Source organism: Ohtaekwangia koreensis (assembly GCF_900167975.1).
GTDB lineage: Bacteria > Bacteroidota > Bacteroidia > Cytophagales > Cyclobacteriaceae > Ohtaekwangia > Ohtaekwangia koreensis.
This window is the reverse complement of sequence record NZ_FUZU01000005.1, coordinates 5,001-120,343: the sequence shown is the minus strand read 5'-3', so window position 1 is coordinate 120,343 and position 115,343 is coordinate 5,001. Positions and strand designations below refer to the sequence as shown.

Below are 115,343 nucleotides of genomic sequence, written 5' to 3'. Positions count from 1 at the left end.
TATACCATGATCATCTTTTTATTAATAGTACTGGTCTACTTAGTTTGCCTGATCATCTAATTCTTTCTGAAAGTAATAGTTTGCTTTGCAAATTTAGATGGGCATTACAATTCTGTGTAAAGGCCAAATAAATCTTGAAGGCGACAAATAACTTTTAAATTGATTTTTTGTAAATTAGGTATATGAGAAAACTCATCCTGCTCATCACATTGATAAGTTTACTCGGAACTGTACAGGCGCAGAAGCAAGGCATCCAAGGCCAGGTCTTCTGGGTTAGCGGAGATCAAATGCCTATACTCATTCCTGAAAAAGCAATAACTCCGCAGCAAGGTATCGTGCGCGAAGTCTATATATACAACGCTGCGACCTTAAAAGATGCAACACAACAAGACGGTTTCTTTTCTGAAATCCAAACAACATTGGTAGCAAAAGTTTTAAGTAGTGCCGATGGATCTTTCAAAGTAAAATTACCTGAAGGAAAATATTCCGTTTTTGTTAAAGAGGATAAAGGACTCTTTGCCAACTTGTATGACGGCAACGGCTGCATCAATTGCATTACGGTAAAGCCACGGAAATATTCCTGGATCACCCTTGCAGTGGATTACCAGGCAGCCTATTAATTTTCCCGGAAACTCTTTATCTTCCTCAACGGCTATCGAGATAGTATTCTTCGTGATGTCCTGATCACTTGTAATACCGCGCAACGCTAAAGCAAATATTTTTAGTCCCACGCAACCCTTGCGTCCGTATAAGCATCTTAGCTTTGAATCGTTTAAATGGAATTAAAGATTTACCGGTCCAAAGAAAATGAGTTGATTGAAGGGTGTATGAAGCGCGACAGAAGCGCTCAGAAACGCCTTTATGAAACTTACTCGTCCAAAATGTATGGACTCTGCTACCGGTATGTCAAAGATTCAATGGAGGCTGAAGATATTCTGGTAACAGCGTTCATGAAAGTATTCGATAAGATTGATCAGTTCAAAAGTGAGGGAAGTTTTGAGGGGTGGATCAGACGAATAGTAGTAAACGAATCACTTACCCACCTGCGCAGGAACCGGTCGATGTATCTGGAAACAGAACTCGAACAAGCAGACCGCGAACCGGATTACGATAACCTGAGCGATCACCTCGAAACAGAAGATCTTCTTAACATCATCCAGGAACTCCCTGCCGGATATCGAATTGTTTTCAACCTGTATGCTATCGATGGGTACTCGCATAAAGAAATAGCAGAGCAACTGGGAATAAGCGAGAACACGTCTAAATCGCAATTGAGCAGAGCACGTGTATACCTGCAAAAAAAATTAACAGAACACGACTGGATGTCGAATCAAAAAATAAGCAACGATGAATCAGCAACCTGACAAATTGTTTCGTGAAAAACTCGAAGGTTTTTCAAAGCCGGCTCCGGCAAGCACGTGGGATAGGATTGAAGCCGGCCTTGATAATAAAAATAGCAAACCTGGTTTGTGGTGGAAAGTGGCTGCGTCACTTTTACTGCTGGCTGTAGCTGGATATATACTTTGGTCTTCAACACGAAACAATGCTATATCTCCTTCACCTTCTACTATAGCACGCAAGAGCGAATCTATACCATCAACAACTTCTCCTGCAAAAGAGGAGAGCCATAATATAACACCACAACAGGCTGGCGATCCTGTTATCAATCAATCACAAAAAACAGATGCAGTTACCCCGTTGAAAAAAATAGCGCCTTCGATCGAACAAAAAACTGATGATAAAATACAAAAAGAAGAAAAGTATATACCTCCGGTTTCTACTTCACCAACTGAAGCAACACAAAAGCTTTTCGCTGAAACGGAAGTATCACAAGAAAAAATAGAAGAACCTTCTCATGCAGAAACTACAGACGTTGTAATTGCGCAGCAAGAACGTGTAGTTCTTACACAATCAAGCATTACCCTTGTGTTTAGTGCAGAGGAGACAAATAGCTATTTAAATAAAAATGTTTCAGGTGAAGCAACCGATGATGAAGAGAAACCATCTACGTTTAAGAAGCTGCTGAAGAAAGCACAGGATCTTAAAAATAATCAAGACCCTGTTGGCGAACTAAGGCAGAAGAAAAATGAAATTCTGGCGCTGAATTTTAAAAATGAAAAACGTGGACAAAACAAGTAAATCAAGTATGAAAAAAACATTTCTAATAGCAGCTATAACATTACTCACCATCACTGTAAAAGCGCAGGAGAAGCGTGATACCGTGATTGTAGAGTTAGGCAAAACGAGCCGTGTAATCTTTACTATACAAGATCGTAAAGACTTGGAAGTGCTCAAGAACTATAATTACAATGAGCTCTTCAAAAATATACTCACCAAGCTCGAGAACAACGACACCACTGCACTTGCACAAAGAGATACTACGCGCAAAGAAGGCGATAGTGAAGAAGTATACTGGACACGTGAGGGCGATGATAAAGATCACGACCATGATAGCGATGATAGTGATTGGCATGTAGATGTTCGCAACAGCAGACACTGGGGTCGTACATGGCAATCGTTCAACTTTGAGCTCGGTACAAATAACTATCTGGAAGATGGAAGTTTTCCTTCTAGCAATGCAAACTATTCTGTGCGTCCCTGGGGCTCCTGGTATGTAGGCATGTCTTCTATACAACGGTCACGGCTAGGCAAAAAGTTTTTCCTCGAATGGGGACTTGGTGTCAACTGGTATAATTTCAAGTTTCAGGAAGACAACATTCTTATTCAGAAAACTGATGATGGCGTACAGTTTGTTCAAGACACACGCGATGTAAATTTTGTAAAGAGTAAATTAACAGCATCGTATGTTACAGCATCGCTTATACCCGTTATAGATTTTGGTGACAACAGTCGCAAGTCACGCTTATGGGAAGGCGATGGTAATTCATTCCGTATAGGCATTGGTCCATACATAGGTTATAGAATATCAAGTCACTCTAAACTGGTATATAAAGACGATGGTGATCGCGAGAAAGATAAAGATCGCGACAGCTTCTATCTGAACAACCTGCGCTATGGTGCACGTCTGCAGATAGGCTATCGCTCTACGGATCTCTTTTTTAATTACGATATCAACGAACTGTTTGAAGAAGGTAAAGGTCCTAAACTTAATGCCTTTAGCTTTGGTGTGATTTTTTAATAGCGTACTATTTACACAAGTCCGAAAGTATAATACACACTTTCGGACTTGTTATATATAACTAACACTCGTTACCTGAAATTACTTTGTATTTTTCTTTTACTTCCTTTCTCTGCATAATTTCTAATACTACTTTTAAGGGGAATTGATATTCCGTAACTTTAAGGTAATTGTCGATTGAAACTATGAGTGAAGCCATTTCAAACTTATCGAGGAAAGAACAAGTAATCAGAAAAGCAGCAGAACTTTTTAAAGAGAAAGGTTATGCTGCAGCTTCGATGCGTGATCTTGCCCACCTGCTGGGTATCGAAGCTGCCAGTTTGTATTCACACATTAAATCAAAAGAAGAAATTCTTAGAAGCCTGTGTTTCGACATGGCTGCTGAATTTCAAAAATCACTAGCAGAAGTTGAAAGTAAAAAAGATATATCTGCCAGTGAGAAACTTCGCAATGGAATTATAGGTCACATCCAAGTTATGGCGAAAGACCTTACAGCGTCTGCCGTATTCATGAATGAGCACCGGCATTTAAGCCAGCCTTACCTGCGCGATTTTTTGCTCATGCGTATTAATTACATCAACCGCTTTAAAAGCATCATTGAGCAAGGCGTTCAAACCAAAGAGTTTAAGGACTCGATTGATAAGAAGCTTGCCGTTATGACGCTGTTTTCTTCCCTGAACTGGATGCCAATGTGGTATGATCCGGATTCAGCTATCGACCCTTCACAACTCGGCTTTCAACTCGCCGACATGCTCGTGAACGGCTTAAAGAAAAACGACTAAATTTCAACTAACAATCGTTTGTATTAACATTTTTTAATCGTAAATAGCTTTTGCTGTTATGGGTTAATCGTTATGTGTATCCGGTAACTACGGTTGCAGATAACGGTTAGCCAATAACGGATAAACGATTAATGCCTAGCGGCTACAGCTATGTACGGTGGAGGTAATACATTCGAAGGAATTCAAACCGAAAGTCTACAGGAAGATCCAGTACAACTCGCTGCGTTTGAAGCACGCATCGATCGCGGTGAGAAGATTGAACCTGTAGACTGGATGCCGCAGCTATATCGCAAACAATTGATCCGCATGATAGAACAGCATGCGCATAGCGAAATCATTGGAGCATTGCCGGAAGGAACCTGGATTACGCGAGCTCCTGGTTTCAAACGAAAACTCGCCCTCATGGCCAAAGTACAGGACGAAGTAGGTCATGCTCAACTTCTTTATAGTGCAGCAGAAACTCTTGGTAAATCGCGTGAAGCGATGATCGATGATCTCATCTCTGGTAAATCAAAATATTCGAACATCTTTAATTATCCTGCCTATACCTGGGCTGATGCTTGTTTCATTTCCTGGCTGGTAGATGCCGGTGCTATTGTTAATCAACTCGCGAACGCGAAAGGAAGTTACGGCCCGTATTGCAGAGCGCTGGAAAGAATTTGCGCAGAAGAATCCTTTCATTTAAAATATGGACATCATTGTGTTATATACCTGGCAACGGGTACAGCACAACAACGGCAGATGTTCCAGGAAGCGATCAATCGGTGGTGGACTCCGATGATGCATTTCTTTGGACCTGCAGATAAAATTTCTACGCACACAGAAGTGCTGATGAAATGGAAAGTAAAGATGTCAACGAATGACGATACGCGGAATCAGTTTCTTGATATGTATATACCCAAGATCTGGGAACTCGGCTTTACTATACCGGATGAAAAACTGAAGAAGAATCAGGAGACTGGTCGATGGGACTATACCGAACCTGACTGGGAAGAATTCAAACGCGTTATTAATGGCGATGGCCCTTGTAACAAAGAGCGACTGGAAGTAAGAAGGATTGCAGAAGAGAGAGGAAGGTGGGTGAGAACTGCTTTACAGTCACCGAAGGCTGCATATATAATGCCGCTTGCCTAATTTCTTCGAAAGGCTGCGAATGATCCGGTAATCAGCAAGATCTCTTTCCACACAGCCGACAATGCTTCTGTGGGAGAACTATAGAGACTCTTCAGATAAATCAGCGCGCTGCTGTCTTCCGGTAATTCATTGTTAATCCATTTCCAGATGTCGTCCGCCAGTAGAAACAATTCGTTCGAGTGATACTTCGGATAGTACCGCGAAAGCAGGTCTAACGCCATAAGGAAGTCAACGTATTTCATGGTGGGTGAAATTTAACAACGATAATAGAGAAGAATTAGTTTTTTTAAAAGCCGGAAAAACAGGAAAGGTTGATGCAATGGAGAAGTGGAATATAGAGACCGTGAAGAGCAAAATCAGCAGGAATGACCGAGTGTCTGAGAAGAGCAAGCAGGAAATAAAATGCGTATACTAAATATATAAAATAGAGTGAAATCGCTTGATCCGAGAGTAAATCGTTTGCCGGTTGTAGGAACTGCCGGAAATATAATACCGAAAGCTGCATTGGATCAGTTTGGTACATTTGAAGTATTCGTACAACCTAAAGAAGGTAAACCCTTCCAACACGAAGGTGCCGTACATGCGCCCGATCTGGAGATGGCATATGTATTAGCGAAAGAAACATTTACCCGAAGATTTACCTGCACCTCATTGTATGTTACGGATACGCGCGATGTACATATATCACCAACAACAGAAGGTAGTCAGAATGTATATACTTTAATCGAAGAACCGGTAACACAAAACAATACTAAATCATCATTTGAAATTTATCACTTATTGAAACGCGGCAAGCAACATCAGCATATCGGAACGGTGGAAGCTTCTACTCCGGAAGAAGCGATGTTCATTGCAAAACAACAATTTAACAACGATAAAATGGTATACAACGTATGGGCCATCCGCACAAGCACTATACGTTTTACCACACCGGAGGAAAAAGATCTTTGGAACACATTGCCGGAAAAAAAATTTCGCGATGCCTCTGATTACAAAGGAGGCGACAAATTAAAATTATTTCTTGAACGCCAGTCATAGCCGAAACTCAAATGGATGCCATAAAAGAACTCCTATATAAAATAGCCGATGATCAACTCATACTCGGGCATCGTAATTCAGAGTGGACAGGCTTCGGTCCGCTGCTTGAAGAGGATATAGCGTTCTCCTCTATGGCACAAGATAAAGTCGGGCAGAGCTATGCTTTATACCAGATTCTCCAACAACTCGGAGAACAAGCACCCGACACGGTTGCATTCATGCGCAATGCCAATCAATTCCATAATTGTATACTGGTAGAATTACCGAATGGCGAATATGACTTTAGTTTAATCCGTCATTTCCTTTTTGATACCGCAGAAGCGCTCCGCTTTGAAATGCTTGCGCAATCATCGTTTCAACCTTTGGCAGAACTAGCACGAAAAATCAAAGGAGAATTGCTATACCACACCTTACACGCAAACACGTTTATAAAAAAACTTGGAACCGCCACCGAAGAGAGCATTACAAGACTTCAACAGTCACTGGAATTTACATTGCCCTATGCACTTGGAATTTTTGAAGAATCTCCTTTCGAAGGAGAATTAATAGACAAAGGTATATTTGAGGGTGAGAAGGTTTTAAAAGAAAAATGGATTCTGAAAGTAGAGGCCGTTATACAACAAACAAACTTGCACCTCCCCGACTGGCATATAGTAACCCCTGTAACCGGTGGCCGCAACGGACAACATACTGAACATCTGCAACCCCTGCTGGACGAAATGTCGGAAGTATTTAGGATTGATCCCGCTGCAGAATGGTAAAACAGTTACTATTTATATAGTATATATTCACACCATAACCACTAAACACCGGTAGTCCCTTTAAATGTCACTCGGGCAAACTCCAAACTTCCGCTTGAATGCGGTAGAGAAATGATTTGGATTTTTATACCCTACTTCGCTGGCAACCTCATTGACAAATTTTCGCTGATCCATCAATAAATGATGTGCATGATTCATACGCAGATCATATATATAGTCGAATACAGTTGATTGGAACAAGTCTTTAAAGCCTTTCTTCAGTTTAAATTCATTCAGAGCGAACATCCGCGAAAGCGATGACAATGACGTGTCTTCTGTAAAATGTGAGTCGAGGTATATTCGCAAATCGTGGAATGTATCGATGTCATTGCGCTTCAACTTCGGAATGTTACCTCTAGCTTTTTCTACTGCCATAAACTGACTGATCTGCAACGCAACCAGTTCTAAAATTTTTGCTTCGATCAAAAGTTTGCGCAAGTTACCGCTCAGCGTATTATTACTTATCGTTCGAATCACTTGCTGCATTTCGTTTTCAAGCACAGCATCGCCATGCATCACAAACTCACGTCTTAGAAGTTTTTCTTTCAGTGATGCAGTCCACCGATCGTTATCACATAAAAGGTTCGCGTAGTATTCACGGTCCAGTGCTATATGTATACCATGTATATTCTTCCGTACAATCAAGTCATATTCCTGCTCATACGCATACATGGAATGATGGCGCAACCCCGTTAACACTGCCGACATGCCACTCTCTTTCAACGTTACACCAACCTCGCCCTGCAATGCTATACATATATTTATACTGTTCGGCATTTGCTCTTCCTGGTATTGCATGCGGAAATTTCCGACAGGACAAACTGCATATTCCATAAACCTGTAATGGTCGCCTGACAGAATCTTTTCTTCCAGTGTACCCCAGGGTTGTTTACCCGAAACACGCTTCATAAGACCGGGTGAATCAGCAACAGATGTCTGCTGAAAAAAAGTAGCAACGTCACGATAGGAAAGGGTCTGAGTCTTCATTTGAATTTACTTCTAACGAGAGAATGCTCCGTCTAACGGACATATAAAGACTGGGTTGTAGCTACAACATGTTTATGTAGGATTGTAGGCTTGATCAATACAATGGCTCTCCATTCGAATCCGTTGTTAACAATTCACTCATGTAATCGAAAAAAGGACGGATTGATTTATAGGTATCGTTTACTTGTTTTAGGAAGTCCTGTGAGGCTACTTCACGATCGGTAAATTTTCGTTCGAACCAGAATTGTTTATAGCGCAATAACGCTATAGCAGGATCATCGGCCGAAAATCCACGGGGAGCAGTCTTTACCTGCTCGCCTTCCATTTGCCCAAAGTTTTGTTTGATGGACTTCGTGTTAAGAAGCTTCTTCCATGCATCATAGTTACCAGAAATATCCTCACGAATTCTTTTCAGATCATCTGCATTCGGGCTACCAAACCCACAGGCTATACGCGAATCACCTGGTTTGATACGAATATAGTATCCACCACGAAGCAACGGTTTACTACGTCTCAGATACCCGGAGAATCGCGGATTATAAGGAGCTTTATCTTTCGAGAAACGGACATCACTATAAATACGATACAGACTTTTTTTCCCGGATGGCGTTTCCAACTGATCGTGCACATTCATTTTTGCTATCAAAGCATCCATAAACTGCTCTGCATTTTCTTTGGCCAACGCATATTGCGTTTTATGTTCATTGAACCAATCACGATCGTTATTCGCAGAAAGCTTTTCTAAAAATTCGAGGGTTGATTTTTCTATAACCGGATTACTCACAGGGATTGTATAATTACGTTGTTGACCTTTAACAAAAAGTTAATGAAAAAGATCAGCATAGCTTAAAATTATTTATAACCGACAAGTCTCCCGCATGTGCAACACGCGGGAGACTATGCCCGGCAATATACAATTCTACCAACTTGAATAAGAAAATAGTAAGCCCACTATATAAGAAACAGCCCAAAAGAGTGATTTGGTCATAGGACAACCCTGAAGACTTGCGAGAGAGGAAGGATGACTCCCGACAGAAATATACCTATACCACTACGCTTTCCAGTCCCTTCTGTACTGCGGTTTCCATTACGCCCGGTATACCAGAACCTTCAATACGATATGTTGCTATCTGGGTAATCCCTACAAAGCCGAGTATGAATCGCAAGTATGGCTCTGCGTGATCCATAGTTTTCATAGGACCGTCTGAAAATACACCGTTGGAAGCAATGGCCAGATATACTTCCTTCTGCTTCAACAAGCCTTCTACTTTGCCGGTTTGATAGCTGAACGTTTTTCCGGGGCGTACAATATGGTCTATCCATCCTTTGAGCGCTGCAGGTATAGCAAAATTATATAGCGGTGTGCTGATTACTATAATATCAGCCGCAAACAATTCTGCAATGGCTGCATTCGATTCACGAAGTGCAATTCGTTGGTCTTGTGTATGGCTATCATCCGGCAGTCGATAGGCCACAACGTGAACCGACTGCAGCGGTTGATATTGTTTTTCCACTACATTATTAACCGTAACGGTGCTACCCGGATATTGAGCAAGCAGCTTCTCTATAATACTTTTCCCCAGTAGTGTACTGTTTGATTCCTCTCCTCTTGGGCTGGATACGATATGCAATATTTTTTTCATGTGTGTTTTAAGGTTTGTTCCGAACGGACAGATGCTTAAAACAGTCAGCATGTGGATTTAATCACATGTGGCCTCATAGCTGTGCCATTCGAATGGTATACAATTGATTTTGCGCATCATGACAGCGACTTTTTTCCGGAATTTGTTGTTACAAACTTAAATAGCTTTGCTATACCTTTGTAAGTAGTATACAAAAGGTTAGCGCTAACCTTTACGTAAGCTTGAATTCGACTATATGCCTATACCGAGAACCAAATTAGAATACCGTGAATGTGCAGGGAGCCTCAGCGCTGTGGATGATGCGCTTTACGTCATCGGCGGAAAATGGAAACTAAAGATTATCATTGCGTTGTCTGAAGGAAGTCAACGGTTTAATGAGTTGCAGCGAAAAGTTACCGGCATCTCTGCCCGTGTTTTATCCAACGAACTGAAAGATTTGGAGATGAACGGTTTCGTAACGCGAACCGTCCATGAGGAAGCGTCTCCAATTATTATCGAATACAAAGCCACTGACTATACCGATTCGCTGCAAGATGTATTAAAGGCGCTTACAGCATGGGGAAAGATGCATAGAAGTAAAATAAAGACAGAGGCTGAGCACAACAAACACAAGGCTATACATTAGATAAGCGATTACCTATATCTTCATTTACCGAATGTATAAATAGAATTCAAACGCTACGTTAAAAAGTATAATGACAGAAACTAGTGTACACTATACAGATACTATAGTAGAGGAAAACATTCCGTTGAATGGTGCCGAACTGAAAGCGTTTGATCACAAAATCAAGGAAGAAGCAAAAATACCATGGATATGTGCTCTATGTACACTGCCCGTGATAGCGTTTATTGGTTATCTGCTTCGGGGAAAATTTAATGACCTAAAGTATTATGATTTTCTACTCCTGGGGGGTGCTTCGGTGTTTACGTTTTTTTTTGTCTATGGTGTAGGCTTGCTGTTTACGAAATATAGTGCACGGAACTTAAGAAAGGACATTTTGAGAGGAAAGAGCAAACTTACCGGAATCGTTATTGGGAAAGATAAAACTGAATACGGCGAATATTTATCCTTTGCAGGACAACATAAAAATAGTGAAATAAGAATCCGGGTAAGTCCCGAAGACTATTCGCGCTATAAGCCGGGCATAAAACTGATTGTAGAATACCTGCATTTTACAAAGGAGGCGCTGTTGATCACACCAGCGTAATAAACAGGAAACATTGAGCTGCCTCATGTCATTTAATCTATCTTAAACTTGATAATGCGAAGCAGCGCTTACGTTGTTATATTTGTATACGTAACCATCCCTATATAATAACGCGCCATCCCAAATAATAAAGAACATGCAAGCCTATACAACTACATACGGAACAGAACCGCGCATTGAGACACTGCCGGAAAAAAAATTGGTAGGTAAACGGCTTACCATGAGTTTGTCTAACAACAAAACTTTTGAGTTGTGGAAAAGCTTTATGCCTGAACGAAAGCTTATCAAAAACAGCCTGTCTACTGATTTACTTTGCATTCAGGTATATGATCCATCACATGATTTCAAGAATTTCAATCCTGATACAGTATTTGAGAAATGGGCAGCGCAGGAAGTCTCTGATTTTACAGATGTTCCTGAAACAATGGAGCCCTATACCTTGCGTGGTGGTCTCTATGCTGTGTTCTTACACAGAGGCGCATCTGCGACTTTTTATAAAACATTCCAATATATATTTGGTGCCTGGTTGCCACAATCCGAGTATGCGTTAGACACCCGTGAACATTTCGAAATATTAGGGGACAAATACAAAAACGATGATCCCGATTCGGAAGAGGAAATCTGGATTCCAATCAAAATGAAAGAGTAAACCTGTCTTCTATACTACACGGATACTATAGCAGAAAATGCGTTGGCAAAAATTAACACGCTCCGATTAAATAATCTTGTACTGCAATTCTCATCAATCCGATGTATCATTGCAACATGATACATCGGACAATTTACCTCACGGCAATTTTTGCAGTATATGCATTTACGGTTTTGTCGCAAGCTACATTCCAGGTAATTCCATTGGGTGTAAAAGGCGGCAGCGATGAAAGCAATTTATCATCGTACCTGGTGGGCGTTAAGGGCACAACGGATTATGTATGTCTCGATGCAGGTACAATACACGCGGGACTGCAAAGAGTAGTCGATCGCGGTCTTGTAAAAGGCACACCTTCAGAAATACAGCGAAGCATGATTAAGGGATACCTTCTCTCCCATCCACACCTTGACCACGTTGCAGGGTTGATCATCAACTCACCGGAGGATTCTCCAAAGCCTATATATGGACTTCCTTTTTGTCTCGATGTGATTAAAGAAAAATATTTTAGCTGGAAGAGCTGGGCGAACTTTGGCAATGAAGGAGAAAAACCAACGCTCAACAAGTACCAGTATACTGCTCTCTCCACCGGGAATGAAATTCCGTTAGCACAAACTTCAATGAGCGTAAAAGCATTTGCGCTGAGTCATGCTGCACCGGGTCAAAGTACTGCTTTTCTCATACGTCAAAATAATAATTATATACTATATCTGGGTGACACCGGTGCTGACACTATTGAACATTCCCAAAACCTTCATCTACTGTGGCGGCAGGTTGGCCCACTGATAAAAGCAAAACAACTCAAAGCCATTTTCATTGAAGTATCTTTTCCAAATGAGCAACCTGATAAGCTATTGTTTGGACACCTTACTCCGCGGCTACTCATGAACGAACTCAACATTCTGAACAGCTATAGCAATCATTCTTTGAAAGGATTTTCAATTGTGATTACGCATATTAAACCGGTTGCCGACAATGAAACGAAGATTAAAAAACAATTGAGTGAATTAAACGCACTCCAGGTCAAACTGGTATACCCGGAGCAGGGTATACCGTTGGAATTTTAATATTTTGAACTTGCCTCACACTTCAGCAGTTGTTCGCATATATACCGATGGGAGCTGCCATACCGGTCTTCGTATAGGTGCGTGGGTAGCTATACTGCTCCTGGAAGGGGAGAAGTTAATCCTGAAAGGAACGGCTGAACATACTACCAATAACCAAATGGAAATTGTTGCTGTGATTCAAGCCATCCATCACATCAAAGACCTCTCGCTGGATTTTGCACGCATCGAAATATATACCGACAGTCAATATGTAATGGGCATCCCCGGCCGTGCATCCAAATTTAAGAGCAATGATTTTCATACCAGGCGAGGGACTGATATTCAGAATTCACAGCTTGTACAAACGCTTCTAAAACTATTGGAAGTATATCCCGTTACATTCATTAAAGTTGCATCGCATCAAAAGCGAACAGACGTGCATGACTATAACCGTGAGGCGGATATGATTGCCCGCGCAGCAGTACGGCTATATATCAAAAACAGCGCGCAAGAATGAGATCACGAAAATTACTGAGTCAGCGGCATCCTGCCCTATATTTTCTGGCCGTATGGGCAAGACGCGGTAGACGCCATCTTGATTGGCTTTTTGATGGCAAAAGATATACTTCACTACACACCACAGAAAAACTTCCCTATAGAATAAAAAAGCATCAATCGGTTTTATTGAAGAAACTGGGCGAAAGCGATATGCAGTTACAAATTAATAAGGTAACGAATCTCAAGATCGCTGTTAAAGAGGTTGACGGTATCGTGATCAAACCGGGAGAAACATTTTCATTCTGCAAACTTGTTGGATTTCCTTCTGCGCGAAAAGGATACCTGCCAGGAATGGAACTATCATTTGGGGAAGCCAGGCCGGGCGTTGGTGGTGGCATTTGCCAGATCTCGAATTTGATTCATTGGCTGGTTATGCATAGTCCGCTGACAGTAACGGAGCGCGACCATCACTCCTTCGATCCCTTTCCGGATGATGGAAGGGTTTTACCCTTTGGAAGTGGCGCTACAGTTTTCTACAACTACCGTGATTATCAATTCACCAATAACACGAAATATACCTTTCAAGTAAATCTATGGCTCACAGATAAATGTCTGGAAGGAGAACTTCGTATTGACACTGAACTCAACTATGCATATCACGTTTTCGAAAAAGATCACCAGTTCCTGAAAATCGATGGACAGTTCTTTCGGAAGAATGAAATATGGCGAGAGAAGATTTTAAAATTTGAAAGTGGAAAAGTGGTTGATACAGAACTCGTAACCAAAAATTTTGCACGCGTCACCTATACACCGGATTCTTATAAAGATATAGTATAATTTTTTCGCATTGGCGATCATCCTAACGTGATTAAGTGTCTATATATAGCATGTAAAAAAGTTACAAATCAAAGATTTTGTAACAAATACAAAATTGGTTTATAGGTTTCGGATCGCTGATCCGAAACCTATAAACCAATTTACACGCGCGGCCTGCGCGTTTGTAGAAAGCACAATCTATACCCCGCGCAAAAGCACACACGACTTAAACGCAAGGGGGCACGCACTACATGAAAGTATATGCGCTCCATGCTTTTAAATTACACATCACTCTTTACCGCCCACTTTTCAAGAACCGACACAAGTGTCTCAAGTTTAACCGGCTTGCTGATATAGTCATCCATACCGGCACTGATACATTCCTCGCGATCGCCCTGCATAGCATTCGCAGTCATCGCTATAATCGTAGGACGTTCGCCTGACATAGTTCTTAATTTACGAGTCGCTTCCAATCCATCCATTCCAGGCATCTGCACATCCATCAAGATAATTTCATAAAATTGCTCTGCAACTTTTTCGATTACCTCTACACCGTTATGAGCAACATCAACTTTTTTATACCCTAATTTATTCAGTACACGAATCGCGAGTTTTTGATTCACGGGGTTGTCCTCTGCAATTAAAATCCGTAGTGGATATTTGTCTGCAAACTCCTCCGATAATACTTGCTTGGGCTTTTGCGCTTCTACAGTAACAAACATACCCTCTGGTCGCAAGGCTGCCTGTATAACTCTGCACAACTGCTGTTGTTTTACAGGTTTGTTTAATACCGAGTTAAACAGATCAGGGTATTTCTTCTTGCTTTCATCGCCAACAGAACTTAATAGTATTATCGGGAGCCGTGCGTTTTTTGCTTTGATACGCTGCGATAATTGCACACCATCCATATCCGGCATTTGCATATCCGTAATTACAAGATCAAAATGATCATGGTGATGCGTGAGTATATCTAACGCCTGATGTCCGGAGAGCGCCAATGTAGGGGTCAGCTTCCACTGATCCAATTGCGTTTTGAGTATAATAAGGTTCGTAGCGTTATCATCTACCAGCAATACTTTTTTACCTTCGTTACCAACGGTATTACAATGTACATATTGACGAAGGGACTCCTGACTCACAGCACTCTTGATTACAAAATTAAAGGTAGTGCCTACATTCACAGTACTCTCCACAGTGATCATACCTCCCATTAATTCTACAAGTCGCTGACTGATCACCAGTCCTAAACCCGTGCCACCATACCTACGCGTAGTCGAAGAATCCACTTGTGAAAAAGCTTTGAACAGCCGTGAAATTTTATCCGAAGGTATACCTATACCCGTATCCCGAACATGAAACGCAAGCTCAAGCTGATCGTTATCCATAGAAAGTAAATCTATACCCAGGAAAACTTCCCCTTTATGAGTAAACTTCATCGCGTTGTTGATCAGGTTGATCAATACCTGTCTTAGCCGGTGGCTATCGCCTATAATTTGTGCCGGGATCTGGTAATCGATCTGATATACCAGGTCCAATCCTTTTTGTGCTGCCTTCGATGAGAAAACATCCATCACTTCCTCCACACATTGACGCATGTCAAAACTATGATAGTCCAACTCCAGATTACCCGATTCAATTTTTGAGAAGTCAAGTATATCGTTGATAACTGTTAGCAGCGCATCACCGCTGCTGCGGATCGTCTCCGTATACTCTTGCTGCTCCGTGGTAAGTTGTGTTTCCGCTAATAGTGAAGCCATACCCAGCACACCGTTCATCGGTGTCCGTATCTCATGGCTCATCGTGGCCAGAAATATACTCTTCGCCTGGTTTGCTCGCTCAGCATCACGTCTGGCTTGCTCTGCTTCTTCACGTTTGGCAACGATCTCATTTTTCTGGTCCTCCAGTTCATGATTGATCGTTTCGAGTACACCGGCCTGTGTCTGCAACTTATCATTTAACTTTTGGAGATTTTCGGCTTGTGTTTGCAATGCTTCTTTCTGCGCCACTACCTCCGCTGTTTGCACTCGTACCTGTGCCTCGAGTTTCTTCTTCTGGTTTTTAATAGCATTGATGCGCGTCCGTACAAAAGCAAATATACCACCTGCTATAGCCAAGAGTATAATTGTACGAAACCACCATGTACTCCAATAAGGTGGTGTTACAATGATACGGATTGAAGTACCCTCCTCATTCCACAGTCCGTCATTGTTAGAGGCTATTACCTTAAAGATATATTCTCCCGGATTAAGGTTGGTATACATAGCGGTTCGCTTTGTGCCTATATAATTCCATTGCTTATCAAATCCTTCCAGTTTATACGCATATTGGTTTTTCTCCGGCTGCCGATAGTTCAGAGCCGCGAAATCAAGCGAGAACATATTCTGGCTATAGCTAAGCTCGATGTCTTTTGTGAGAATAATATTCTTTCTCAACACCTCATTTTCTCCAATGCTAACGGTCTTGTTAAAAAGTTTAAAATCGGTGATGAACACCGGGGGCTTAAATGTATTGGCTTTGATACTGTCAGGATAAAACAAATTGAATCCGTTGGTTCCTCCAAACAAAAATTCACCGGTAGACAATCGTGCAAACGCCCAGCGATTAAACTGATCACCTTGCAAACCATCACTCTCTTTAAAATTCTTAAAAGTTATTTTTTCCGGATCGAAGCGAGATATCCCTTGATTCGTGCTCACCCACAAGTTATGCTTCGAATCTTCAAGTATACCTACAACAGCATCGTTCGGCAAACCATCTTTCTGTCTATATACTTTGAATTTTTTAAGCTTCCGATCAAAGAGATTCAAGCCTCCACCATGTGTACCAATCCAAAGTCTTTTTTTAGAATCCTCATATATAGAGGATACATAATCGTTGGAAAGTGTTCCCTCCTCGCCTCCATTTTTGTAATGCGTAAATATATTCGTTTCCGGATCGTACATGTCTAACCCTTGCTGTTCCATACCAAACCAGATCTTTCCTTCCGAATCTTCATATATATACTGCACTCCCGAATAGGTAATGGAATTTGGATTATTCGGATCATAGGTGAACCGTGTAAAATCATCGGTTTTTATATTATACCGACTGACACCATTTCCCCAGGTTGCAATCCATATATCCCCCCTGCGGTCTTTCATGATATAGAATATATTATCATCGCTGATCGTATTGACTTTGTCAGGATCAGACAGGTAATGCTTCACCTGTTTTGTTACCGGATTGTAATAATATAGTCCACTATGCCATGTGCCAATCCATAGTCCTCCTCTTGAATCCCTTTCAATAGCCAAAACCTTTTTGGTATCAAAGGCATCGATCTCTGTAAATGTATTAGACTGTCGATCGTAGTGATTCAAACTTCCTCCATCCGTTCCTACCCAAAAGTCTCCGTTTTTATCTTCTTCAAAAGAGGTAACATTGTTATTACTTAAACTACGCTTATCGAAAATGTTATACTTGAAATGAATGAATCCATATTTAGTTTTATCATATACATTCACTCCGCCAAACCTAGTCGCTACCCACATGCGGTCATTCCGATCGAACATGGCTTTTGTTACTGTGCTTCCCATCAAACTACTTTCATCCCCTTGTATAGGCTTGATGTTGGTGAAGGTTTGATCCCTGTTCAGGCGACTCAATGCTCCGTCTGTAGCGGCCCATATATTTCCGTCAGCATCTTCTGACAGGTCTACAACGTAGTTGTTCGCTAAACTTTTTGGGTCATTCTCCCGCTGTTCATAATGAACAAAGTTGCCGGGTGTCAACAACAGCTTATTTATACCGCCATCAAATGTACCCACCCACAGTACATGGTTCTTATCTTCTAGCAGCGCAGTAATTCTATTACTGCTTAAGCTTAACGGATTGTTTGCATCATGGTAGAAATTAGTAAATGTTTTTCCATCACTATTCAAAAGACTCAAGCCATTTGTCGTACCAACCCAAATACGTTTTTTGTTATCTTCGAGTATAGCTTTCACACTATTATGAGCAAGCGACTTTGAATCATTTGCATCATGCAAAAAATATTTGAAGGTCTTCGTTTTCCGATCATATAGATTAAGTCCTTTTTCAGTCCCCACCCATAAATTATCCTGGGAATCAAAAAACATCGCCATCACATCACTGCTACTCAAGGAGCCATTGATACTTTTATTATTTATCAACCGTTCGAAACGATTGTTGTCGCGGTTATAAATATTGATCCCTCCCTGTGTACCAATCCATAAATTACCCGCAGCGTCTTCTTCTATACAATGAATAAAGTTGTTGCTGATACTGAGCGAATCGGCAGGGTCGTTCCGGAAAACCGTGAAAGTATATCCGTCATACATGTTGAGACCATCTTCTGTGCCGATCCATATAAACCCCAAATGTCCCTGATGAATGTCCCATACATTTCCTTGAGACAATCCATGCTTAACCGATAGATGGTCAAACTTGAAATTTTCAGTCTGGGCGACTGACGTCATCAAATTTGAAAAGAGAAATAATGCAAAAATGCAAAAACGTAATTTCATTATCGAAGAGTAATCTTTTAACACAATGATTTGTTTCTTACTAGTAACTATACCGGACTTCAAAACTTCACTCAGGAATAAGTCTAACTGTTTGTTTCCTTAATTTACAATTATCACGCTACGTTTCCTTGGAATGGTCGCATTTAAAAAAATCAAAAGTGTTACCATTTTTCCCCAATCGGATAAGCCCTATATATACCAGCAATCTTAAAAGACTGGAAGTACCAGATTTTTCAAGAAAGTTTTTCTGTATAATAATCACAATTCTAACATTGATGCCTGTAAACGAGAAGATGGATAAAATTGAATTCCTATAGCTTGCGCAACAAGGCTTAAACCTATTGTATAGTATTTCGTAATTAGCATCTGCTTACAGTAAATGATTTAATCGCCCATGAATTTGACTGAGCATTACGACAAGCTCTACACACACGCTATTCAAGAGATACGATCGGATCGTTATCAGCTTGACAACCTTATTGATTCTCCCGCTGATGATCGTTACGGCATGACTCTTCTGATTCGCCCAAACGATACTATTAAAAATAATATCCAGACGTTGCTGAATGATTTACGAGCAATAGAGCCCGATCAATACTACTATCCGAATTCCGATATTCATGTCACAGTCATGTCCATTATATCATGCTATAGCGGATTTCAGACAGCGAACATCCCGGTCGCGGAATATATAGCGGTGATCAACCAAAGTATACAATCCCAAAAAAGTATAATAATCGAATTCAAAGGCGTCACCGCATCGCCTTCTTGTGTAATGATCCAGGGGTTCCTTCCGGATGATACTTTACACAATATTCGCGATAGCCTTCGCATGAACTTCCGAAGCTCGACATTGGAGCAGACTATAGATAAACGGTATACTATACAAACTGCTCATTGCACCATTACCCGTTTTCGAAAATCATTTACAAACACACAAGGGTATATAGATACCATGGAAAAGTACAGATACTTCGCCTTCGGCACTTTAAAAACGAACACGCTTGAATTGGTGTACAACGACTGGTATCACCGCCAGCATTCTTCAAAAGCATTGCATCGCTTCACATTAAACGGCAATCCGTAAACACTTCCTCACGCCTTCTCTGCTTCATGTCCAATCCCTGATCTCCCTCTTAAGAAATGCAAAAGACTCCGTTTAACGGAGATCAAACTCCGTTACGCGTAGACCTTCCGGTATAGCGGTTACGTATCAGGTGCTAAAACTTGACAGAAAGAATATGTTTAAGAAGATCCTGAAAATTACAGGAATTATCCTGGGAGTAATTGTATTGATTGTCGCTTGCTTTTTCATGAAAGCATACTTTAGTGTGGAGAGCAGACGAAGCACACACTACACTGTTGAACCACAACCTCTGGCTATACAGCAGGATTCAGCAGCGTTGGCATTGGGCGCTCGCCTTGTGAAAGCGAAAGGTTGTACGGATTGTCATGGACAGGACTTGGGTGGTAAAGTATTTGTCGATGATCCAATGCTGGCGCACCTCATTGCACCGAATCTTACGAAAGGTAAAGGGGGGCTTCCGCAAGACCATACCTATGAAGATTGGGTGTTGGCGCTCAAGCATGGTATACGCAAAGATGAAAAGCCTTTGTTGTTCATGCCATCACAGGAATATTTTCTTCTCAGCGAACAGGACATGGGCGCGATCATCGCCTATTGTTCGCAGCTCCCAAAAGTTGACCGTGAATTTAACGAGGGCAATACGCTTGGCCCGCTCGCCTATATACTTACTGACATGGATAAGCTTCCCATGTTTCCAGCGGAAATGATCGATCATAAAAGAACGTTGGTAAAAGAAGTAAAAGCAGAAGTATCCATTGAGTTCGGGAAGTATTTATCAACGTCATGTCAGGGGTGCCACCGTGAGAACATGAAAGGCGGAGACCCCGTGGCGCCTGGCTTCCCTGTTGTAGCCGACATTTCCTCTACAGGGCAACCCGGTAAATGGACAGACGAGCAATTTATCGAGACCCTTCGTACCGGTAAAACACCGGAAGGCAAAATTCTGAAACCAAACGAAATGCCGTGGACTATGGCAAAAGAGTTTACCGATGTAGAATTAAAAGCACTGCATCTATACTTGAACAGCCTTTGAGACATCGCAATCTATATAGTTAGCATGGCTTTTAGAAATAAAGAAATCACCAATCCGGTTACCGGCCAGACCATTAAGTTTTTGCAAACTACAAAGGATACAAACGGTGCCCTTCTGGAAATGCTATCGACCTACCGGGCATTTTCCCAAGAGCCCCCGGTACATTATCATCCGTACCAGACAGAAGATTTTGTGGTAACAGAAGGGGAACTGACGGTGCGTATTAATGGAGAGAAGAAAGTTCTGCAGGCAGGCGATAGCCTCCACGTTGCACCGAATGTAGTACATGCCATGTGGAATAGTAGTGACCAGAAAGCAGTTGTACATTGGAAAGTATATCCGGCACGTGATACCGAATATCTCCTTGAAACTACAACGGGTCTCGCCTGCGATGGCAAGACAAATAAAATTGGTATGCCGGGCTTCCTACAAATCGCTTTGCTGATGAGCAGGTTCTCTGATGTTTTCAGGTTGGCAAAGCCACCCTATATCATTCAGAAAATAATCTTTACCACAATTCTTCCCGTTGCATATCTGCTCGGCTATCGATCTACCTATCAGCACCACATTGATTAGCGCCTGAAGTGTTATTTGTGAATTAGTACGATCATTCACAAATAACACTTCACATTTACCCTTAACGATCTGTAATTATCTTTCCCTATCTTCGACCCATTCATCAAAGTTACCCTCTCACTTGGCGAACGGAGAAGAACAGAATTTCATTAACCTTATTAACGAGCATCAGGGGCTCATACATAAGATTTGTTTTATGTATGAGCATGACCAGGATGCACGCAATGATCTGTTTCAGGAAATTGTACTGCAACTATGGCGGTCGTTTCCCTCGTTCAGGGGCGAAGCAAAGATCACCACGTGGATGTATCGCATCGCGCTGAATACAGCTATATCGGGTTTTAGAAAACAAACGCGTCTCGTAAAAACCGAAGACCTGCAAGAGGTACACATGAATATTTCTGATAACTGGGCGGACGATCGCGAGGAAGATTTTCAGAAACTTCAATGGGCTGTACGGCAACTTCCGGAAATTGAACGCGCCATGATTATGATGGCACTCGAAGAGGTTCCGTACGATGAAATCGCTGAGACTATAGGGATAACTCAAAACAATGTACGGGTGCGCATGAATCGTATCCGTGAGAAATTAAGAAAACTTATGTGCCCGTAAGTATGGAATTAGAAGAACTAAAAAGTATATGGAAGAATAATGATCCCGGCTTTCGGTTGAAAGATGAATCGGAAATCGCATTGATGCTGAAAGGCAAAAGTCAGTCCATTGTCGATAAACTAAAACGCAGCGTTTGGTTTGAACTGGTTTTTACATTTGTAGCTGGTGTTGCACTGCTTATTCATGCACTTACATTACCGAGTGGTGCATTGAAGTGGACTGCAGTTTCCATTCTCCTGCTGTTTGTGGTTTATTCATTCTACTATATTAAGAAACTCACGCTCTTGCGGAATTATAATCCGGGTGCCGAAAATATGCGTGCGTCACTCGAAAGACTTATCGATAACCTCTCCAGTTACCTTCGTTTTTACAAGCGGAGTTATACTATATTATACCCTATATATTTCCTGTTAGGACTTTTGTTTGCAGCCATTGAACGCGGCACTGATAATTTCCTCAACACCATGACAAACCCGCGTACCATTTTTTATCTCTGCACGATTGCCCTGATCTTTTTCTTCTGCAGCACCTGGCTTACAAACTGGTACCTGAGAAAACTATATGGCAATCACCTCGATAAATTAAAAAATCTGTTAGATGATATTCATCAATAAAGATGTGCGGCTAAAAGTAGTCTTGCTTCTTTTAGTCGTTACCATTAACCAGTCTGTTGCACAGAAAAAAGCTGGCGTTGAAAATTCTGTTTTCTGGGAAGTGAGCGGCAACGGACTTGCGCAGCCTTCATATTTGTTCGGAACATTTCATTTGATGAGCCATCGCTATGCCGATAGCTTAACACAGGTGTCATCCAGGTTTGCTGCCGCAAAAACACATGTAAGTGAAATACTTCTTGACAGCACAATGAGCGGTAAGATGATGACGGCAGCTCAATTAGAAGGAACTACACTGGATAGACTACTCACACCTGAACAATTCAAACAAACCAACGATTGGCTGCAGGAACTTTCGGGTTACGACCTAAAAATGTTCAATAGTATAAATCCGATGACGATCCAGGTATTGCTCACAGCGTTGTTACAACAGAGGCATTATCCGCTTGATCCTATAAAAGATATAGCGATGGATCTATACTTTCAGCAACGCGCAGCGAAAGAAGGCAAGCAGCTTATAGGCCTTGAAACATTTGACGACCAGATTCACGCTATATTTGGACAGTTTACGTATGAGCGCCAGGCACAGCTACTGGTAGCAACTGTTGCCGAGAAGGATAAAGCTTTGACCGAACTTAAGAGCATGAACAAGCTATACCGCGAAGGGCGCCTTACACAACTTGAAACGCTCATGGCAGACCAGGTATATACTCCCAAGGAGGCTGCAGTAATGCTTGACAACCGGAATAAAAAATGGATGCAACAACTGCCGGGCATATTTAGACAGCAGTCAACGTTCGTGGCTGTTGGTGCATTACACCTGGCCGGAGAAAACGGGTTGGTAATGTTGCTTCGGAATGCAGGCTATACCGTTAAGCCTTTACTTACAAAATAGCTTTTGCCAGGATGCCTTATCAGGATTTTACGAGTACGATCCTGGTGGGATGACTCAATTTATAGTCGGTTTTACTGTTATTGATTTTGTAGCGGCTATTGACGTATCCCTTTTTATATTCCTTTACACGAGCTTCAAACTCTAGTGTTACGCCTTCCGTGAGTGCCAGTTTTTCAAATCCTTTTGTAAAGCTGAACCAAATGTGATCCGTCACAGCCTTATTGGTTTCAACGTCTACTACATTCTGCAACAATACCGTTTCTTCCGAGTAGCCCTTGAAATTCACCTTCTTCCCCAACCGGCTAAACGTTGCCCTGAATTTTTTCCGTTGACCTTCTTCCTTCGCCAGTTCCTTCCGCATCTCCGTTGAATTAAACAACAATTTTAAGGAATACAGCCTTATACAACAACTTCGTTTCAGGCATTTCATTTCAAAAGAACCCACACCAGTCACCTAAAAACCTATACTGTAAGAAAATCAGATTTCAGAGATCTTAGAACAATGGTATATATACCTGTCCAAAACACAGAACTATAAGGTTGGTGTCTGAAAGTGTAACTTTACAAATTGAACTGTCCTAAACCGGGCTATCAAAGCGAAGCTTCGCAACTTCTCCGCGCTCATAAAGTATATATTTACCCTAAATATACTTTCATGTTACAACGTCTATCCAGATTCATATCACATAATAGTAGTATACAGGCGAATTACATGTATACTTTTTCCATTCATTCCGTTTCATTTTCTAATTTCGACCCCGTTAAAATTATTGTCATGACTTAAATCTTTAATCACCCATGAAAAAGACCCTCAAAACCTCGGCAATGTTTGCCGCACTCCTCTCCTGTTTAGCACTTAGTTGTTTTATCTTTTCCGGTTGTGATGACAATCCGGATGTATGCGTAAAATGCTCTGCGGAATATGCTAAAGAAAGAAAAGTAAAACAGATCGTATACTACGACAAAACTTCTGTGCTCCAGGAGAAGTATACTTTCTTCTATGAAGACAATCTCATTGATAGCATTGTACGAGTGTCCTATGCGGACGCAAGTGCTAAAGTAAGTGCTACCGACAGTATCGTTACTCGACTGAAAGTTCACTATGCCTCTGGTGAGTGTACTCCGTCTTCCTATACGGCAAAGACCTATACATCCGGCAGCCCTGTAAGTGTTGAAAAAGCTTTTCTGGCTATAAGTGGCGATGAAGTTACAAACAAGCATCTTGCCTTTTATCCGGATGAAGACTTCCTGGTTGTAGACGAAACTGCTGACATCGATTATTCTTATGATGGCAGCGGAAAAGTTATAAGCCGCAATGGAACGGACTATGGCATTTTGGTATGGCCGAACCTGTATGGCAACGAAAATTCCTATACCTATACGGGCAACAACATCACGCACGTTAACGCACAAAAAGAACAGGCAGGCTATACACTTGATAATGTATTTGATGCCAAACCCAATCCGTTCAACCTGCAAGGTGGCGTTTTATATTACCTAAACCTGATATCGTATCCTGACCAGGAGTACTTTGAAACATTGGCAGCAGATCGTAACAATGCGACCAAAATGGTATATAAAGGAACGGACACATCAAACAGCTTTGTTACCATGACGTTTACACTTACCTATAGCTACGATGGTTTGAACTATCCTGCTAAAGTAAATATATACGAAGTAAAAGATGATGATGTTTACGGTGACAGCGAAACAGATCACGGAACGTATTTATTTTCTTACTACTAGGCTGCTATAGATAACACTACGCCAGCAGCTCATAACAAATATCGCTGCAGCGCTGAATCGAAATAACGTTAAGGCTTAATCTTATAAAAGGTTGTCTCAAAACTGAGACAACCTTTTTATTTTTCAGAAATCAAAGAGCAAAAAATCCCGGGGCATCTCTGTAACTATTTCGTATCTTCAGAGTAACGTTCTTAAATATATCTGCTATGCTCCGTAATTACCTCTCCATTGCTATACGCAATATTCGCCAAAGCCAGTTGTATGCATTCATCAACATCTTTAGCCTTGCCATCGGACTGGCCGCCTGCATGGTTATTTACCTCTTTATTAAAGATGAAAGAAGCTTCGATTCTTTTCACCATAAAAAGGAAACGCTATACCGGCTGGATGAAATCCAGAATTTTACCGGAACCAATCTGCAGAAGGTAGCGCTCTCCATGCCGGGCATGGGACCAAGCATGGTAGCAGACTATCCGGAAGTGCTAAACTTTACGCGGTTCTGGAGTCATGGCAAAAAGTTATTCAAGAAGGACGAGAAGCAAATACTTGTGGAGCAGGTGTTCGCAGTGGACAGTACGTTTCTCGATTTATTTGATTTTCCATTGCTGGCTGGTGATCCCTCCACAGCGTTGGATGAACCGCAAAGTATTCTGCTGTCGGAAGAAACTGCCCTTAAGTTCTTTCCATCTGTGGAAAAAGCTATAGGTAATATGATCACGATTGTAGATGAAGAATTTAAAATCAGTGGTATCATAAAAGAAGTACCCGAGAATTCACATCTGCAATTCGATGCACTGATTTCAATTACAACTTTTACGAGACGTGATCCTGAATTCAATGCGCGCTGGGGTTCGAACTTTCTAAATACATATTTACTCCTGCAGCCGGCTACCGATATAAAAGCGCTGGAGGCGAAGTTCCCTGAATTTCTATTGCGGCATACTACCAACAAGGATATAAATAAATACTATACATTATTCCTGCAGCCACTAGAGGAAGTACATTTAGCTTCCATGGATATAGAGCATGACTATAATAACTACCGGAAGTTCAACGGCAAATACTTGGACGTATTCTTTATTATAGGCATGTTCATCCTGCTCATTGCAGGTGTTAATTTCATGAACCTTACCACCGCGCGTGCTTCACACCGATGGAAGGAGATTGGCGTCCGCAAAAGTATAGGAGCCAAAAAACTTCAACTCTTTTCGCAGTTTATTTTTGAATCCGTTTTATTAGCGGTCATTGCCCTGGCAGTGGCCTTTTTATTTGACCTGGTATGTATACCCTTATTAAACAATTTGATTGGAAGGCAGCTTGCGTTAACAACGCTATTCGATCATCCCGCGCAGCCAATGCTTCTGCTTGGTATAACACTCGGGCTGGGAATTCTAACGGGTATATATCCTTCTCTCTATATGACTTCTTTTACTCTTGCGCGTATATTAAAAGGAGGCAGCAAAGGCGAAGGTAAATCAATATTTCGCAGTAGTCTCGTGGTGGTGCAATTTGGTTTAGCACTCGCCATGATTGTGAGCACATTCATTGTGCTGCAGCAACTATATTTCATGAAGAACAAAGACATCGGGTTTTCCACAGACCAGATCATGCTGGTAGATATGAATAAAGAAGTCAATGATAAATTTGAGACACTGAAGAACGAGTTGCTTGCCAACAGTAACATTGTAGGTGTAACGGCTGCTGGTCAGCGACTCGGTAATAACTTCCATCAATGGGGATTCAAAGTAAAAGCAGATACCGGTATTGTGGAGATCACTCCTTCGAATGTGAATGTCGATTATGATTACCTGAAAGTATATGGCATCAAACTAAAAGAAGGCCGCGGCTTTTCAAAAGAACACGCGAGCGATAATGGTAAAGCTTTCATCATTAATGAATCGTTCGCGAAAGAACTTGCGCTGAAAGAAACGGTTGGTGCATCAGCCGGTCACAGTTGGTATCACAACGATTCCCTGGGTACGATCATTGGTGTTGCGGAAGATTTTAATTTCAATTCACTGCACTATAAAATAAATACATTGTCGATGGTGGTACATCCCGAATGGGGCTATGATGAAATGTCTATTAAAGTAAATGGTCAGAATGTAGAAGCATCTATAGGTGTTGTAAAGAATATATGGGACAAGAACATTACCAGCTATCCGTTTACCTATACTTTTCTCGATTCCCATTTTGCAAATCTATATCGCTCGGATGAGCAAATGAGTGCAGTCGTTTCGATCATGGCCGGCCTAGCAATTCTAATTTCGTGTATGGGACTGTTTGGCCTTGCTGCAATTACTACTGAAAAGAAAACAAAGGAGATCGGCATCCGAAAAGTATTGGGCGCAACAGAAACACAAATCACCGTTCTGCTATCTCGGAATTTCACGTGGCTTATTGCTATATCTTTTATAGTGGTGAGTCCTATAACGTATTGGCTACTGCATGCTTGGCTTGAAAACTTTGCCTACCGGATCAACATCAACCCGCTGACATTTTTACTGGGGGGTGTCTTGGCGCTTACCATTGCGTTGCTCACCATCAGCTATCATACACTTCGCTCCGCCCGGGCCAATCCGGTAAAGGCGCTGCGATACGAATAGCAATACCCCTATAGCGCAAATTGAAACCAAATTTAATTTTGTCATAGGATAGACGAGCTATCTGAGGGGTCTGTTTTTATAATAGACCTTTTTGATTTTTATGTTGAACCATTGAGCTTGTCTGTATACTTCTGTACCTTAGGTGGTCGTTTAGTAAGGAGTCGTATATAAAAACCACGAAATATGTACGGACGATTGATATTACTGATACTCGCATTATCGACTGCATGCCAGTCTGGTAAACTTCCTTGTCCCGAGCCGAAGTTTGCGAAAATAAAAAGGTCCACGCCACACAAAGGATACTTTGATCCATCGCCACCACTTTCAGAAACAGAAACTACAGATGATCATCACCAGTCCAAAGCTTCAAAGAGCAATTCCAAAATGATCAGTCACGTATCCGTTGAAGAATGGGATTGTCCACAACCTGGCAAGAAAAAATATATGCCCAAAAAGGTTAAGCAGAACATCCGGAAGAACATGAAAAAAATAAACTCCGGAAATGAAGGAAGCGAAACAGATTCAGTGCGTACATCTTCCTATAAGAATGTTCGACATTAACGGATGACGGATCGTACACAGCAACGCAACTTATAATCGAATCAATTCGTACTTTTCGGAAAGAACGCCATTGTATGAATTGGTCTGAGAAATTAAAAGCTCCATTTCCTTTTTACCTGGACGATGATCGAAAGAATATAGTCTTCATCCTCGTGGTGAGTCTTTTTGTGGTGGCCTTCCTCAGTGTTTTTAAACCAAATTTTTCGCATCACACAACATTAACAGTTGCACAGAAATTTCTCTTTGGTGGTGTCACCTTCGTAGTACTTTTTGTAGACATTATTATTTTACCCAGATTGTTTCCGAAGGCATTCGATAACTTCACCATCGGTAAATATATTCTCATCACCATTCTTCACCTTGTACTCATTGGTATAGCCAGCACCATCATCGATGAATTATTTATCTGCCCGCAACGTACCCTCTGGGCGAACATAAAAGGAGCAAACTTGCAGGTAGCACTTACCGGATTTATGCCTGTGACGATTATGTTTCTCTTTCTGAAAAATAAAATGCTGCAGCAAAATCTGCGAAGTGCATTGGAAGCGAATCAAGAGTTGGAAAAAATCAAGACACTTAAAAAAGAAGTCCCTGTTAAATCAAATGCGAATGCTCCGTTGATTTTACATTCTGATACCAGCGAGACGCTAAGCCTGCATCTGCCGGATCTGCTGTTCATTCAAGCCGATGACAATTACTCTACTGTTGTGTGGAAAAACGGACAAGGCATCCAAAAGAAGTTGCTGCGTGTCAACCTCAAAAGTATTGAAGCACAGATCAATAATTCATTTGCCATTCGGTGCCATCGCTCCTATATAGTAAATGTTAACGCCATCAGTAACATTACCGGCAATACGAACGGTTATAAGCTTCAGATACTGGACACCGATTATTTCATCCCCGTGTCGAGGCCAAAAGGAAAGGAAGTAATTGAAAAGATCCAACAGCTTCGAAATCTGATGGAGCTCGCCTGAAATTGCTATACCGTTCGCCCCAAAGCGTTTTCTTTTTACCCCAGCCGTTTACAATCCGCGACATCCATGATGCTGTTTACTTCATTGAACAGCAATTTTCATCGCGCACGATTTCCTTCGCGTAAGGAAATATAAAATACTGCCATATGAAAAATTTTATCGCAACACTAACATTAGCTATAGCTACCATCACGGTATCTGTAGCGCAAGAAAAACCTGCTCCACGCACAGAGTACACAGTCGAACTTTCATCGTCTACACTTGAAATTAAACCTGGTGAAACAAAAGACGTGACGATTTCCCTGAACCGCTCCAAAGCATATTCGAAATCAAAAGCAACGCTCGGCATTTCCTCAAGCTTACCGGAAGGTGTAACGGTAACATTCGAACCTGCGGAAGGTGTGGTTGAAAATAGTATTGCTAAAATATCGGTGGCAGCGAATACAAAGACAGGTGACTACAGAATTATTCTGACCAGTGCAATGCAAAATAAAAATAAAGGTGCAACGCTGAAACTGGTAGTTGCAGAAGGACCCAACGATACGGTAACACGCAATTGATATATAGTTTCAGGCTGTGTATCTGATGTAGTAGTACACAGCCTGAAACATTTTTTTACTCTACACGAATGCTTTCGATAGCAATGCCGTGTTTGGATTGCAGTTCGGACACTGCTATACCTGGCCCGACTGAAATCTGTAAAGACTCCACGGCCGTGATGTCAAAATCGCAAAGAGCCGAAGGCTTGAAGAAGTATGGCAGAAAACCGGGATACGGCCTGGGCAATGTCACGAGCTTTACATTCTGAAGTTCCGAAAGGTTGATGCTATATTCTGTGGCGTCTACCCCTACCGTGATAACACCGCCATAAGCGGAGCCATCTTTCATTACCAACGCGAGTTGAAGTTTGCACGGATTCTCATTCAGAGCGCGACCTCGGAATACAAGCTTTTTCGCTTGCGGGAGACCGGATTTCAATCCGCTGATTTTATCACCAAAGAAATACCGCATGGAGTAATCATGAATTACTTCAGCATTTTTATTTTCCGGATCAATCTCGAATAACCGGTTAACGTTCACCTGAAGTTCTGCTTTCCCTGGTTCGGCCAATGGCACTACCATTGAGCTTCTCAACCATTGACGCGACAAGTCACTTGCATCGGTGGCGGCATCGAATAAATATATTGCAGTTTTTTTTGCCGTTACCGGAATTACAAAGGGCTCACCATAAAAATCCCAATCTGCAGGCTTACCTTCTACAGCGGATGGATAGGTAGTACATACATCGTTCGACTTCACAGCAATGAAATAGCGGAGCATTCCTACCTTTACAAATTTCTCAGGAAGCGTAACGCTATAGGTATAGCCAGTCACATGTTCCATGGGTAACACTTCCGGTCTCCATCCTGACCCGTAGATATATACTTCCACGGCGTGTGCCGGTGTCGGTGTTACAACCGTGGCCTGCAATGTCCATGTGCTTACTTCGGAAAGCTGAGCCAGCGGCTTATGCAATGTGTATACTTTGTCCACAGACGAACGTGGCGCTACAAATTCATTAAGATTAATGTTCTTCCACCGCGCAGCAGGGCTAATTTTTGCCGCCGTATTCTCACCAGTCAATAAATATGTACCCGGTGTAATTGCAAATGTTTTGCCTGAGGCTGTAACCCAATACATATTCCCTTCATTGATACCTTTCACCTTGAAGTTCGCACCAAGATCAGAAAGGTTGATGGTCATAGGCCATTCACGCCAGTTAACAACAGCAACTTTCTTTCTAGGACTATTCTGTCCGAAGGGATCATTTACCCAAACCGCATCAGGCAACACTTCCAAACGCCACACACCGGCGTCAATACGATCCAGAAAATATGCACCAGTCCCTTGATACTTTATTACAGGAGAATTTCCCCAACCTGCAATCTCCTGTAGTTTCTCTGCAGCGGGAGGTGTTGTGGTTGTATGATTGGTATAGATGAACTCACGCTCCGTAACCATCTCCGCCAAATCTTTTTCATAGCTCACTTTAAAATCACCAAATGAAGTATTGGCCGGATAGCTGCCATAGTTTTTATACAATGGCAGACGATGGAATACTTCACCTGCAATTTTAAGACTTAACGCCTTCTGTGGCGCATATACCAGGTTCATGTAGTGCGTATTATACTCTGTGTTAACATCCGCCATATAGGTTGGATCATATGCAAAGTGAGTTGCAATCTGGAGCCCTGCTTCACGGAAACTTCTGGCCATTGCAGGATATATATAGGACCGCCCGATATCGGCTGCATCAAACTCATATACCAGCTTACCTGTCTTTTTAAATTTTGGATTATTCGCAAATGGAATACTATACCGGTCTACATTGGGTAGCAGATTCCCGCCAAGTTCATGTCCTGAGCCAAGCCCTGTAGGATACCATTGAAACGTACCGCCTTGTATACCTGCATCAAAGTACGCATCAGCAAGATGTATGCTGTGGCTGATGTTATAGAAGATCGGTTTACCACAGCCGGTTTTTTTCATGGATTTCACCATACGGCTAATAAACGCGGTAACTTTCTCCGCAGCTTCCTGGTGATGTGGTTCGTTTGAAATCTCGAACGCTATAATATCCGGATCATTTTTATAGGCAATGCCCGTATAGGGGTTCACATGGTTCAAAAATTGAAACAGGTAATTCTCCTGCGCTTTTATAGCATCTTCATTTGTGAGACACGTATCTTTGCCATACTTGGTTGCAAAGCCCGGTGTTTTTTCTTCCGGCTCCGGATAACCATTGGGCCAGTATGCTATAGGAGTCAACATAAATTTCATACCTCGGTCTTTCATCTTTTTCAACATATAGTCGAAAAGTTTAAGATGTTCGTTGTTCAGTATATTTCCAACGCTGTCGCTGATCTCACAATCCCATACGTGTACACGATATAGGTCAAATCCCAACCGCGCAAAGTGGTATACATCATCATCGATAGCTTTTTCCAAGGAAATATTTTTCTTCTTTGCCGCCCGGTATCCGTGTGCAAAGGGTACGGTATAATTGACGCCAAAGGCATGCACCTCTTCATTTGTTTTTCCCCAGCGCATTATTCCGTTTTTATCAACATACACATCGTTTGATTTTTGTGCATGCGCGCTCAACACTGTTATAAAAAACAGAAAAAAAGCAACCACTATTTGATACTTCCTACGTTCTTCGCTGTTCACCTTCATATATACTTTTTTAATACACGTTATTCACCTGGCCTAATAGGAAATATCCCTTCAGACAGAATGAACAAAGTATCACTGATCATTAGATTTACTTATAACTATACTTTGTAAAGTCAATAGACTCTGTGGCGTTGCCTTCAAAATCAAAGAAGGCGCAATTCTCCCACGATGATCCGGTACCCCAAAGGTCTTTCATACCTGAGCTGATCCATGCAGGCTCCCAATAGACAACACCTTGCCCTCCGCCATCAAGCATCTCTTGCGTAAGCTTGATGAGCAAATCTGACTGGCCCTTTTTAGAAAAAGGAAATCCGGCAATAGCCGATTCATTTCCGAAGTTATTATTATAGGCATCGTCACTTCCGGTAGTCCAAGGATATGCTGTCTCAAGCATGATAACAGGCCTGCTATATTTATTTTTAAATGCCGCTACTCTATCAGAAAGTTGATCGAGTGTTACGGTTGGATGCCACAATGGATAATAAGAAAAACCGACCATGTCAAAATTAGTAACACTACCTTTTGCCATAATATTATCGAACCACCACTCCACGTTCTTGGGATCTGCAACATGAAGTATAATTTTAGTTTTTACAGATGATACTGCTGAAACTGCCTTCACTGCATCTATAGCAGCCTTCACTACCGTTCCGAATTGTTGCCATGCGCCGTTGCATACATTGCAGGCAGGGAAACCCTCGGGAGCATCGGTATAGAGCATGCCACAATTCGTTTCGTTACCAACCTGCACCAGCTCCGGCATGATACCCTGTGCATTGAGGTATTGAAGCGTTTTATAGGTATAATTATATACTGAATCACGCAACACCGTAATGTCCCTGATCTCCTTCCATGCAACCGGTATCTTTTGATTCTCCGGATCAGCCCATGTATCCGAATAATGAAAATCAAGCAGCACCGGTAAGCCCTGCTCTTTGGCAAGTCGCATCGACTTCGCTACATCAAAAAGATCATTATACAATTGAGTTCCCTGAGCGCCGTATACTTCTTTCGTCCATAAAGGGTTATGCCATAACCGTAGGCGCACCAGGTTGGTACCGTGATCTTTAAAAATCTGATATGGATTCTTTACAACACCACCATCTTTATATACACCGTTGTGATCCAACACCTGGTTTACATACGAGAGATCGGCACCAAAGTAAAAACCGGTGAGGTCACGTGGTTCTTCTCCATCCGGATCATCTATTGTCGGATCATCATCTTCCTTACAATTCACAAAAGAAAACAGACATATTGTGAGGGCGATCGCTAGCGCGCTTCTGAATTTCATCTCTTGAATACTCGTCTTTAGTTTAAATTCACTCTTATATACTTCAAGTATCGAGAGAGTTATATCTCTCATACCTGAAGTATATAGTATACTATAGATTAATTAAAGGCATTGAATCCTTGCATTGCTTTCCAGCTAAAATCAAACAGCGCAGCGTTTTCCCAACTAGAACCATTCTCCCAGTTGGTAGCAGATGCTCCATTATAGGCTGTCCAGTCAGGCTCCCAGTATACTACGCCTAATCCTTTGTTGTTGGGAATAGACTTCACCGTTGCCATCAGTTGTTCAATGAATGCTTGCTGTCCCGCTGGTGTCATGGCGTATCCGGACATCTGACTTCCGGTGCCCAGTACATTTCCCGCCTGATCAGCATAGCCCGTTGTCCATGGATAGGCCGTTTCCACTACGATACACGTTTTGCTATACCATGATGTGAGGTTGTTCAACTGATTATATACATCTGAAAAGCTTTTCCCATGCCACTCGGGGTACCAGGAGAAACCCATGATATCATATTGTATTCCGAACTTGCTGCAGCGCCAGAAAAAATTATCAGCCCATATACCCGCATAGTGTAACATCACTTTTGTATTCGGGAATACAGTCTTTACAGCATTATACCCGGAGTTGATAGCATACTCGAAACTGTTGTCCCAATTCGTGTCGCTGTCAGCAGATACTTTGAACGTTGGCCATAAAAAACCTCCGTTGATTTCATTACCGATCTGTACAATTGCAGGTGCTGTACCCTGGCTTTTTAACTGGTTCATGACATCGCTGGTATAGGACCAGATTTTATCAATCAGTTGTTGCTGCGTGAGGCTGCTCCATGCAGACGGTTTAGTTTGCGTGCCTGGATCAGCCCATGTATCTGAGTAATGCAACGTGAGCATGAACTGCATACCCTTCGCAACAATTTTCTTCGCTTGTTCCTTTACTGCTGCGAGACTACATTCTTTATGATTTGCATCGGGGTTAACCCACAGGCGCAAACGCACCAGATTTACATTCGAGCTTTTCGCAATGTCAAACACGGTACCGGCCGAACCATTCGCATAATAAAATTTACCACCGCGTTGCGTTTCAATTTTATACGCGAAAGATAAATCCATGCCCCGATACGTAAGACCACTAGCCTTTGCGTTCGCAGAGGAAGTGCCTGGTTGCTGTACTATATCCTGCTCTACCTGCCCATCTTTTACAACAACCTCTTGCTCGCAACCTGCCAAAAATATCAATGTACATGCAACCAATGCTATAGCTATATATCTTTTCATGGTTTGTTGATTTGAGGTTTAAATCATGATTAAGGTCGATGATACATGAACCTGCGCGATTCATGTATCATCAGGAATTAATTAGTTGGTATAGCCATCGTTTTGTTCGATGATGCCCCTGCCTTCGATAATCACGGCACTCGGAATCGGAAACAGAACCTGGTGCGGCTTGGCATCCTTACCACGCGCTATAGCACCCGATATAAATTTACCATGACGGATCAAGTCTTGTCTGCGAACACCTTCCGCAAATAGTTCACGGCCGCGCTCATCAAGAATTGCATCACGGAATTCATCTTCCGTCATATCTTCGAAGTCGGCAACACCGCTGCGTCTGCGCACTTCGTTCACATACGTATATGCTTCCGCAGGACCGCGTTGTTCATTGATCGCTTCTGCCACCGACAGATATACTTCCGCGAGACGGAATACAACCATATCGATTGCATACCCGGGACCATCGCCTGTGAAAGAAGTATATTTCAATGGTAGCGGACCTTTCCACCAGGTATCCGTGCGGTCTACTTCGCCCCAGTCCGCAGTATACGCATCGATGATTGCAGTTTTGCGCTCATCATCTGCTTCGAATTTATCGTAGAAACTCCACGGCATATTATAGCCACTCCATCCTCCTGCTTTACGTGTGATGTTTCCCGCCTGACGGAAATCCGAAGGAAGAACTTCTTGTATATAGTAGTTTGGCGTTGCATCGCTTGAGGGTACCGCGTAGATCAACTCATTGTTACCTTTCTTTGTAAAAACATCCGCATAGTTATCTTCGAGTGCATACCCCATACTCAAAATTTCTTTTCCGATCGCCTCAGCTTTGGACCATTGCTTTGTATGCATATATAGCTTTAGCAATACCATGCGCGCTACACCTTGCGAGACTCTCCCCCACTCGGTTGTATTTCCATTGTATTTCTCTGCGAGAAAAGGAATTGCTTCTGTCAGATCGGTCTCCATTTGTGCCGTGTATACTTCATCGCTCAAACGAGGAAGAATTTCAGTATCATTTAAAGTAGCCGGATCAAGCTTCACGTTTACCGGGCCAAAGAAATCGTATAGTATATACATGAGCCAGGCGCGCAGCACTTTCGCTTCTGCTACATATTTATTGCGGATGGATTCACTAACATCGGTCGCATTGCTGATCTTGTTGATAACATCTGTAGCCCGCGCAACAAAACGTATTTTATAGTATACCGTTTCATTACCACCCGACCACGTAGAAGGACCAAACGTAAAATTCTCCAGGTTCGGATCCCAGCCATTCAACATTTCGTCTGTGGTCAGGATGCTGCGCATCAGGTAGGTTTTGTTATCAGCATTATACAGTGAATTATACCACGTATTGTCGCCCGGATCGGCCATGCCCCAGTTCGTAGAGAACGGGCTATACAGGGCTACCACTGCAACATTGAAATCAGCTTCTGTTTTAAAGAAGTTCTCAGGACTCACCTGGGTATATACTTTCGTCTCCAGCGCATCATCACAACTTGCCAGGGGGATCAGCAACACGGCCATCACCACCAGTGTACGCATCACAGATTGCTTACTATATCGATGAATATTTTTCATACGTACGTTCATTTTAGAATTTAAGATTAACACCAAAGGTTGTGGACAATGCCTGTGGATACGGATTAACTTCCGTATACTCCGGGTCGTATCCTTTATAGTTAGAGAAGACCGCCAGGTTTTGTACATCTAAAAAGATACGGGCAGACTGAATGAATTTCTTGCTACCCCACAGTTGGTCCGGCAAGCGATATCCGAGGGTAATATTCTTCAACCGCACAAAGCTTGCTTTCTCTAAATAGAAGTCATGCGTGCCTGTAGGATTGTTGCCACTATACGGATTGCTTGCAACACCGGGCAATGTTCCGGTTGGATTTTCAGCAGTCCAGATATTCGTTACATCCGTCAGTGTATTTTGTGAATTGCTGTTTGCGATACGCAGCGGATCATAGAAACCTGAATAGTTATTAAATGCAGATTGTCCCAGGAATCCATAGAAGAAAAAATTCAAATCAAAATTCTTGTAGGACACTGTATTACCAAAACCGATATTCCATTTTGGGCTCGTGTTACCGAGGAGCACTACATCCTCACTGTTTAGTTCACCATCGCCATTGTCATCTATATACTTGATGTTACCAGGTTTTGCACCGGCCATATAGTCGGGTACATCTGCTGTGCTGGTGATGATACCATCCGTTCTCCAGCCATATACTGCATTGATGGGATCATTCGCTCCTATATATTCAGGCAATGCTACTTGCGGATTGCGCTCCACCCAATAGCTCTTGAAGGTTGAAAGATTCAGTGTGGTAGACCAGCGAAGCGAGCCGTTGTCGATGTTACGGGAAGTAACGGAAAGTTCGAAACCACGACTGCGTGTAGATCCTACGTTGGCTGCCACTTGTCCGTCAGCATTATTGGAAGGGAGTTTATTGAAGTCGAGCAGATCCTTTGCCGTGCGTTGGTATATTTCCAATGATCCGCTGATGCGATCACTCCACAAGCCAAAGTCAATACCTACGTTAATCATCACATCCGTTTCCCAGGTCAGGTTTTGATTTCCTACCTGCGCAAGGGTAACACCATTATAGTATGTATTGCCTATGAGGTAATAAAATCCGGATTCATAAAGATCCAGTGCGTTGGTTGGAGAGATACGATCGTTCCCTACAGTACCATAACCTGCACGGAGTTTCAAATCAGAAATCAGCGGAGAGCTCTTCAGGAAATCTTCCTGATTGAGGCGCCATGCTGCAGATATACCCGGGAAGAATCCGTATTTGTCTTTTGGAAATGTACTCGATCCATCACGTCTTCCGGTAAACGTAATGATATACTTATCGAGCAGTGAGTAATTAGCCCGGAAGAACTGTGATATCTTTGTAGCATTCGGAGAGCGGTATGAACTCATAATTGCCTTGTCTTTATTGGCACCTATACCAATGTTATTATAGTCCAGCGCATCGGTAAAGAAATCAACGGCCTGGAGGCTGAACGACTCCTGTATACTATTATAGTATCCGGCACCGGCCACCAATGAAAGGTTTCCGAGACCAACTTTCTTATCGTATGTGAGGTATGCTTCCGTGGTATAATTATCCAGACTACCGGAACCTAACTGCGCCATACCTTGTGGAAGCTGCGCATTTTGTACAGCACGTGGTAAATAGAAGTTACGCGTTGATGATTGTTTGTCTATACCGACTACAACATTCGCTTTCAAGGCATCTGTTACCTTAATCTCCAATGTAGGCGATGCAATGATACGGCTTGTACGTGTTTTGTCTTTTATACTCAGAAATGCCACAGGATTCGTGATCAGTGGATCAAAAGTCTTTGTATAGTTTCCGTTATTATCGTATACTCCTACCGTTGGTGAATACGCGTATGCAGATTGCAGCATATTATACTTTTCCACACCCCCGGCATTTGCCCCTGACGATGCATTCTTATTGTTGATCTGGCTTAATGTAAGATTCAGTCCGAACTTAACGCGGCCACCAAGTTTCTGTTCCAGGTTTATTCTGCCGGTATAGCGCACGAAATCCGAATTCTCTAAAATCGCTTTGTTGTTATAGTAGTTGAACGAAGTATATAATTTAGCCTTATCCGTTCCACCGGAAAGAGATATATTATGTTCCTGTATACTTCCGTTGCGCATTACTTTATCGAGCCAGTCGGTACCAACACCGGCCTGTTGAATTTGCTCGTTCGTAAATTTCGGAACGAATGCTCCTACTGAAGACGGATCTGTATTTCCATAGGGAGCAATTCCATTGTCGTATAGATATTTATCTCCCGCCAAACGGTTCTGCTGTTGCATGAACTCCGTTGCGTTCATCAGGTTGTAATAGTCTTTGGGCGATTGTATAGTATAGCTTCCGCGATACTCGGTGGTTACAGCACCTGCCTTTCCGCGTTTGGTTGTGATGAGTACTACACCATTTGCGGCCGCAGATCCATATATAGCGGTAGCACTGGCATCTTTCAAAATATCAATGGACTCGATATCAGAAGGGTTGATACTGCTGAGCGGATTACGATCTATACCACCGTAGTACCCAAGATCGCTATCCGTGAGCGAAGGTTCGGAAGTACCATTGTTTAATACCGGCACGCCATCAATAACATATAGCGGAGTATTGTTACCATTCGGAGATATAGCACCGCGTATATTCACGGTGAGTCCACCGCCCGGTTGCGCACTGCGTTGTGTGAGGTTAAGACCCGCAGCACGGCCTTGTAATAAATTATCGATCGAAGTGTTAGCAACCTGTGGAAGGTCGGCTGCTTTAACAGAAGACACTGCCCCTGAAATATCTTCTCTGCGTTGTGTTCCGTACCCGACTACAACCACTTCACTCAATGTTTGAATGTCTGGCATCAATTGGATGTTAATCGCTGTCTGGTTGTTGATCGCGATTTCTTCTGACAAGTATCCTATAAAAGAGAAGGTCAATATACCTGAAGTATTTTCCGTTTCGGGAACACTCAAAGAGTACGATCCTGTCTGATCCGTTACGGTGCCGAGGCTCGTCCCCTTCAGAAGAACATTTACACCCGGAAGCTCACTCCCGTTCTCGTCTGTAACCTTTCCGTTGATAACCTTTTGCTGTGCCTGAAGGCTATAACAGGCCGTTATCAGCATTGTAATTGTAAAGAGTAATTTTCTGCTCATACGTAGATGGTTTAATTTTCTCAACCGATTGCAATGTATATTCAAACGATTGCAAGGCTTGACACAAATCTTACAGGAATCGACAAAAAACCAACCACTGGAAGTTATAATCCTTCTTTTTGCATGAATTTTCAGTCATCCGCAACAGCGTGCAAGCGGGCGCGCAAAAAACGATTGCATCCCACTTAAAATGTAGCGTACTTCATTTCGCGAGAAAGAACTTTGCCGTATGACAGGCTCCTCTATTAAAAGATTTTCAATCAGTTTCCTGCTCCTGATCACAACCGTAGTTACGGTCGCTTTTGCGGATTCACCTTTCTTTTCCACGCTCTCCATGCGTGACGGACTTCCATCCAACATCATCAGCTGGGTAGCCCAGGATAAAAATAATTTTATGTGGATCGGCACCTCCAATGGACTTTGCCGCTATGATGGATATCGGTTTATCACTTTTAAAAAAGGAGAGGCAACGAACACCCTATCCGCCAACGAGGTGAGCTCACTGCTGGTGATTGGTGATTATCTATGGGTAGGCACCTGGAAGGGACTCTGCAAAATCAATACGACTACTTTCGAAGTGACGCGTATTGATCTTGGAAAAAATGTAGTAGTGCGCACATTATATAAAGGTACGAATGGGAAACTCTGGATCGGTACAGCCACCGGGCTCGTACAGTATACCTTGGCAGACGGAAAATATATACTATATACAGCGCGCAACAATCACCTTAGTCACAATACCATCCGCTCGATCTTTGAAGATTCGCGTGGGAACCTGTGGGTTGGTACGTATGACAAACTTAACAAGCTTGCCAAAGGGAAGAATACATTTACTACTTTCGACCTGAAAGGAAGCTATAAACCTTCGTTGAAGAACAACCTGATTTGCGGCGATATCAAACCTGCTTCGCCGTCATCAGATTCATTACTATGGATTGGAACCGAAACAGGCCTTTGTCTTTTTAACACCTATACCCATACTTTTGAGAACTTTACCGAGAAGACTATACCGTTTAGCAACGAAGTTATCAAATGTATATATCCGGATGGGAATGGGAATCTGTGGCTCGGCACCGACTTTGGACTAAATGTTTTTAATCCTGCTTCGAAAAACAATACAGTATATTTCCACAATCCGCAATTGTCGTATTCTATAGCGAACAATGTGATCTGGCAGATCTTTGAAGACACTGGCGGTGTTATCTGGTTTGTTACCTCCAATGGATTAAGCAGGCTTAACAAGTTCAGAAATTTTTATACCTATCACGAAGTATCTTACCCGATCAACAATCAAACAATAGGCAACCAGGTAAAGGCTGTGCTGGTTACACGCAAAGGAATTCTCTGGCTTGCTACACTCCATGGAGTAATCCGCTTTGACCCGGTAAAAAAAACGCGTCAGGTATTTGAGACCGGTGCTCCCGAAAATAATCGCATCCAACTCAACAATACATTTGCGCTGGAAGAGGATGACTATGGGCGCATCTGGATTGGTACTGCAGGAGGTATAAATATCTGGGATGAAGCCAAACAGAAAATGCACGCTATCAGCGCGAATGCCACCAACGGACTTACCTCTAATTATATAGCGCGCTTTACCAAAGGTACAGACGGCTCGTTCTGGGTTAGTGCATGGGAAGGTGGGCTATTCAAAGTAGTCGGAAATTTTCAGGAGATATCTTCCATACATTTTGAACTGGCCGGTGATTTTGGGTCACCTAAAAATGTAAGTGGAGCCAATGCGCTCTGGGCCTCGCATTATGCAGAGTTATTTCGTATTGATCTGCAATCGCATAAAAGCACAAGCATTCAGGCTTTCAATTCTATATCTCAAAAAAAAGATATAGCCTGCCTATACTTTTCACGAAGAGGAAGTTTGTGGGCCGGTGTTACTAATGGATTGATTGAATATAAACCACAAACCGATTCGGCTATATTTTATCCTGTGACTACCGGAAATGAAATTACGCTTGCCAGCATTACGGAAGACGCAGAAGGAAACATCTGGTGTGCTGCCAGTAATTTCATTCTAAAGTTTTCCGTGCCGGATCACCAACTTGAAATATTTCCTTTGGATAAAGATATACCGTTGAAAAATTTCTTTGACGGTTGCGTTGCCAATACACCTGAAGGTGAAATTATTTTCGGTGGCGACAATGGGTATATTACGCTTTCACCACGTGTAAAGCCGAACGTGTTCGAGCCGAATATATACATCACCGCTTTGGAGATCAACAATAAAATCATAACTACCGATGAAGCGATCGATGGCGAAGTGTTACTTCAGAAAGACATCTCCGTTACCAATGAACTGACACTGGAGTATGCGCAACGTTCCATTGCTTTTGAGTTTTCATCCTTGCATTATTGGCAGCCTTCAAGCAATGTATATGCATACAAACTGGATGGATTCGATCATGACTGGAACTATGTTTCAGGGCTGAAGAACTTTGCCGTATATTCTAACCTGTCGCCTGGTGACTATACACTTACTGTAAAAGGCACAAATAACTATGGTATATGGAGTGATCATGTAGCAACTATCCATATACGGGTGAAGCCTCCTTTGTTTCTAAGTACGGGTTTCATTGCACTCTATATATTCTTGTTGATCACAGTTACGATTGTCGCCTTGCGAACATACTCCGCCCGACTACATTTAAGAAATGAGTTAAAAATCACGCGCATCGAAAAAGAACATGCTGAAGAGATCGTACAAACCAAACAGCAATTCTTCGCGAACATTTCGCATGAACTGCGAACACCGATCAGTCTCATTCTTCCTCCTATACAGGAATTAATAAAGCGTGGCCATCTTCCGGATGATAACAGACGCCTGCTAACTTTGGCAGAAAAGAATTCACAACGTCTGCTGCGTGTCGTTAACCAGATCCTTGACTTTCGAAAACTTGAAAATGATAGTCTGCAATTAAAAGTTACTTCGTTTGACCTTGTACAGTTTTGTCGTGAGATGTATTCTCTCTTTACGGATAAAGCGAATCGCAAGGAAATCAATTTTACTTTTCACGCAGGTGTAGATGAATGCCTGGTATGGGCAGACACTGAAAAAATAGAAACGATACTCTTCAATCTACTATCCAATGCTTTCAAATTTACTCCGGAGAGTGGCGTAGTTGATCTGACCGTAGAGCTCCTTGGAAAAAACGATACGTATACCAAAGGCGCGATTGAAGTAAAGGTAACGGATACAGGTATAGGTATAGCTCCGGATGAACTTTCTAAAATTTTCGAACGCTTTTACCAAACGAATGCCGCCAAAAAACTTGAAGCAGGTTCTGGTATAGGGCTTACGCTGGTAGCAGAATACGCGAAGCTTCACCATGGAGAAATACAAGTGGAAAGTACAGTCGGTAAAGGCGCTTGCTTTACGTTAGTCCTGCCATTGGGATCACAACATTTCCCATTCGAATCTACAGATCATTCGGAAGTGAAGCTGGTTGCTGTTAAATCATCTGTGGCAGAAGATGATTCGAAAGCGTATCGTTATGGATTGGAATCGGGCAAACCGTTGGTATTGATCATTGAAGACAATCCGGACATTATCGAATTTATTCAAGTGAGTCTGAAAGAGAAGTATAATTTCGTTACGGCATTGAATGGTGAGGATGGTTTAAATAAAGCGAGCAATTTTTTGCCTGATATAATTGTCAGCGATATTATGATGCCGGTGATGGATGGGCTTTCCATGTGTAAGAAAATAAAAAGTAATCCCAAGACGACTCATATTTCCATTATTATACTTACGGCGAAAGGCTTGACTTCACAACAGATCGAAGGTCTTACCATTGGAGCCGATATATACCTTACCAAGCCCTTTGAGGTTGACTTGCTGGAAGCGCATATTGATCATTTACTAAAGCGTAAGAAAGAACTTGCAGATTATTTTAAACATGAATTGCTCGTACAACCTTCGTCAACAGCAACGGGTGAAAATGTAGATGATAAGTTCATACGGAAAGTGATGAACATCATTGAAGTAAATATTTCGAATCCGGACTTCAGTGTCGAGATGCTGAGTGATGAAGTAGGCATGAGCTCAACGCATTTATACCGCAAGCTGAAATCCACTACGCAACTTTCACCAAACGATATCATTCGTAAATACAGGATCAAGAAAGCTTCGCTATTGTTGGGCAATAAAGAAGGTAACATTTCGGAGATCATGTATGAAGTAGGATTCTCAAATCTATCTTACTTTTCAAAATGCTTCAGAGCTGAATTTGGCGTTACGCCAAAAGAGTATCAACAAAAGATGAGTAAGAACAGTATTGAGATTGATCCTATTTCCAAAGGAGATGTCTAAATTTATCTATTCGTTATTATATACCAGCGAAGACATCAAGAGATTCATCGACTCAGAATGTGACGGTGTAAGATCCACAGGTATATATTCTCTATTGAATTCATTACTCTAGCTGATAATCGTCACTTGTTCTCTGAACGAACTCGGAAGGTGTAACTCCGAAGAGTTTTTTAAAGCACTCACGGAAATATTTCAAATCGGTAAATCCTACCTCGTATGTAACTTCGGCTATGGTAAGTTGATTTTGCTCGAGTAATTGTGCTGCACGCTTCAGGCGAATAACCCGAATGAATTCGTTAGCAGATTGTCCAGTGAGAGCTTTAAGCTTACGGTATAACTGCGTGCGGCTCATCCCAACATCACGTCCCAAATCATCAACAGCATAATCTGGATTGCTCATGTTTTTTTCGATACTCTCCAACGCCTGCTGCACAAATGTTTCATCGGCGGAAGTAAGCGTTACCCGTTTCGGCTCGATTGTGAGTACTTCATTGTCCCGAAACATTTTGCGCATGAGTTCGCGCATACGCATCAGGTTGCGTACTTTCAATTGAAGTACTTTGGGATTGAATGGCTTTGTTATATAGTCATCGGCACCAGTCTCAAGTCCTTCTACTTTAAAGATCAGCGAAGTTCTTGCCGTTAACAGAATTACCGGTATATGTGAAGTCTTTACATTTGATTTCAGTTGTGTACACAATGTTATACCATCCATCACCGGCATCATCACATCACTGATCACCAGGTCCGGCATTTCTTCCAAGGCTATATCCAGCCCTTCTTTTCCTTCTGATGCCTGCAGCACTATATAGGTTCCGTCAAAAATGGATCTGATATAGGTACGTACTTCATCATTGTCTTCCACCAACAACAGTTTGGGAAGGTCCTTCAAGTTTTCCGCAATGGCCTGGGTATCTTTTTCAGGTATAAGTATAGGCTGTGGTTTAAATGTCGGATAACGATCCATACTCTCTATATCCTTAGACACCGACAGCAGCTCGGCTGCATCGAAGTGTGCAGATCCTTTAGGTAACGTTATTACAAACCGTGTGAACGAATTCTCTTCACTCTGCACCATCAATTTGCCGTGATGCATATCCACCAGACTCTTCGCCAATGCAAGACCTATACCAGTACCGGTGTGATGTTTATCTTCATCGTAGCTGAAGAACGTTTGAAATATACTATCAAAATGTTCGCGTTTGATTCCTTTACCGTTGTCTTCTACCGTAATGGAGATCTCGTCCTGTCCTTCCACGATTTGCATGGTGATCTTTCCTCCTTCCGGAGTATGCTTAAAGGCATTTGAAAGAAGATTGAACATGATCTTTTCGAACTGATCGCGATCAAACCATGCTTTGATAATATTGGATGAAGCATATAGCGAAAAATCAATTCGCATCTGCTCTGCCAATGTATCAAACGAAAGTTTAACTTCTTTAATGAATTTGACAATGTTACCTTCGGACACTTCAAGTTTCAGATTACCGGATTCTGCCTTACGAAAATCCAATAACTGGTTGACCAGGCGCAGCAAGCGTTGGGCATTGTTATTTATATTCAATAACTGGTCGCGCGTTTCTTTACCACCTTCACCTTTATCCAGTAAACTTTGAGATGGACCAAGAATCAGTGTAAGCGGTGTACGAAACTCATGTGATATATTGGTAAAGAACTGCAGCTTGGCATAGTTAAGCTGCTCCATGTTCTCACGCTGTAACCGTTCAAGCCGGAGATCATGTTTAAAGTTTGCCCGCATCAAAACAAGTGTGCGAAAGAGGTGCAACATCCCCAATGCCAAAACAAAGTATATAAATCTTGCCCACGTGCTTTTCCACCACGGAGGATTCATTACAACCGTTACGCTACTTACGTTTCCATTCCACACACCTTCGCTGTTGGCAGCCTTTACTTTAAATATATACTTCCCTTCGTTCAGGTTGGTATAGTTTGCGTAGCGCCTCGAAGCATTGGTGTAATTCCAGTCTTTATCAAAACCTTCCAGCATATAGGCGTACCGCGTTTTCTCAGGAGCAGCATAGTCGAGTGCCGTGAACTCAAATGATATAGAGTTCTCGCTATATTCTAAAGTTACCTGATCTATAGCGGACAAAGGCTTGTCGAGAATCACCCTTCCGTCAAATTCACTTCCGGTTGGAACAGACTTATTGAAGATCAGGAAATCGTTGATAACAACTTTCGGAAAATTAGGATTGGTTACAACGACATTCGGATCAATGATGTTAAATCCTTCTGATCCACCAAAAAGCAAGCGACCCTTTTCGTCTTTATAGCTTACGTTGTTGTAAAAAAAGCCACCCGCTAAGCGATCATGATGATCGTAATGCTTTACAAACTTTGCATCCAAAGGATCTATAACGGTGAGTCCGTCCCAATGTGCCAACCAGAGTTTACCTGAATCATCTTCCAATATACTTACGATAACATCGCTGCTTGGTCCTTCTTCAATTTTATAGTATTTGAATAATTCTGTTCTTCGGTCAAACGAGTTGAGTCCGCCTTCTGTACCAATCCATAACAGTCCTGCATGATCTTCATATATAGCATTGATAAAGTTGTTGGAAAGGTTTCCCTTGATGCTATCATGTCTGTGGAATTGACGAATGTCCAACGAGTCGCCTTTTGGTTTGATCTTATATAATCCGTTACCGCGCGTACCCACCCAAAGCGTGCCGGCAAGATCTGCATGCATCACAACGAGAGGAGCTTCGCGCAACAATGCATCGCTATAGGGAGTTACCTTTCCTTCCGGTGTGATCTTGTAAAGTCCGCCACTCCACGTTCCAATCCATACATTGCCTATATTATCCTCTGTCAGCGACATGATATAGTTACTGTTAAAAGAAGGAGTAGAAAATGCAGCGTAGTGTTCAAACTTCCTTACCCGCCCTGTGGAAGCGTCTACATCATCCTGGTGAAACCGATAGACACCTGCTCCAGCAGTGCCCAACCATACATTGCCCCGTGTATCGGTATATATTGTCTGGATGAAATTCACAAAGTCATTATCATCACGATCGATGATGCGAACACGCTGAAACGTCTTCCCCTTTAATTTATAGAGTCCTCCACCGATGGTCGATATCCAGTATCCCTGATCGGTTGAACTTCGCAGTCCGGTTATAATATTTTTACCTGTATCAAAGGAATCCGTTTTGAAAGACTGAAAGTCTTTTGAGTAGCTATCAAATTTATTAAGACCTTTTTTTGTGCCCACCCAAAACACTCCACTGCGATCCAGGTATAGGGCGGTTACTGTACCGTGTGAAAGGTTTACACGCTGATCAAAGTCACCTATAAATTTTGTAAATATATTTGTAGCGGGATCGAAAAAACTGAGCCCCTTCTCAGAACCTGTGATTATATAGGGACGCGCTCCTTTCACTGCATACATGGAGCGGATAAAACTAAAGCTGCTGGGTTTATCCGGAACCTGGTAATTTGTGATCACACCATCCTGCAACTTCTTTAATCCGCGAATCGTACAGAACCATATCGCAGGCTTTCCATTAACGGGAAGCTCACATATCTTGTAAATATAGTTATGATGATATTGATTTGCGGGGTCAAGTGTATATCTATAGGTTTTAAATCTATAGCGAGATGCGACATCTTTTGAAACTTTTTGCAAACCATTTGCTGTAGCGATCCATAGTTCCTTCGAAGAAGAAAGAAAAATATCGGTAACTATACTTTGGGCAAGCGAAGTGGTGTCGTTGGGTGTAGAAAAAAAAGATGCGAAGTTTTTATTTTCTGGGTCAAATACATTTAGGCCGTTCTCTGTACCAACCCACAGATTTCCATACTGGTCTTCACCTATGCAATTGACATTGTTGTGTGAAAGACTTTTTGCATCACCTTCGTGGTGACTGAACTGTGTAAATATATCTTTGTTTTTATCATAGCGGAATAGTCCACCCATGTGTGTACCCACCCACAGGTATCCTTGCTTATCTTCGTAGATCGCGGAGATCTTGTTACTCTTTATTTTATTGGGAGCATTATCAGAATGGTATACAACGGTGGAGTAGCCATCATAGCGGAGTAAGCCCGACCATGTGCCTATCCACAAAAAACCTTCGCGATCCTGAAGGATACAATTGATTGAACTTTGAGACAATCCAAGCTTCTCAGGAAGCTGATCGAAGATGATTTCTTTTTCAGGAAGTCCGGACGGTTGGGCAGCAGCAAATCTTATAAGAAAGAAAAGAATTACTACTGTCCAATATCGTCTCCGAACATCACACATGCTATATATTATCTTCCGAAATCATCCTGCACACGCACGATGTCATCTTCATCTGAAGGATGATTTGCATCGGTATGTTGCCAGATCTCGGAGATCATTCCCCATCCTTTTAAACCTACCAGTCTATGACGTTGTCCGCAATTCAACCGGATTATTTCTCCAATCTCAAGCGAGCGAAGTTCACCTTCTTTATCTGTTTCACTGGTAATAACACCAGCTTCTCCTGCTACAAGTTTCCAGATCTCTGCACGTCTGTGGTGATATTGCCACGACAAACGCTTGTCGGGTTGTACCATTAGAATTTTAGGACTTAACTTTTCGCTGATCTTCAAATCATTTACTTCGATGCCTGGGAAAAAATGACTGGCGAATTTCCGTGCCTGTGTTTCATCAATAACAAAGAAGCCTCCCCAAGGGCGTTCAAAATCCTTTGCCACTACCTTTAATCCCAATTGATCCAGGTAGGATTGCACGGTGTTGAAAATCTGTTGCTTTGAGTCTGTGTTTGAAAAAGTTACCATGTGGGTTATTTAAAACATTAGATGTAATCAGCCGGAAATATCGGCAATCGAAAATTAATTTCGTACTGCATCTTTTGTTTTCATATAAATCTTCATTTCAACAAAGGCTTACCAGGCAGATACATATTCTGAATGTCACCTTCGAAAAGTGAATACTTGTCTTCAAAAAAAGTGACAAAATCTTTGGCGGAAGCATGGCCGGTATAGGGAGCATAGTGATGCTTGTCGCTCGCATTGCGCCATACCATAAAATAAGCAACCTGTATATCACTATTTGCTTTTAAGGGGTTGAGTATAACTTGTGTGAACCATTGCGAATTGGTCACTCCTTCCAAACCTGTTTCCGTAAGCGCAGCTACTTTATTTTTTTCCTTTGCAAGGGTAGATATAGTTCGCATCACCGTAACAAAATCCTGCTGTTGTTCTGAAATTGATTTCCGGTTCCACGTAACGCCTACATCCATATAGTCATCTAGGCCTAGTAAGTCTACATACTCATCGCCCGGATATGCATATAGATATGATTTCTGTGCATCCTCTAATTTCATTCTGCTCCTGTCGGGCGAGAATGCATAAATGATGTTATGGAGATTTTTCTTATCACGCAGATAGGTTACTGTAAATTTCCACAGCGCTATATAGTCCTTTTCCGAACACACACCTTTTCCCCACCAGAACCAACTGCCATTGTGTTCGTGATAAGGACGAAAGATGATTGGTATATCTATAGTTCCATCTTTACAGTTCTTCAGAAAATCTGCGACAGCATCCAATTGTGTGAGGAAGTATGCATGCTCTTTTCCTCCCGGTAAAATCTCACTTACTGCCTGCACAGTATCCCATGCGTTGCGTCTGGTAACAGGGTTATCAACATGCCATGATATTGTGTTGATCCCACCGCGTTTATATACATTCCGGATCCACTCATGCAGTTTATTCTGATAGGGAGCATCGCTCTTTTTACCCAGATTGCCGATGTCCCATCCATGTATAGCAGGGTACTGACCGCATACGTCTTTCACATCCGACCGGCCCTGTTGTCCTTTCCATCGAACGCCATAGGCGTCACTGTCCTGGTGGCCAAAGAGAATTCCCTGACTGGAGATTCTTTTCAAGTTTACGTAAAGCGTTTTTGTTTGTTCTGTAGCGCGCTTGTCAATCAACTCTTGTGCTGACAGTAGCAACGAACCTGATACCAACGCCAAACAAATCAATATTACTTTCATAGCCCTAATTCTACTTTATTATAACAATTATACTAAAAATCGATGCTATAGTAACATCTATAGCATCGAAAAAAAGAAGCACCGTTAATTTAAAAGGCATGACTCCCGACTAAAATATCAGCGAAGTGTTAAAGCGCTTAGTTTTATTACTTCCTCCTAACGGAATTACCAATAGAAGAACGATCAATTTGGAATGACATACATATCAGGTAATTCATTTTGCAATAATGCTTTTGGCTTATTGGTAAAGTCAACAAAATCAGAGGCATTTGAAGATGAAGATACAGGAACAAAATAATTATCGCCTCCATTAACCCAAAACATAACAAAGGCTACTTCAATGTCATTTGCAGTAAGAGCATTATATACATAGTTTGAAAACCATCCGGTTATCGGTGTAGTGGATGGTGTTATCTGGTAGCCGGTTTCAGACATCGCTGCGATTTTTGTTTTTTCAATTGCCAAATCGGATACGATTTTTAACTTTTTATTGGCGAGGTCAGATCCTGCTTGTCCTTTGCCTGTGCTCAGGTCGCCATAATTATCCATACCCAGAATGTCAACATAATCATCACCCGGATATCGACTTAAATACTTATCCTTTGTATCATAACTGTTATCTGGTGACATCGCATATAAGACATTATGTACACCTTTGGTATTTTTTAAATAATCAACAGTAAAGCGATATGCTGTTTTATATTCATCGGCTGTACAAAACTCAGCTCCCCACCAGAACCAGCTGCCATCATACTCATGGAATGGTCTGAATATTACCGGAATCAATTCTCCGTTTGCTCCTTTCAGGCTGCTAAAAACAGATGCAACTTTATCTAATTTCTTTTTATACCATTCATGATTCTCTCCTCCTGGCAAAATACTTTTGAATGCTTTTGCTTTCGCATCAGCAGTCATGTCAGATACATAAAATGATTCTTCCTTATAGGGTTCCCGCAGGTGCCAGCAAAAAATATTTATCATCCCATTGTTATACGCTTGCTTAACATTGTTGATGATCTTCTCTTCCTGTTGGAAAAACCAATTATCGCTTTGGCCTGTATTATTCTTATCTGTAATAAACATAAAATCTGATCCCAGTAAAGCAGGATCGTTACCGGTTGTCTTTTTTATATCAGATATATCTCCAGTATTTTTATAGAATCCATCAAACGCGTCTTGCTGGCCAACAGCAAAACTGGTTTTAGCCATTACTTTTAAATTATAGAACAATGCGACTGTTTCGACTGTCGCATTTTTGTCAACCATATACGTTGTTACATTTTGCTTGGTTAGCGATGCCGGGTTTTCAGGTTGGGGCATAGCGTCAGTTTCCTTGTCTTTCGAGCAAGCGAAACAAAAAAACATTGAGATTACCCAAACTGCAGCTAATTTGTTTTTCATCTTATAAAAAATAATTCAACATCTATATTTATAAAATCTATACTCTCTATTGCATAAATAATTTACCTCTTGCAGCACTTGTTGTTGATACAATCAACACTTCGGGTGCGATGATATGTTTAAGGATATATGCAATGAACCCCAATTCTCCGTCAATAGAGAGAGGGAGAGAGTTAGAGAGAGAACTATATATATAAACCTGCAGAACGCAGTCCCGCAGGTTTATAGTAATCTATTTTATCAAGATCACATCATCTATATAGAAGGTTTCATCCTGATCATCCGGTCCTTGAATCCTCCATCCAATCTGGTTCCATGATGTAGTATTATTTTCACCAAAAATTTTCAAACTGCTTACCTGAAGTTTATAGTACGTCCATACGTTAGCAGGTACAGTAATTTTCTTAAAATCATCAAATGTATTGAAGGTTCCTGGCTGGGCCGAAGACCACACGTATAGCGTATAGTCTTTTGATGCACCTTTCAACCAGAACGACAGATATTTATAACCGTCATTCGATATATTATCCCAACCAAATCCATCCTGACTCCAGTTACCTTTAGCATATCCCAAAGACAACGAAGCGGTTCCTGACTTAAACTGCGTTGTACTAATAGATGAAGGTCCCCATGATGCATTCTGGAAAGCATTACCTGAAGGATTTATACCATAATCGTCCGTAAATAATTGCACAGCATTATCTATAGCCACAAATGATTGTGTAGTTGTCGCAGGGCCAGCAGCATTCGTAATTGTTAAGGTAGACTCATAGAAACCCGGATCAGGTTGTGGAAATTTTACGGTGAGCGTTGTCGCACTTTTATTAACGACTTCAAGCTCTGTAGTCGTCCCGGTAAAAGTAACTTTCGTTACATCGTCCAGGTTTTTACCCGTCAGTATAATTTCAGTATCCTTCTTGAAGTTGTAGTCCGAAACATCATTTATAGTTGCTAATCCCAACACAGTAAATGGCACTGTAAATATTTTACCGGAAGCATTCTCAAAAATGATATTCTGTTGGCCAGGAACAGCATCAGTTGGTACTCTGAAAAGAATGGCTCCATCTGTGTTAAATGTTGAAGTAAAGCTGGCAGGAACGCTTCCATTTTCAAACGTAATTTTCTGAATGTCTTTTAAGCCTGCGCCCGTGACAGTCAAAAGAGATTTAGCAGCCGCAGACTCCGGTGAGACATGCGCAACAGATGGAGAGACTTCATCGTCTTTACAGGAGGTCAAGTACAATGCTCCTGCAAACAACACCATCGTGAATATTATATTCAGATAATTTTTCATAGTTGATATTTTAACTTTCGAAAAAGGTTTATTGATAATACGGAACAGCAGGTTCTCTTAGCATAGGACTAGCTGATAAATCTGTTTGCGGAATAGGCAAGAACATTTGATCAGGAGAACTTAATATGATTTTTTCACTTTGAAGTTTACCATTGAAGTCATACGAGCCTCTCTCTTGTTTCTTTATTATCTCCTTAGCATTATTAAATCCCTGCCGCTGAATGTCAAACCAATAGTCGCCTTCAAAGGCAAACTCATGTCGGCGTTCCATCAATATATCATCCTTGGTTACTGATGTTAAATCTGGTAAGCCAGCTCTCTTTCTTACATCGTTTATGGCTTTTAATGCGGCTTCATCACTGGTAGACGCATCATTACCCAGAATTGCTTCTGCATATATCAATTCAATATCTGCGTATCTGAGTATATATGTGCAGATGTCTGTTGAAGATCCATTTACATTCTCTCCGTTAGAACCTGGGCCAACAACATATTTCATTGCGTTTGCACGTGAGCCATTTTTTGTTTTGAAGGCGTCATCACCACCTATAGATGTAGTATCATAGGTATATCCGTTAGGGAAATTTATATTTGTCCAATCCTTTCTGAAGAATCCGTGCTGCATGATTGACCAGTCTTTTCTTTTATCTAACGGATCGTATGATTTTATTAAATCTATAGTAGGAATTACAGATCCATAACCCGCACCCGTTGTTGGTTTTAACAAAGCCTGTGTTCCACAGTAAGCTTGAATTGGATTTCCAATTGAATATCCGCCCGCTGCGGCCCATTGCCAAGCAAATAATGATTCAACATTATTGTTTGCCTTTGAACTCGTAAACATTTCATAGTAGTCTGGGTAAAGTGAATATTTTTTAGAATCAATTACTAACCCGGCTTTGATTTTAGCATTTGCGTAATCTCCCATATACAGGTAAACTTTAGCCATCATACCAGATGCTGAGAGACTTGTAACTCTCCCTTTCTGACTAGCCTCACTTGCCAGGTTCGCTTCAGCATACTGTAAATCTTCCAATACATATCTTAATACATCAGCCTGTAGATAACGAGGTGAATTAAATACACCCGAAGAAGCAAAAGCAACAGGGTCGTCAACAATAGGTACAGCACCAAAGGCTCTGGCAAGAAAGAAAAAAGCAACCCCTCTCATAAATCTCGCTTCAGCGATACCCTGGATCAGGTAAGCCGGATCAGACACGTTTGCCTTCTTCTGTTCAAGTGTTTGAATTAATGAACTTGAAGCACCAACAACAGAATATAATGAAGCCCAGCTGGAAGCAACCAAAACATCACTACTTGTAAACGTGAACTTATTGTATACTAAACCTCCATAATTGGGGTCGTTAGCGGTGAGCATATTACCGCCTAGTGCTTCACCTATAGCATGGAAAGCTTTATCCTGATAGTCATACCAAACCTTATTATATAGTAAGCCAGTGGCACCATTTACCTCTATAGCTGAGTTATAATAGTTTTCTTCTGTCGGGTTATTCTGTGAAGGTCTCTCCAGGAAAGACTCGTCACAAGATGTTACCACAAAGAACAGTGATAACGTTAATATATATATATACTTCATTTTTTTATATTTAAAATGTTCTTTAGAATACAAAGTTACCTCCGATGGTAAATGTTCTTGGATTCGGATAATGCCCATCATCAATGTTCATATTGAACACGTTATTATTATAAGCACCAATCTCAGGATCATATCCTGAATACTTTGTAAATGTTTTCAGATTTTGCGCAGATATATAAACGCGTGCAGATGTAAACTTTGTCTTGTTTAAAAGAGTGCCTGGGATATTATATCCTAAACTTACATTCTGAATTCTCAAATAAGAACCACTTTCTACATATCTGTCGGATAACCTTCTATTGTTGTCATTCCATTGATTGTAGCGAGGAATACTTGCATCCGGATTTTCAGCAGTATATCTGTTCAACACATCAGTCGACTGATTCAAATAAGAATTATAAAGACCTTCTGTAAGACGTTTTGTATAATTCAGGATTTTAGCGCCATAGCTTCCCGTGATCAGTATAGACAGATCAAAATTCTTGTAGTTTACAGTATTGGTCATTCCATAGGTAAACTTTGGAATAGGGCTACCTATATTTGTTAAATCAAGGGAATTAATTAAACCATCACCACTCACGTCCTTAAAACGAACATCACCCAAGTATATACCTTGTGGGCCAACCGCTAATTGATTATTACTGTTTGCCAAACCAAATGCATCCAATTCTCCTTGCGTACGGAAGAGTCCATCTGTTTTTAAACCATAAAACGAACCGACTGCCTGACCCGAGGGAGAATTCGTTACCTGAATTGCATTTCCGTATTCTCTGTATGCTGGTTGTGGTACACCACCATTATCGTTCAAAACGTTTTTATAATGTGTGAATATGAAATTGGTTTTCCATGTAAGATTACCTTTTGTAATGTTGTTCGTAGTTAAAGATATATCTATACCGGTATTAGTCATTTTACCTGCATTTGTAACCGGAGGCTGCACAGGGTTATATGTATTACCCGAATTAAGACCACTATATACAGGAAGTTTGGCTTGCACCAGCATTTTTGTAGATACCTTTTGATATACATCTACACTAAGGTCAATAATGCCACTTAGCACGGTGGCGTCAATCCCCACATTTTTAGTCACTACAGACTCCCACTGTAAATTGGGATTACCCACATTGAAGTTCTGAGCACCGTTTCCAAATGGACTGATTGCAACTAATGATACATTCGTTGCGTAAGCGTTATTCTGATTGGCCGTATTAGAGTTTCCAACAGATCCTATCCCTGCTCTTAACTTTAAATGATTTATAGCTGGAATGTTTTTAATAAATTCTTCTTCAGAAAGTGTCCATCCTGCAGATACTGCCGAGAACACACCCCATTTTTTGTTAGGACCAAAAGAAGAAGAACCATCTCTTCTGATAGAACCAGAGAGAGAATATTTACTATTGAATGAATAGAGCGCTCTTGCAAAATAGGATTCATAAGCAGTAAGATATTTACCTCCACTTATAGTTTGGTTGGTGGCGGAGCCAGCGTTTATAGACTGCAAATTATTTGTAAGATTCTGTCTTGATGTAGTGATCTGGTCAAAATTGCTTAGGGTGGATTCATGACCAACTACCGCATTTACATAATGCTTGCCAAATGTTTTATCAAAGGTCAGGTAGTTTTTTAAAGCCCAAAACAATGCTGTTGTTCTGTCTTCAACTAGTTTGCTTGGGGATAATATAGTTGCTCCTGTAGCTGTATTCTGTACGAGCGGTTGAAACGCTGAATTTTGACCAAGGTTAAAGTCATAATTTATTTCATTTCTAAATGTAAATGACTTTAAGAAATTAATGTCGGCATAAAGTGCACCAAACGCTTTATACTGTATCGCTTTAACATTTCGCATAGTAGCCATCGCTACGGGATTGTTGGGGTTACCAAAATTACTACCCCCTATATTTGATACTGAAGCGAATTGTCCATCTAGTCCTCTTACAGGTGCTGCGGGACTATTGTAAACTGCCAAACTAATAACCGCATCCGATCCATCGGTTAACGTAATTTTCTGATTTGATTTTGAGACATTAAGATTAATACCGGTTTTAAGCCAGGGCTTTACCTGCTGATCTATACCGAGTTTTATATTAAACCTTTCGAAGTCAGAGCCAATTACAATCCCTTCATTCTTATAATAATTAAAGGAAGTATAGTATGTAGTTTTGTCTTTGCCGCCTGAAAAAGATAATTGATGATTTTGAATTGATCCTTGTTGAAAAATTTCGTCTTGCCAATCTGTTCCTCGCCCAAGAAGAGATGGATTCTTAAATTCAGCTAATGTATCCAAAGTACTACCTGCAGCTCTTATTTCGGGTACCAGTGAGTTTTGATAGCCTGCATACTGCTTCAAATCCATTAAACTCAACTTTTTCCTCAGGTCCTGTACACCATAGTATACATCGTATGTAATTTTTGGTTCACCGGCCTTGCCAGACTTTGTTTTAATTAAAACTACTCCATTTGCACCCCTCGCACCATATATAGCTTGTGCTGATGCATCTTTTAAAATATCTATAGATTCAATGTCATTTGGATTAATGGCAGCTAACGGACTCTGTACATTTTGTCCTGCCATTCCTCCAAGTTGGTCTTGCGATATACTGCTTCTGCTTCCATTTAAGATCACGCCATCCACTACATATAGCGGCTGGTTGCCATTAACAGAAGTGATTCCTCTTACATTTATGGAAATACCTCCTCCGGGCTGACCTCCATTACTAGTTACTGTTACGCCAGCGAGCTTGCCTTGTATAGCCTGATCTATACCTGCAACAGGTAAGTTTTTAATATCTTTTTCAGATACGGAAGATATAGATGATGTGACGTCCGTCTTTTTAACAGAGCCATAACCAATTACTACAACTTCATTCAAAGTAGATATGTCTTCTTCCAGTACAACATTGATCACTGTTTGATTGGCTATAGCAACTTCCTGTTGCTTGTAGCCGATGAAACTGAATTGAAGTACGCCACTCTGCGGACCGTCAATCGTATACTCACCGTCTGCATTGGTAACTGTACCGATCGTTGTTCCCTTGATCAAAATATTGACCCCTGGCATCGACTGACCTCCTGCGTCTTTAACTACTCCGCTCACGGTGTTGGTCTGTGCGTATGCAAGCTGCCCCAGCAGGAAGAAGCTTGCCAGCAACCAGCTGAGCCGGATCACATTGCCTGGTAATAATTTTCTTTTCATAAAGGTGTTATTAGGTTATAGAAAAATTTTCAAGAGTGTAAACAGGATGATCAGTACTATCAGTCCGAAAAATGCTTCGAGGAAAAAGAGCACTCTGACTTTACGCAGGTCCTTTTCGGTAGATCTTTTCTGGATGAATAATACTTTGGCAATCCAGTTCAACATGGACTCTTGTAGGTTAAATCGGGATGAAAGTTGAGGGTTAAATGCGGATCAAGAGGGTGGTAAATCTTCCAAAAACGCAGGACAAACGTTTCCAGATCAGCGCTGTACGCTAACGTGTGCGTAAAATTGTAAAAATGATGGCTTTGAATCCTTTTCTGAGATTCTTAAAACTTAAGAAGATAAAAGACACTATTTTTGCGGTACCAATAGAGGTTCGCCTTCCTGCTTCATCCCGGAAACCGAGGATAATCTCATTGAAACATTAAAAATTATTCAGCAATGCAAATCACTAAAAACAAAGTAGCTGCGATCCACTACACACTTCGCGACAATGAAGGAAACATTATCGATACCAGTGATGGTCGTGATCCTCTAAATTATCTGCACGGTGCAGGAAACCTGATAGCCGGAATGGAAGAAGGACTGGAAGGAAAAAGCAAAGGCGATAAACTTCAATTGAAAATCGAGCCGGCTAAAGGATATGGAGAAAAAGATCCTGCTATGATTCAGGAAGTGCCACGTTCTGCGTTTGGCGACCAGGATGTACGCAAGGGCATGAAGTTCTCAACCAACCATGGCAATGTTGTTACAGTTACAGAAGTAGGTTTAGAATCTGTAACAGTGGATGCTAACCATGAATTGGCTGGCGTTGAACTTAACTTCGATGTTGAAATTGTAGATGTTCGTAATGCTACAAGTGATGAGATTTCTCATGGCCACGTGCATGGCGCAGGTGGACATCAGCATTAATATATAGCTTTGACTTATGGGCTGTGAGTTTCGAAAGAGGCTCACAGTTTTTTTTGATCTATACCTCAGTCAAGGTGTAGTTCTTTGCGCACTTTCTTGGTGAGCTTCATTTTCTTCAATTCGTAAGATTGACGGATATAGCTTTCCAGTTCTTTCGGTTTAAGCTTCTTGATATCGGTTAACGATACCCACTTGGCGCGTGCCATATAAGGAGCTGGTATGAATCCTTCCTGTGAAGCTAGCTCTTCAAAATCTTCATCTGGCACTTTAAATGAAATTCGGAGTGGACTTTCCATGGAAGAAACGCAAAACATTTTCCCTCCTATACTAAAACAAAGATCGCTTCCCCACTTAATATCTTCAGTAGCGGCTGGAAGAGAAAGACAGAATTTGCGCAGCACTTCGATATTCATGGTTGTTGAGATTATTACTCGTGGATCTCTCCGATAAAAATATAGGTGTATACACGCTGTGCATACACCTATATAATACCTGTTTCTTATTTATAATAAGTCACTTCAACTCTAAAGCGCGGATCTATAGCGCCCAGTCTGTCGAAAGCTGATTTCGAAATCTTGATCACTACTTTATCGGTTAAAGCTGTATCCGGAAGTTTACCCATCACGCGTACAAATACTTCGCGGTTATTCAATTCGTTTCTTACTTTCAGAATTGTTCCTACCGGAGCCGTGCGATGTAGTGCGAGATACTTTCTGTTTCCGTCTGTTCCTTCAATCAACTCGGCTATACCTTTCTCTAAAATTTCATCACCATTCTTTACAGACTCGGAGATACGTATAGTTTCAGTTGTTGGATTTCTTACAGGCTCCTTCACAGGAGCATCATTCTTCACAGGAGGCGGATCGTTCTTAACCGGTTGTGTAGTAGTAGTAGTAGTGGTCTGACGTGCTGTAACAACAGGTTGTTGCGTTGTTACCGAAGTATCTCTTCTCACCGGAGAAGTACCTTGCGCAGGCTGCTTCACATTAATAGTCTGACCAATATCAAGTTCATTACTCTGAAGATTGTTCCACTCTTTTAGTTGTTGAACCGTGATATCATATTTATTCGCGATGGAGTAAAGCGTTTCTTTTGGTTCTACTGTATGTGTACCGGCTGCATTTGTAACCGCTGGGGTTGATGTGGTTGTGGACTGATTTGCAGGTGTACTCGCGGTATTTCTTTTTTTGATCACGATCTCCTGTCCAATAGTAAGGGAGTTGTCCGCGAGATTATTCCACTGTCGGATATCCTCTACCGAAACACCATATGCTTTTGAAATGGAGAACATTGTTTCTTTAGCAGCTACTACGTGAATAATTCCTCCGGTAGTTTTAGCAGCCGTGTTGGATGCAGTACTCTTCGCCGTATAAGGCACTTTAAGAATTTGTCCGATAGACAAGCCTGCGCTTGCCGCTGGATTGTATTGGACAATAGCGTCCACGGTTGTGCCATAGCGCTTCGAAATACCATATAGTGTTTCCTTCTCACCTACCTGGTGAACAACGAAGATTTTTCCATTTACAGTTTCAATGCCCAGTGAGTCCTGAGCGTGCGGCTGAAAAAATAAAGCACCCGCGTATATCAATACATTCATCATAAAAAATAACTTATCAGCTCACGTTTATTCTTCACGAAAATTACGCATCCTGAGAGGATGAAAAAAGTATCCTGGCCGATTCCTTTTAAGGACTCATCCAGTTTTTCATGCAGCAGTGTCTCTCCTGCATGTGACAATACTAACAAATAATTCGCCAGATCATTTTCCTTCGTGTAATACGAGATCAAAATCTTTGAATCATGCTCCAAGTACTCCAACGCAACAACCGGCATTAAATTTAGTCTGCTCTCTAAAAATGTTTTAACCGTACTGAAATGTGCAGTTCCTTCATAATAAAGTGACGGCTTCAAAAACGGGTCTGCTAATTTTACAGACGATGGCTGCGGGGCAGATTGCGTTGACGGAATCTCCTTCCCTGAAAGTAAATCAAGCACCACATCCTTCGTTCCCATTTTCGTGGAGATACCCAATACGTTACTTCCCTCGATCGATGAGATCGAAAAATCATTATTCCACCAAAGTAATTTCAAATCACTTGCTGAGTAAGCAAGAATTCCTTTCTTGTCAGGGTTGCTCGTATCAAGATAAATTGTAAAGAGAATGATGCCGTGTGCTGCTGCGTTGAGGTTAATCCACCAGGGTTCCTCCAACATCACATCTTCCCAGCGAAATGTATCCTGTACATATTGCCATGCAGAAAACATAACCTGACGTTGCTCGTGGTTGCGCACTTCTATCAGCATCGTTTCTTCTTCCGGCAACACTACTGTATTCCAGATGATGCCGTTGAAGGTATGCGAAAATTTATATTTCAGTTTTTGTATCAACTTCTTAGTTGGTGAACATCCCAAATCGCAAGGTTTTTCAAAATGCCCTGGTTATTTTAGTGCAAGTATAAAAAGATTGATCTTTGGATCGGAAAATAAATTCATGAAGAGCCTGCCCGTATTCCTGCTTTGCTTTATCATGCTTTCTGTTTCGGCTTTTGCCCAGAAGAAGGTGATGATAATGGAGATCAAAAATGAAATTGATCCCCGCATGACGCGCTACGTTGAGCTCGCCCTGAAGCATGCTGAGGAAATAAAAGCTGACGTTGTCATCATCGAGATGGACACCTACGGTGGTGTGCTCACCGATGCAAAAGATATCGTTGACAAGATCATGGCGTTTAAAATTCCGGTTTGGGTATTCATCAACTCAGATGCTGCTTCCGCAGGAGCATTGATCTCCATTGCATGTGATAGTATTTATATGTCACCGGCCGCAAGCATTGGTGCTGCTACCGTTGTGGATGGCAGTGGTGGCAAGGCTCCTGATAAATATCAATCCTATATGCGCTCGATCATGCGCGCTACCGCGGAAGAAAATAAACGAGACCCGCGTATTGCAGAAGGTATGGTAGACGAAAGCGTTGTACTGGACAGTATAAAGAAAGAAGGGCAGATCATTACTTTCTCAACATCGGAAGCGATCAAATATGGTTACTGCGAAGCAAAAGTTGAGTCTGTAGAAGAGATCCTTAGCCGGAATAAAATTACAGGCTACACCATCGACCGTTATGAACTTAGCGCTACAGATAAAGTTATTACCTTCTTTCTAAATCCTTTCATTAGTGGGCTTCTCATTCTTGTAATCATTGCAGGTATATATTTTGAAATGCAAGCACCCGGCATTGGCTTTGCAGGTGCAGCCGCTCTTGTCGCCCTGATCCTATACCTGGTGCCTTACTATTTGAATGGCTTGGCTGAGCATTGGGAAATCATCGCGCTCTTTGTCGGGCTCGGATTAATTGCAGTTGAAGTATTTATACTTCCAGGCTTTGGTGTTGCAGGTGTTGCCGGCATTACACTTATTATCGGATCGCTCGTGCTGATCATGATCAACAATGACGCTTTCGATTTTGAGTTCGTGCACATGAACGATATACTGCTTGCCCTCACCGCTGCTATAGGAGGAATACTCGGTGGTACAGTGCTCTTGTTTGTTGGAGGAGCGAAACTCGTCAACACACGGATTTACAAACGCGTTGCATTAACCGATACACAAGAAAGTTCCCAGGGATTTACCGCCAGCTTCAAAGAACCGATGAAGGGAAAGCAAGGTATAGCACATACTATATTACGCCCTAGCGGGAAAGTAATGATCAACGATAAACTCCATGATGCTTTTACGCGTGGAGAGTATATAGAAAGAGGTGAAGCGATTGAAGTGGTCGATGATGAAACTACATCTTTAAAAGTAAAAAGAATATCTGCATGAGAATTTTAGGAGTTATACCAGCTCGTTATGCCTCCACACGTTTCCCCGCGAAACCATTGGTAGACATCGCTGGTAAGTCGATGATACAACGTGTATACGAGCAGGTAAAAAAAGCATCGGGCATTTCAGCCGTTGTCGTTGCAACCGACAATACTATAATTTTTGATCACGTTAAAAGTTTTGGTGGAGATGTATGCATGACCAAGGAAAGTCATGTGAGTGGAACTGACCGTTGTTTCGAAGCATTGTCGCTTCAAAAAGATATATATGATTATGTGATCAACATTCAAGGCGATGAGCCTTTTATACAGCCATCACAAATTGAACTGCTCGTATCGCGACTCAACGGTAAAACAGAAATAGCCACGCTCATTAAAGCCATTGACAATGCAACACAACTGTTCAATCCGAACCTTGTAAAAGTTGTGATCAGCAAACTGAATGAAGCATTATACTTTAGTCGCGCTACCATTCCGCATCTTCGAAATATACCAGAGGCAGAGTGGCTGACGAAGCATACATTCTATAAACACATTGGCATGTATGCCTATCGCGCAGATATACTCCAGCAACTTACCATACTTCCTGTTTCGTCATTGGAGAAAGCAGAATCATTGGAGCAGTTGCGCTGGCTGGAAAATGGATTTAAAATTATGGTTGCCGAAACCGCGGAGGAGACAGTAGGGATTGATACACCGGAAGATCTTAAACATGCCCTTAATCTCATAACCTCACATGAATTGTAAAAACTGTGACGCTGCTATAGCAGGAACGTTTTGTTCTGCCTGTGGACAGAAGTCTGATACGCATCGTATCACCATCCCTCATCTTTCGCATGAACTTATCCATGCAGTTACTCATGCCGACAAAGGATTTTTTCTGTTGATGAAAGACCTTGTTGCAAAACCTGGTATAGTGGCACTGCAGTATATAGAAGGTAAACGGAAAAAGTATTTTAACCCGCTGAGTTTTATAGTAATCACCACGGCATTCTCAGCCTATATCGGCTACAAAAGTGGCTACTTTGAAGCGCTGACATATCCGAATTCTGCGAAGCAACCTCCCCTTCCCTATTATCGGGAGAGTATGCAATTTATGGTCGAGCATGGAAAAATGCTCGGTCTTATATTAATTCTGCCGCTGCTTGCCTTCTTCGCCTGGATCTTCTTTAAACGCTCACGGTATAATTTTGCTGAAAGCTTTGTGCTTCATTCCTTCGTGATCGGACAAACCAACATTCTACGGGTTGTGATATTTATACCTGCTTTTCTGGTTGCACCGCACACCATCGGCTTAAACGAGATGATCTTCTCGCTGGTATTTCAACTATACCTCATCATTGCTTACAAACAATTTTACAAGGGAAATCTCGCGCTGGTTATTTTCAAATCGTTGTTAATACGAATACTCTTTATTGTATTCTATTGGGTTTTGATCTGGACATTTGTTGCCACGATGCATACGATAGCCGGATAGCTATAATATTTACCGAGTTACTCCCATCACGACACGCAGCGAATTGTAATCAGCATCCGATGCTTTAACGAAGCCTTCGGTGCCGTATAGTTCGAGTAGAGTTTGTTTCCCTTTCGCTTCGCTCGCCAGCTTTACTAAGGCAACGTATAGCTTTCGGGCTGCTTCCGGATCAAAGTTCTTAGAGAACACGATTGGATCATTGGGTATAGCATCTGTCTTTACAAGTGTAATCACTTTCTGCTCTACATCCGGATATTTATCCTTGATGCGAACACGGGCATCGCGTAAGGTTCCGTCTGTTGCCGGTGGCGAATAAAATGCGGCACCCGCATCGACCTTACCTTCGTATACCAGCTTCACGACTTCATCATGTTTCTTGGCAAAGATTTCTTTGGAAGGTTTCACATTATTTTTCTCCAACATTTTTTTAGGGTATAAATATCCAGATGTTGAAAGTTCGTCCGTATAGGCAATTGATTTTCCCTGCAGATCTTTAATAGTCTTTATACCCGAAGAGGCACGCGTCAGAATCTGTCCGTAATACACCGAATGGCCAAATCGTACGGTGCGAAGTTTAACTACTGCGCCATGCTTCTTGTTGGCAAGTATATAACTCTGGCTGCTCATAATAGCAAAGCATGAACCATCCGCGCCAAAGTAATCAACCATTTCATCGTACGAAGAAGGTATAACCATCTTGATGGAAAGGCCTGTCTCTTTTTCCAGGAAGTCTTTAATGAACGTTCCATTCTTATTTAACAACTCCGCAGATATAGATGGTGTCAGATAAAAATTAATGGTCTGCGACTGTTGTGCCTGTAGAGACACCACGCATAAACTGAAGAGGAGAACGAAGAAGTGTCGGGTTAGCGCGATGCAAATGGTGTTCTGTATACCGGGGCATAGCCATCGGTAGCGTAAATTTTTCAGAGGGGTGGAGTACATCTTTTTATGGGGTTGATTGTAAAGATAAAGAACTTGTGAAACGACTAATCGTCAAATTCAACGAATAACATACACCAAGAGAACATCCCGTATAACAGGTAAGCGTTTGTCAGAGCCATTAACATTCAACGGGCCACACGATTACCGGGCGGTATGACTATTCTGTAAAACTCCTGTTGGGTATTAGCGATAATTTTATTTCTTTTCGAAGTTAATTATTAAATGCGAATGAAAAACTATTTCCTGCGGCTGTCGATCGTTATCGGTTATTGTGTTGTAATCTCTTCCTGCGGGAATAAAAAGGGTACAGAAGATCAACCCGTACGCGATAGCCTATCGCTTCATTATACTGTTATCAGTACGTTACCACACAATTCAGAAGCGTATACTCAGGGGTTAACCATCTATCAAAATAAGATTCTTGAAAGTACAGGACAGAACAATCATTCCTGGATTGCGGAAGTAAATCCGGGTTCGGGGCAGCATGATAAAAAAGTAACATTACCGGGACAGTATTTTGGTGAAGGCATTACGGTTTTAAATGATAAGATCTATCACCTGACATGGCAGAACAAAGTTGGATTTGTATACGATGCCCGCACGTACAAACAGCTTCGTGAATTCAAATACGACACGGAAGGCTGGGGCATTACGCATGACACCAAAAACCTGATCATGAGTGATGGCAGTGAGAAACTATACTTTCTGGATACCACGAGCCTTAAACCCGTAAAGACGGTTACCGTGATGGATGGCGGAACGCGTGTAAAAAAGCTAAACGAGCTTGAGTATATAAATGGGTATATATATGCGAATGTGTATGAAACCAATTGGATTCTGAAGATCGATCCCGCCACCGGAAAAGTTGCTGGTCGCCTGGACTTTTCTCCGATCGGAAATGAAATCAGAAGTATGTATCCCAATACAGATGTACTAAACGGTATAGCGTACGATCCGAAATCAAAAGCAATTTTGCTTACCGGAAAACTTTGGCCAAAATCTTACCTGGTACGCTTACAGTAAGTGGGGACTCGCGCTCCGCGTATGTTTTAACTATATAGATTGGTTTGCCAGCGCAGACAGATTTTTTGACACTTTAATCTGGCGCTTATCCAGTTCAGTGTTGTTGATATCGAATCGAAGTGTGCTATTTTCCATTACTACAAAGCTGAAGCCTGCACCTTTTTTAAAGAGACCTTCACGTTCGCAGATAATAATAACAGGTTTACCCTGCAAGGATTTCAATACGTCATCCAGCGCTCCGCTCTTACCATCGGCAATATATAGTATATGTGGAAGGTCGATGGCAGTAACGTTATCCACCTGGCTTACTTTGACGATGCTTCCATTCACAATTTTACCATTTTGCTTTAAAAGCTCTTCAAAGATCTTTGATTTACCCAATACCGTTATCTGCATCTCACCATTCTGTACCGGCCATGAAGAATACTTCGCTATATTGATAACAAACAAGGAATATACGTGGTAGTTTGTAGTCTGTGCCTTAGCGGATAATGCAAACATCACCATGCAAAGGGCAATGGACAATCTGAGATACTTCATATCTTATTTCGTGAAATTAATCTGGTACGAAAGTTTAACTACATATTCGCGGCTTCTTCCCGGTATTGGCGCATAGCCTCCGTTATACGCTTGTGGTGTAGCGGGACGTTCATTCAGTATGTCGTATACCCCAATACCACCTGTTAGACCCGGAAGGATATTCTTATAGTTAAGAAACGCATTGGTAAGTATATATGGATCCAATGCCGTACTGATTGCATTGCCTTCATCATCTACGGTTGTGTAGGCATACCGCGTGCTCGCATAAATAAAGGTAGGATTAATGGTAAGCCTTGAGGTTAAACTGAAATTGGTATTCAACGTTACTTTGTGCGAAGGAAAACCAACATATTGTTTAATGGTTTGTGAGACATTGTAAACCTCTACCGAGTTATTTTTGATTGCCTGACTAAAGGAGTAGGTCAGGTTTGCGTACCATACTTTCTGGCGTATAGTATATACAAACTCAATTCCCTTGCTCCCACTCTTTTGGGAGTTCTCGTACCATTCTTCGAATGTCTCATCCTCTCCTTGCGATCCATAGATCATAAGATTGCGTGTACTGATACTAAACGCATTTATAGCGAGCAACATTTCTGGTGTGAACTGATACCCAAGTTCAAGCTCAAACACATCAGATTTCTCTGGCTTTATTTTCCCGCCCAAGGCTATATTTATATTCTGCAGCGATGGCGCGCGAAATGCCTGACTGTATAAAACCTTAAAGTGGAAGTTTTCTATTTTCTTGGTGAGCGCCAGGCGAGGCACGAAGGCTCCGCCATAGCGATTATTCTTCTCGTAACGGAAACCGATGGTAGCATTTGCCAGACGGTGCTTGAACAATGCCTGCGCATAGAACGCATAATTTGAAAGTGTAAGCGAACGATCTCCAGTAAATGTATTCAGAACTGTTTCGTAATCGCCATGGTCGCTAAAGTAAATAGCACCAAAATTTATACTTGCCTTACGGGAAGCTTCATATTGTCCATCTACTTGTGAATATATACGCGTTGCCTGCACCTCAAAATCAGGACTTCGATTTTCTTTCGGACCGTATGTCCAGGGACGCTGCTGCATAAATTTTATCTGTGGAGTCAGCTTGAGTTTATCACTTACCTGCCAGGTATACCGCAGGTCTGTAAAAAGACTCTTAAAAGAAACGTTTACCGATGGATCGGATGTCTCAAATGCATCGTACATGGCACGGAAAGAAACGCCCTTATATTTTAATCCCAAATTTATATTTATTGGATCTGCCTGCGATACATTTGACAAATCCTGATCGGTATAGTCTGAATTTCCATTGTAAGAATTCTGTATAGGATCAGTGTGATGTTTGGCATCACTTACAATTCCTGATCCTTTAAAGGCTGAAAGATCCCACGAGAATATATCTGATTTTTGAGCGGCCATAACACCGGCATTCGCGCGACCTACCGCATCGGCATGAAAACCTCCTGTGCCATATACTATAACACCATCCAGGCTCTCGGCTGCTTTCGTAATGATATTGATTACACCATATTCTGCGGAGCCTCCATATATAGCGGATCCCGGTCCACGGATAATTTCAATTCTTTCTACAGCATCTATTGGAAAACGATTGCCAACAGCAACGGATTGGTATAGCAGATCGTTGAACGGCTGGCCATCGAGCATCACGAGTACTTTACCTTCATTTGCCCAGCTACCACGAAGACCGATGCCCATTACAAATTGAAGATCCTGCATCACATCAAAACCGGGTACAAGACGAAGCACGTCAATCATGTCGCGCGCGCCACTGTTTTGAATTTCCTCTGCCGTAATGATGCTGAGGATGCCGGGCGTTTCTCGAGACGAAAGTTTCTGCGATGAAACCGTTACGTTTTTATTAAGGATTTTTTGCAGATCACTCTCCTGGGTGAAAGCATTGAGGTTGAGAAGTGAATCAAGATCTTGAGCAGGGAGATAAGAGCATGAAAAACTAAACAGAAGCACAGCGGTGTACCTCCGTTGCATACAGGTAAAATTCATATAGGTTAGTATTCTCTTAAAAGGCCAAAATAGTTTACAGAATTTGGCCTTCAATTCATTTACGCTTAAAAATCAATCACACAGTCCTTTCATCATCCCAAATTAAAACTATTTTTTTATATATGGAACGAAAAGGTTTATATATACCTAAAAACAAAATCGGGTAACAACTTCTTAGCGAAATTGCTACCCGACATATGTGATATAGTATTAAAGTAACAGCTTATAATGCAGGGATAATCTTGCCTTTCGGATATTTAACATCGAATTTATAAACCACTTTCCGCGTCTCGTTTGGCTGCACAGTCATCTCCCAAATAAGTTTACCGGTTTCTTGAGTATAATTCGCATTGTTAAGTTCTGTAGCGGTCACTTCGATCTGGGTGTTTTGTGAAACGGGCACCTGATCTTCCACTATAATTTTTATAGCTTCTGTCTTCGCGTTACGCACCGAGATCGCGTATGCATAACTATCCGATTGTTTAGAACCTATAGCTTTACGCGAACTGAAGTCCTTCAATTTCTCACGCTTTACAACAATCCGTTTATCTCTTCCCAGAGAGATAGAAAGTGTATCCTTAATGTTATTCGGATCGATGAATGTTTTCGTTACAAATGTACCCTCAAAAAAAACGTTGGCTTCTCCGGGCAGCAAGCTCAGTTCCTCCCAGCCAACAATGCGCGCCATTAAGAAAGCATCTGCATCAAGCTTGGGAGCAACGGAGTATAGGTAATCGGATTTTAACTCCTGCTTACGGATGTCTACCAATGTTGGTTTATTGGATGAACTTACCGTATAGGGCAAAGCTATATCAAATACCGTATTCAAAGAAGTTTGTACTGTACTTACAAAATCAGCAGTTGTTTCAGCGGGAGGCTCCATGGCGTCTTCTTCTTTATCCATGGCCATAGCGGGTGCCGCTGATTTAATTCTAACACCACTTGCCTTTCCTTGCAGCCCCCTATATATAGGCTGATCAAAGTCGAGATACCACGCATATAGCTCCGGTTTTAATCCACCTTGATTGGGATTCGCTGTTGATAACTTCAGCTTTACGTTTTTCCATTCTTCTCCAGTGCTCTGGTATACATTTGCTTTGTAATTCAGTTGCACGGGAGCTTTTGTATTGAGTGCCCGCAGATCGTACAGCGGTTGCCAACCGGCATTTGCCACTATATAATTTACATCCAGCTGAACCGTGGCAGGAGCATCGGCCGAGATGCTCACTACAATCTCACTTGTATTACGGGTATATAATTCGTTCTGTGTCTGAATCTGTTGTTGCACTTTGGTCAACCGTTCGTTTATCTTTTTTATTTTATCATCATGCTTCATTCTGGCGATGACAATTTCACCTAATCGTGTGCGGTAAAAATCCGCCATACCCTTTAACTCGGCAACGGTTAAATTTTGATTAGTGCCACCTATCTTCTGATTACTCAAAAGCATTTGTTCTTCTTTATTCAATATCTCCTTCTGACTTTGTTCTATCAAAAGTTGTTTCTGAAAAAATTCTACAGAGTCTTTTAATATGCGAAGCGACCTCGGTGTATTCAATTCACTCAAATAGTTTTGCTGATGCGTAATACCGAGTATTATAAAATTGCCTTTGCCTGCAACCTGTATACTTTGCTGATCAAGTTGGGAGGTGAGGCCTGTAATTATTAAATCAGTTTTACCCGCTTCCACCTGGGTTCTTACTTCGCGTTCAATCTGCGCTCTGCTAAGAAATACAGTTACATGGTTGATCTTGGAGTCAACAGTTTTTTGTTTTTGTGCTATTACCGGAGAACTCAATAACAGCAGAAAACATATCATCGCTTTATTCATATCAGGATTGATTTTTTAGTAAGATGTATGTGGGATCGTTTTTCCATACGTGTAGTCCGATTTTTTTATTCATACGTATTTCAGTGTATAATCTGACCACAAAAAGGAAAAAATAAGCAGGAAATCGCTACTTTTCTACGCTACAAGCCCATTTACTCCGAACGGTGTATTTAAAGTTATCCAAATGTTTAAAAAATCGGGGCAGTCATTAAAAATTACGTTGATCTATTTAACAGTAGGCATCGCGTGGATTTATGGTAGTACAATTCTATTGGACTCATACTTAAATACAGCATCAGAGCAAAAGATGAGTTTATTACAGGCAGTTGTTCGCCTTTCTTTCCTGATTTTTTCCGCCTTTCTACTATATATACTCATCAATAATTTAAGTATACAGCTTCATAAAAAAATATCCGATTATGAAAAGTTATTTATGAAGAATCCCAATCCGATGTGGGTATATGACATTGATACACTTTCATTTTTAGCTGTAAACGAAGCGGCTATACGTGAATATGGCTATACCGAAAAAGAGTTCCTCTCGCGTACGATTCGCGACATCCGACCTGCCGAAGATATTCCCAAACTTGAGCAAGCCGTTCTGAATATCCCCAGGGGTATATATACTTCGGGGACGTGGCGACATGTTCGAAAAAATGGTGAGATGATCTGGGTCGAGATCACATCGTATGCTATGGACTGGAACGGGAAGAATGCAGAGTTGATCCTGTCGCACAATGTAACAGCGCGTGTAAAATTTGAACAGCAACTTCACGAATTGAATACTACACTTGAAAATAAAATAAACGAAAGAACGCGCCAGCTGGATGATGCGAACCGTGACCTTGTAAGTACCAATGAAGAGCTTGTCACTACAAACGAAGAATTACTTTCAACAAATGATCAGCTCTCTGCGGCTCAAGAGAAAATTCAGGAGCAGGCCAATGCGCTCGTCAGCCAAAGCCAGGAAAAACTACACAGTATACTCAGCACCTTAAAAGACATGGTGTGGTCTGCAAAATTTGTAGGGCAGAAAGAAATACAGATAGATTTTGTCAACAATGCTGCGGAAGAAATTTTCGGCTACTCGTCACGTGAGTTCTATGAAAACAACAAGCTGCTAAATGAAACCATGATCGATGATAATCCGGAAGCAACGATAGAGGATATGCATAAGCAACTGCTTAAAAAATCCTACACAGAAATTGAGCATCGTATTATCAGCAAGCAGCGAAAACAAAAGTGGGTTACCAGCAGAATTTGGATGACCAAAGACTATACCGGTATGCCTATACGACTAGATGGTATAATAACAGATATAACTTCCCGAAAGCAAGCCGAGCTTGAATTAATCCGGCAGAAAGAAGCACTGCAACGGCTCATCGATAACTTACCACTTGTCATTGTGCTGTTTGATATCCACGGAAGAATCAAATTTATTAATAAATATTGGGAGAGTACGTTGCAGCGCCCTATGAAAGACGTAGCCGACAAATATATATTGAAAGAGCTTTTTCCGGATGATCAACAACAACAGGAAGCGATCGAGTTTATTCAGTTGCATGACGGCAGATGGCGTGACTTTAAAATCACCACTCCTTCCGGCAATGTATTGGACATGAGCTGGTGCATGATTCAATTGTCTGATAATTCTATCATTGGTATAGGACAGGATGTGAGCTTGCGTAAGAAGCAAGAGGAAGAACGAACCAGGATTCTTCAACAACTAGTGATGCACAATAATGACCTTCTTCAATTTTCATTTATAGCATCGCACAACCTTCGCGGGCCGGTGGCCACTATATTAGGTCTCGCGCAATTGATCAAATTACAGCCTATAGAAAATGAAGCACTCAATACATTATTGAATCACCTTTTTACTTCGGTAACAAAACTCAATGAAGTAATTCACGACTTAACAAAAATTCTTGAGATCCGAAGCGATCACTCGCAGTCTAAACAATGGCTCGATATAGGTGAACTCTTCAACACTATAAAAGAAACGCTTGCGCTGCAGCTAACAAGTCAAGACATTGAAGTAGTAACTGACTTCACTGCGTGCACACATTTTTTCTCAATTAAAAGTTACTTCTATAGTATTCTCTACAATCTTATTTCCAATGCTATAAAATACAGATCTCCCGGCAGGAGCGCTGTTATTGAACTTAAAACTTTTCAAACCAGCACACACGTTGGGTTTCTTGTACGCGATAATGGTATAGGAATAGATCTTGAACAATTCAGCAATAAATTATTTACACTATACCAGCGTTTTCATCTGGAAGTAGAAGGTAAAGGACTCGGTCTTTACCTTGTGAAAACACAAATAAATGCACTGAACGGAACGATCGATGTAACCAGCACGCCAGGAGAAGGCACCATGTTTACGGTTAGTTTTCCTATATCTTCGGCAGTATAAGATTAGGTATACTGATATTTCAGGAAGACCTATATATTTGTCCCTATCAATTTATTATGGACAAGATTTATTCATTCGCCTCCCTGCAAAATTTCACGTTGGATGTTTTCAGGCACATCGGTTGCCCGGAAAAGGAAGCAACGCTTGCTACGGAGGTATTGCTCAACGCGGACTTACGTGGTATTGATTCTCATGGTATAGCACGTCTCTCTGGTTACGTGCGGCTGTGGGAAGCAAAGCGAGTGAATGCAAAACCGAACGTGCGCATTGTGCATGAGTCGCCCAGCACAGCCGTAGTAGATGGTGATAGTGGATTAGGATTGGTTGTGGCACCCAAAGCTATGGATATCGCAATTGAAAAAGCAAAAATTGCTGGCACGGGTTGGGTTGCTGTTAAGAACTCCAATCACTTTGGTATAGCCGGGCACCACGCGATGATGGCCTTGCCACACGATATGATTGGCATAGCGATGACTAATGCGAGTCCATTGGTAGCTCCTACATTTTCAATTGAGCGATTACTCGGAACGAACCCTATAGCGGTTGCTATACCTGCCAATCGACAACCTCCTTTTATTGCCGACTTTGCTACTACCACTGCCGCGAATGGCAAGCTTGAAATCCTTCAACGAAAAAATCTGAATGCTCCTATAGGATGGATACAAACTAAAGATGGCAAACCCTCTACAGATCCCAATGAAGCCAAGAGTGGTGGTGCACTTATTCCTTTAGGAAGCGACCGCGAACATGGAAGTCATAAAGGATATTGCCTAGGAGCATGGGTAGATATATTCTCTGCTGTTCTCTCCGGTGCGAACTATGGACCGTGGGTTCCGCCTTTTGTTGCGTTCTTAAATCCTCCAAGTGATCCTGTTGGCGAAGGTATAGGTCACTTCTTCGGAGCAATGCGCGTTGATGCATTTCGTCCTGCTGATGAATTCAAACAGCATATGGACAACTGGATTAATCGTTTCCGTTCTGCTAAAACTATAGAAGGACAAGAACGTGTATTGATACCAGGTGATCCTGAAAGAGAAATGAGTGCACAACGATTAAAAGAAGGTATACCTCTTAATCACAAGGTTGTCGAAGACCTGCAGCAACTGGGTGCTAAACTTGGTGTAGCTTTCTAAAAGCCGGCTGTTACACCTACACGTAACACAAGCGGGCTATCATAGGGAGTTACTTCATTTATTCCGGCTGCTCTATAACTAAAATTGTAGAGTGCTATAGCATAGAATCCTGCACGTCTTCCAAGGGGTTGAAATATACCACCTCCGGCTAAAAAGCTATTGTACTGTTTCCGTATACTCTCACTTGTTGAGATTGGAAACTCATAATTCAAATATTCGTATTCAGCTTGTATAAAAAAGGGACTATATATATTGTATCGGACAAAAGGACTTATACCGTAATCATTCGTAGAAATCTTGGGGGTAATTTGCTTATAACGAGTATAACGATATTGTACCTGAACTCCTGCCGCCAACTTAGGAGTTATTTTATAACCAATGAGCGGTGACACTGAAACGAAATCATTATAGCTTGAAAAGCTAAGTCCAAATCCTCCGCCTGTAAAAATTCTTTCGCGCAGCGTAGGTTCATCGCTCATTTCTTCTTCTCCCCATTGCGCCATAGCAAACGTACATAGCGACAAGGCAATCAAGGTTAATAGAGTCTTTTTCATGTTATGCAGACATTAGTCGGTTTATACTAAGACAGATAAAATAAGACTTCCCCCTATTGCAACGGGTATCAATACTTCAGTCTTTTTTCTCGACAATAAAGATGTCTTCCGTCTCTTTCTTCATCAAGTACTTCTCACGGGCAAACTTTTCGATTGATTCTTTATCCCCAAAAAGTTCGTCTCTGTCTTTCTCCACCTCTTTGATTTTCTCTTCGTAATATTCTTTTTCATTCTCCAATGAACGAAGCTTGGCCCCTAACTGAAATCGTGCGATCAGGTTATTGGGATCTAGCAGCAGCATCCAAAGAAAAAATACAATGGCTGTCAGAACATAAAAGTTACGAAACGGCTTTGGTAATTTATTCAGCATACGAGTTCAAAAAAGTGATACTAAGATAGATAAAAAGTTATTGTTTTTCGCAAGCCTATATCGGGTCTGTAAGTGTGATCTGACTTTTTTAGAAACGAAAAAAGCCAGAGCGTGTTGCTCTGGCTTTCGTTATTGATACTATATAATTAGAATTTTCTTCCAGGGAAGTAAGCTACTTCGCCCAATTCTTCTTCAATACGGATCAATTGATTGTATTTCGCCATCCGGTCAGAACGTGAAGCTGAACCCGTTTTGATTTGTCCTGTGTTAAGCGCAACAGCAAGATCAGCAATTGTGCTATCTTCTGTTTCACCTGAACGGTGAGACATAACGCTCTTATAAGAATTGCGTTTTGCAAGGTTAACAGCAGCGATAGTTTCAGTCAAAGAACCGATTTGATTTACTTTAACCAGGATAGAGTTTGCTACACCTTTATCTATACCATCTTGCAGACGATTAACGTTCGTTACAAACAAATCGTCTCCAACAAGCTGAACCTTCTTACCGATCTTATCAGTCTGACCTTTCCATCCAGTCCAGTCATCTTCTGCCATACCATCTTCAATAGAAATGATCGGATATTTAGCAGCCCATGCAGCCCAATAATCAACCATCTCCGCAGAGCTTAATTTCTTACCATCTGATTTTTTGAAAGTATATGTATTCGTTGCTGCATCGTAAAACTCCGAGCTCGCTGCATCAATCGCGATGAATATATCTTCGCCTGGTTTGAAGCCTGCTTTCTCAATTGCCTTTAATACAACTTCGATAGCTTCTTCATTCGATCTGATGTTAGGAGCGAAACCACCTTCGTCACCAACGTTCGTAGAAAGACCTTGATCGTGCAAAACTTTTTTCAAAGTATGGAATACTTCAGTTCCCATTCTTAACGCTTCGGAGAATGTATCAGCCTTTACAGGCATTACCATGAACTCCTGAAAGTCGATAGAGTTATCAGCATGGCTACCACCGTTCAAGATGTTCATCATTGGAACCGGTAAAGTATTTGCGCTTACCCCACCTATATAGCGATACAAAGGTAAACCTGCTTCAGCTGCTGCTGCTTTCGCTATAGCAAGTGATGTACCCAGGATTGCGTTTGCACCTAAGTTACCTTTATTAGGAGTACCATCGAGCTCAAGCATGATCTTGTCCAACAGGTTCTGATCAAATACATCAAAGCCTATAATTTCGGAAGCAATCTTTGTATTAACATTTTCAACTGCTTTCAAAACACCTTTCCCAACATATACTTTCTTGTCGCCATCGCGAAGCTCAACCGCTTCGTGAGTTCCGGTTGAAGCACCTGATGGAACTGCCGCGCGTCCGAAGGCACCAGATTCAGTTACCACATCAACTTCAACAGTAGGATTACCTCGGCTGTCAAGAATCTGCCGGGCATGAATGCTTTCAATTAAGCTCATAGTTATTTTAGATTTATGGATTGTAGATTTTAAAGATTGTCAGATTACGAAACCGTTGAAGGATCTTTTACTTCTGATTTTATCATCGTTACAAAGTCATCGAAAAGGTATCGCGAGTCATGTGGTCCTGGTGAAGCTTCAGGGTGATACTGCACGGAGAAAGCCTTCTTATCTTTTCTCCGTATACCCATGATGGTGCTGTCATTCAAATGAACGTGAGTCACCTCTACATTTGGATTTTTATCTATATCCTTTTCGCTCACCGCGAAGCCATGATTCTGTGAAGTCATTTCACCCTTGCCTGTCACAAGATTTTTCACCGGATGATTTAATCCGCGATGTCCGTGGTGCATTTTATAGGTTGAGACACCCGATGCAAGTGCCAGCAATTGATGACCGAGGCAAATTCCAAACACAGGTTTCTCAGACTCTAATGTTTGCTTTACTGTTTTTATGGCATAGTCCATAGCAGATGGATCGCCAGGGCCATTCGAAATAAAATATCCGTCAGGTTTCCAAGAGGACATCTCTTCGAAGGTTGTCTTCGCAGGAAATACCTTGCAGTAACAACCTCTTTCCGCCAGGTTCTCCACAATACTTTTCTTAATACCAAGATCGAGAACAGCTATCTTGATCGAAGCATCTTTATCTCCCACAAAATATGCTTCCTTCGTTGTTACGCGAGACGAAAGTTCCAAACCATCCATCGAAGGAATCTTCTTTAGTTCTTGCATCAACTGATCAGGAGATAGCTCGGAAGATATAATTGCATTCATTGCTCCTTTACTTCGCAGGTAGCGAACCAACATGCGCGTGTCTACATCCGCTATACCCACGATTCCCGTTGTTTCAAGATAACTTTGCAAGCTCTCCTTTGCAGACTTACGGCTGAATTCCTTAGCGAAATCATTCACCACTAATCCGGCAATTTGAGCCTGAGAAGATTCCTGCTCTTCATCCAGCGCGCCATAGTTGCCAATATGTGACGTTGTGTTTACAATGATCTGTCCATAATACGATGGGTCGGTATATATTTCCTGATAACCAGTCATACCTGTATTAAAACAGATTTCCCCACCAGAGGTACCAATTTTTCCGATGGCCGTACCTTCCACCAGAAGGCCGTCCTCAAGAAGTAGATAAGCTTTTTTCTGCATTGCGGTGACAAAAATACGTTAGAAATTGAGGATTAAAATAGAAAATCGTTTTTGCAATGTCTGTTCGTTAAAAATTTAGCCATTACAAATGTAAACTCACTGCCAATCGGGCAAAAAAAAAGGATTGAACTTTCATTCAATCCTTTATATAGAATATTCTTTAACACTATTCTTTGTCCTTTTTAGGAGACGATTTTCTTGGTTTCTTTTCTGCTTTCACTTCTGCTACAGGAGTTTCTGAAGTTTCTGCTGAAGTTGTTTCAGTGCCTTCTTTCTTACCACCTCTACGGCTTCTGCGTGTCTTTGCCTTCTTCACAGCACCATCTTTCGTATAAAGAGTGTTGAAGTCAACCAATTCAATGAGACACATTTCAGCATTGTCACCAACACGAGTGTCAGCCAACTTAATGATGCGTGTGTAACCACCTGGACGCTCAGCTATTTTACCAGCAACTTCTCCAAATAATGTCTTCACAGACTCTTTATTCTGAAGGTATGAAAACACAGTTCTTCTTGAGTGTGTTGTATCATCCTTAGCCTTTGTAATCAACGGCTCCACATATTTTCTAAGCGCCTTAGCTTTAGCTACAGTCGTTGTAATCCGTTTATTAAGGATCAACGATGAAGCCATATTCGAAAGCAAAGCTTCGCGGTGTGCTGTTTTCCTGCCTAAATGGTTAACTTTCTTACCGTGTCTCATGATTTCTTAATCCTCATCTAATTTATACTTACCGAGATCCATACCAAACGTAAGATTCTTCTCAGCAACAAGTTGTTCTAATTCAGCAAGTGATTTTTTACCGAAGTTTCTGAACTTCATCATGTCAGAAATTTCAAGCTCAACAAGGTCACCCAATGTTTTAACATCAGCAGCCTTCAAGCAGTTGTATGCACGCACCGACAGGTCAAGATCATGAAGAGGGGTCTTCAAAAGCTTACGCATATGAAGCATTTCTTCGTCTACCTGTTCTACTTCTGCATCCTTGCCTGTTTCAAGTTCCATTGACTTGTCTGAGAACAGCGCAAAGTGTTTAATCAGAATATATGCAGCTCCTTCGAGAGCTTTTTCAGGATGGATTGAACCATCTGTTTCAATGTCTACTACAAGTTTCTCGTAGTCAGTCTTCTGTTCAACACGAGTGTTTTCTACGCTATACTTTACATTTTTAATAGGTGTAAAGATCGCATCGATCGGAATGAATCCGAATACTTGCTCGGTTGGTTTATTCTCTTCTGCAGGAAGATATCCTCTGCCCTTTTCAATCGTCAATTCAATTTCGAACTGAGCTGACTCATCCAAGTTACAGATTACATGCTCAGGATTTAAAATTTCAAAAGCAGAAGTAAACTTAGCTATATCGCCAGCTTTAAATTGCTTCTGTTTCTTGATATTAACTGTGATCTTATTATCGAAATTATCAGCTATTTTTCTAAAGCGAACCATTTTAAGGTTCAGGATTATCTCCGCTACATCTTCTACTACACCCTCTATGGTCGAGAACTCGTGCAGCACACCAGGCACTTTAATACCTGTGATTGCATAACCTTCCAGGGAGGATAACAGAATTCTTCTCAGCGCATTGCCAATCGTAACTCCATATCCTTTTTCCAGAGGCTTGAATGTAAACAGTCCGTGAAAATCATCAGACTTTTCCATTACAACCTTCTCTGGCATTTGAAATGCTAATATTGACATAGTCTTTGTTTGATTAACTGTTACTATTACTTCGAGTACAATTCAACGATCAGCTGTTCGTTGATGTTTTCAGGGATATCCTCACGTGGAGGTAAGTTAATGATCTTTCCAACCAATTCACTGTTATCCCACTCTAACCAGTTGTATTTTTTAGAGCTCTGTATAGAAAGGCTATTTGTAACTACTTCTAAAGACTTAGAACGTTCGCGTACACCAACCAAATCACCAGGTTTTAAAGAGAATGAAGGTATATTAACCACGTCTCCATTTACCAAGATATGTTTGTGTAACACTAATTGACGAGCAGCTCTTCTAGTTGGAGCTACGCCCAAACGATATACAGTATTATCCAACCGAGATTCAAGCAATTGAAGTAGAACCTCACCAGTAACACCTTTTTTACGGGTAGCCGTATCGAATAATTTTGCGAATTGTCTCTCAAGTAATCCGTAGATATACTTCGCTTTCTGCTTTTCAGCAAGCTGCGTTGCATACTCAGATTGCTTACGTTTTTTCCCTCGACCATGCTGACCAGGAGCATAGTTTTTCTTTTGCAGAGCCTTATTATCACCTAAGATCGGCTCATTGAAACGTCTTGATATTCTTACTTTTGGGCCTGTATATCGTGCCATTCTATTCTAATTTTTAAATTTTAGATATCGGATTTGATTTAACACAAATCCGATATCTTCAATTGTCTTTATTAAACTCTTCTTTTCTTAGGAGGACGGCAACCGTTGTGCGGAAGCGGAGTTACATCGCGGATTGCAGTGATTTCGATTCCAGAGTTCTGAATTGTGCGGATCGCAGATTCACGACCAGCTCCAGGACCTTTTACGAAAACTTCTACTTTACGCAAACCAAGTTCGAAGGCTTTTGTAGCACAATCCTGAGCTGCGGTTTGAGCAGCATATGGAGTGTTCTTCTTTGAACCTTTAAAGCCCATTTTACCAGCAGATGCCCAAGAAATTACTTGACCAGTTGAGTTGGTAACGGAGATGATGATGTTATTGAAAGTAGCACGGATATGTACATGGCCTACAGCCTCAACATTCACGACTCTCTTCTTTGCTTTATCTTTTCTCTTTTCAGCGGTTGCCATTATTGAAAAGTTTATCTAATTAACCTTTAGTTGCTTTTTTCTTATTCGCTACCGTCTTACGCTTACCCTTACGAGTACGTGCGTTATTCTTCGTAGTCTGACCGCGAACGGGAAGACCTTTACGGTGACGAAGACCACGGTAACATCCGATATCCATCAGACGCTTGATGCTAAGCTGAATCTCAGACTTAAGAGCACCCTCTATTCTGAACTTCTCGGCAATAATTCCGCGAATCGTATTCGATTCTTCATCATTCCAGTCCTTTACTTTTCTACTCCAGTCTACACTGGCTTCAGTAAGGATATTTTGGGCTGACCTACGGCCAATACCAAAAATGTAAGTAAGGCTAATTTCGCCTCGCTTGTTATCAGGAATATCTACACCTGCTATACGTGCCATAGTCTGTTACCCTTGTCTTTGTTTATACCTAGGATTTTTCTTGTTAATCACATACAGTTTGCCCTTGCGTCTGATGATCTTACAGTCAGCGCTACGCTTCTTTATGGATGCTTTAACTTTCATGTCTTTGTCTATCTATCTACTTGTATCTAAATACAATTCTACCTTTTGTTAAATCATAAGGTGACATTTCCAAACGGACTCTGTCTCCCGGTAAGATCCGGATATAGTGCATGCGCATCTTCCCGGAAATATGGGCCAATACCTCGTGCCCGTTTTCTAACTGTACCCGAAACATCGCATTCGACAACGCTTCGCTTATAGTACCATCTTGCTCAATTGACTTTTGTTTCGCCACTTATACGTATAATTTTCTTCTATATACTTGTGCGTTGTCAATATCTCAGTTCTGTCTTCATGCACAGCCACAGTGTGTTCAAAGTGTGCCGAAGGTTTTTTATCTGAGGTTCGGATGGTCCAGCCATCCCGTTCCTGCACTACATTTTTTGTTCCCTGGTTAATCATGGGTTCTATTGCAAACACCATCCCAGCTACTATTTTTATCCCTTTCCCCCGCTTACCGTAGTTTGGAACCTCTGGATCTTCGTGAAGTTTTTTTCCAACTCCATGTCCTACCAACTCTCTCACCACTCCGTATCCAAAGCTTTCAACATAACTTTGAATTGCATAAGCTACATCACCTATTCTATTCCCTGCCTTCGCTTGATCGATTCCCCTATGCAGAGAATCATACGTGCGCTCCAGCAGAAGTAAAGTCTCTTTTCCTACTGCCTCCAAAGGATATGTGTAGGCTGAGTCACTGTGATAACCTTTATAGTATACTCCGCAATCAACGGAAATTATATCTTTTTCACGCAACTCATAGTTACCTGGAAAACCATGCACTACAACCTCATTAACTGAGATGCAGAGCGAAGCAGGGAATCCATTATAGTTTTTAAACGATGGAGATCCACCATTATCCCTGATAAAATCCTCGGCAACTTTGTCCAAGGTTGAAGTTCTGACGCCCGGCTTGATAAGTTTGGCTACTTCACCGTGAGCTTTCCCAAGTATTAAGGAGCCTTCACGGATAATGTTCAGTTCTTCTTCCGTCTTTAAATGGACCATTCGGTTTTAGGCCGCAGCAAATTGAGAACGCCCCTTCACTCTTCCAGTCTTCATCATACCTTCATAGTGTCTCATCAGTAAGTAACTCTCTATCTGCTGGAGTGTGTCTAACACAACACCAACCAAAATCAACAAAGATGTACCACCGTAAAACTGTGCGAAGTTCTGACCAATTCCTGCTTTCACTGCGAATGCTGGAAGCACTGCAATTGCGGCAAGAAATATTGCTCCTGGTAATGTGATTCGTGACAACACGGTATCTATAAATTCAGCTGTTTGTTTTCCTGGTTTAACTCCCGGAACAAAACCACCATTTCTTTTTAAGTTATCAGCTATATCATTTGAGTTAATGGTTATCGCTGTATAAAAGAATGTAAAAATCAAAATCATGCTCGCAAACAATACACTGTACTGCCATGAATACGGATCTGAGAAAGTCGATCCAATGTATGCCCCTAAGTCACTGTCATTCCATATGCCAGCCAGCAAAGCTGGAATAAACATTAAGGCCTGAGCAAAGATGATTGGCATAACTCCTGCAGAATTTAACTTCAATGGAATGAAGTCACGTTTTCCACCATACAGTTTATTTCCAATTACTTGTTTAGCGTACTGAATTGGAATTCTGCGAGTTGCTTGGGTTAAAGCTATTACAGCCACCACTATACCAAAGAGAGCAAAAATTTCAATTATAAAGAAAATCGCCTTTCCGGGAAATTTATCCGTAACCTCAGAAACCAACGCTAACGGCAATCTGGATACTATGCCAATCATAATCAACATAGAGATACCGTTACCTATACCTTTATCAGTAATACGCTCGCCCAACCACATACAGAACATAGTTCCTGCAATAATCAGTACAAGAGATGTTACATAGAACATTGTACCTGGAGTTGTAATAACCGCAGGGTCTATAGTACCTTTCAAGTAACTATACCCTTGGAACACTGTTATTATTATTGTCAGTACACGTGTTAACTGATTAAGTCTTTTACGGCCAGACTCACCTTCTTTTTGCAGCTTCTGGAAATACGGAACAGCAAATGTCAAGAGCTGTACAATGATCGAAGCTGAAATGTAGGGCATAATTCCAAGCGCAAATATCGATGCGTTGTTAAATGCCCCTCCCAAGAATGTATTGAGGTATCCTAAGATACCACTAGTATTCCTACTGGGATCCAACAAGTTTGGATCAATGCCAGGCAATACAATAAAAGACCCGAGTCTGAAAATCACCAGAAATCCAATTGTATTAAGGATCCTGACTCTCAGGTCTTCAATTGAAAAAATGTTCTTTATGGTTTGAAAGAATCGCTTCATTACTTAACCGTTGTGGCTGTTCCACCTACTTTTTCAATCGACTGCGTAGCAGATGTAGAGAACGCATGCGCCTCAACACTTACTTTAGCTTTTAATTCGCCTCTTCCCAACACCTTCACTTTATCATTCTTACCGACAACACCGTTCTCTACCAATACTTGAAGAGTCAGTGAGTTAGTTTTTATCTTCTCCGCTAACCCTTCCAAGATGTCAAGGTTAACAGCTTTGAAATATTCCTTATTGTTATTCTTAAAACCGAATTTTGGAACGCGGCGCTGCAGTGGCATTTGACCACCTTCAAAACCAGCTTTCTTAGCGTAACCTGATCTAGACTGGGCACCTTTGTGACCACGTCCAGCCGTACTACCACCAGAGCCCTGACCACGACCGAGTCTCTTGTTAGTTTTTGTAGAACCTTCTGCAGGCTTAAGTGTATGCAACTTCATCTTACAATTCTTTTACGGTGATCAAATGATTCACTTTTGAAATCATGCCAGCAATCTGTGGAGTCAATTCCACCTCTACTGATTTATTGATTCTTCCAAGACCCAACGCCTTTATAGTACGTTGTTGTGTTTCAGGTCTTTTAATCATGCTTCGGGTTTGGATGATTTTTACTTTCGCCATGACGCTTAGCCGTTAAATACCTTCGATAATGAAACTCCTCTATTCTTCGCCACTGTATAAGCATCACGCATGCTTGTGAGCGCCTTAAAAGTCGCCTTAACCACGTTGTGTGGATTAGAAGATCCTTTTGATTTCGCCAATACATTATGCACACCGGCACTTTCCAATACCGCGCGCATTGCACCACCGGCGATAACACCTGTTCCAGGTGAAGCTGGTTTCAATAACACAAAACCACCCCCGAACTTACCAAGCGATTCGTGCGGAACAGTTCCTTTAATAATAGGAACCTTAACCAGGTGTTTCTTGGCATCGTCAATACCTTTAGTGATAGCGTCTGTTACTTCGTTGGCTTTGCCGAGTCCGTAACCTACTACTCCATTTCCATCACCCACTACAACGATCGCTGCAAAGCTAAATCTACGACCACCTTTCACCACCTTTGCAACACGCTCAATGGCTACTACGCGTTCTTTCAGATCGATTTCGCTGGCTTTTACTGTGCTAATATTGCTTACTGACATATTTCAGTTCTTAGAATTTTAATCCACCTTCTCTGGCACCCTCAGCCAAAGCTTTAATATTTCCGTGATACAAGTACCCATTACGATCGAACACGATTGACTGAACTCCAGACGCAATGGCTTTTTCAGCAATCTTCTTTCCTACATTCTTCGAGTTCTCAAGATTGAGCTTACTTGTTTCACCTAGTTCTGTAGTTGACGCAGCTGCTACCGTAACACCTTTCAAATCATCAATAATCTGAACATAAAGTCCACGGTTACTTCTGAATACTGACAATCTCGGCCTTTCAGTTGTTCCTGTAATTCTCTTACGGACACCAGCCTTTATTCTTTCTCGTCTTTCTCTATTCTTGCCTGCCATAGCTTTCTATTGCTCTATGATGCTTGTTATTTTAACTATTTAGCAGCAGCCTTACCAGCTTTTCTGCGTACGAATTCACCTGTGAAGCGAATACCTTTTCCTTTGTATGGCTCAACCTTGCGGAGAGACTTAATTTTAGCAGCAACCTGACCAATCAATTGTTTATCAATGCCTTCCAAAATAATTGTCGGATTTTGTCCTTTTTCTTGGATTGCTTGAACCTTGATTTCTGAAGGAACTGCGAGGAACACGTTGTGGGAATATCCTAAGCTAAGTTCCAAAACGTTTGACTGGGCGTTTGCTTTGTACCCTACACCCACTAATTCCAATTGATGCTTATATCCTTTAGAAACACCTTCTATCATATTCGCAATCAAAGCGCGGTATAAACCGTGCATTGACTTATGCCGCTTCTGTTCTGTCGGCCGTTCAACTAATACAGTGCCTTCTTCCTGTTTAATCTTAAAATCAGGGTCTATTGCCTGGTGCAATTCTCCTTTCGGACCCTTAATGCTTACCTTGTTATTGGTAAAATTAAAGGTAACACCAGAAGGTATCGACACGGGCTTATTTCCTATACGTGACATTGCTTATTTCTTTATTAATAAACGTAACACAATACTTCACCACCAATATTCAGCGTACGCGCTTCCTTGTCTGTAATTACACCTTTCGAAGTCGAAAGGATTGCAACTCCCAAACCATTCATTACACGGGGAAGAGAACTTGTGTTTGCATAGGTTCTCAAGCCAGGTGTACTTATGCGCTCTAATTTTGTAATCGCTGATTGTCTTGTCTCAGGATTATACTTGAGAGCAATCTTGATATTACCTTGTCTATCAGCAACATCCTCAAATTTGTAATTAAGAATGTAACCCTTATCAAAAAGAACCTTTGTTATTTCCTTTTTGAGGTTAGATGCAGGGATCTCCACTACGCGGTGATTTGCCTTAATGGCATTCCGCAACCGGGTTAAGTAATCTGCTATCGGATCAGTCATTTTATTCGTCCTTTTATATTAAAAAGCAAGCCCGCGTTTTTTAAACCGGGCTGCAAAGATATATAACAATTTATATTATCCAAACTGTTATCTGGTTTCATCCTGAGGGCTGTCAGGAGACCTTGATACTCAGCACCGTATGTTTCTATTTATTCTCGATAAATACTTATTGTGGTATATACCGAAGTTGTGTGCGTGTGAAGCCGAAGCGCTGTATTACCAGCTAGCCTTTGTTAATCCTGGGATCTTTCCAGCTGAAGCCATTTCACGGAATACGTTACGACAAACTCCGAACTTGCCGATGTATCCTTTCGGACGACCAGTCAGTTTGCAACGATTCTTCAGGCGAACTGGAGAAGCATTACGGGGAAGTTTATCCAAAGCTACATAGTCACCAGCTTCTTTCAGAGCTTTACGCTTTGCTGCATAAGTAGCAACAAGTTTTTCTCTTTTTGTCTGTCTCGCTATTACCGATAATTTAGCCATGTCAGTTATTAGTTTTTAGTAGCGAAGGGCATTCCAAAAGCTTTCAAAAGCTCGAAGCTCTCTTCGTCTGTATTTGCAGTGGTTACGAACGTAATATCCATACCGCTGATTTTGTTTACCTTGTCAATAGAAATCTCTGGGAAAATGATCTGCTCTTTTACGCCCAAAGTGTAATTTCCGCGGCCATCAAAGCCTTTGTTATTAACACCTTTAAAATCACGCACACGAGGAAGAGCAATGCTCATCAATCTATCTAAGAATTCGTACATTTTATCCCCGCGAAGGGTTACACGAACACCGATTGGCATATTTTCTCTCAACTTAAAGTTAGAGATCGCCTTTTTTGACTTTGTAGATACTGCTTTCTGACCGGTGATATTTGTGATCTCTTCGAGAGCTACATCAATCAACTTCTTGTCCGTCACAGCTACGCCCATACCTTTGTTTATGCAGATCTTCTCGATCTTAGGAACTTGCATAACAGATGAATATTGGAACTTCTGCTTTAAAGCAGGGACAATTTCTTTAGCGTATTTGTCCTTTAATCTTGGAGTTGCCATTACTTAATAAATTCTCCGGTTTTCTTAGAAAATCTCTTCAGCTTACCTTTTTCATCAAGCTTGCGACCAACACGGGTTAATTTCCCGCTGGCAGGATCAATCAGTTGTAAATTACTGATGTGTATTGATGCTTCTACTTTCTTGATTCCACCTTCAGGCTTACCTGCTGATGGCTTCGTATGCTTTGTAACAATACTAACACCTTCTACAACTGCTCTATTCTTAGCAAGTATTACTTCTAGTACTGTACCTTCTTTACCTTTGTCATCTCCAGCGATAACTCTTACTTTATCGCCTTTACGGATGCCCAATTTAGGCTGTTTGTTGCTTTTTCTTTCCATGGCTTAAATAACTTCTGGGGCCAATGAAACAATTTTCATAAACTGTTTTTCACGAAGCTCGCGTGCCACTGGACCGAAAATACGGGTTCCACGGGGCTCATCCTGAGCATTTAAAAGGACTGCTGCGTTATCTTCAAAGCGGATATATGATCCATCCTTTCTTCTAACTTCTTTTGTAGTTCTCACCACAACAGCTTTTGTCACAGTTCCTTTTTTCACCTGGCTGCTAGGCAGTGCAGACTTTACTGTAACTACGATCTTGTCGCCTACAGAAGCGTAACGTCTTCCGGTACCGCCAAGCACGTGCATACAAAGTACTTCCTTTGCTCCACTGTTATCTGCTACGGTAAGTCTGGATTCGGTGCGTATCATATCTTTATATTCTTCAGTTCTCTGTTTATCCTTTTGCTGTCAAGCTATATCGAGATTACTTCGCCTTCTCAACGATCTCGATCAATCTCCAGCGCTTTTCTTTACTCAAGGGGCGAGTTTCAGCAATACGTACTGTATCACCGATACCAGCAGTATTCAGTTCGTCATGAGCCTTGAACTTAGTAGTTCTGTTCACAAATTTACCATAGATCGGGTGCTTTACCTTTCTGTCAACTGCGACAGTGATGGTCTTCTGCATTTTATTGCTGACAACCTTACCGATCCTCTCTTTGCGTTCGTTACGTTCTTCCATAACCTATTTTCTTATTAAGCTATTTAGCTGCACGTTCTTTTACGGTTAACTCCGTGCTGAGGCGTGCGATCAGCTTACGTGTTTCTTTCAGTTTCATCGGATTTTCAACAGATGAAATCTGATGTGCAAATTGCAACTTGCGCAAAGCTTCTTTCTCGGTACCGATTTTTTCCTTTAATTCGGTTACAGTCAATCCTTTGATGTCTGTTGTTTTCATTGCGCTTATTGTTCTACGTAATCAGGTCTTACTGTGAATTTTGTTTTGATTGGCAATTTACCTTCAGCCAATTTCAAAGCTTCCTTCGCGGTAGCCATATTTACTCCTCCCGCTTCAAACAGGATAGTACCAGGCTTGATAACGGCTACCCAATATTCTGGAGCTCCCTTACCTTTACCCATACGTACTTCAGCTGGCTTGCGTGTAATGGGTTTATCTGGAAATATGCGGATCCATACCTGACCTTCACGTTTCATCGCTCTGGTTACGGCAATACGCGCTGCCTCTAATTGACGCGCTGTGATCCATCCACCTTCTAAAGATTTCAATGCAAATGAACCGAATGCAATAGAGTGACCTCTTGTTGCAACGCCTTTCACGCGGCCCTTTTGCATCTTTCTAAATTTCGTTCTTTTAGGCTGTAACATTGTTACCTGGCTTTAATGCGTTTGTTACTTTGATTAACCGTTTCTTCTTTGGCCTCCACCGCGGTTATCTCCACCGCGTCTTCCACCACCATCTCTTCCGCCTTCACGTCTGTCGCCACCACCACTTCTTCTATTGCGTCCGCCTCTGTCGCCACCACGTTCATTGCGATCACCTCTTCCTCCACGGTGTTCGCCACCACCCTGTTGGCCTGCATTACTTGCAAGACCTACATTTGGTGAAAGATCACGTTTACCGTATATCTCTCCTTTGAAGATCCATACTTTAATTCCAATTTTTCCGTACACAGTCTGTGCTTCAGAATGTGCATAGTCTATATCAGCACGAAGTGTGTGCAATGGAATACGGCCTTCTTTATATTGTTCGGTACGAGCCATATCTGCTCCAGCCAAACGACCTGACGTCTTAACTTTAATACCCTCCGCACCTACGCGCATCGCTGAAGCAATCGCTTGCTTCATTGCACGCTTATAGGAAATACGAGCTTCGATCTGTTGAGCAATTGATTCACCAACCAGTTTCGCATCCAATTCTGGACGTTTAATCTCAAAGATGTTAATTTGAACATCCTTATTGGTAATCTTCTTTAACTCTTCTTTGATTTTATCAACTTCAGTACCACCTTTTCCAATCACAACACCTGGACGAGCAGTGTGAATAGTTAGGGTAATACGCTTCAATGTTCTTTCAATAACAATTTTAGCGATTCCACCTTTAGGAATACGAGCCTTTACATAGTCTCTGATTTTTTGATCTTCAACTAGTTTATCGGCGAATGTCTTTCCACCGTACCAGTTAGAATCCCAACCACGAACGATGCCAAGGCGCAGGGCTATTGGATTAATTTTTTGTCCCATTATTCCTTCGTTTCTTTTTCAGTTGTTACTACTTCTGCACCTGTCTTTTTGAAGCTATCCACGATCAATGTAACGTGATTTGAGCGCTTTCTAACACGGTGAGCTCTTCCTTGAGGAGCTGGGCGTAGTCTTTTTAGAATACGACCGCCATCAACAAATACATCCTTCACATACAGATCAGCTTCTTCAAGCTTTAGATCTGTGTGTTTTGCTGTCCAGCTAGAAATAGCTGACAACAAAAGCTTTTCAAGCTTCGGAGCACCTACTTTAGGCTCATACTTCAAAATATTGAGAGCCTTATTTACACGCTCACCTCTTATAAGATCAGCAATCAAGCGCATCTTACGTGGAGACGTTGGAACATTTTTCAGTTTCGCTACAGAAGGTCCGTTTTTAGCAGCTTCTTGTCTTGCGTCACGCTTTTCGCGCTTAAGCACTGAACGTTTAGTTTTTTTCGCTACTTCTGCCATGATTACCTAGCGTTATCTTTCTTGTTTCCAGAGTGTCCGCGGAAGGTACGTGTAGGAGCAAACTCACCGAGTTTATGACCTACCATATTTTCCGTTACATAAACCGGAATGAATTTATTTCCATTGTGAACAGCAAACGTATTACCGATTAAATCGGGCGTTACGGTTGATCTTCTGGACCAAGTCTTAATTACAGACTTTTTGCCTGATTTTTCCATTGCTTCTACTTTTTTGAGAAGACGGAAGTCACAATACGGTCCCTTCTTAATCGAGCGTCCCATTATTTTTTCCTTCTGGATATTATAAGGTTATCAGAATATTTCTTAGGATGACGAGTCTTTTTACCCTTAGTATACAGACCGTTACGTGAGCGAGGGTGACCTCCTGAGGCACGTCCTTCACCACCACCCATCGGGTGATCAACAGGGTTCATCGCTACCGCACGTGTGCGTGGGCGAACACCTCTCCAACGACTACGTCCAGCTTTACCAACGCTTTCATTCATGTGGTCAGCATTTGATGTAGTGCCGATGGTTGCCATGCAAACATCCATTACATTACGCATTTCACCAGAAGGCATTTTCAAAGTTGCCAAGCCGTTTTCACGAGCTAACAACTGTACAAATGTACCAGCAGAACGTGCAATTGCACCACCTTTTCCCGGCTTCATTTCTACATTATGAATGATCGTACCCAAAGGAATTTTAGAAAGCGGAAGAGCATTTCCTACTTCAGGAGCTACATCAGCGCCCGAGATAAGTTGTTGTCCTACCACTAATCCATTTGGGGCAATGATATATGCTTTTGATCCGTCTGCATAGTACAACAGAGCTATACGTGCAGTTCTTGTAGGATCATATTCAATTGACTTTACCGTTGCAGGTATTCCTGCTTTATTACGTTTGAAGTCAATCTCACGAAGCTTCTGCTTATGACCACCACCAATGTAACGCATGGTAGTGCGTCCATTGCTATTTCTACCACCTGTTTTCTTTACGGTTGTTACCAGTGATTTCTCAGGTTTCGATGTTGTTACATCATCGAAAGAAGGCGCCAATCTATGACGTGTTCCTGGAGTTACTGGTTTTAATTTCTTCAACGCCATCGTTCAAAAATTATACGTTGCTATAAAAATCAATTACTTCACCTTGTGCTAAAGTCACAACGGCTTTCTTGTAGCCAGGTCTGCGACCGGAAAGGATACCTGTCTTCGTGTAGCGGGTTTTCTTTTTGCCCATTACATTCATGGTATTCACTTTCTCAACGTTAACGCCGTATTGTTTTTCAACGGCTTTCTTAATCTCTACTTTGTTGGCATCAGAATCTACGATGAAACCGTATTTTCCTTTTTCGTTCAGAGCAGAAACTTTCTCCGTTACTAATGGTTGTTTCAGGATACTCATTATGCTTTATTTAATAAGTTCTCAACTTTACTAACCGAGCTCTCAACAAAGATTACGTTGTCAGCATTCATCACATCATATGTATTGATCTGATCGGCTGTAGTAATTTTCGTATTCTTAATGTTTCTTCCAGAAAGAACAACGTTCTTATTAAGTTCAGGAAGTACGAGAAGCGTTTTCTTATCACCCAATGAAAGGGCACTTAGCAATGTCAGGTATTGCTTTGTCTTAGGAGACTCAAAAGAGAAATCTTCCAGAATTGCAATAGAATTATCCTTTGCTTTATAAGATAGAGCTGACTTACGAGCCAGATCTTTTACTTTCTTATTCAGTTTGAATGAGTAGTCGCGAGGAGCAGGACCGAAAATACGTCCACCACCTTTAAACTGAGGGTTTTTGATGTTACCCGCACGAGCTCCACCAGTACCTTTCTGTTTCTTCAATTTCTTAGAAGAACCAGAGATCTCATTACGCTGCTTAGACTTGTGTGTACCTTGGCGTTGATTTGCTAAAAAGCTTTTTACATCCAGGTAGATAGCGTGGTCGTTTGGTTCGATACCAAACACATCCGCAGAAAGTGTAACTTTCTTTGAGGTTGACTTACCACTATTATTTAATACTGCTACTTCCATTATTTCTGAAGGATTACAGTTGAGTTCTTAGCTCCAGGAAGAGAGCCACTGATTACGATCAAATTCTGATCAGCAAGAATCTTAACTACTTTAAGGTTGCTAAGTTTTACCTGGTCATTTCCCATACGGCCAGCAAGACGCTTACCCTTAGGAACACGAGACGCAAATGAAGCGTTACCCATTGAACCAGGAGCACGAAGCCTGTTGTGCTGTCCGTGAGTTTGACCACCCACACCAGCAAAGTTGTGACGCTTCACAACACCTTGGAAACCACGACCTTTAGAGGTGCCGATAGCATCGATGAAATCACCTTCAACGAAGATGTCCTGGATGCGGATTTCTTTTCCAAGCTCGGCCAAGCCGTCATACTCAGTTTTGAAATCACGAAACTCAGCTACATCTCTTTTAGGAGTTGTGTTGGCTTTCTTGAAGTGGCCGATAGCCGCTTTTGTAGCGTTCTTCTCTTTCTTTTCACCAAAGGCAAGTTGAACAGCGCGGTATCCATCCGTTTCTTCACTCTTTACCTGTGTTACTACACAGGGACCAGCCTCGATCACTGTGCAAGCGATATTCTCACCCTCTGGGCCGAATACGCTAGTCATTCCTATTTTTTTTCCTATAATGCCAGGCATGGTTGAAACCCTCGTTAATGCTTGTTTTTCAGGACTTTTTGCTCTCAGAAGTGTCTTTTAAATAGACTCTTTCTGCAAAAAGGACTGCAAAGATAGGAACTAAAGAATAGTTACCAAATGCAGGTTTCAAAATTTTTATGAAATCTGCTGGTAATCCATGGTTCATAGGATGTAGTAGCTGAAAACATGAAACATTTTAGCTATTTGTGTCGCTCAATCACATTGAAATTTACAGATGAAATCAAGCATTCCACTTACAAAATCAGAATATTATACTGTACATATAAGCTTATACTGATTTTTATATTGAAATATCAAACTGTACAGAGGCGTTTAGGTTTCAGGCTTCTTTGTCTAAAAAAAAGGGAATTAAATGTTGAAGCCTTACTAAATTTCCGCCCGGATTGAAAATCCGGATATTCTCCAATGCATAAAAACCGCTGGTTGCTGCTTCCTGTCCTCCTGATTGTATTGTTTGGTCTTAACCTTTCGTTGGGCAGTGTACGCATTCCTTTTCGTGAAATTATCACAATTCTAATAGGTAGCGAGAGCTCGCAGTCGATATGGAATGATATCGTTTGGAATTTTAGAATGACAAAAGCGCTGACTTGTGTTCTTGCCGGGGGTGCTTTGGCGTTGAGTGGGCTACAAATGCAAACGCTCTTTCGAAATGCACTGGCAGGGCCGGATGTGTTAGGCCTGAGTTCCGGAGCAAGCCTCGCGGTATCCTTAATTTTTATGAGTCAGGCAGCAGGTCTTCGCTTTTTAAGTACTCCCAGTCCATGGACGGTCGCTATAGCAGCTACCCTGGGTTGCTCCGGTGTCTTTTTGATCATGTTGGCTATCTCTAAAAAACTTCTTGATAATGTATCTCTCCTGATTGTTGGGCTCATGATTGGCGCGGGCACATCTTCTATTGTTAGTGTACTTCAATATATAAGTCGTGCGGAAGAAATGCAGACCTATTTAATCTGGACGTTTGGAAGCCTCGGTGGATTAAACTGGACTGAACTTATGGTGCTTGCAATCGTCCTCCTTATAGGAGCGATCGTAGCCATTCGCCTTGTAAAGCCTTTGAACGCCTGGATGCTAGGCGATAACTATGCAAGAAGTATTGGTGTGAATATAAAGCGATCCAGATTCTGGATTATATTTTCTGCGAGTATTCTTACGGGAGGCGTTACTGCTTTCTGCGGGCCAATCGCTTTTGTTGGCCTGGCGGTTCCTCATCTTGTAAAATTTTTAGTTCAGACTACCAATCATAAAGTACTTATTCCTACAGTAATGATTGGTGGTGCCGTGCTCATGCTTTTCTGTGATATACTTTCTCAATTACCGGGCAGTACGCAGATGTTACCCATCAATGCGATCACGGCCCTTATCGGAGCGCCCGTTGTAATCTGGGTAATTGTAAGACACTCCAGAATTCGGATATGAGCACTCCCGGAACAAAAATATTACTGGAGACAAAAGATCTGGCTGTTGGATATTCTACAACTCAAACGCCATTGTTTGAAAATTTGAACCTGCAACTATATGAAGGAGAGCTGATCTGCTTCATGGGGCCTAACGGTGTTGGTAAATCCACATTAATAAGAACGCTCGCGGGTTTGCAGAAAGCTACGCGTGGAGCTATACGTACCGACACAACGACTGACCTTCAGTTTCCTATAGCGGTTGTTCTTACGGACAAAGTCTCGACTCCTGGTATGTCTGTCTATGAGTTAATTACTTTTGGTCGCTATCCTTATCTCGATTGGAATATTCGATTACAGGAGGACGACAAAAGAATTATTGATGAAGCCATTGAGCTGGTACATATTCAAGATATACTTCAGAAAAAACTATATCAGCTAAGTGATGGCCAATTGCAAATGGTAATGATTGCAAGGGCGTTGGCTCAAACTACGCCTATCATTTTATTGGACGAACCCACAGCACATCTTGATCTTAACAACCGGGTAGAGATTATGCGCCTTCTGCGTAACCTTGCTCATAAAAACAAGAAAGCAATTCTGGTTGCTACACACGAGTTGGACCTGGCATTACAAACCGCTGACTATATCTGGTTAACCGGGAAGGAGAAAAACGTTATTCCTGGAATTCCTGAGGACCTGGTGCTAAACGGATCGTTTGACGAGATCTTTCAGTTTAAAGGTTTCGATCTGAAAACCGGTAAAATGACGCACGAAGCGCATCGGAACAAACTCATCCACCTGGTTGGTGAAGGCTTTGAATACCTATGGACGAAGAACGCATTGGAGAGAAATGGCTTTGCCGTGACGCCAGGTGAGTCCGGTATCACTATAAAGATAGAACTTGGTACGCAACCTTGCGTATGGGTAATGAACAACCAACGCTATACTTCTATTCAGGGCTTACTGAAATATTTGTGCGATTGATTTTCCTCCAATTTCCCAAAATTCTCTGGGAATTCTGTTTTGTTCACCGCTGCGATTGTCCACTTTACGTTCAGATCTTTAGCTTGTAACGTTTTGAAAAGATCCTCAAACAACGGTCCTTTATTATCAAAGTAATTGTATTCCAACCCAAAACAATAAAACCGGAAGGAGTGATTCGTTGTGATTTCAATCCATTTATAATCGAAAGGAAAAAGCAGTTGTGAAATCTCCTTAACAACAAGTCTGAAGATTCGCGGTTTCATTCCCTCGCCAATGGTATCAGTCCAGTCATGCCTGAATAAAACAAGGCCTATATGTTGTCGCAAAAATCTTCGTCTCCTTTTAAAAAGAGGTACTTTCCCTACAACCTCCAACGCATTATCCGTTATTATAAAATCATTATTCGTGATACCTATATAGGTATAAATGGCGATTACATAAAGCACCAGAAATCCAATCAGTATATTGTTTTCAACCGCAGGAAGTTCAAAACCATTGAGCATATAAATCACGGAAATCAGTACGAACAAAATCAAGGCGTGATTTCTTAGAATGCTAAGGGAAGCTTTTATTAAACTGCTTTCAAATCGTTTCATTGTCGTCTAAAAATTTACGCCTCCAAACAGGTATGCTCGTTCCTTGCGGGAACCTACCATAGGACACTATAATTTCGTTGTGGATACGTTTTGACTGTATCCTTTATTAGACAAGGATAACAAAGTGTAACTGGCCTGCAACGTTTTTTTTAGGACATTTCTACAATGTCCAGATATATAGTATACTTAACACCAACGCTAAAAATAAAGAACAAACTCGTCAGGAATGTACATTCCCCACTTTTTTATTCTTACCCCGTCTGATACCTCCCATGGCTCCCTGAATGGCAGACTTAACCCAATAATTAAAGATTGCCTTATGCTTAATGCGAGGCTGGCTGATAACGGCCGTTGCATTTTCCCGCTTGTTTTTCAAAATGCCGTTCGCTAAAAATGTAAGCAGCTCGTTACCCAATCTTTTTTTATCCGATTCACCCGGCCTGCGGATTTCCAAATGAAGATTGTTATAGGTAATGGAAGATGTGCCGGCTGCTTCCTCTGCGGTAGCAGTTATCTGTAAATCATATTGTTTTAAATAACCTGACTTGATCTGAATAGATTGCAACGGTAGCACTACACGGTTGAGCGCGGTGAGATTAAAGTCCTTTAAACGTATTGTTAAATTGAACGATGACGAATCGATCGTTTCATACTTTACATGTAAATTGCCTTCACTGTATAGACGAGAGGTAGCCGTCATACTAAGCGGTCTCCCCTTCCGGGTATTATCAAATTTCAATGAAGCGGCTATATTGTCCAACTCCACGATGCCATCTTCGCCCGTCTTTTCAGATGTTTCGGTATAGCGAAGTTTCCCTTGTTTCAGATCGATTGTATTAACAGCAACGGATGCAGGAAGCTTAAACAATCCTTCCAAGGTAACAGGCTTTTCAAATATAGCAGGATCAGGCATTCGCTTATCGCGTTTTATATCGAACGAAAACCGATCTATCGTTACAGCAACATTTTTCATCTTTCGCGATTCCACTATATACTCAGTTGAGAAACCCTGCATGGTAATCCCCTGAAAGCTTACATCGATTATATCATTTTCGATGGCGTTAGACGCGATCCAGTCTTTCCGTGGCTTTAGTCGAACAGAATCAATACTTATCTTATTATTTTTCAACAGTATATCATATGCCTGGATGGTCATTCTTTCCGTTTCAGATCGAAGTGAAGCACAATTCAGTGTACCATTTTTTGTATCACCTTCTAACCTTCCAAACAGTATACTCTTATCACCTTTCCATTTCACTTTACCGGGATGAATAATAAAATGCCGAACCATAGCAAGTGATATAGCTTTATCCTCGTTTCTCCTGACATGCCGTTTTGTTTCATGCAAGGTTAACAATGGATTATATACCTCTATATCCTTTATAAAAGGTGGTTCATCGCTTGCCATTTCTGCATTTAACAGACGAATACTATCTGACACGAATAATGATTTTTCGTTTTTAAAGATTTCAATCTTTTTTGTTTTGAGACTATGGATTGCCCAGAAATTTTCGTCTTGCTCAATCGTCTCCAGTTCAAGATATGGTAATTCAACCCTAAGATTATTTTTTCTAAACTGACATTCTCTTAACAAGAATTGTTTGGGATAATCCATTTTTATTTGTTCGGCAGATACAGCAAGATCAGGAGTATGCATGTTTACATCCGAGAGCTGGCCCTGTGCAGAAGTAAACGTGATCTTGTTTTCCTTTGCAGTTATTTTTTCTGCGATAATATTCTTTCCCGAAAATGATAGCCGCTTATTTCCCTGGTGTGCAGCAATAACTATATTATCAATTGATACATGATCTATACTTTCAAAAGGAAGATCTTGCGGTTTGTTTTTATTATTGGCTTGCTGCGGAAGTTTTCCTGTAATTTCGAGCCGGTTGAAATATAGGTTTACCCAACGCCTGTGATTTTTCCGGATCGATTCTTCACCATCTTTCAAAGCCATCATGTTGCGAGCGTAGAAATGAAGACTGTCTTTCTTCACATCAACTTCCGCTGCACGAAACAACTTCCCATCAAAGTCAACACCTTTCATACGGGACTCAAGATGGCTGGAGGTATTTTTTACAAAAGCATCCGAAAAGCGAATGATTCCCAGGTTATATTGAAAATCACCAACAGCACCGCGTTTCAAATTATTTACGGTGACCGAAAGTTTATTTACTCGAATCGTCTGCCGGGCATCAGCATAACGCATGGTTACATTCTTCAGGGCGAGTGATCGTATCGCTATATCTTCAATCCTGTCGTCTTCTTTTTTATTGGCTGCATTTTGCCTAACACGTTCAGGTGTTATGTTAATCTCTGCATCTTCAAGTGTTAATCCATCGGCGCGAATTTTTTTATCAAAAGCAAAGTCCAACAGGTTGAAATATTTCAATTTCAGTTTACCGCATGTAGCAATGTTTTTATGTATCGATGAATCATATAGCACTACATCTGTAAGTGTGAGATCGCGATGCTGATCAAAAAGAATTGCGTTGCAGTTAAAAGAAAAATTTCGCTTCAACGCTATGGCTGTACGGTCGAGGCCCGCCTCAAGTCCCCCCACTTGAAACGCACTGCTATCACGAATGACTTTGAAAGAATATACATTGATGTTAACATGTGGTAGATCTATTTTGACAGAATCCCTGTCTTTTTGTACCACCAGGTGAACGCGAGCATCGCGGATCACGGTGCTATCAATTGAGCACTCCCCTATTGCCTGCTTCACAATGCGCGTCAACAGATCGCGGTCTTTCACTTTTGCGTTTTCTTTTAATTTAAACTCAACCACAACATTGGGCCGATCAATCACAGCACGCTTGATAGCATAACGTTGATTCTCATACAACGCTTTATAGTCGAGCTTCTGCAAGAGCAGAGATTTTCCGGATACTTCCACTTTTGATTGGGACACGGTATCCAAAGAGGAAAAACTGAAGTCTGAAAACAGCAAATGATGTTGGCGGAAATTAAACTCAATGCCTGAAAAATTTAAAGATGCTTTGGGGAAAGCCAATGCTTGTCCGCCAACCTTTAGTTGAAACTGACTTTTGGGTGTAAGCTCCTGTATATTCCAATGCTCTACGAGCAGGTCTATGAGATTAAGTTTTACAGATGTATTCGCAACGTTCTTCATTCCGACTGTTGCTCTTCGTATGGAAAGTGATTCGATATCAAACCTGCCAAGCAACGATTCAATAGCAGGGTATAGCTTGACCACCTGGTACGATAAATTTGTATTGCTATGCTTTACTGTACTGCGTTGCTGCGCATCAATCTCGATGACGGGTTCATCGATGATGAGGTTCTGTATATCAAATTGCCTCACCATCGATATTGAAGCGATGGACCCAAACTGAAGCTGCATATAGGGGATGGTTACTTCGCGAATCCCCTTCGCAGGAGCAGCAGATGTTCTGCTGATCTTCACGTCATCAAGGGTAAATGTAAGTGCAAGCCAATCGATGGACGAGTGGCCTATACTTAGGGTATATAAGCCATTGGTCTTGGATTGCACCAGTTCCGACAAGGCACGTTTAAAACCATAGAGCTTCGCATACACCAATACACCAAACAGTATAGCCAACGGAATCATAGCAACAGCAATGCGTAACAGTATTTTACGGGAAGATCTTTTCGATGGCATCAACTTGCATCAACTGGTTTGCTCCTTCGAATATAGGAAACCTGCCGCTGTAAATAAAATGAAGTGTGGAGTGCTTACTTGACGATTAAAATTCATGTGCATCAAATTCTACGATTTGATTTCCATGAGACAATAATCACTTCTCAAAAAATAGTATTGATAGTTAAACCAATTGACAATCGTTTGCAACAAACTCTTGTAAGTTCTTTATCCAGATTCATTAATCTGGATCCAATCTCTTTTATTAGTTTGTACTTTCTTTTCAAAGTATATGATTAAACTAAATGAGCTTTTCCCCTATCAGTTCGATAAGAAATATTCAAAGCCCGTAGCATATTTCTCAATGGAGTTTGCTGTTGATCAACCACTGAAGATTTATAGTGGTGGACTCGGCTTTCTGGCAGGTTCGCATTTACGTAGCGCGTATGAATTAAAACAAAATATGATCGGTATCGGTATTCTTTGGAAGAAAGGATATTACGATCAGGAACGCAATCAAGACCAAACGCTTCGTGTAAGTTTTCGCGACAAAGAATATTTCTTCCTTACGGACACAAATATAGTGTTCCCCATTACGATTCACGGTGCAAAAGTATTTGTGAAGGCATACTTGCTGAAGCCTGATGTATTTCACACCGCTCCGCTATTTTTGCTTTCAACGGATATACCAGAGAACGACTACCTCGCACAAACGATCAGCCATCGGTTGTATGATCCAAATGAGACAACCCGAATTGCGCAGTCTATTTTGTTAGGTATAGGTGGTGCCAAGCTGCTGGACATTCTGGGACGTGAAACCGATATATACCACATGAATGAAGGGCACGCGCTACCGATGTGTTTCTATCTGTTGGATAAGTATAAGAATCTTGATGAAGTAAAGAAACGCGTTGCCTTTACAACGCACACTCCTGAAAAAGCCGGCAATGAAGAGCATAGCATTCCGTTGTTAAACAGCATGAGTTTCTTCAATGGACTAACGGTAAAGCAAGTTGAAGAATACGTTCATCCCGAAAACGGAGTGTTGAATTATACCCTAACAGCATTGCGCCTGGCAAAACGTGCTAACGGAGTTTCCCAATTGCATGGCGAAGTCTCGAGAAAAATGTGGGGCGATTACAAAGGGATCTGTGAGATCACAGCGATTACAAATGCACAGAATAAAACATATTGGCTTGATGAAGAGCTGGGTAAATCTCTGAGCGAAGGAAATGATAAAGCTCTTGTCTCGCGAAAAAAAGAATTGAAGTATAAACTCTTCCGCACGGTTGCTAACCAAACGGGAAAGTTGTTCAATGAGAATGTACTTACCATTGTATGGGCTAGACGTTTCGCGGCTTACAAACGTGCGAATCTTTTATTGTCAGACTATAATCGGTTCTTGCGCATTGCACAGAATACAAAGTATCCCATTCAGATTATATGGGCCGGCAAACCTTACCCGGAAGATTACGGGGCAATCAATATTTTCAATGAGATCTATTGGAAGACGAAGGATTTGCCTAACTGTACCGTTGTAACGGGATATGAACTCTGGTTATCGGCACATTTAAAGAAAGGCTCTGATCTATGGTTGAATAATCCAAGACTATATCACGAGGCTTCCGGAACTTCCGGTATGACGGCAGCAATGAACGGCTCGGTTAACCTTTCTATTCCCGATGGATGGGTTCCTGAATTCTCCAAGCATGGAAAGAATGCCTTCATCATCGATACTGCAAATGATCAGCTGACGCAGGAATCGAAAGACAAGATCGAAGCGCATGCATTACTCGACCTGCTTGAACATGAAATCATTCCGCTATATTATGATAACCCTGATAAGTGGTTGAATATTGTTAAGAACAGTATGACGGATGTACTGCCTTTCTTTGATTCAGGAAGAATGGCGGATGAGTATTATGAGAAACTGTATAAATAGGAAACCATTAGCTTCAGGCTACAGCATTTGTCTGTAGCTTGAAGCATTTTCGTATACTATAATATACTTATTTCTTCTTCTTTGCTTTCGCTTCGCGGATTAATTTCAGGTCTACGTTTTCTTTTGATATCTGCGCATAGTTCCCTTTGCCCTTTTTGGTTAGTTGCTCAAGGGCTTTAGAAGCACCGGCTCCTTTACCGAAATTGAAGATCGAAAGAAAAATATCCTCGGTGGAAAATCTCTCTATCAATTGAAGCGTTTCGTCACTCGTACCAAACTCACCGTCCGTGGCAAGTACAATACGATTGTTACCACCACGTATATAGTTTTCATCCGCAGTTTTATAGGCCAGCTTTATACCTGCGTTACCATCTGTTTTCCCGGATGACTTCAGATTGTTTATAGCTTTGGTGATCTTATCACTCTCTTTAAACGAAGCAGATTCCAACAGCACTTTCGGTTTATCTGAAAAAGCAATAACGGATACTCTGTCTTCCGGCCGCATCATGGATACCAAGCTGAGTATGGCATTCTTTAGTAACGGCAATTTCTCCGGAGAATTCATAGAACCAGATACATCTAACAATAAGATCATATTGTTAGTAGCATAGCCGTCCATTGATCTGAGATTTTCGCCTGGTTCCGAAATATATACCGTGTCACGCTTTTCAATATATACTGTGTCGTGTAATACTTTTGAACTTGCGCTTTCACGAGAAGTATTTTGTTGCGCGACTGTTTTCTGTGTTGCTGGTTTTTCTGTTGTACCTGCGTTGGATATCGTGTTTGTTGAAGTCGTGGTGCGTGCAGCTGTTGACTTGGTTTTCTCCTTATCCGGATACTTAATAAAAAACAACTCCGGTTGACGTACTGTCGGCAAGTGTTGTACACTGGTAGATAACTCACAAAATTTGTTATAATCATCCACAATGTCGTTGTAGCGATACACCATTGTATGATAAGGGTGCTCGTATCGGGATGTATTGGCAGCCCTCAACTTCTTGATCTCTTCACTTAAAGATTTAGAGGTCTCCGGAATATCTTCATACGGAGTATAGGGACACAAACCATTATTGCGTCCGATCTTTTCAATCCCTTTCATGTTATCGTACTCCCTGGCAATTACTTCGCGAAGGGTTTCATCAATAGATTGTGTTGATATCTTTATCGTGCTATCGCCCATATAGTATGCTTTGGCTTTCATTAGCGCATCATGATCCAGGTCCGTCAGATTTTGCAATGCTCTCCCAGATATATACCATGAGGAAGTCACCGTTTGCGGGTAAGCATCAAATACTTTCCGAACATCTTCATACAACCATTCCTTTCGTTTGTCCCATTCTCTGAATAATACTTTCTGCCGTTCAAGCGTTTTGTAAACATTGTCCAACCGATCTTTCTCATATCGTTTTTCACTAACCTCCTGGACCAATGAAGCACTCAGATCATCCATCTCTTTTAAAATGCTCTGCAAGACTTCCGTCTGATCATTCAATGATTTCGCTATAGCAGGAGGAAGCGCCTTACTATAGGTGATTGTCTTTTGATACTCTGCCTTGGGTAGCTGATAATTTTTATAGTCGAAGTTAAGCGGCCCGTGTCGTTCGTATGAATCCAGTGTTTTAAAATACGAAGCACTTGAACTAAAATTCTCCAGCGTTGATTGCAGGTTTCGTGTTTGGCGCCACGTTTCATTTATATAGGCAATGTAGTTTGATAGTGCTTCAAACTGTGCCTTTGGCAAAGCCGTTTTCTGAAGTGCTATAGTTACCGGTACTCGCGCAGCATCCCGGAATGGAGTAACCTGTACGGCCGTTGATGCAGGTTGTGTGCGGAATTCGAAAAGCGGAAAATACTTAATCGTTTTTATACCAACGTAATCACCCATTGCAAAATCAATGAAACTATTATAATCGGATACGAGCGTTCCGTTAAAATAATTGATCAGGTCAAAGTATACATCGTTGCTATGCTTGTCCGATTTCTTAGCCTCAAAGTTATACCCGTTTAAGCCGTTACGTTTCAATTCAAGTATAGTATTGAGGTTTTCTTGAAACGATGGCCACATACTGGACGCTGGATACTTCAATACCGGTTTTGATTTTTGCATGGCTATAGCCTGCTGATCTGTTTCGAGTATACTTTGCTCCAGCTTATCCACCGGCCACCCTGTATGAACATCTTCCTTTACATTGAATGTCCATGAGTCGAGAAGTTTTCGTTCGCGTTCAATCTCACCTCTCATAAAGGCATCGGCATTCCGATAAGCCGCGGGCGCAGTCGTGGACTGTACTATCTTTTTATGAATAGCATCAAGCTCAAACTTCAACGCGTTATACTTTTTTTGATAGTCGCGAAGCAACAAAGGCAATTCATTTACCAGTTGCTCAGCTCTTGCAAAATTATCCTGCTTGTAATCTTCAAGTTTGTGATACGTGTCGAGCGATTTACAATTTACGTCAATCTTTTCCGCGGCAGCGCGAAGGTCCTTGAGCTTTGCATTCAGGTTGGTTGAAAGCGTGGTATTAAGGTTCTTGCTCAAGGTTAATGCATTGGTCAGATAATAATCTTCCAACTGTACCGGACAAGTATACCGCGGCGAACCCCATGAACTTTTCTGATGAATGGTTGGATAATATGCAATCACCGACTTCACAACTCTATCCACTTCTTCAGCAGAATGGTTCGCGTAGTCAGCGTATGCATTAATTGCTTTTTGTTGTACACCGGTTATAGACTGGCCCATTGAAAGCACCGGCAACAGGAAGAGAAAATAAATAAATCGCATATTCGAACTTACTAAAAAATGTTATTACGGAATATAGCGCTATAGGTTCTGATCCTGTCCATAGGGCATACTTCGTTCTATAAATATGAACTTTATCTCCTGATATTCATGTTTACACAAGTGAATACTGAATCTATGAATTCCATCAAAGCATTTGAAAAGTTTACGAACACATTGCCTGAGCAAGAACACACAATGCCCCTGTTGTTTATTGGCCACGGCTCGCCTATGAATGGGATTGAAGACAACGAGTTCAGCCACAAGTGGGAACAACTCGGAAAAGAGATTCCAAGACCAAAGGCAGTACTTTGTATTTCAGCACACTGGTTTACCAAGGGCACCCATATTACGGCGATGGAAAATCCTCAGACTATTCATGACTTTGGTGGATTTCCGAAAGCATTATTTGATGTACAGTATCCTGCTCCCGGTAATCCTGCACTGGCTAAAGAAGCAGCACAGCTAATTCACAAAACTACTGTAGGACTCGATCATGAGTGGGGATTGGATCACGGTACATGGTCTGTTGTAAAACGGATGTATCCGGAAGCAACTATACCCGTGCTTCAACTCAGCATCGACTATACGAAAGGACCTCAATATCACTATGAGCTTGCGAAGGAACTGGAATCACTTCGTAAAAAAGGTGTGCTTATTATTGGCAGCGGAAACATGGTTCATAACCTGCGTATACTCGATTGGCAACGTCCTACAACCGGGTATGATTGGGCCGTTGACATTAACGAAAAATTCAAGGAAGCAATTCTATCGAATAATCATACACCCTTGATCAACTTTGAAAGCCTTGGGCAAGGTGCGAAACTTTCTATACCCACACCCGAGCATTATTTACCACTGCTATATATACTCGGGTTGAAAGGCGGTAAAGATAAAGTAAGCATCTTTAACGATAAGCTGGCCATGGGTTCAATTTCAATGACGTCTGTAAAAATAGACGCATAATCTGTTCGTCATTTTAACGATCGAGCTGATCCAGAAATTCACGAATGGCACTATATATAACAGCGAGTTGATCATCGGTGATCACATACGGTGGAAGTATATAGATAACATTACCAAGTGGCCTTAGCAGGATGTTTCGCGCTATAAAGTAAGGATATATTTTTTTTCTGATCTCGTTATCATACGAAGTCCTGGCGTCTGTTTTTATTTCCAGCGCCAGTATAGTCCCCAGAGATCGTACCACGCTTACACGGCTATGATGTTTTATTTCTGATTCAAATTGTTTGTGCTGGTAAGCAATATGCTGAATACTTTGTTGACACGCATCTGCCATGAGTAAATCAAAACTCGCATTGGCGGCAGAGCAGGCTATAGGATTCGCAGTATAGGAGTGTCCATGAAAAAATGTTTTCAGGAAATCTTCAGTCTGATAAGCCTGCAGGATTTTATCAGAGCATGCAGTTACACCCAAGGCCATTGTTCCTCCTGTTATCCCTTTCGATACCGCGATGATATCAGGTTTGTTCTCGCAATAGTCGGAAGCAAATAATTTACCCGTGCGTCCAAACCCTGTAAATACTTCATCGGCAATACATAGCACATCATTCGCTTTTGCCACTTCGAGCAGACGGTTGAGAATAGCGGTGGAGTATATACGCATACCGCCAGCACCTTGTACAAGCGGTTCGTACACGAAGGCTGCAATGTCGCCACGTGATACTATATCTTTAAATTGCCGAAGGATATATTCTTCATTTTCAACTGTTGGAAAATCAATGAAGATAGTTTCAAACAGATAGGGCTTGAAGGGATCCGTGAACATACCACGCTCTCCAACGGACATCGCCCCGAACGTATCACCGTGATAAGCTCCATCGAGGGCAACGATCTTACTTTTCTTAATACCTTGATTATACCAGTATTGAAATGCCATTTTAAGTCCTACTTCCACGGCAGTGCTTCCATTATCGGAAAAGAAGATGCGTGATTGATTCGATGGCAAAATTGAAAGCAGATTTTTTGAAAGCTGTATAGCCGGTTCATGTGTAAATCCTGCAAAGATTACGTGTTCCAGTTTCCGGGCTTGTGCTGCTATAGCATCCGCTATATATTCATTGCTGTGTCCGTGCAGGTTTACCCACCAGGAGGAAACAGCATCTATAATTCTACGATTGTCGCCTGTGGTAAGGTAAACACCTTTTGCTTCGGTGATCAGGATTGGATCTATACCGCCTTGCAACGGACTGAATGGATGCCAGATGTTTCTTTTATCCAGTGCTGCTAAATTATTATTCATTCCAGTTTTCCTTTAGAAGATCAGCGTACCGCTTCACTGTATTCTGATCTATAGTTTCTTCGCGGGCAATACGCAATAGACAACGCAATCCTGAATGGTGAAGTATAATTCTTTCACTCTCCCGATTCGGCTGACCATTGAATATTATACCTTTCACACGAAGGTTTCGTTTTCGCAATGCTTCAACCGTAAGTAATGTATGATTAATACTACCGAGGTATAAATCAGCGACCAGTATAACAACATCAGCCACTTTTGCTGCGAGGTCAATAACAAAATCAGTATCGTTCAATGGAACCAGGCATCCACCCGCACCTTCGATCACCAGATCGTTCTTCGTTGGCGGAACTATAAATCCCGAAAGCTTCATGGTGATACCATCCAACGCAGCGGCTGCATGTGGTGAGGCCGGAGTTTTTAATACGTATGCTTCCGGAAAAATTATTGTGTTGTTGCCGACAAGTTTTTGTACGGTGTCTGCGTCCCGCGGCAAGCCTGCCTGTACAGGCTTCCAGTAATCAGCTTGCAATGCTTCACACAGTATAGCAGATACCATTGTCTTACCACTGTCTGTGTCGATAGCCGTGACAAAATAATTCATGCGGAAAGTTAATAGTAAATTACGAATGCATCACTGCCTGAAATGATTTCAATGTGGAAGCAAGCGCTTCAATATCAGACTTCGTATTAAATGTATGCAGGCAAATTCGCAGTCGTTCAGATCCTTTTGGTACAGTGGGAGAAAGTATAGGGCGAACATCGAAACCTTTCTGTTGCAATTCTGTTGCTGCTATTCTTGCGTTCTCGTTGCCGGGATATATAGCCGTCTGAATTGCGCTCGTACTGATCGTTCTGTTCGGCAAGTCCTGAACAGCATGTAAAAAAAACTGGATATTATTCCGGAGCCGTTCCTGCAGATATATATTATTGCTTAGATATTTGAAAGCACAGTCTATCGCGGCAATACTGTGTGGAGGCAATGCTGTGGTATAGATAAAAGGCCGGGCAAAATTAATCAGGTAGTCATGCAGATCATTGTTCCCTGCAACACAAGCTCCATGTATACCCATTGCTTTGCCAAACGTATATACACGCACTGCAATTTTGGAATGCACGTTCAACGAAACGGCAAGACCGCTCCCCTGTTCCCCCATCACACCGGTGCTGTGGGCTTCATCCAAAATTATAAAGGCATTGTACTTCTCTGAAAGCGAAACCAGCTCTTGCAAAGGACATTGATCGCCATCCATAGAATATATGGATTCAACTGCTATATATATCTTGCCTTCTGCCCGCTTGAGTTTAGCTTCGAGGTCATTCAAATCATTATGCCGAAAGCTATAACGTTTGGCGAGACTTAGCCGTGCACCATCTTTTATACAGGCATGTGCAAGTTCATCGTAAAGTATAGTGTCATTACGTTGGGGTAATGATGATAATACAGCCAGGTTGGCAGTATAGCCAGAGTTAAAAATCAGTGATGCGTCTGCCTTAAAAATCTTAGCCAGGCGGGACTCGGTTTCTTCGTAATACTCAGTGTTGCCAGCCAGCAATCGTGAGCCTGTTGCGCCATTTCTTTTTATAGTAAGCGCATCAAGTTCCTGGTGAATCTCATTGAACAATGACTCAGAACGCGAAAGACCAAGGTAATCATTGGAAGAAAAATCAATTTGATCAGAAGTATACTTCAGAGTTCTGAGTAATCCTTCTTTTTCGCGAGCCTTCAAACGTCCCTGCAATTCTTTTCTCCATGCATCCATGCGTCAAAAATATAAATCTTTGATCAAGATATAGCTTTCTGCTTCAACGAATCACGTGGTTACTTACCACGCCCTTTTTCAATCATGTCCCACATGGTCTCTGGTATAGTTTCAAGGTGACTGAACTCACCGCCATTGCGTAGCCACTCACCGCCATCGATGGTAATCACTTCACCGTTTACGTATGCGGAATAATCGGACATTAAATATGCAGCCAGGTTAGCGAGTTCCTGGTGCTCACCAACACGTTTCAATGGAACGCGTTGTGCGGGATCAAATTTTTCTACTAACTCACCGGGTAACAAGCGACTCCATGCACCTTCAGTGGGGAACGGTCCGGGGGCAATTGCGTTACTTCTGATCTTGTACTTTGCCCACTCAACAGCAAGCGACCTTGTTAACGCAAGCACACCTGCTTTACCACACGCAGAGGGCACTACATATCCGGAACCCGTCCATGCATAGGTTGTAACTATATTTAGAAAAACTCCAGGCTGCTTTTTTTCAATCCAGTTTTTACCTGCAGCAAGTGTTGTATAATATGTACCTTTTAATACTATATCTACTACTATATCAAATGCGCGATGTGAAAGGCGCTCCGTTGGACTTATAAAATTACCGGCTGCATTATTAAGCACTCCATGAATTTGTCCAAACGTAGCTTCTGTTGTTTTAATAACATTATCGATCTCTTCATATTTGCGAACATCACAGGTAACGGCCAATACTTTTCCACCCGTTTCTTTCATCAACTCATCAGCCGATTTATCCAATACATCTTTTTTACGGCTGGTGATTACAAGGTTCGCACCAAGTTCCAAAAAGTATTTCCCCATTGATCGGCCTAGTCCGGTTCCGCCACCCGTTATAATGATGGTTCTATCTTTCAAGCTTCCGGGTTTTAACATTCCTTCCATGTCATTGATTTTTTAGATCATTGAAAGTAGCGAATAAGAATATATTTCCTACGGCTTCGGGTAAATAAAAAAGGACTGTATAAACAGTCCTTTAAGATAGAGAGGGGTATTGTGTTAGCTATTGATTTCAAAATCTTCCTTCAGGTTTTCAATTTCATCTACAACAGGTTGCAGAACAGTCTCCAGTTTCTCTTTCGAGCCATCGATATACTGGATGTAAGGAATATATGCTCCGTTTTCTTCAACATGAATTATATCACCTAATTTTTTATCATTACCATCGTAGAGTGCAGCTTTGATAATTTTATTCCAATCTATTTCAGGCTTGTTCAACTCTTCTCCATTAATTATACCTTTCACTTTCAGGTTTTTCAATTGAACGTAACCGTCAACGCTTGTAAGACTTTCTTCTGATTTAGAACTGTTCTTATACTTAAGCGTAACACTTGTAGCCAATAATGTTTGTTGATTTTGTAGAAGGGAAATATTGATATAGGATGAAGTTGCTGCGTTATCATCGAATTCAATGCTAACTTTATAGGGGGCAACGTTGAATACTACCGAAGCTGCCAACGGAAAGCCACTTTCGTCCCACTCTGCTTCAAGGTATATAGATGCTACTTTTACTCCATCAACATGGAGGTGCGCATCGAGTAATTCCGGTTCATAGTATGTTTCCTGAAATTCTTCATCGAAGAATTCTATTTCGCTATATCCTTCAAGCGTAAGTTTTGCATCATTGGTAGAAGATCCCTCGGTTGGAAACTGAATTTCAATTACTTCAGCATCGCTGACACGTTCAAACTCTCCGGCTTCACCTAATTCCGGGTTCCATACATATATACCGAGGTTCGCTTCGAAATCAAATGCTTCTTGTGCTACCCGGCCATTCGTGTTTTTAGTGAATACTTTTTTGAAGTCAGTGCCTTTTTCTTGAAAGAAGTGACGGATCTTCTTGCGATCAGTTCCTATTCTTCCGAAAGGGTCATCTGTATCCACAAGGTTAAACAGATCTTTAACAGCTTTTAAACCATCTGCATCCGATAAATCTTGCAGATCGTTTTTAGCATCCGAATTGAATGTAGAGATAGTAGCTTTCGCTTGATCTTTAGAAAGCTGATTACTGTCTTTTTTGTCATCATCATTGTCACATGAAGAGAATCCGATAACAGCGGTAAGGGCTGCCATAGAGAGCAGTCGTTTTGTAATAGTCATAAGGGTTTTATTTAGAAAATTTGTTTTCTATATAGGTTAAAAATTCAATAGCTCTTTTACGGAAAAACGGCTTAGGATGGTTTCAAAAACCAGTTGAATTATTTCAGGTTCGTGCATTAGACACAATGCTATAGCAGATGGTTGGAAGTAAATAATAATTATTAATTTGTGTCACATTTTTTGAACTCACTCTTAACCTATGAAGAAAGTATTATTACCACTTTTTATCACCCTTATTTTTTCGTCATGTATTGTAAGCAAAAAGAAATACGATGAACTCCTGGCACAGAAAGTAAGAACGGAAGCTGACCTTGCAGATCGTTCATCTCAACTTGATAAGGCGAATGCCAATCTTGATTCGCTATCACAACAGTTGAAAAAACTTAAAGAAGACACGACTAAACTTGGAATTGAAAAAAGAAATAAGAGCCAGCGACTTGCAGAACTTGAAAAGGAACACAGTCAATTGAATAGCAACTATAAGAATTTACTAACGAGCAGTGGTCGGCAGACGCGCGATCTTGTGCAACAACAAGAGCAGCTTCTTTCGATTCAGGAAAATCTGGAGCAGACGCGGAGAGAAAATGATTCATTAAGTAACAGTCTTGCAGAACGTGAAAAGAAAGTAAAGGAACTGGAGCAAGTACTTGCGAGTAAAGACAAAGCTGTTCAAGACCTTAAGAATAAAATTAGCAATGCATTGCTTAACTTTAAAGAGAACGACATTACTGTGAAAGTAAAGAATGGTAAAGTATATGTGTCACTCGCAGAGCAATTACTGTTTGGATCAGGCAGTATTGAAGTGGATGCTAAAGGAGTTACAGCCCTGCAGCAACTGGCAAAAGCTATAAAGGATCAGAAGGATATTAATATTATGGTTGAAGGTCATACTGATAATGTACCGATCTCCAAAAAATCACAGTATATGCAAGACAACTGGGATCTGAGCGTGATGCGTGCTACATCAATCACTAAGATTTTAACAAAGTCTGGTGTATCGCCTCAGCAAGTGACAGCTTCTGGCCGTGGAGAATTTATGCCGTTAGCATCTAATGATTCACAACAGAATAAACAAAAGAACAGAAGAACTGAAATTATAATCACTCCGAACCTGGACGAGTTATTCAGGATACTTGAAAACAACTAAAACTATGGGAAGACTAATTTCGCTTTTAATCCTGATTATCGATATCGTAATCATTCTGGATATACTTCGGAGTAATAAAGAAACGGAGAAGAAAATACTTTGGATCATTGTTGTTATACTGTTGCCGATACTAGGGCCAATTTTATACTACCTTATAGGAAAGAATAAGTTATGAATGAAAGCAAGTTCAAGCCACTGTGGAGCCTGCCTGTTATCGTTGCTGCGTTAGGCTACTTTGTAGATATATATGATCTTCTTCTTTTTAGTATTGTACGAAAACCCAGTTTAATTTCATTGGGTATACCGGAAGATCAGTTGTTCGATCAAGGTGAACATCTTCTTCGTGTTCAGATGGCGGGCTTGTTAGTGGGGGGTATCATCTGGGGAATCATGGGAGACAAGCGCGGCCGGTTATCGGTTTTGTTTGGCTCTATCTTATTATACTCTCTCGCAAATATAGCGAACGGATTTATCACTACTGTGGATCAATATGTAGTACTCCGGTTTATAGCAGGTATAGGATTGGCCGGTGAATTGGGGGCTGGTGTCACACTTGTATCGGAATCACTTCCCTCAAATCTAAGGGGATATGGTACAACGATCATTGCAACGGTAGGGCTAATGGGCGCAGTGGTGGGCAATCTTGTTTCACAAACCAAATTTGCGTCTTCCTCTTTTGAGTCGTGGCAGATATCATTTTTTATTGGTGGCGGTATGGGGTTATTATTGCTGATCGCCCGCGTAAGTGTTTTTGAGTCGCATGTGTTTCTCAAATCCAAAGAAAGGAAACTTGAGCGTGGTAATTTCTTTCAGCTATTCACAAATCGTACACGATTAGTCAAGTTTCTTGGATGTATATTTATAGGCTTACCAATCTGGTATGTCATCGGTATACTTGTCACGTTCTCTCCAGAATTTGCTACAGCGTTATCTATTACAGGAACTGTGACTACGGGGAACGCAATTATGTATAGCTATATCGGCCTTGCAGTTGGTGATCTTGCAAGTGGTTTCTCCAGCCAGATCATTAAATCGCGTAAAAAAATTGTTTTAATATTTATTTTACTGACGCTCTGTTTCATTGTCTTTTATCTCTTCACTCCCATAAAAGATGCAGGCTTCTTTTATATAACCTGTTTTATTCTTGGAGTTGGTATAGGGTACTGGGCGTTGTTCGTAACAATTGCTGCAGAGCAGTTTGGCACTAACCTGAGATCAACGGTGGCTACTTCTGTACCTAACTTTATTCGTGGAACTGTTATTCCGCTTACTCTGCTTTTTAAATTCTTGCGTGATAGTATTCATCAACACTATAGCCTTTCGTTAGGTGATATAAACGCAAAGAATGCCGGGATGATTTATGGAGCGTTGGTCGTAGGACTCCTTACGATTGTCGTTGCTTTAATTGCCTTACGATTAATCGATGAAACGTATGGCCGTGATATGAATTTTGTTGAGGAAGACTAACCCTTTCTGTTCCGCTTTACGTTTGGGAAATCGTAACTTTATTACAATCTTTCTATTTGTAAAGACCCCAACCCATAGTGAACAAAACCCTTATTTTCCTCTCTTCGCTACTATTCTATTGGACATCTTCCTTTTCGCAAAATATTCAATTAATTGATAGTCTTAGATTACGTGTCAAATCATATACAGCGGAAGACCAAAAGAAATTTGAATTACTGAATGATCTTGCCTGGGAACATCGCTGGGCTAATCCCGACAGCACAATTTATTACTCACAAAAAGCATTGGCGTTGGGCAAGAAGCTGAACCTCTCAAAAGGTTTAGCAAAGCCACTTAATTTCATGGGGGTCGCCTATAACTATAAAGGCAATCGCATCACAGCATTTGAAACGTACGATGAGGCGCTTCGTGTCTCCGCAGCCCAAAAGGATTCTTCACAAATTGCACACACAAATAATAATCTTGGCAGACTTTTTTTCGAACAAGGATTACTCTCCCGATCGTATGAACATTTTATTCGTGCATTGTCTCTATTCGAGGCGATAGATGATTTATCCGGCTTGGCATATACATATCAGAGCCTCGCTGCGCTATATAAACTACAGCATGATTATGTTAAAGCCGAAAGCAATTACCTGAAAGCCTACAATATCAGGTTATCGCTGAATAACACACGTGATATCATGTCAGCACTGGGTCAATTGGGAAGGCTATCGCAAGAAACAAACGACCACGACAAAGCACTTCGCTATTTACATTTAGCAGATTCTGCGGGACACGTTATCAATGATGAAGTAAATCTTGCCGACATTAAGACCTATATATCTCAAAGCTATTTGCGAAAAGGGCTACTCGAAGAAGCGGAATCAATATGCAAGGAAGGTCTTGAGGTCATACTGAAGAAGAATGTTGTACGCATTTTGCCACAAGCCTATCTTACTATGGGTCAGATCATGTATACTAAAAATGACCTATCAGAAAGCAAGAGATACCTTAACATGGCGCTTGACATGGCAGCAAAGTCAAATGATCTGTCCTCTAAAATGGAAGCTTATTATTGGCTATGGAAACTATCAGAGAAGAAGCACGATAAAACAGGGAGCCTCTCACATCAGAATCAATACTTGATACTAAAGGATTCTATAAAGGATCTTGATTTAACCCGACAGGTTGAGCGGCTTCAGTTTGAAATTGAGATTCAACGAAAAGAGCAAGAGAATCAATTGCTAAAAGCAAATGAAGAAAAAAACGGGGCCATTATACAGCAACAGAAGCTTCAAAATATAGTACTCATTGTCATTATAGGATTTGTAAGTATACTTGGATTGGTGCAATGGCGTAATGGCAAGAAGCGAAGGGAGATTAACGAACGGCTTGCACAGCAAAATCAATTTATTGCTAATCAACGTGAAGAGATCGTAGAACAAAACGAAAAATTATCCAGAAGAAATCAAGAGCTCTCCGATATCAATCATGAAAAGGATACGATCATGAGCATTGTCGCGCATGATTTAAAATCACCACTCAATAGGATAAAGGGTATAGCTGACCTGATGGAACTTGAGGGACATCTTACCGAAGATAATAAAGTATATGTGCAGATGACTAAGAACGCAACTCAATCGGGGTTGGACCTTATCAAAGACTTACTTGATGTACATATGCTCGAAGAAAATGCAGAGCCTAACTATTCGGTCTTCGATGTCAGTCGTTTCCTTTTAGATAAGATAGATGCTTTTGGTCCATCTGCTGAATCTAAAAATATACATCTTCACATTACGCGCATTGAAAATGAAGAAGTAAATATAGATGCTGACTATCTTAATCGCATCGTTGATAATCTGATTTCAAATGCCATCAAGTTTTCTAAACGGAATTCAAGTATAGAAGTATCTGCAGGCCGTTCTTCTTCTCACTTTTGGATTTCAGTGAAAGATCACGGACCTGGATTTTCAGAACAAGACAAGGTTCATCTATTTCAGAAATTCAAAAAATTAAGCGCACGTCCAACAGCTGGAGAAACTTCAAACGGATTAGGCTTAGCCATTGTGAAAACACTGGTCGATCGATTGAAAGGTAAAATAGATTTAACCTCTGAAGAAGGAAAGGGAAGTGAGTTTGTAGTTAAGTTTCCAATTTAACTATGCATACTTATGCTTGTTGACTGGATTTCAATTCCCATCATATATAGTATCAAATTCTCCGTTGACTTGGTTAAGACCGACAGAATTTGAATTGTTTTCAGTCAACTAATTGTCTCACATTAAACGTGCTCCAGTTCTAAGGGGCATACATCTAGTCGATTATTTTCTTGTTCTATCTTATAACCTGCAATCGAAGAGTATGCAGATCTATAGTCTAGACTTAAAACAGGGATATGACCTGTATCCTCAAGGGATGAGTTTGTTTCTACCAGATTTATTGCGGGTTACTTCATGTGAGCTTAGTGAATGATGTTTGTGGGCTAGGTTGTAAAACAAAAAAAGCCTTTGGAGGTTATCCAAAGGCTTAGTTAGTAAAAGAAAGGCAACGACTTACTCTCCCAGGTATTATCCCAGTACCATCAGCGCTGGCGGGCTTAACTGCTCTGTTCGGAATGGGAAGAGGTGATCCCCACCGCTATAGTCACCTTAAAATCTTAAAGGTTCGTCACTTATCTAAAAGCAACCCTTTCAATATTTCTTTGACAGTATTGGCAAAAGAGTAGAAGTATTAAAGTTAGTAATGTAAAGCAAGCACATAAGATTGTTTTTCGTTGTTACCCCGGATCCTATTGCTAGAACCCGGGGCCTGAAGCGTTCGGGTAATTAGTACTGCTCAGCTTTGACATTTCTGCCTTTACACCTGCAGCCTATCAACGTCATAATCTCTGACGTCCCTTAATGGAAGTCTCATCTTGAGGTGAGTTTCGCGCTTAGATGCTTTCAGCGCTTATCTCGTCCCAACATAGCTACCCGGCAATGCAGCTGACGCCACAACCGGTACACCAGCGGTTGGTTCAACCCGGTCCTCTCGTACTAAGGTCAAGACCTCTCAAACTTCCTACGCCCATCACAGATAGGGACCGAACTGTCTCACGACGTTCTGAACCCAGCTCGCGTGCCACTTTAATAGGCGAACAGCCTAACCCTTGGGACCTTCTCCAGCCCCAGGATGTGACGAGCCGACATCGAGGTGCCAAACCTCCCCGTCGATGTGAGCTCTTGGGGGAGATCAGCCTGTTATCCCCAGCGTACCTTTTATCCTTTGAGCGATGGCCCTTCCATACAGAACCACCGGATCACTATATCCAACTTTCGTTCCTGCTCGACTTGTCAGTCTCACAGTCAAGCATGCTTATGCTATTGCACTCCACATACGGTTACCAAGCGTACTGAGCATACCTTTGAAAGCCTCCGATACACTTTCGGAGGCGACCACCCCAGTC

107 protein-coding genes and 2 rRNA genes (1 of these 109 only partly in view) are annotated in these 115,343 nt (G+C 41.5%); 41 read left to right on the top strand and 68 right to left on the bottom strand.

The annotated features are described in order from the left end of the window. Positions 1-182 precede the first annotated feature (182 nt). The 6 genes from B5Y40_RS27725 (at position 183) to paaA (ending at position 5,055) form a co-directional block, all read left to right on the top strand. On the top strand, positions 183-620 hold the full coding sequence (locus B5Y40_RS27725) for a hypothetical protein (RefSeq protein WP_079690146.1): 438 nt from the start codon (positions 183-185) through the stop codon (positions 618-620). A gap of 156 nt (positions 621-776) precedes the next feature. Further along, entirely contained in the window at positions 777-1,364 is a 588-nt protein-coding gene (locus B5Y40_RS27720; protein ID WP_079690145.1) for an RNA polymerase sigma factor, read from the top strand. After that, a complete protein-coding gene (locus tag B5Y40_RS27715) occupies positions 1,348-2,139 on the top strand; it encodes a hypothetical protein (protein ID WP_079690144.1) in 792 nt (263 codons plus the stop codon). Before B5Y40_RS27720 ends, B5Y40_RS27715 begins: the two co-directional genes overlap by 17 nt. A 7-nt stretch (positions 2,140-2,146) precedes the next feature. After that, on the top strand, positions 2,147-3,139 hold the full coding sequence (locus B5Y40_RS27710; RefSeq protein ID WP_143785973.1) for a hypothetical protein: 993 nt from the start codon (positions 2,147-2,149) through the stop codon (positions 3,137-3,139). Positions 3,140-3,324: 185 nt separating this feature from the next. Then, positions 3,325-3,921: a TetR/AcrR family transcriptional regulator gene (locus B5Y40_RS27705; protein WP_079690142.1), complete on the top strand. Its 597-nt coding sequence runs from the start codon at positions 3,325-3,327 to the stop codon at positions 3,919-3,921. Positions 3,922-4,071: 150 nt separating this feature from the next. Beyond that, positions 4,072-5,055 carry a 1,2-phenylacetyl-CoA epoxidase subunit PaaA gene (gene paaA, locus B5Y40_RS27700; protein ID WP_079690141.1) on the top strand — a complete coding sequence of 328 codons (984 nt, stop codon included), beginning with the start codon at positions 4,072-4,074 and terminating at the stop codon, positions 5,053-5,055. On the opposite strand, the gene B5Y40_RS27695 is transcribed toward paaA, so the two are convergent. Next, positions 5,052-5,297: a hypothetical protein gene (locus B5Y40_RS27695; RefSeq protein WP_079690140.1), complete on the bottom strand. Its 246-nt coding sequence runs from the start codon at positions 5,295-5,297 to the stop codon at positions 5,052-5,054. The two genes, paaA and B5Y40_RS27695, sit on opposite strands and share 4 nt — an antisense overlap. Positions 5,298-5,484: 187 nt before the next feature. Here B5Y40_RS27695 and B5Y40_RS27690 point away from each other — a divergent pair, with 187 nt between their 5' ends. Continuing rightward, positions 5,485-6,093 (top strand): phenylacetic acid degradation b, encoded by a 609-nt coding sequence (locus B5Y40_RS27690; protein ID WP_245840860.1) that lies wholly within the window; start codon positions 5,485-5,487, stop codon positions 6,091-6,093. Positions 6,094-6,104: 11 nt separating this feature from the next. Next, entirely contained in the window at positions 6,105-6,854 is a 750-nt protein-coding gene (gene paaC / locus B5Y40_RS27685) for a 1,2-phenylacetyl-CoA epoxidase subunit PaaC (RefSeq protein ID WP_079690139.1), read from the top strand. A gap of 60 nt (positions 6,855-6,914) precedes the next feature. On the opposite strand, the gene B5Y40_RS27680 is transcribed toward paaC, so the two are convergent. From B5Y40_RS27680 to B5Y40_RS27670, 3 genes are all read right to left on the bottom strand, one after another. Next, complete coding sequence (locus tag B5Y40_RS27680; protein ID WP_079690138.1) at positions 6,915-7,880, bottom strand: AraC family transcriptional regulator; 966 nt, start codon at positions 7,878-7,880, stop codon at positions 6,915-6,917. A 94-nt stretch (positions 7,881-7,974) separates the two neighbouring features. Further along, the gene (locus tag B5Y40_RS27675; RefSeq protein WP_079690137.1) at positions 7,975-8,664 is read right to left on the bottom strand and encodes a DUF2461 domain-containing protein; all 690 of its coding nucleotides are present in this window, start codon (positions 8,662-8,664) and stop codon (positions 7,975-7,977) included. Between the two features lie 259 nt (positions 8,665-8,923). Next, the gene (locus B5Y40_RS27670; RefSeq protein ID WP_079690446.1) at positions 8,924-9,523 is read right to left on the bottom strand and encodes an FMN-dependent NADH-azoreductase; all 600 of its coding nucleotides are present in this window, start codon (positions 9,521-9,523) and stop codon (positions 8,924-8,926) included. Positions 9,524-9,758: 235 nt separating this feature from the next. On the opposite strand from B5Y40_RS27670, the gene B5Y40_RS27665 reads away from it, so the two are divergent. The 6 genes from B5Y40_RS27665 (at position 9,759) to B5Y40_RS27640 (ending at position 13,758) form a co-directional block, all read left to right on the top strand. Next, positions 9,759-10,148 (top strand): winged helix-turn-helix transcriptional regulator, encoded by a 390-nt coding sequence (locus B5Y40_RS27665; RefSeq protein ID WP_079690136.1) that lies wholly within the window; start codon positions 9,759-9,761, stop codon positions 10,146-10,148. Positions 10,149-10,218: 70 nt separating this feature from the next. After that, positions 10,219-10,731: a hypothetical protein gene (locus B5Y40_RS27660; RefSeq protein WP_079690135.1), complete on the top strand. Its 513-nt coding sequence runs from the start codon at positions 10,219-10,221 to the stop codon at positions 10,729-10,731. 136 nt (positions 10,732-10,867) lie between these two features. Continuing rightward, the gene (locus tag B5Y40_RS27655) at positions 10,868-11,380 is read left to right on the top strand and encodes a GyrI-like domain-containing protein (RefSeq protein WP_079690134.1); all 513 of its coding nucleotides are present in this window, start codon (positions 10,868-10,870) and stop codon (positions 11,378-11,380) included. A 116-nt stretch (positions 11,381-11,496) separates the two neighbouring features. Then, positions 11,497-12,444: an MBL fold metallo-hydrolase gene (locus B5Y40_RS27650; protein WP_079690133.1), complete on the top strand. Its 948-nt coding sequence runs from the start codon at positions 11,497-11,499 to the stop codon at positions 12,442-12,444. 10 nt (positions 12,445-12,454) lie between these two features. After that, positions 12,455-12,940, top strand: a complete 486-nt coding sequence (locus tag B5Y40_RS27645) for a ribonuclease H family protein (RefSeq protein ID WP_159453828.1) — start codon at positions 12,455-12,457, stop codon at positions 12,938-12,940. Further along, complete coding sequence (locus tag B5Y40_RS27640) at positions 12,937-13,758, top strand: VanW family protein (protein ID WP_079690131.1); 822 nt, start codon at positions 12,937-12,939, stop codon at positions 13,756-13,758. The genes B5Y40_RS27645 and B5Y40_RS27640 overlap by 4 nt, the downstream gene beginning before the upstream one ends. Before the next feature lie 260 nt (positions 13,759-14,018). On the opposite strand, the gene B5Y40_RS27635 is transcribed toward B5Y40_RS27640, so the two are convergent. After that, positions 14,019-18,263, bottom strand: coding sequence for a two-component regulator propeller domain-containing protein (locus B5Y40_RS27635; RefSeq protein WP_079690130.1), 4,245 nt, complete (start codon positions 18,261-18,263; stop codon positions 14,019-14,021). Positions 18,264-18,657: 394 nt separating this feature from the next. Here B5Y40_RS27635 and B5Y40_RS27630 point away from each other — a divergent pair, with 394 nt between their 5' ends. The 6 genes from B5Y40_RS27630 (at position 18,658) to B5Y40_RS27605 (ending at position 23,078) form a co-directional block, all read left to right on the top strand. Continuing rightward, positions 18,658-19,350, top strand: coding sequence for a 2'-5' RNA ligase family protein (locus B5Y40_RS27630; protein ID WP_079690129.1), 693 nt, complete (start codon positions 18,658-18,660; stop codon positions 19,348-19,350). Between the two features lie 154 nt (positions 19,351-19,504). Further along, on the top strand, positions 19,505-20,383 hold the full coding sequence (locus B5Y40_RS27625) for a cytochrome c4 (protein ID WP_079690128.1): 879 nt from the start codon (positions 19,505-19,507) through the stop codon (positions 20,381-20,383). Between the two features lie 24 nt (positions 20,384-20,407). Then, positions 20,408-20,959 (top strand): cupin domain-containing protein, encoded by a 552-nt coding sequence (locus B5Y40_RS27620; protein ID WP_079690127.1) that lies wholly within the window; start codon positions 20,408-20,410, stop codon positions 20,957-20,959. A 121-nt stretch (positions 20,960-21,080) separates the two neighbouring features. Beyond that, positions 21,081-21,572, top strand: a complete 492-nt coding sequence (locus B5Y40_RS27615; RefSeq protein WP_245840858.1) for an RNA polymerase sigma factor — start codon at positions 21,081-21,083, stop codon at positions 21,570-21,572. Between the two features lie 2 nt (positions 21,573-21,574). Continuing rightward, complete coding sequence (locus B5Y40_RS27610) at positions 21,575-22,186, top strand: hypothetical protein (RefSeq protein WP_079690125.1); 612 nt, start codon at positions 21,575-21,577, stop codon at positions 22,184-22,186. Then, a complete protein-coding gene (locus B5Y40_RS27605; RefSeq protein ID WP_079690124.1) occupies positions 22,170-23,078 on the top strand; it encodes a TraB/GumN family protein in 909 nt (302 codons plus the stop codon). The genes B5Y40_RS27610 and B5Y40_RS27605 overlap by 17 nt, the downstream gene beginning before the upstream one ends. Before the next feature lie 19 nt (positions 23,079-23,097). Here B5Y40_RS27605 and B5Y40_RS27600 read toward each other — a convergent pair whose 3' ends face one another. After that, positions 23,098-23,439: a hypothetical protein gene (locus tag B5Y40_RS27600; RefSeq protein WP_079690123.1), complete on the bottom strand. Its 342-nt coding sequence runs from the start codon at positions 23,437-23,439 to the stop codon at positions 23,098-23,100. 437 nt (positions 23,440-23,876) lie between these two features. On the opposite strand from B5Y40_RS27600, the gene B5Y40_RS27595 reads away from it, so the two are divergent. The 5 genes from B5Y40_RS27595 (at position 23,877) to B5Y40_RS27575 (ending at position 29,525) form a co-directional block, all read left to right on the top strand. Then, positions 23,877-24,824 carry a hypothetical protein gene (locus B5Y40_RS27595; protein WP_079690122.1) on the top strand — a complete coding sequence of 316 codons (948 nt, stop codon included), beginning with the start codon at positions 23,877-23,879 and terminating at the stop codon, positions 24,822-24,824. Between the two features lie 206 nt (positions 24,825-25,030). Further along, positions 25,031-27,430 (top strand): ABC transporter permease, encoded by a 2,400-nt coding sequence (locus B5Y40_RS27590; protein WP_079690121.1) that lies wholly within the window; start codon positions 25,031-25,033, stop codon positions 27,428-27,430. A gap of 183 nt (positions 27,431-27,613) precedes the next feature. Beyond that, positions 27,614-27,991 (top strand): hypothetical protein, encoded by a 378-nt coding sequence (locus B5Y40_RS27585; protein ID WP_079690120.1) that lies wholly within the window; start codon positions 27,614-27,616, stop codon positions 27,989-27,991. Positions 27,992-28,065: 74 nt separating this feature from the next. Then, positions 28,066-28,965: a LytR/AlgR family response regulator transcription factor gene (locus tag B5Y40_RS27580; RefSeq protein WP_079690119.1), complete on the top strand. Its 900-nt coding sequence runs from the start codon at positions 28,066-28,068 to the stop codon at positions 28,963-28,965. Positions 28,966-29,111: 146 nt separating this feature from the next. Continuing rightward, positions 29,112-29,525, top strand: a complete 414-nt coding sequence (locus B5Y40_RS27575) for a hypothetical protein (protein ID WP_079690118.1) — start codon at positions 29,112-29,114, stop codon at positions 29,523-29,525. 55 nt (positions 29,526-29,580) lie between these two features. Here the strand turns inward: B5Y40_RS27575 and B5Y40_RS27570 are convergent, their stop codons facing one another. The 5 genes from B5Y40_RS27570 to B5Y40_RS27550 form a co-directional block, all read right to left on the bottom strand. Next, positions 29,581-32,181, bottom strand: a complete 2,601-nt coding sequence (locus B5Y40_RS27570) for a hypothetical protein (RefSeq protein WP_079690117.1) — start codon at positions 32,179-32,181, stop codon at positions 29,581-29,583. An 88-nt stretch (positions 32,182-32,269) separates the two neighbouring features. Further along, entirely contained in the window at positions 32,270-33,547 is a 1,278-nt protein-coding gene (locus B5Y40_RS27565) for a glycoside hydrolase family 53 protein (RefSeq protein ID WP_079690116.1), read from the bottom strand. Positions 33,548-33,573: 26 nt separating this feature from the next. After that, the gene (locus B5Y40_RS27560; RefSeq protein ID WP_079690115.1) at positions 33,574-34,752 is read right to left on the bottom strand and encodes a glycoside hydrolase family 53 protein; all 1,179 of its coding nucleotides are present in this window, start codon (positions 34,750-34,752) and stop codon (positions 33,574-33,576) included. Between the two features lie 81 nt (positions 34,753-34,833). Further along, a complete protein-coding gene (locus tag B5Y40_RS27555) occupies positions 34,834-36,333 on the bottom strand; it encodes a RagB/SusD family nutrient uptake outer membrane protein (RefSeq protein WP_079690445.1) in 1,500 nt (499 codons plus the stop codon). Positions 36,334-36,346: 13 nt separating this feature from the next. Beyond that, on the bottom strand, positions 36,347-39,454 hold the full coding sequence (locus B5Y40_RS27550) for a SusC/RagA family TonB-linked outer membrane protein (RefSeq protein WP_079690114.1): 3,108 nt from the start codon (positions 39,452-39,454) through the stop codon (positions 36,347-36,349). A gap of 229 nt (positions 39,455-39,683) precedes the next feature. On the opposite strand from B5Y40_RS27550, the gene B5Y40_RS27545 reads away from it, so the two are divergent. Then, the gene (locus tag B5Y40_RS27545; protein WP_079690113.1) at positions 39,684-43,778 is read left to right on the top strand and encodes a hybrid sensor histidine kinase/response regulator transcription factor; all 4,095 of its coding nucleotides are present in this window, start codon (positions 39,684-39,686) and stop codon (positions 43,776-43,778) included. A gap of 103 nt (positions 43,779-43,881) precedes the next feature. Here B5Y40_RS27545 and B5Y40_RS27540 read toward each other — a convergent pair whose 3' ends face one another. From B5Y40_RS27540 to B5Y40_RS27510, 7 genes are all read right to left on the bottom strand, one after another. Next, positions 43,882-48,048 (bottom strand): two-component regulator propeller domain-containing protein, encoded by a 4,167-nt coding sequence (locus B5Y40_RS27540; protein ID WP_079690112.1) that lies wholly within the window; start codon positions 48,046-48,048, stop codon positions 43,882-43,884. 8 nt (positions 48,049-48,056) lie between these two features. Beyond that, on the bottom strand, positions 48,057-48,569 hold the full coding sequence (locus tag B5Y40_RS27535; RefSeq protein WP_079690111.1) for a cupin domain-containing protein: 513 nt from the start codon (positions 48,567-48,569) through the stop codon (positions 48,057-48,059). A gap of 92 nt (positions 48,570-48,661) precedes the next feature. Further along, entirely contained in the window at positions 48,662-49,795 is a 1,134-nt protein-coding gene (locus B5Y40_RS27530; protein ID WP_079690110.1) for a glycoside hydrolase family 26 protein, read from the bottom strand. Positions 49,796-49,978: 183 nt separating this feature from the next. Next, positions 49,979-51,196 carry a glycoside hydrolase family 26 protein gene (locus tag B5Y40_RS27525; protein WP_079690109.1) on the bottom strand — a complete coding sequence of 406 codons (1,218 nt, stop codon included), beginning with the start codon at positions 51,194-51,196 and terminating at the stop codon, positions 49,979-49,981. 232 nt (positions 51,197-51,428) lie between these two features. Then, on the bottom strand, positions 51,429-52,490 hold the full coding sequence (locus tag B5Y40_RS27520; protein WP_079690108.1) for an IPT/TIG domain-containing protein: 1,062 nt from the start codon (positions 52,488-52,490) through the stop codon (positions 51,429-51,431). Positions 52,491-52,518: 28 nt separating this feature from the next. Next, a complete protein-coding gene (locus tag B5Y40_RS27515; protein ID WP_079690107.1) occupies positions 52,519-54,087 on the bottom strand; it encodes a RagB/SusD family nutrient uptake outer membrane protein in 1,569 nt (522 codons plus the stop codon). Positions 54,088-54,109: 22 nt separating this feature from the next. After that, positions 54,110-57,280 (bottom strand): SusC/RagA family TonB-linked outer membrane protein, encoded by a 3,171-nt coding sequence (locus tag B5Y40_RS27510; RefSeq protein WP_079690106.1) that lies wholly within the window; start codon positions 57,278-57,280, stop codon positions 54,110-54,112. Positions 57,281-57,724: 444 nt separating this feature from the next. Between B5Y40_RS27510 and B5Y40_RS27505 the strand changes: the two genes are divergently transcribed. Further along, a complete protein-coding gene (locus B5Y40_RS27505) occupies positions 57,725-58,195 on the top strand; it encodes an FKBP-type peptidyl-prolyl cis-trans isomerase (protein WP_079690105.1) in 471 nt (156 codons plus the stop codon). A gap of 65 nt (positions 58,196-58,260) precedes the next feature. On the opposite strand, the gene B5Y40_RS27500 is transcribed toward B5Y40_RS27505, so the two are convergent. The 3 genes from B5Y40_RS27500 to B5Y40_RS27490 all read right to left on the bottom strand — a co-directional run bounded on the left by B5Y40_RS27500 (position 58,261) and on the right by B5Y40_RS27490 (position 60,583). Further along, positions 58,261-58,608: an MmcQ/YjbR family DNA-binding protein gene (locus B5Y40_RS27500; RefSeq protein WP_079690104.1), complete on the bottom strand. Its 348-nt coding sequence runs from the start codon at positions 58,606-58,608 to the stop codon at positions 58,261-58,263. Between the two features lie 86 nt (positions 58,609-58,694). Next, positions 58,695-59,795 carry a LysM peptidoglycan-binding domain-containing protein gene (locus B5Y40_RS27495; RefSeq protein ID WP_079690103.1) on the bottom strand — a complete coding sequence of 367 codons (1,101 nt, stop codon included), beginning with the start codon at positions 59,793-59,795 and terminating at the stop codon, positions 58,695-58,697. Further along, complete coding sequence (locus B5Y40_RS27490; RefSeq protein WP_079690102.1) at positions 59,792-60,583, bottom strand: DUF4905 domain-containing protein; 792 nt, start codon at positions 60,581-60,583, stop codon at positions 59,792-59,794. Before B5Y40_RS27490 ends, B5Y40_RS27495 begins: the two co-directional genes overlap by 4 nt. 103 nt (positions 60,584-60,686) lie before the next feature. On the opposite strand from B5Y40_RS27490, the gene B5Y40_RS27485 reads away from it, so the two are divergent. Genes B5Y40_RS27485 through B5Y40_RS27475 form a run of 3 tightly spaced genes read left to right on the top strand, consistent with a single transcriptional unit; the run spans position 60,687 to position 63,491 of the window. Continuing rightward, positions 60,687-62,015, top strand: a complete 1,329-nt coding sequence (locus B5Y40_RS27485) for an NfeD family protein (RefSeq protein WP_079690101.1) — start codon at positions 60,687-60,689, stop codon at positions 62,013-62,015. Beyond that, positions 62,012-62,761 carry a 3-deoxy-manno-octulosonate cytidylyltransferase gene (gene kdsB / locus B5Y40_RS27480; protein WP_079690100.1) on the top strand — a complete coding sequence of 250 codons (750 nt, stop codon included), beginning with the start codon at positions 62,012-62,014 and terminating at the stop codon, positions 62,759-62,761. The genes B5Y40_RS27485 and kdsB overlap by 4 nt, the downstream gene beginning before the upstream one ends. Continuing rightward, on the top strand, positions 62,751-63,491 hold the full coding sequence (locus B5Y40_RS27475) for a DUF3667 domain-containing protein (RefSeq protein WP_079690099.1): 741 nt from the start codon (positions 62,751-62,753) through the stop codon (positions 63,489-63,491). The genes kdsB and B5Y40_RS27475 overlap by 11 nt, the downstream gene beginning before the upstream one ends. A 9-nt stretch (positions 63,492-63,500) precedes the next feature. On the opposite strand, the gene B5Y40_RS27470 is transcribed toward B5Y40_RS27475, so the two are convergent. Further along, a complete protein-coding gene (locus B5Y40_RS27470; RefSeq protein WP_079690098.1) occupies positions 63,501-64,436 on the bottom strand; it encodes a phosphate/phosphite/phosphonate ABC transporter substrate-binding protein in 936 nt (311 codons plus the stop codon). Positions 64,437-64,664: 228 nt separating this feature from the next. On the opposite strand from B5Y40_RS27470, the gene B5Y40_RS27465 reads away from it, so the two are divergent. Then, positions 64,665-65,459: a glutaminyl-peptide cyclotransferase gene (locus B5Y40_RS27465; protein ID WP_159453827.1), complete on the top strand. Its 795-nt coding sequence runs from the start codon at positions 64,665-64,667 to the stop codon at positions 65,457-65,459. A gap of 30 nt (positions 65,460-65,489) precedes the next feature. On the opposite strand, the gene B5Y40_RS27460 is transcribed toward B5Y40_RS27465, so the two are convergent. The 3 genes from B5Y40_RS27460 to B5Y40_RS27450 all read right to left on the bottom strand — a co-directional run bounded on the left by B5Y40_RS27460 (position 65,490) and on the right by B5Y40_RS27450 (position 69,846). After that, complete coding sequence (locus B5Y40_RS27460) at positions 65,490-65,999, bottom strand: YfiR family protein (protein WP_079690096.1); 510 nt, start codon at positions 65,997-65,999, stop codon at positions 65,490-65,492. A gap of 3 nt (positions 66,000-66,002) precedes the next feature. Continuing rightward, positions 66,003-68,015 carry a TonB-dependent receptor plug domain-containing protein gene (locus B5Y40_RS27455; protein ID WP_079690095.1) on the bottom strand — a complete coding sequence of 671 codons (2,013 nt, stop codon included), beginning with the start codon at positions 68,013-68,015 and terminating at the stop codon, positions 66,003-66,005. 223 nt (positions 68,016-68,238) lie between these two features. Next, a complete protein-coding gene (locus B5Y40_RS27450; protein WP_079690094.1) occupies positions 68,239-69,846 on the bottom strand; it encodes a DUF4139 domain-containing protein in 1,608 nt (535 codons plus the stop codon). A gap of 184 nt (positions 69,847-70,030) precedes the next feature. Here B5Y40_RS27450 and B5Y40_RS27445 point away from each other — a divergent pair, with 184 nt between their 5' ends. Next, on the top strand, positions 70,031-72,265 hold the full coding sequence (locus tag B5Y40_RS27445) for a PAS domain S-box protein (protein ID WP_079690093.1): 2,235 nt from the start codon (positions 70,031-70,033) through the stop codon (positions 72,263-72,265). Positions 72,266-72,321: 56 nt separating this feature from the next. Next, positions 72,322-73,398, top strand: a complete 1,077-nt coding sequence (locus B5Y40_RS27440; RefSeq protein ID WP_079690092.1) for an Ldh family oxidoreductase — start codon at positions 72,322-72,324, stop codon at positions 73,396-73,398. On the opposite strand, the gene B5Y40_RS27435 is transcribed toward B5Y40_RS27440, so the two are convergent. The 33 genes from B5Y40_RS27435 to rplC form a co-directional block, all read right to left on the bottom strand. Next, entirely contained in the window at positions 73,395-73,952 is a 558-nt protein-coding gene (locus B5Y40_RS27435) for a hypothetical protein (protein WP_143785970.1), read from the bottom strand. The two genes, B5Y40_RS27440 and B5Y40_RS27435, sit on opposite strands and share 4 nt — an antisense overlap. A 76-nt stretch (positions 73,953-74,028) precedes the next feature. Continuing rightward, the gene (locus B5Y40_RS27430) at positions 74,029-74,322 is read right to left on the bottom strand and encodes an FtsB family cell division protein (RefSeq protein ID WP_079690090.1); all 294 of its coding nucleotides are present in this window, start codon (positions 74,320-74,322) and stop codon (positions 74,029-74,031) included. 146 nt (positions 74,323-74,468) lie between these two features. Further along, on the bottom strand, positions 74,469-75,746 hold the full coding sequence (eno, locus tag B5Y40_RS27425; protein ID WP_079690089.1) for a phosphopyruvate hydratase: 1,278 nt from the start codon (positions 75,744-75,746) through the stop codon (positions 74,469-74,471). 44 nt (positions 75,747-75,790) lie between these two features. Next, complete coding sequence (carA, locus tag B5Y40_RS27420; protein WP_079690088.1) at positions 75,791-76,903, bottom strand: glutamine-hydrolyzing carbamoyl-phosphate synthase small subunit; 1,113 nt, start codon at positions 76,901-76,903, stop codon at positions 75,791-75,793. A gap of 166 nt (positions 76,904-77,069) precedes the next feature. Continuing rightward, positions 77,070-77,603, bottom strand: a complete 534-nt coding sequence (gene rplQ / locus B5Y40_RS27415) for a 50S ribosomal protein L17 (protein ID WP_079690087.1) — start codon at positions 77,601-77,603, stop codon at positions 77,070-77,072. Between the two features lie 6 nt (positions 77,604-77,609). Beyond that, complete coding sequence (locus tag B5Y40_RS27410) at positions 77,610-78,599, bottom strand: DNA-directed RNA polymerase subunit alpha (RefSeq protein WP_079690086.1); 990 nt, start codon at positions 78,597-78,599, stop codon at positions 77,610-77,612. A 26-nt stretch (positions 78,600-78,625) separates the two neighbouring features. Continuing rightward, positions 78,626-79,231 (bottom strand): 30S ribosomal protein S4, encoded by a 606-nt coding sequence (rpsD, locus tag B5Y40_RS27405; protein WP_079690085.1) that lies wholly within the window; start codon positions 79,229-79,231, stop codon positions 78,626-78,628. Between the two features lie 71 nt (positions 79,232-79,302). Next, positions 79,303-79,701 carry a 30S ribosomal protein S11 gene (rpsK, locus tag B5Y40_RS27400; RefSeq protein WP_079690084.1) on the bottom strand — a complete coding sequence of 133 codons (399 nt, stop codon included), beginning with the start codon at positions 79,699-79,701 and terminating at the stop codon, positions 79,303-79,305. Between the two features lie 19 nt (positions 79,702-79,720). Next, a complete protein-coding gene (gene rpsM, locus B5Y40_RS27395) occupies positions 79,721-80,101 on the bottom strand; it encodes a 30S ribosomal protein S13 (RefSeq protein ID WP_079690083.1) in 381 nt (126 codons plus the stop codon). Positions 80,102-80,107: 6 nt separating this feature from the next. Next, positions 80,108-80,224 carry a type B 50S ribosomal protein L36 gene (gene ykgO / locus B5Y40_RS27390; RefSeq protein ID WP_079690082.1) on the bottom strand — a complete coding sequence of 39 codons (117 nt, stop codon included), beginning with the start codon at positions 80,222-80,224 and terminating at the stop codon, positions 80,108-80,110. Positions 80,225-80,240: 16 nt separating this feature from the next. After that, positions 80,241-80,459, bottom strand: a complete 219-nt coding sequence (infA, locus tag B5Y40_RS27385; RefSeq protein ID WP_073141607.1) for a translation initiation factor IF-1 — start codon at positions 80,457-80,459, stop codon at positions 80,241-80,243. Then, positions 80,420-81,232 (bottom strand): type I methionyl aminopeptidase, encoded by an 813-nt coding sequence (map, locus tag B5Y40_RS27380; RefSeq protein ID WP_079690081.1) that lies wholly within the window; start codon positions 81,230-81,232, stop codon positions 80,420-80,422. Before map ends, infA begins: the two co-directional genes overlap by 40 nt. A gap of 6 nt (positions 81,233-81,238) precedes the next feature. Then, complete coding sequence (secY, locus tag B5Y40_RS27375; RefSeq protein WP_079690080.1) at positions 81,239-82,555, bottom strand: preprotein translocase subunit SecY; 1,317 nt, start codon at positions 82,553-82,555, stop codon at positions 81,239-81,241. Then, complete coding sequence (gene rplO, locus B5Y40_RS27370) at positions 82,555-83,001, bottom strand: 50S ribosomal protein L15 (RefSeq protein ID WP_079690079.1); 447 nt, start codon at positions 82,999-83,001, stop codon at positions 82,555-82,557. Before rplO ends, secY begins: the two co-directional genes overlap by 1 nt. 1 nt (position 83,002) lies before the next feature. After that, positions 83,003-83,182: a 50S ribosomal protein L30 gene (gene rpmD / locus B5Y40_RS27365; RefSeq protein WP_079690078.1), complete on the bottom strand. Its 180-nt coding sequence runs from the start codon at positions 83,180-83,182 to the stop codon at positions 83,003-83,005. A 5-nt stretch (positions 83,183-83,187) separates the two neighbouring features. After that, positions 83,188-83,706, bottom strand: a complete 519-nt coding sequence (gene rpsE / locus B5Y40_RS27360) for a 30S ribosomal protein S5 (protein WP_079690077.1) — start codon at positions 83,704-83,706, stop codon at positions 83,188-83,190. 10 nt (positions 83,707-83,716) lie between these two features. After that, positions 83,717-84,067, bottom strand: coding sequence for a 50S ribosomal protein L18 (rplR, locus tag B5Y40_RS27355; protein ID WP_079690076.1), 351 nt, complete (start codon positions 84,065-84,067; stop codon positions 83,717-83,719). A 35-nt stretch (positions 84,068-84,102) separates the two neighbouring features. Continuing rightward, positions 84,103-84,654 (bottom strand): 50S ribosomal protein L6, encoded by a 552-nt coding sequence (rplF, locus tag B5Y40_RS27350; protein WP_079690075.1) that lies wholly within the window; start codon positions 84,652-84,654, stop codon positions 84,103-84,105. A gap of 14 nt (positions 84,655-84,668) precedes the next feature. Then, complete coding sequence (gene rpsH, locus B5Y40_RS27345; RefSeq protein WP_079690074.1) at positions 84,669-85,067, bottom strand: 30S ribosomal protein S8; 399 nt, start codon at positions 85,065-85,067, stop codon at positions 84,669-84,671. A gap of 216 nt (positions 85,068-85,283) precedes the next feature. Then, positions 85,284-85,553, bottom strand: a complete 270-nt coding sequence (rpsN, locus tag B5Y40_RS27340; RefSeq protein WP_079690073.1) for a 30S ribosomal protein S14 — start codon at positions 85,551-85,553, stop codon at positions 85,284-85,286. Positions 85,554-85,561: 8 nt separating this feature from the next. After that, complete coding sequence (gene rplE / locus B5Y40_RS27335; RefSeq protein ID WP_079690072.1) at positions 85,562-86,113, bottom strand: 50S ribosomal protein L5; 552 nt, start codon at positions 86,111-86,113, stop codon at positions 85,562-85,564. Then, positions 86,113-86,454 carry a 50S ribosomal protein L24 gene (gene rplX, locus B5Y40_RS27330; protein WP_079690071.1) on the bottom strand — a complete coding sequence of 114 codons (342 nt, stop codon included), beginning with the start codon at positions 86,452-86,454 and terminating at the stop codon, positions 86,113-86,115. Before rplX ends, rplE begins: the two co-directional genes overlap by 1 nt. A 3-nt stretch (positions 86,455-86,457) precedes the next feature. After that, positions 86,458-86,826, bottom strand: a complete 369-nt coding sequence (rplN, locus tag B5Y40_RS27325) for a 50S ribosomal protein L14 (RefSeq protein WP_079690070.1) — start codon at positions 86,824-86,826, stop codon at positions 86,458-86,460. Between the two features lie 55 nt (positions 86,827-86,881). Continuing rightward, positions 86,882-87,139 (bottom strand): 30S ribosomal protein S17, encoded by a 258-nt coding sequence (gene rpsQ / locus B5Y40_RS27320; protein WP_079690069.1) that lies wholly within the window; start codon positions 87,137-87,139, stop codon positions 86,882-86,884. A gap of 19 nt (positions 87,140-87,158) precedes the next feature. Next, positions 87,159-87,356 (bottom strand): 50S ribosomal protein L29, encoded by a 198-nt coding sequence (gene rpmC / locus B5Y40_RS27315; RefSeq protein ID WP_079690068.1) that lies wholly within the window; start codon positions 87,354-87,356, stop codon positions 87,159-87,161. A 5-nt stretch (positions 87,357-87,361) separates the two neighbouring features. Continuing rightward, complete coding sequence (rplP, locus tag B5Y40_RS27310; protein ID WP_079690067.1) at positions 87,362-87,784, bottom strand: 50S ribosomal protein L16; 423 nt, start codon at positions 87,782-87,784, stop codon at positions 87,362-87,364. 33 nt (positions 87,785-87,817) lie between these two features. Then, positions 87,818-88,660: a 30S ribosomal protein S3 gene (rpsC, locus tag B5Y40_RS27305; RefSeq protein ID WP_079690066.1), complete on the bottom strand. Its 843-nt coding sequence runs from the start codon at positions 88,658-88,660 to the stop codon at positions 87,818-87,820. After that, positions 88,660-89,130, bottom strand: a complete 471-nt coding sequence (rplV, locus tag B5Y40_RS27300) for a 50S ribosomal protein L22 (RefSeq protein WP_079690065.1) — start codon at positions 89,128-89,130, stop codon at positions 88,660-88,662. The genes rpsC and rplV overlap by 1 nt, the downstream gene beginning before the upstream one ends. Before the next feature lie 2 nt (positions 89,131-89,132). Continuing rightward, positions 89,133-89,411: a 30S ribosomal protein S19 gene (gene rpsS, locus B5Y40_RS27295; RefSeq protein WP_079690064.1), complete on the bottom strand. Its 279-nt coding sequence runs from the start codon at positions 89,409-89,411 to the stop codon at positions 89,133-89,135. Continuing rightward, positions 89,411-90,235, bottom strand: coding sequence for a 50S ribosomal protein L2 (rplB, locus tag B5Y40_RS27290; RefSeq protein ID WP_079690063.1), 825 nt, complete (start codon positions 90,233-90,235; stop codon positions 89,411-89,413). Before rplB ends, rpsS begins: the two co-directional genes overlap by 1 nt. 10 nt (positions 90,236-90,245) lie before the next feature. After that, entirely contained in the window at positions 90,246-90,533 is a 288-nt protein-coding gene (gene rplW, locus B5Y40_RS27285; protein WP_079690062.1) for a 50S ribosomal protein L23, read from the bottom strand. After that, positions 90,533-91,165, bottom strand: a complete 633-nt coding sequence (gene rplD, locus B5Y40_RS27280; protein WP_079690061.1) for a 50S ribosomal protein L4 — start codon at positions 91,163-91,165, stop codon at positions 90,533-90,535. Before rplD ends, rplW begins: the two co-directional genes overlap by 1 nt. Next, on the bottom strand, positions 91,165-91,797 hold the full coding sequence (gene rplC, locus B5Y40_RS27275) for a 50S ribosomal protein L3 (protein WP_079690060.1): 633 nt from the start codon (positions 91,795-91,797) through the stop codon (positions 91,165-91,167). The genes rplD and rplC overlap by 1 nt, the downstream gene beginning before the upstream one ends. 426 nt (positions 91,798-92,223) lie before the next feature. On the opposite strand from rplC, the gene B5Y40_RS27270 reads away from it, so the two are divergent. Beyond that, entirely contained in the window at positions 92,224-93,234 is a 1,011-nt protein-coding gene (locus B5Y40_RS27270) for a FecCD family ABC transporter permease (RefSeq protein ID WP_079690059.1), read from the top strand. Further along, entirely contained in the window at positions 93,231-94,199 is a 969-nt protein-coding gene (locus B5Y40_RS27265) for an ABC transporter ATP-binding protein (protein WP_079690058.1), read from the top strand. The genes B5Y40_RS27270 and B5Y40_RS27265 overlap by 4 nt, the downstream gene beginning before the upstream one ends. On the opposite strand, the gene B5Y40_RS27260 is transcribed toward B5Y40_RS27265, so the two are convergent. Continuing rightward, complete coding sequence (locus tag B5Y40_RS27260) at positions 94,169-94,795, bottom strand: hypothetical protein (protein WP_143785969.1); 627 nt, start codon at positions 94,793-94,795, stop codon at positions 94,169-94,171. The genes B5Y40_RS27265 and B5Y40_RS27260 overlap by 31 nt on opposite strands. A gap of 220 nt (positions 94,796-95,015) precedes the next feature. Beyond that, a complete protein-coding gene (locus B5Y40_RS27255; protein ID WP_079690056.1) occupies positions 95,016-98,441 on the bottom strand; it encodes a DUF748 domain-containing protein in 3,426 nt (1,141 codons plus the stop codon). Between the two features lie 271 nt (positions 98,442-98,712). Here B5Y40_RS27255 and glgP point away from each other — a divergent pair, with 271 nt between their 5' ends. Then, positions 98,713-100,362, top strand: a complete 1,650-nt coding sequence (gene glgP / locus B5Y40_RS27250; RefSeq protein WP_079690055.1) for an alpha-glucan family phosphorylase — start codon at positions 98,713-98,715, stop codon at positions 100,360-100,362. Positions 100,363-100,429: 67 nt separating this feature from the next. Here glgP and B5Y40_RS27245 read toward each other — a convergent pair whose 3' ends face one another. Then, a complete protein-coding gene (locus B5Y40_RS27245; protein ID WP_079690054.1) occupies positions 100,430-103,150 on the bottom strand; it encodes a VWA domain-containing protein in 2,721 nt (906 codons plus the stop codon). Positions 103,151-103,285: 135 nt separating this feature from the next. On the opposite strand from B5Y40_RS27245, the gene ygiD reads away from it, so the two are divergent. Then, positions 103,286-104,113, top strand: a complete 828-nt coding sequence (gene ygiD, locus B5Y40_RS27240; RefSeq protein ID WP_079690443.1) for a 4,5-DOPA-extradiol-dioxygenase — start codon at positions 103,286-103,288, stop codon at positions 104,111-104,113. A 13-nt stretch (positions 104,114-104,126) separates the two neighbouring features. Here the strand turns inward: ygiD and bioA are convergent, their stop codons facing one another. From bioA to B5Y40_RS27215, 5 genes are all read right to left on the bottom strand, one after another. Beyond that, a complete protein-coding gene (bioA, locus tag B5Y40_RS27235) occupies positions 104,127-105,410 on the bottom strand; it encodes an adenosylmethionine--8-amino-7-oxononanoate transaminase (protein ID WP_079690053.1) in 1,284 nt (427 codons plus the stop codon). Continuing rightward, entirely contained in the window at positions 105,403-106,011 is a 609-nt protein-coding gene (gene bioD, locus B5Y40_RS27230) for a dethiobiotin synthase (RefSeq protein WP_079690052.1), read from the bottom strand. The genes bioA and bioD overlap by 8 nt, the downstream gene beginning before the upstream one ends. Before the next feature lie 19 nt (positions 106,012-106,030). Further along, entirely contained in the window at positions 106,031-107,170 is a 1,140-nt protein-coding gene (locus tag B5Y40_RS27225; protein ID WP_079690051.1) for an aminotransferase class I/II-fold pyridoxal phosphate-dependent enzyme, read from the bottom strand. 59 nt (positions 107,171-107,229) lie between these two features. After that, positions 107,230-108,096 carry an SDR family oxidoreductase gene (locus tag B5Y40_RS27220; RefSeq protein ID WP_221409009.1) on the bottom strand — a complete coding sequence of 289 codons (867 nt, stop codon included), beginning with the start codon at positions 108,094-108,096 and terminating at the stop codon, positions 107,230-107,232. A 105-nt stretch (positions 108,097-108,201) separates the two neighbouring features. After that, positions 108,202-109,302, bottom strand: coding sequence for a hypothetical protein (locus tag B5Y40_RS27215; RefSeq protein ID WP_079690050.1), 1,101 nt, complete (start codon positions 109,300-109,302; stop codon positions 108,202-108,204). A gap of 199 nt (positions 109,303-109,501) precedes the next feature. Between B5Y40_RS27215 and B5Y40_RS27210 the strand changes: the two genes are divergently transcribed. The 4 genes from B5Y40_RS27210 (at position 109,502) to B5Y40_RS27195 (ending at position 114,057) form a co-directional block, all read left to right on the top strand. Beyond that, positions 109,502-110,449, top strand: coding sequence for an OmpA family protein (locus B5Y40_RS27210; RefSeq protein WP_079690049.1), 948 nt, complete (start codon positions 109,502-109,504; stop codon positions 110,447-110,449). A 4-nt stretch (positions 110,450-110,453) separates the two neighbouring features. Beyond that, on the top strand, positions 110,454-110,624 hold the full coding sequence (locus tag B5Y40_RS27205) for a PLD nuclease N-terminal domain-containing protein (protein WP_079690048.1): 171 nt from the start codon (positions 110,454-110,456) through the stop codon (positions 110,622-110,624). Continuing rightward, positions 110,621-111,916: an MFS transporter gene (locus B5Y40_RS27200; RefSeq protein ID WP_079690047.1), complete on the top strand. Its 1,296-nt coding sequence runs from the start codon at positions 110,621-110,623 to the stop codon at positions 111,914-111,916. The genes B5Y40_RS27205 and B5Y40_RS27200 overlap by 4 nt, the downstream gene beginning before the upstream one ends. Positions 111,917-111,993: 77 nt before the next feature. Then, the gene (locus tag B5Y40_RS27195) at positions 111,994-114,057 is read left to right on the top strand and encodes a tetratricopeptide repeat-containing sensor histidine kinase (RefSeq protein WP_079690046.1); all 2,064 of its coding nucleotides are present in this window, start codon (positions 111,994-111,996) and stop codon (positions 114,055-114,057) included. 380 nt (positions 114,058-114,437) lie between these two features. Here B5Y40_RS27195 and rrf read toward each other — a convergent pair. Continuing rightward, positions 114,438-114,549 (bottom strand): 5S ribosomal RNA (rrf, locus tag B5Y40_RS27190). Between the two features lie 154 nt (positions 114,550-114,703). Continuing rightward, positions 114,704-115,343: ribosomal RNA gene (locus tag B5Y40_RS27185) — 23S ribosomal RNA — on the bottom strand (it continues 2,246 nt past the right edge of the window).

What these genes read in the sequence shown, in the direction of transcription:
- B5Y40_RS27570 (WP_079690117.1), bottom strand. Translation starts at nt 32,181, where the DNA reads ATGAAGGTGAACAGCGAAGAACGTAGGAAGTATCAAATAGTGGTTGCT.
- B5Y40_RS27560 (WP_079690115.1), bottom strand. Translation starts at nt 34,752, where the DNA reads ATGAAAAGATATATAGCTATAGCATTGGTTGCATGTACATTGATATTT.
- kdsB (WP_079690100.1), top strand. Translation starts at nt 62,012, where the DNA reads ATGAGAATTTTAGGAGTTATACCAGCTCGTTATGCCTCCACACGTTTC.
- B5Y40_RS27245 (WP_079690054.1), bottom strand. Translation starts at nt 103,150, where the DNA reads ATGCGATTTATTTATTTTCTCTTCCTGTTGCCGGTGCTTTCAATGGGC.
- B5Y40_RS27710 (WP_143785973.1), top strand. Translation starts at nt 2,147, where the DNA reads ATGAAAAAAACATTTCTAATAGCAGCTATAACATTACTCACCATCACT.
- rplV (WP_079690065.1), bottom strand. Translation starts at nt 89,130, where the DNA reads ATGGCAGAAGTAGCGAAAAAAACTAAACGTTCAGTGCTTAAGCGCGAA.
- B5Y40_RS27495 (WP_079690103.1), bottom strand. Translation starts at nt 59,795, where the DNA reads ATGATGAATGTATTGATATACGCGGGTGCTTTATTTTTTCAGCCGCAC.
- rpsE (WP_079690077.1), bottom strand. Translation starts at nt 83,706, where the DNA reads ATGTCAGTAAGCAATATTAGCACAGTAAAAGCCAGCGAAATCGATCTG.
- B5Y40_RS27660 (WP_079690135.1), top strand. Translation starts at nt 10,219, where the DNA reads ATGACAGAAACTAGTGTACACTATACAGATACTATAGTAGAGGAAAAC.
- B5Y40_RS27545 (WP_079690113.1), top strand. Translation starts at nt 39,684, where the DNA reads ATGACAGGCTCCTCTATTAAAAGATTTTCAATCAGTTTCCTGCTCCTG.
- B5Y40_RS27200 (WP_079690047.1), top strand. Translation starts at nt 110,621, where the DNA reads ATGAATGAAAGCAAGTTCAAGCCACTGTGGAGCCTGCCTGTTATCGTT.
- rplQ (WP_079690087.1), bottom strand. Translation starts at nt 77,603, where the DNA reads ATGAGACACGGTAAGAAAGTTAACCATTTAGGCAGGAAAACAGCACAC.
- B5Y40_RS27610 (WP_079690125.1), top strand. Translation starts at nt 21,575, where the DNA reads ATGGAATTAGAAGAACTAAAAAGTATATGGAAGAATAATGATCCCGGC.
- B5Y40_RS27715 (WP_079690144.1), top strand. Translation starts at nt 1,348, where the DNA reads ATGAATCAGCAACCTGACAAATTGTTTCGTGAAAAACTCGAAGGTTTT.
- B5Y40_RS27720 (WP_079690145.1), top strand. Translation starts at nt 777, where the DNA reads ATGGAATTAAAGATTTACCGGTCCAAAGAAAATGAGTTGATTGAAGGG.
- rpsC (WP_079690066.1), bottom strand. Translation starts at nt 88,660, where the DNA reads ATGGGACAAAAAATTAATCCAATAGCCCTGCGCCTTGGCATCGTTCGT.
- B5Y40_RS27640 (WP_079690131.1), top strand. Translation starts at nt 12,937, where the DNA reads ATGAGATCACGAAAATTACTGAGTCAGCGGCATCCTGCCCTATATTTT.
- B5Y40_RS27410 (WP_079690086.1), bottom strand. Translation starts at nt 78,599, where the DNA reads ATGTCAATATTAGCATTTCAAATGCCAGAGAAGGTTGTAATGGAAAAG.
- B5Y40_RS27530 (WP_079690110.1), bottom strand. Translation starts at nt 49,795, where the DNA reads ATGAAAGTAATATTGATTTGTTTGGCGTTGGTATCAGGTTCGTTGCTA.
- map (WP_079690081.1), bottom strand. Translation starts at nt 81,232, where the DNA reads ATGGTCCATTTAAAGACGGAAGAAGAACTGAACATTATCCGTGAAGGC.
- B5Y40_RS27470 (WP_079690098.1), bottom strand. Translation starts at nt 64,436, where the DNA reads ATGTACTCCACCCCTCTGAAAAATTTACGCTACCGATGGCTATGCCCC.
- rplD (WP_079690061.1), bottom strand. Translation starts at nt 91,165, where the DNA reads ATGGAAGTAGCAGTATTAAATAATAGTGGTAAGTCAACCTCAAAGAAA.
- B5Y40_RS27260 (WP_143785969.1), bottom strand. Translation starts at nt 94,795, where the DNA reads ATGAAACGATTTGAAAGCAGTTTAATAAAAGCTTCCCTTAGCATTCTA.
- B5Y40_RS27625 (WP_079690128.1), top strand. Translation starts at nt 19,505, where the DNA reads ATGTTTAAGAAGATCCTGAAAATTACAGGAATTATCCTGGGAGTAATT.
- rpsQ (WP_079690069.1), bottom strand. Translation starts at nt 87,139, where the DNA reads ATGGAAGAACGTAACGAACGCAAAGAGAGGATCGGTAAGGTTGTCAGC.
- B5Y40_RS27575 (WP_079690118.1), top strand. Translation starts at nt 29,112, where the DNA reads ATGAAAAATTTTATCGCAACACTAACATTAGCTATAGCTACCATCACG.
- rpsN (WP_079690073.1), bottom strand. Translation starts at nt 85,553, where the DNA reads ATGGCTAAATTATCGGTAATAGCGAGACAGACAAAAAGAGAAAAACTT.
- B5Y40_RS27440 (WP_079690092.1), top strand. Translation starts at nt 72,322, where the DNA reads ATGGACAAGATTTATTCATTCGCCTCCCTGCAAAATTTCACGTTGGAT.
- B5Y40_RS27585 (WP_079690120.1), top strand. Translation starts at nt 27,614, where the DNA reads ATGTACGGACGATTGATATTACTGATACTCGCATTATCGACTGCATGC.
- B5Y40_RS27510 (WP_079690106.1), bottom strand. Translation starts at nt 57,280, where the DNA reads ATGAAAAGAAAATTATTACCAGGCAATGTGATCCGGCTCAGCTGGTTG.
- rplC (WP_079690060.1), bottom strand. Translation starts at nt 91,797, where the DNA reads ATGCCTGGCATTATAGGAAAAAAAATAGGAATGACTAGCGTATTCGGC.
- B5Y40_RS27635 (WP_079690130.1), bottom strand. Translation starts at nt 18,263, where the DNA reads ATGAAATTACGTTTTTGCATTTTTGCATTATTTCTCTTTTCAAATTTG.
- rplP (WP_079690067.1), bottom strand. Translation starts at nt 87,784, where the DNA reads ATGTTACAGCCTAAAAGAACGAAATTTAGAAAGATGCAAAAGGGCCGC.
- B5Y40_RS27680 (WP_079690138.1), bottom strand. Translation starts at nt 7,880, where the DNA reads ATGAAGACTCAGACCCTTTCCTATCGTGACGTTGCTACTTTTTTTCAG.
- B5Y40_RS27600 (WP_079690123.1), bottom strand. Translation starts at nt 23,439, where the DNA reads ATGCGGAAGGAACTGGCGAAGGAAGAAGGTCAACGGAAAAAATTCAGG.
- glgP (WP_079690055.1), top strand. Translation starts at nt 98,713, where the DNA reads ATGATTAAACTAAATGAGCTTTTCCCCTATCAGTTCGATAAGAAATAT.
- rplX (WP_079690071.1), bottom strand. Translation starts at nt 86,454, where the DNA reads ATGGAAAGAAAAAGCAACAAACAGCCTAAATTGGGCATCCGTAAAGGC.
- B5Y40_RS27695 (WP_079690140.1), bottom strand. Translation starts at nt 5,297, where the DNA reads ATGAAATACGTTGACTTCCTTATGGCGTTAGACCTGCTTTCGCGGTAC.
- B5Y40_RS27430 (WP_079690090.1), bottom strand. Translation starts at nt 74,322, where the DNA reads ATGCTGAATAAATTACCAAAGCCGTTTCGTAACTTTTATGTTCTGACA.
- B5Y40_RS27215 (WP_079690050.1), bottom strand. Translation starts at nt 109,302, where the DNA reads ATGACTATTACAAAACGACTGCTCTCTATGGCAGCCCTTACCGCTGTT.
- rpsK (WP_079690084.1), bottom strand. Translation starts at nt 79,701, where the DNA reads ATGGCAACCGCTGAAAAGAGAAAAGATAAAGCAAAGAAGAGAGTCGTG.
- B5Y40_RS27520 (WP_079690108.1), bottom strand. Translation starts at nt 52,490, where the DNA reads ATGAAAAATTATCTGAATATAATATTCACGATGGTGTTGTTTGCAGGA.
- bioA (WP_079690053.1), bottom strand. Translation starts at nt 105,410, where the DNA reads ATGAATAATAATTTAGCAGCACTGGATAAAAGAAACATCTGGCATCCA.
- B5Y40_RS27445 (WP_079690093.1), top strand. Translation starts at nt 70,031, where the DNA reads ATGTTTAAAAAATCGGGGCAGTCATTAAAAATTACGTTGATCTATTTA.
- B5Y40_RS27475 (WP_079690099.1), top strand. Translation starts at nt 62,751, where the DNA reads ATGAATTGTAAAAACTGTGACGCTGCTATAGCAGGAACGTTTTGTTCT.
- B5Y40_RS27605 (WP_079690124.1), top strand. Translation starts at nt 22,170, where the DNA reads ATGATATTCATCAATAAAGATGTGCGGCTAAAAGTAGTCTTGCTTCTT.
- rpsM (WP_079690083.1), bottom strand. Translation starts at nt 80,101, where the DNA reads ATGGCACGTATAGCAGGTGTAGATATTCCTGATAACAAGCGAGGCGAA.
- B5Y40_RS27450 (WP_079690094.1), bottom strand. Translation starts at nt 69,846, where the DNA reads ATGAATAAAGCGATGATATGTTTTCTGCTGTTATTGAGTTCTCCGGTA.
- ygiD (WP_079690443.1), top strand. Translation starts at nt 103,286, where the DNA reads ATGAATTCCATCAAAGCATTTGAAAAGTTTACGAACACATTGCCTGAG.
- B5Y40_RS27265 (WP_079690058.1), top strand. Translation starts at nt 93,231, where the DNA reads ATGAGCACTCCCGGAACAAAAATATTACTGGAGACAAAAGATCTGGCT.
- B5Y40_RS27255 (WP_079690056.1), bottom strand. Translation starts at nt 98,441, where the DNA reads ATGCCATCGAAAAGATCTTCCCGTAAAATACTGTTACGCATTGCTGTT.
- rplF (WP_079690075.1), bottom strand. Translation starts at nt 84,654, where the DNA reads ATGTCACGTATAGGAAATAAGCCCGTGTCGATACCTTCTGGTGTTACC.
- B5Y40_RS27465 (WP_159453827.1), top strand. Translation starts at nt 64,665, where the DNA reads ATGAAAAACTATTTCCTGCGGCTGTCGATCGTTATCGGTTATTGTGTT.
- B5Y40_RS27460 (WP_079690096.1), bottom strand. Translation starts at nt 65,999, where the DNA reads ATGAAGTATCTCAGATTGTCCATTGCCCTTTGCATGGTGATGTTTGCA.
- rpsS (WP_079690064.1), bottom strand. Translation starts at nt 89,411, where the DNA reads ATGGGACGCTCGATTAAGAAGGGACCGTATTGTGACTTCCGTCTTCTC.
- B5Y40_RS27270 (WP_079690059.1), top strand. Translation starts at nt 92,224, where the DNA reads ATGCATAAAAACCGCTGGTTGCTGCTTCCTGTCCTCCTGATTGTATTG.
- B5Y40_RS27485 (WP_079690101.1), top strand. Translation starts at nt 60,687, where the DNA reads ATGAAGAGCCTGCCCGTATTCCTGCTTTGCTTTATCATGCTTTCTGTT.
- eno (WP_079690089.1), bottom strand. Translation starts at nt 75,746, where the DNA reads ATGAGCTTAATTGAAAGCATTCATGCCCGGCAGATTCTTGACAGCCGA.
- rplO (WP_079690079.1), bottom strand. Translation starts at nt 83,001, where the DNA reads ATGAAGTTGCATACACTTAAGCCTGCAGAAGGTTCTACAAAAACTAAC.
- B5Y40_RS27540 (WP_079690112.1), bottom strand. Translation starts at nt 48,048, where the DNA reads ATGTGTGATGTTCGGAGACGATATTGGACAGTAGTAATTCTTTTCTTT.
- B5Y40_RS27565 (WP_079690116.1), bottom strand. Translation starts at nt 33,547, where the DNA reads ATGAGAGATATAACTCTCTCGATACTTGAAGTATATAAGAGTGAATTT.
- B5Y40_RS27555 (WP_079690445.1), bottom strand. Translation starts at nt 36,333, where the DNA reads ATGAAAAATATTCATCGATATAGTAAGCAATCTGTGATGCGTACACTG.
- B5Y40_RS27580 (WP_079690119.1), top strand. Translation starts at nt 28,066, where the DNA reads ATGAATTGGTCTGAGAAATTAAAAGCTCCATTTCCTTTTTACCTGGAC.
- B5Y40_RS27515 (WP_079690107.1), bottom strand. Translation starts at nt 54,087, where the DNA reads ATGAAGTATATATATATATTAACGTTATCACTGTTCTTTGTGGTAACA.
- rplR (WP_079690076.1), bottom strand. Translation starts at nt 84,067, where the DNA reads ATGGCAGGCAAGAATAGAGAAAGACGAGAAAGAATAAAGGCTGGTGTC.
- B5Y40_RS27655 (WP_079690134.1), top strand. Translation starts at nt 10,868, where the DNA reads ATGCAAGCCTATACAACTACATACGGAACAGAACCGCGCATTGAGACA.
- bioD (WP_079690052.1), bottom strand. Translation starts at nt 106,011, where the DNA reads ATGAATTATTTTGTCACGGCTATCGACACAGACAGTGGTAAGACAATG.
- B5Y40_RS27525 (WP_079690109.1), bottom strand. Translation starts at nt 51,196, where the DNA reads ATGAAAAACAAATTAGCTGCAGTTTGGGTAATCTCAATGTTTTTTTGT.
- paaA (WP_079690141.1), top strand. Translation starts at nt 4,072, where the DNA reads ATGTACGGTGGAGGTAATACATTCGAAGGAATTCAAACCGAAAGTCTA.
- B5Y40_RS27670 (WP_079690446.1), bottom strand. Translation starts at nt 9,523, where the DNA reads ATGAAAAAAATATTGCATATCGTATCCAGCCCAAGAGGAGAGGAATCA.
- rplB (WP_079690063.1), bottom strand. Translation starts at nt 90,235, where the DNA reads ATGGCGTTGAAGAAATTAAAACCAGTAACTCCAGGAACACGTCATAGA.
- B5Y40_RS27650 (WP_079690133.1), top strand. Translation starts at nt 11,497, where the DNA reads ATGATACATCGGACAATTTACCTCACGGCAATTTTTGCAGTATATGCA.
- B5Y40_RS27590 (WP_079690121.1), top strand. Translation starts at nt 25,031, where the DNA reads ATGCTCCGTAATTACCTCTCCATTGCTATACGCAATATTCGCCAAAGC.
- B5Y40_RS27620 (WP_079690127.1), top strand. Translation starts at nt 20,408, where the DNA reads ATGGCTTTTAGAAATAAAGAAATCACCAATCCGGTTACCGGCCAGACC.
- rplN (WP_079690070.1), bottom strand. Translation starts at nt 86,826, where the DNA reads ATGATACGCACCGAATCCAGACTTACCGTAGCAGATAACAGTGGAGCA.
- B5Y40_RS27435 (WP_143785970.1), bottom strand. Translation starts at nt 73,952, where the DNA reads ATGAAAAAGACTCTATTAACCTTGATTGCCTTGTCGCTATGTACGTTT.
- rplE (WP_079690072.1), bottom strand. Translation starts at nt 86,113, where the DNA reads ATGGCAACTCCAAGATTAAAGGACAAATACGCTAAAGAAATTGTCCCT.
- B5Y40_RS27725 (WP_079690146.1), top strand. Translation starts at nt 183, where the DNA reads ATGAGAAAACTCATCCTGCTCATCACATTGATAAGTTTACTCGGAACT.
- B5Y40_RS27550 (WP_079690114.1), bottom strand. Translation starts at nt 39,454, where the DNA reads ATGAGCAGAAAATTACTCTTTACAATTACAATGCTGATAACGGCCTGT.
- rplW (WP_079690062.1), bottom strand. Translation starts at nt 90,533, where the DNA reads ATGAGTATCCTGAAACAACCATTAGTAACGGAGAAAGTTTCTGCTCTG.
- paaC (WP_079690139.1), top strand. Translation starts at nt 6,105, where the DNA reads ATGGATGCCATAAAAGAACTCCTATATAAAATAGCCGATGATCAACTC.
- B5Y40_RS27595 (WP_079690122.1), top strand. Translation starts at nt 23,877, where the DNA reads ATGAAAAAGACCCTCAAAACCTCGGCAATGTTTGCCGCACTCCTCTCC.
- rpmC (WP_079690068.1), bottom strand. Translation starts at nt 87,356, where the DNA reads ATGAAAACAACAGACATCAAAGGATTGACTGTAACCGAATTAAAGGAA.
- B5Y40_RS27505 (WP_079690105.1), top strand. Translation starts at nt 57,725, where the DNA reads ATGCAAATCACTAAAAACAAAGTAGCTGCGATCCACTACACACTTCGC.
- B5Y40_RS27665 (WP_079690136.1), top strand. Translation starts at nt 9,759, where the DNA reads ATGCCTATACCGAGAACCAAATTAGAATACCGTGAATGTGCAGGGAGC.
- rpsD (WP_079690085.1), bottom strand. Translation starts at nt 79,231, where the DNA reads ATGGCACGATATACAGGCCCAAAAGTAAGAATATCAAGACGTTTCAAT.
- B5Y40_RS27205 (WP_079690048.1), top strand. Translation starts at nt 110,454, where the DNA reads ATGGGAAGACTAATTTCGCTTTTAATCCTGATTATCGATATCGTAATC.
- B5Y40_RS27455 (WP_079690095.1), bottom strand. Translation starts at nt 68,015, where the DNA reads ATGAATTTTACCTGTATGCAACGGAGGTACACCGCTGTGCTTCTGTTT.
- secY (WP_079690080.1), bottom strand. Translation starts at nt 82,555, where the DNA reads ATGAAGCGATTCTTTCAAACCATAAAGAACATTTTTTCAATTGAAGAC.
- B5Y40_RS27210 (WP_079690049.1), top strand. Translation starts at nt 109,502, where the DNA reads ATGAAGAAAGTATTATTACCACTTTTTATCACCCTTATTTTTTCGTCA.
- rpmD (WP_079690078.1), bottom strand. Translation starts at nt 83,182, where the DNA reads ATGGCGAAAGTAAAAATCATCCAAACCCGAAGCATGATTAAAAGACCT.
- B5Y40_RS27500 (WP_079690104.1), bottom strand. Translation starts at nt 58,608, where the DNA reads ATGAATATCGAAGTGCTGCGCAAATTCTGTCTTTCTCTTCCAGCCGCT.
- B5Y40_RS27705 (WP_079690142.1), top strand. Translation starts at nt 3,325, where the DNA reads ATGAGTGAAGCCATTTCAAACTTATCGAGGAAAGAACAAGTAATCAGA.
- B5Y40_RS27225 (WP_079690051.1), bottom strand. Translation starts at nt 107,170, where the DNA reads ATGGATGCATGGAGAAAAGAATTGCAGGGACGTTTGAAGGCTCGCGAA.
- B5Y40_RS27630 (WP_079690129.1), top strand. Translation starts at nt 18,658, where the DNA reads ATGAATTTGACTGAGCATTACGACAAGCTCTACACACACGCTATTCAA.
- ykgO (WP_079690082.1), bottom strand. Translation starts at nt 80,224, where the DNA reads ATGAAAGTTAAAGCATCCATAAAGAAGCGTAGCGCTGACTGTAAGATC.
- rpsH (WP_079690074.1), bottom strand. Translation starts at nt 85,067, where the DNA reads ATGACTGATCCGATAGCAGATTACTTAACCCGGTTGCGGAATGCCATT.
- carA (WP_079690088.1), bottom strand. Translation starts at nt 76,903, where the DNA reads ATGCAGAAAAAAGCTTATCTACTTCTTGAGGACGGCCTTCTGGTGGAA.
- B5Y40_RS27535 (WP_079690111.1), bottom strand. Translation starts at nt 48,569, where the DNA reads ATGGTAACTTTTTCAAACACAGACTCAAAGCAACAGATTTTCAACACC.